General features: G+C 63.3%; 82 protein-coding genes and 1 riboswitch (1 of these 83 running past the window's edge). Of the genes, 35 read left to right on the top strand and 47 right to left on the bottom strand.

Annotation, left to right across the window (positions count from 1 at the left end; all coding sequences use genetic code 11):
- Positions 1–455 carry the 5' portion of a pyridoxal-phosphate dependent enzyme gene (locus FHS03_RS21150; protein WP_183442910.1) on the bottom strand. The gene continues 922 nt to the left of window position 1, outside the view, so the window shows 455 of its 1,377 coding nt (coding positions 1–455); its start codon is at positions 453–455; its stop codon lies beyond the left edge, outside the window.
- 186 nt (positions 456–641) lie between these two features.
- Positions 642–1,109 (bottom strand): GyrI-like domain-containing protein, encoded by a 468-nt coding sequence (locus FHS03_RS21155; RefSeq protein WP_183442911.1) that lies wholly within the window; start codon positions 1,107–1,109, stop codon positions 642–644.
- A gap of 111 nt (positions 1,110–1,220) precedes the next feature.
- On the opposite strand from FHS03_RS21155, the gene FHS03_RS21160 reads away from it, so the two are divergent.
- From FHS03_RS21160 to FHS03_RS21205, 10 genes are all read left to right on the top strand, one after another.
- A complete protein-coding gene (locus FHS03_RS21160; RefSeq protein ID WP_183442912.1) occupies positions 1,221–1,772 on the top strand; it encodes a thymidine kinase in 552 nt (183 codons plus the stop codon).
- A gap of 94 nt (positions 1,773–1,866) precedes the next feature.
- A complete protein-coding gene (locus FHS03_RS21165; protein WP_183442913.1) occupies positions 1,867–2,697 on the top strand; it encodes a hypothetical protein in 831 nt (276 codons plus the stop codon).
- Between the two features lie 1,260 nt (positions 2,698–3,957).
- Positions 3,958–4,125 carry a hypothetical protein gene (locus FHS03_RS21170; RefSeq protein ID WP_176345826.1) on the top strand — a complete coding sequence of 56 codons (168 nt, stop codon included), beginning with the start codon at positions 3,958–3,960 and terminating at the stop codon, positions 4,123–4,125.
- Positions 4,126–4,187: 62 nt separating this feature from the next.
- Positions 4,188–5,333 (top strand): MvdC/MvdD family ATP grasp protein, encoded by a 1,146-nt coding sequence (locus tag FHS03_RS21175; RefSeq protein ID WP_183442914.1) that lies wholly within the window; start codon positions 4,188–4,190, stop codon positions 5,331–5,333.
- Between the two features lie 6 nt (positions 5,334–5,339).
- Complete coding sequence (locus FHS03_RS21180) at positions 5,340–6,605, top strand: HlyD family secretion protein (protein WP_183442915.1); 1,266 nt, start codon at positions 5,340–5,342, stop codon at positions 6,603–6,605.
- Positions 6,606–6,615: 10 nt separating this feature from the next.
- On the top strand, positions 6,616–8,763 hold the full coding sequence (locus tag FHS03_RS21185; RefSeq protein WP_183442916.1) for a peptidase domain-containing ABC transporter: 2,148 nt from the start codon (positions 6,616–6,618) through the stop codon (positions 8,761–8,763).
- Between the two features lie 104 nt (positions 8,764–8,867).
- A complete protein-coding gene (locus tag FHS03_RS21190) occupies positions 8,868–11,111 on the top strand; it encodes a carboxy terminal-processing peptidase (protein WP_183442917.1) in 2,244 nt (747 codons plus the stop codon).
- Positions 11,112–11,579: 468 nt separating this feature from the next.
- Positions 11,580–12,335, top strand: coding sequence for an SDR family oxidoreductase (locus tag FHS03_RS21195; RefSeq protein ID WP_183442918.1), 756 nt, complete (start codon positions 11,580–11,582; stop codon positions 12,333–12,335).
- Between the two features lie 129 nt (positions 12,336–12,464).
- Complete coding sequence (locus FHS03_RS21200; protein WP_183442919.1) at positions 12,465–12,875, top strand: HEAT repeat domain-containing protein; 411 nt, start codon at positions 12,465–12,467, stop codon at positions 12,873–12,875.
- On the top strand, positions 12,876–13,307 hold the full coding sequence (locus tag FHS03_RS21205) for a hypothetical protein (protein ID WP_183442920.1): 432 nt from the start codon (positions 12,876–12,878) through the stop codon (positions 13,305–13,307).
- An 18-nt stretch (positions 13,308–13,325) separates the two neighbouring features.
- Here the strand turns inward: FHS03_RS21205 and FHS03_RS21210 are convergent, their stop codons facing one another.
- The 4 genes from FHS03_RS21210 to FHS03_RS21225 form a co-directional block, all read right to left on the bottom strand.
- The gene (locus FHS03_RS21210; protein ID WP_183442921.1) at positions 13,326–14,291 is read right to left on the bottom strand and encodes a serine hydrolase domain-containing protein; all 966 of its coding nucleotides are present in this window, start codon (positions 14,289–14,291) and stop codon (positions 13,326–13,328) included.
- A 145-nt stretch (positions 14,292–14,436) separates the two neighbouring features.
- Positions 14,437–14,919 carry a hypothetical protein gene (locus FHS03_RS21215; RefSeq protein WP_183442922.1) on the bottom strand — a complete coding sequence of 161 codons (483 nt, stop codon included), beginning with the start codon at positions 14,917–14,919 and terminating at the stop codon, positions 14,437–14,439.
- A gap of 21 nt (positions 14,920–14,940) precedes the next feature.
- The gene (locus FHS03_RS21220; protein ID WP_183442923.1) at positions 14,941–15,435 is read right to left on the bottom strand and encodes a hypothetical protein; all 495 of its coding nucleotides are present in this window, start codon (positions 15,433–15,435) and stop codon (positions 14,941–14,943) included.
- Positions 15,436–15,445: 10 nt separating this feature from the next.
- The gene (locus FHS03_RS21225; protein ID WP_183442924.1) at positions 15,446–16,285 is read right to left on the bottom strand and encodes a lysozyme inhibitor LprI family protein; all 840 of its coding nucleotides are present in this window, start codon (positions 16,283–16,285) and stop codon (positions 15,446–15,448) included.
- A 135-nt stretch (positions 16,286–16,420) separates the two neighbouring features.
- On the opposite strand from FHS03_RS21225, the gene FHS03_RS21230 reads away from it, so the two are divergent.
- Positions 16,421–18,565 carry a gluconolaconase gene (locus FHS03_RS21230; RefSeq protein ID WP_183442925.1) on the top strand — a complete coding sequence of 715 codons (2,145 nt, stop codon included), beginning with the start codon at positions 16,421–16,423 and terminating at the stop codon, positions 18,563–18,565.
- A 24-nt stretch (positions 18,566–18,589) separates the two neighbouring features.
- On the opposite strand, the gene FHS03_RS21235 is transcribed toward FHS03_RS21230, so the two are convergent.
- The 8 genes from FHS03_RS21235 to FHS03_RS21270 form a co-directional block, all read right to left on the bottom strand.
- A complete protein-coding gene (locus FHS03_RS21235) occupies positions 18,590–20,134 on the bottom strand; it encodes a tetratricopeptide repeat protein (protein WP_183442926.1) in 1,545 nt (514 codons plus the stop codon).
- 151 nt (positions 20,135–20,285) lie between these two features.
- Entirely contained in the window at positions 20,286–21,527 is a 1,242-nt protein-coding gene (locus FHS03_RS21240; RefSeq protein WP_183442927.1) for a TonB family protein, read from the bottom strand.
- A 174-nt stretch (positions 21,528–21,701) separates the two neighbouring features.
- A complete protein-coding gene (locus FHS03_RS21245) occupies positions 21,702–22,565 on the bottom strand; it encodes a head GIN domain-containing protein (RefSeq protein ID WP_183442928.1) in 864 nt (287 codons plus the stop codon).
- Between the two features lie 153 nt (positions 22,566–22,718).
- A complete protein-coding gene (gene mmsB / locus FHS03_RS21250) occupies positions 22,719–23,615 on the bottom strand; it encodes a 3-hydroxyisobutyrate dehydrogenase (RefSeq protein WP_183442929.1) in 897 nt (298 codons plus the stop codon).
- Between the two features lie 36 nt (positions 23,616–23,651).
- Positions 23,652–24,794, bottom strand: a complete 1,143-nt coding sequence (locus FHS03_RS21255; protein WP_183442930.1) for an enoyl-CoA hydratase/isomerase family protein — start codon at positions 24,792–24,794, stop codon at positions 23,652–23,654.
- A complete protein-coding gene (locus tag FHS03_RS21260) occupies positions 24,791–25,573 on the bottom strand; it encodes an enoyl-CoA hydratase (protein ID WP_183442931.1) in 783 nt (260 codons plus the stop codon). Before FHS03_RS21260 ends, FHS03_RS21255 begins: the two co-directional genes overlap by 4 nt.
- Entirely contained in the window at positions 25,570–26,730 is a 1,161-nt protein-coding gene (locus tag FHS03_RS21265) for an acyl-CoA dehydrogenase family protein (protein WP_183442932.1), read from the bottom strand. Before FHS03_RS21265 ends, FHS03_RS21260 begins: the two co-directional genes overlap by 4 nt.
- A 12-nt stretch (positions 26,731–26,742) precedes the next feature.
- Positions 26,743–28,260: a CoA-acylating methylmalonate-semialdehyde dehydrogenase gene (locus FHS03_RS21270; protein ID WP_371871750.1), complete on the bottom strand. Its 1,518-nt coding sequence runs from the start codon at positions 28,258–28,260 to the stop codon at positions 26,743–26,745.
- 224 nt (positions 28,261–28,484) lie between these two features.
- A riboswitch (cobalamin riboswitch) is annotated at positions 28,485–28,692 on the bottom strand.
- Positions 28,693–28,789: 97 nt separating this feature from the next.
- Here FHS03_RS21270 and FHS03_RS21275 point away from each other — a divergent pair.
- Positions 28,790–29,455, top strand: coding sequence for a hypothetical protein (locus FHS03_RS21275; RefSeq protein ID WP_183442934.1), 666 nt, complete (start codon positions 28,790–28,792; stop codon positions 29,453–29,455).
- Positions 29,452–30,441 (top strand): NAD-dependent epimerase/dehydratase family protein, encoded by a 990-nt coding sequence (locus FHS03_RS21280; RefSeq protein ID WP_183442935.1) that lies wholly within the window; start codon positions 29,452–29,454, stop codon positions 30,439–30,441. The genes FHS03_RS21275 and FHS03_RS21280 overlap by 4 nt, the downstream gene beginning before the upstream one ends.
- Before the next feature lie 11 nt (positions 30,442–30,452).
- Here the strand turns inward: FHS03_RS21280 and FHS03_RS21285 are convergent, their stop codons facing one another.
- Entirely contained in the window at positions 30,453–32,141 is a 1,689-nt protein-coding gene (locus FHS03_RS21285) for an amidohydrolase family protein (protein ID WP_183442936.1), read from the bottom strand.
- Between the two features lie 190 nt (positions 32,142–32,331).
- Between FHS03_RS21285 and FHS03_RS21290 the strand changes: the two genes are divergently transcribed.
- Both FHS03_RS21290 and FHS03_RS21295 read left to right on the top strand, forming a co-directional pair.
- Complete coding sequence (locus FHS03_RS21290) at positions 32,332–33,522, top strand: acyl-CoA dehydrogenase family protein (protein WP_183442937.1); 1,191 nt, start codon at positions 32,332–32,334, stop codon at positions 33,520–33,522.
- A gap of 10 nt (positions 33,523–33,532) precedes the next feature.
- Positions 33,533–34,675, top strand: a complete 1,143-nt coding sequence (locus FHS03_RS21295; protein WP_183442938.1) for an acyl-CoA dehydrogenase family protein — start codon at positions 33,533–33,535, stop codon at positions 34,673–34,675.
- On the opposite strand, the gene FHS03_RS21300 is transcribed toward FHS03_RS21295, so the two are convergent.
- Both FHS03_RS21300 and FHS03_RS21305 read right to left on the bottom strand, forming a co-directional pair.
- Positions 34,654–35,574, bottom strand: a complete 921-nt coding sequence (locus FHS03_RS21300) for a diguanylate cyclase domain-containing protein (protein WP_183442939.1) — start codon at positions 35,572–35,574, stop codon at positions 34,654–34,656. The genes FHS03_RS21295 and FHS03_RS21300 overlap by 22 nt on opposite strands.
- Positions 35,571–40,082 carry a PAS domain-containing protein gene (locus FHS03_RS21305; RefSeq protein ID WP_183442940.1) on the bottom strand — a complete coding sequence of 1,504 codons (4,512 nt, stop codon included), beginning with the start codon at positions 40,080–40,082 and terminating at the stop codon, positions 35,571–35,573. The genes FHS03_RS21300 and FHS03_RS21305 overlap by 4 nt, the downstream gene beginning before the upstream one ends.
- Positions 40,083–40,287: 205 nt before the next feature.
- On the opposite strand from FHS03_RS21305, the gene FHS03_RS21310 reads away from it, so the two are divergent.
- Positions 40,288–40,503 carry a DUF4287 domain-containing protein gene (locus FHS03_RS21310; protein ID WP_050408189.1) on the top strand — a complete coding sequence of 72 codons (216 nt, stop codon included), beginning with the start codon at positions 40,288–40,290 and terminating at the stop codon, positions 40,501–40,503.
- A 30-nt stretch (positions 40,504–40,533) separates the two neighbouring features.
- Here the strand turns inward: FHS03_RS21310 and FHS03_RS21315 are convergent, their stop codons facing one another.
- From FHS03_RS21315 to FHS03_RS21395, 17 genes are all read right to left on the bottom strand, one after another.
- Entirely contained in the window at positions 40,534–41,754 is a 1,221-nt protein-coding gene (locus FHS03_RS21315) for an acyl-CoA dehydrogenase family protein (protein WP_183442941.1), read from the bottom strand.
- A gap of 9 nt (positions 41,755–41,763) precedes the next feature.
- Positions 41,764–42,834, bottom strand: a complete 1,071-nt coding sequence (locus FHS03_RS21320; RefSeq protein ID WP_183442942.1) for a phosphotransferase — start codon at positions 42,832–42,834, stop codon at positions 41,764–41,766.
- A 56-nt stretch (positions 42,835–42,890) separates the two neighbouring features.
- Positions 42,891–43,616: a histidine phosphatase family protein gene (locus tag FHS03_RS21325; protein WP_229426331.1), complete on the bottom strand. Its 726-nt coding sequence runs from the start codon at positions 43,614–43,616 to the stop codon at positions 42,891–42,893.
- A gap of 3 nt (positions 43,617–43,619) precedes the next feature.
- On the bottom strand, positions 43,620–44,198 hold the full coding sequence (locus FHS03_RS21330) for a prepilin-type N-terminal cleavage/methylation domain-containing protein (RefSeq protein ID WP_183442943.1): 579 nt from the start codon (positions 44,196–44,198) through the stop codon (positions 43,620–43,622).
- 21 nt (positions 44,199–44,219) lie between these two features.
- Positions 44,220–44,999 carry a hypothetical protein gene (locus FHS03_RS21335; RefSeq protein ID WP_183442944.1) on the bottom strand — a complete coding sequence of 260 codons (780 nt, stop codon included), beginning with the start codon at positions 44,997–44,999 and terminating at the stop codon, positions 44,220–44,222.
- On the bottom strand, positions 44,999–45,763 hold the full coding sequence (locus tag FHS03_RS21340) for an ABC transporter permease (RefSeq protein ID WP_183442945.1): 765 nt from the start codon (positions 45,761–45,763) through the stop codon (positions 44,999–45,001). Before FHS03_RS21340 ends, FHS03_RS21335 begins: the two co-directional genes overlap by 1 nt.
- A 3-nt stretch (positions 45,764–45,766) precedes the next feature.
- Positions 45,767–46,474, bottom strand: coding sequence for a type II secretion system protein (locus FHS03_RS21345; protein ID WP_183442946.1), 708 nt, complete (start codon positions 46,472–46,474; stop codon positions 45,767–45,769).
- Between the two features lies 1 nt (position 46,475).
- Positions 46,476–47,207 (bottom strand): hypothetical protein, encoded by a 732-nt coding sequence (locus FHS03_RS21350; protein WP_183442947.1) that lies wholly within the window; start codon positions 47,205–47,207, stop codon positions 46,476–46,478.
- The gene (locus tag FHS03_RS21355; RefSeq protein WP_183442948.1) at positions 47,179–47,628 is read right to left on the bottom strand and encodes a hypothetical protein; all 450 of its coding nucleotides are present in this window, start codon (positions 47,626–47,628) and stop codon (positions 47,179–47,181) included. The genes FHS03_RS21350 and FHS03_RS21355 overlap by 29 nt, the downstream gene beginning before the upstream one ends.
- Positions 47,625–48,353, bottom strand: a complete 729-nt coding sequence (locus FHS03_RS21360; RefSeq protein ID WP_183442949.1) for a hypothetical protein — start codon at positions 48,351–48,353, stop codon at positions 47,625–47,627. The genes FHS03_RS21355 and FHS03_RS21360 overlap by 4 nt, the downstream gene beginning before the upstream one ends.
- Positions 48,350–49,948 carry a hypothetical protein gene (locus FHS03_RS21365; RefSeq protein WP_183442950.1) on the bottom strand — a complete coding sequence of 533 codons (1,599 nt, stop codon included), beginning with the start codon at positions 49,946–49,948 and terminating at the stop codon, positions 48,350–48,352. The genes FHS03_RS21360 and FHS03_RS21365 overlap by 4 nt, the downstream gene beginning before the upstream one ends.
- A gap of 2 nt (positions 49,949–49,950) precedes the next feature.
- Positions 49,951–51,156: a type II secretion system F family protein gene (locus tag FHS03_RS21370; protein ID WP_183442951.1), complete on the bottom strand. Its 1,206-nt coding sequence runs from the start codon at positions 51,154–51,156 to the stop codon at positions 49,951–49,953.
- The gene (locus FHS03_RS21375; RefSeq protein ID WP_183442952.1) at positions 51,156–52,859 is read right to left on the bottom strand and encodes a GspE/PulE family protein; all 1,704 of its coding nucleotides are present in this window, start codon (positions 52,857–52,859) and stop codon (positions 51,156–51,158) included. The genes FHS03_RS21370 and FHS03_RS21375 overlap by 1 nt, the downstream gene beginning before the upstream one ends.
- Positions 52,860–52,871: 12 nt before the next feature.
- A complete protein-coding gene (locus FHS03_RS21380) occupies positions 52,872–54,668 on the bottom strand; it encodes a tetratricopeptide repeat protein (protein WP_183442953.1) in 1,797 nt (598 codons plus the stop codon).
- A gap of 8 nt (positions 54,669–54,676) precedes the next feature.
- Positions 54,677–56,641: a pilus (MSHA type) biogenesis protein MshL gene (gene mshL / locus FHS03_RS21385; RefSeq protein WP_183442954.1), complete on the bottom strand. Its 1,965-nt coding sequence runs from the start codon at positions 56,639–56,641 to the stop codon at positions 54,677–54,679.
- 64 nt (positions 56,642–56,705) lie between these two features.
- Positions 56,706–57,686 (bottom strand): ExeA family protein, encoded by a 981-nt coding sequence (locus tag FHS03_RS21390; RefSeq protein WP_183442955.1) that lies wholly within the window; start codon positions 57,684–57,686, stop codon positions 56,706–56,708.
- A 7-nt stretch (positions 57,687–57,693) separates the two neighbouring features.
- Positions 57,694–58,410: an ABC transporter ATP-binding protein gene (locus FHS03_RS21395; protein WP_183442956.1), complete on the bottom strand. Its 717-nt coding sequence runs from the start codon at positions 58,408–58,410 to the stop codon at positions 57,694–57,696.
- 114 nt (positions 58,411–58,524) lie between these two features.
- Between FHS03_RS21395 and FHS03_RS21400 the strand changes: the two genes are divergently transcribed.
- From FHS03_RS21400 to FHS03_RS28550, 4 genes are all read left to right on the top strand, one after another.
- Positions 58,525–60,228, top strand: coding sequence for a GspE/PulE family protein (locus tag FHS03_RS21400; RefSeq protein ID WP_183442957.1), 1,704 nt, complete (start codon positions 58,525–58,527; stop codon positions 60,226–60,228).
- A 1-nt stretch (position 60,229) separates the two neighbouring features.
- A complete protein-coding gene (locus FHS03_RS21405) occupies positions 60,230–61,465 on the top strand; it encodes a type II secretion system F family protein (protein WP_183442958.1) in 1,236 nt (411 codons plus the stop codon).
- Positions 61,462–61,989 (top strand): type II secretion system protein, encoded by a 528-nt coding sequence (locus tag FHS03_RS21410; RefSeq protein WP_183442959.1) that lies wholly within the window; start codon positions 61,462–61,464, stop codon positions 61,987–61,989. The genes FHS03_RS21405 and FHS03_RS21410 overlap by 4 nt, the downstream gene beginning before the upstream one ends.
- A gap of 68 nt (positions 61,990–62,057) precedes the next feature.
- Positions 62,058–62,570 carry a type II secretion system protein gene (locus tag FHS03_RS28550; RefSeq protein ID WP_183442960.1) on the top strand — a complete coding sequence of 171 codons (513 nt, stop codon included), beginning with the start codon at positions 62,058–62,060 and terminating at the stop codon, positions 62,568–62,570.
- Between the two features lie 12 nt (positions 62,571–62,582).
- Here FHS03_RS28550 and FHS03_RS21420 read toward each other — a convergent pair whose 3' ends face one another.
- The 5 genes from FHS03_RS21420 to FHS03_RS21440 are packed head-to-tail and all read right to left on the bottom strand — an operon-like array spanning position 62,583 to position 67,422.
- A complete protein-coding gene (locus FHS03_RS21420) occupies positions 62,583–63,059 on the bottom strand; it encodes an MSHA biogenesis protein MshP (RefSeq protein WP_183442961.1) in 477 nt (158 codons plus the stop codon).
- Positions 63,056–63,946 (bottom strand): PulJ/GspJ family protein, encoded by an 891-nt coding sequence (locus tag FHS03_RS21425; protein ID WP_183442962.1) that lies wholly within the window; start codon positions 63,944–63,946, stop codon positions 63,056–63,058. The genes FHS03_RS21420 and FHS03_RS21425 overlap by 4 nt, the downstream gene beginning before the upstream one ends.
- Positions 63,943–64,422: a type IV pilus modification PilV family protein gene (locus FHS03_RS21430; RefSeq protein ID WP_371871751.1), complete on the bottom strand. Its 480-nt coding sequence runs from the start codon at positions 64,420–64,422 to the stop codon at positions 63,943–63,945. Before FHS03_RS21430 ends, FHS03_RS21425 begins: the two co-directional genes overlap by 4 nt.
- Positions 64,412–64,906, bottom strand: a complete 495-nt coding sequence (locus FHS03_RS21435; RefSeq protein ID WP_260110571.1) for a pilus assembly FimT family protein — start codon at positions 64,904–64,906, stop codon at positions 64,412–64,414. The genes FHS03_RS21430 and FHS03_RS21435 overlap by 11 nt, the downstream gene beginning before the upstream one ends.
- Positions 64,903–67,422, bottom strand: a complete 2,520-nt coding sequence (locus tag FHS03_RS21440; RefSeq protein ID WP_183442965.1) for a polymer-forming cytoskeletal protein — start codon at positions 67,420–67,422, stop codon at positions 64,903–64,905. Before FHS03_RS21440 ends, FHS03_RS21435 begins: the two co-directional genes overlap by 4 nt.
- Before the next feature lie 196 nt (positions 67,423–67,618).
- Here FHS03_RS21440 and FHS03_RS21445 point away from each other — a divergent pair, with 196 nt between their 5' ends.
- From FHS03_RS21445 to FHS03_RS21475, 7 genes are read left to right on the top strand one after another with little or no spacing between them, the layout of a single operon-like run.
- Positions 67,619–68,566 carry a type IV pilus biogenesis protein PilM gene (locus FHS03_RS21445; protein ID WP_183442966.1) on the top strand — a complete coding sequence of 316 codons (948 nt, stop codon included), beginning with the start codon at positions 67,619–67,621 and terminating at the stop codon, positions 68,564–68,566.
- Complete coding sequence (locus tag FHS03_RS21450; protein WP_183442967.1) at positions 68,563–69,303, top strand: MSHA biogenesis protein MshI; 741 nt, start codon at positions 68,563–68,565, stop codon at positions 69,301–69,303. Before FHS03_RS21445 ends, FHS03_RS21450 begins: the two co-directional genes overlap by 4 nt.
- Positions 69,300–70,079: a type II secretion system protein M gene (locus FHS03_RS21455; protein ID WP_183442968.1), complete on the top strand. Its 780-nt coding sequence runs from the start codon at positions 69,300–69,302 to the stop codon at positions 70,077–70,079. Before FHS03_RS21450 ends, FHS03_RS21455 begins: the two co-directional genes overlap by 4 nt.
- Positions 70,080–70,096: 17 nt before the next feature.
- A complete protein-coding gene (locus tag FHS03_RS21460) occupies positions 70,097–70,456 on the top strand; it encodes an MSHA biogenesis protein MshK (protein WP_229426332.1) in 360 nt (119 codons plus the stop codon).
- Between the two features lie 8 nt (positions 70,457–70,464).
- Positions 70,465–72,261 carry a pilus (MSHA type) biogenesis protein MshL gene (mshL, locus tag FHS03_RS21465; RefSeq protein ID WP_183442969.1) on the top strand — a complete coding sequence of 599 codons (1,797 nt, stop codon included), beginning with the start codon at positions 70,465–70,467 and terminating at the stop codon, positions 72,259–72,261.
- A 1-nt stretch (position 72,262) separates the two neighbouring features.
- A complete protein-coding gene (locus tag FHS03_RS21470; protein ID WP_183442970.1) occupies positions 72,263–73,156 on the top strand; it encodes an ExeA family protein in 894 nt (297 codons plus the stop codon).
- On the top strand, positions 73,153–74,259 hold the full coding sequence (locus tag FHS03_RS21475) for a tetratricopeptide repeat protein (RefSeq protein ID WP_183442971.1): 1,107 nt from the start codon (positions 73,153–73,155) through the stop codon (positions 74,257–74,259). Before FHS03_RS21470 ends, FHS03_RS21475 begins: the two co-directional genes overlap by 4 nt.
- 22 nt (positions 74,260–74,281) lie before the next feature.
- Here FHS03_RS21475 and FHS03_RS21480 read toward each other — a convergent pair whose 3' ends face one another.
- The 4 genes from FHS03_RS21480 to FHS03_RS21495 all read right to left on the bottom strand — a co-directional run bounded on the left by FHS03_RS21480 (position 74,282) and on the right by FHS03_RS21495 (position 77,629).
- Positions 74,282–75,283, bottom strand: a complete 1,002-nt coding sequence (locus FHS03_RS21480; protein WP_183442972.1) for an HD-GYP domain-containing protein — start codon at positions 75,281–75,283, stop codon at positions 74,282–74,284.
- 71 nt (positions 75,284–75,354) lie between these two features.
- Positions 75,355–76,533, bottom strand: a complete 1,179-nt coding sequence (locus FHS03_RS21485; RefSeq protein WP_183442973.1) for a pyridoxal phosphate-dependent aminotransferase — start codon at positions 76,531–76,533, stop codon at positions 75,355–75,357.
- Between the two features lie 130 nt (positions 76,534–76,663).
- Positions 76,664–77,113, bottom strand: a complete 450-nt coding sequence (locus FHS03_RS21490) for a hypothetical protein (protein ID WP_183442974.1) — start codon at positions 77,111–77,113, stop codon at positions 76,664–76,666.
- Between the two features lie 78 nt (positions 77,114–77,191).
- Positions 77,192–77,629 (bottom strand): putative toxin-antitoxin system toxin component, PIN family, encoded by a 438-nt coding sequence (locus FHS03_RS21495; RefSeq protein WP_183442975.1) that lies wholly within the window; start codon positions 77,627–77,629, stop codon positions 77,192–77,194.
- A gap of 38 nt (positions 77,630–77,667) precedes the next feature.
- On the opposite strand from FHS03_RS21495, the gene yaaA reads away from it, so the two are divergent.
- A complete protein-coding gene (yaaA, locus tag FHS03_RS21500) occupies positions 77,668–78,438 on the top strand; it encodes a peroxide stress protein YaaA (protein ID WP_183442976.1) in 771 nt (256 codons plus the stop codon).
- Between the two features lies 1 nt (position 78,439).
- Here the strand turns inward: yaaA and FHS03_RS21505 are convergent, their stop codons facing one another.
- Positions 78,440–79,315 (bottom strand): outer membrane protein assembly factor BamD, encoded by an 876-nt coding sequence (locus tag FHS03_RS21505; protein ID WP_183442977.1) that lies wholly within the window; start codon positions 79,313–79,315, stop codon positions 78,440–78,442.
- Positions 79,316–79,396: 81 nt separating this feature from the next.
- Here FHS03_RS21505 and FHS03_RS21510 point away from each other — a divergent pair, with 81 nt between their 5' ends.
- Both FHS03_RS21510 and pgeF read left to right on the top strand, forming a co-directional pair.
- Entirely contained in the window at positions 79,397–80,482 is a 1,086-nt protein-coding gene (locus FHS03_RS21510) for an RluA family pseudouridine synthase (protein ID WP_221208209.1), read from the top strand.
- Complete coding sequence (gene pgeF, locus FHS03_RS21515) at positions 80,479–81,321, top strand: peptidoglycan editing factor PgeF (protein ID WP_183442979.1); 843 nt, start codon at positions 80,479–80,481, stop codon at positions 81,319–81,321. The genes FHS03_RS21510 and pgeF overlap by 4 nt, the downstream gene beginning before the upstream one ends.
- A gap of 17 nt (positions 81,322–81,338) precedes the next feature.
- Here pgeF and FHS03_RS21520 read toward each other — a convergent pair whose 3' ends face one another.
- Positions 81,339–81,551 carry a hypothetical protein gene (locus FHS03_RS21520; RefSeq protein WP_183442980.1) on the bottom strand — a complete coding sequence of 71 codons (213 nt, stop codon included), beginning with the start codon at positions 81,549–81,551 and terminating at the stop codon, positions 81,339–81,341.
- Positions 81,552–81,613: 62 nt separating this feature from the next.
- On the opposite strand from FHS03_RS21520, the gene phaC reads away from it, so the two are divergent.
- The 4 genes from phaC to FHS03_RS21540 all read left to right on the top strand — a co-directional run bounded on the left by phaC (position 81,614) and on the right by FHS03_RS21540 (position 86,965).
- Positions 81,614–83,335: a class I poly(R)-hydroxyalkanoic acid synthase gene (phaC, locus tag FHS03_RS21525; RefSeq protein ID WP_183442981.1), complete on the top strand. Its 1,722-nt coding sequence runs from the start codon at positions 81,614–81,616 to the stop codon at positions 83,333–83,335.
- 225 nt (positions 83,336–83,560) lie between these two features.
- Positions 83,561–84,118 carry a polyhydroxyalkanoate synthesis repressor PhaR gene (gene phaR / locus FHS03_RS21530; RefSeq protein ID WP_183442982.1) on the top strand — a complete coding sequence of 186 codons (558 nt, stop codon included), beginning with the start codon at positions 83,561–83,563 and terminating at the stop codon, positions 84,116–84,118.
- A 199-nt stretch (positions 84,119–84,317) separates the two neighbouring features.
- Positions 84,318–85,715, top strand: coding sequence for a 30S ribosomal protein S12 methylthiotransferase RimO (gene rimO, locus FHS03_RS21535; RefSeq protein WP_183442983.1), 1,398 nt, complete (start codon positions 84,318–84,320; stop codon positions 85,713–85,715).
- An 80-nt stretch (positions 85,716–85,795) separates the two neighbouring features.
- Positions 85,796–86,965, top strand: a complete 1,170-nt coding sequence (locus FHS03_RS21540) for a cystathionine beta-lyase (RefSeq protein ID WP_183442984.1) — start codon at positions 85,796–85,798, stop codon at positions 86,963–86,965.
- Positions 86,966–86,970: 5 nt separating this feature from the next.
- Here FHS03_RS21540 and FHS03_RS21545 read toward each other — a convergent pair whose 3' ends face one another.
- Positions 86,971–87,393 carry an STY0301 family protein gene (locus tag FHS03_RS21545; RefSeq protein WP_307729563.1) on the bottom strand — a complete coding sequence of 141 codons (423 nt, stop codon included), beginning with the start codon at positions 87,391–87,393 and terminating at the stop codon, positions 86,971–86,973.
- Between the two features lie 8 nt (positions 87,394–87,401).
- Entirely contained in the window at positions 87,402–87,641 is a 240-nt protein-coding gene (locus FHS03_RS21550) for a BPSL0067 family protein (protein ID WP_183442986.1), read from the bottom strand.
- Between the two features lie 226 nt (positions 87,642–87,867).
- Here FHS03_RS21550 and FHS03_RS21555 point away from each other — a divergent pair, with 226 nt between their 5' ends.
- The gene (locus FHS03_RS21555; protein ID WP_183442987.1) at positions 87,868–89,268 is read left to right on the top strand and encodes a cytochrome B6; all 1,401 of its coding nucleotides are present in this window, start codon (positions 87,868–87,870) and stop codon (positions 89,266–89,268) included.
- The last annotated feature ends 311 nt before the right edge of the window (positions 89,269–89,579 follow it).

Consider the following 89,579-nt stretch of genomic DNA (forward strand, 5'->3'; position numbering starts at 1 on the left):
GGGTTGTTGAACTGGTCGGCAAAGAAGGCGCCCGGAGTTTCGCGCGCCAGGCGGGCGGCGTAATCCTGGTAATACTCGGGATGGCCCTTGCCGACGTCGGAGCGCGTGGTGTGGATGATGGCGCCCAGCGCTTTCAGGTGCAGGATTTTTTCGGTGGCCATCTTGTCCGGCACCACGAGTTCCACGCGGTAACCTTTGATGCGGCCCACCAGGGCCAAGCCGAGGCCGGTATTGCCGGCCGTTGCTTCGATGATGGTGCCGCCCGGTTTCAGACGGCCGTCGCGTTCGGCCGCTTCGATGATGGAAAGGCCGATGCGGTCCTTGATCGAGCCGCCGGGGTTCTGGGATTCGAGTTTGAGGAAGAGCCGGCAGGGGCCGGTATCCAGCTGCGTGACCTCGACGAGAGGCGTGTTGCCGATCAAGCTGTACAGTGCGGCCTGCTGTTTGCGTTGCATGCTGTCTCCTTGCGTCAAGCTGGCGCGGCGGATTGTGTCCGCCATAGCCGTGAAAAGCGCGCATCTTAGGCGCGCCCGCCGTTCAGTGGGAAGGAATCATTTCGCCTATCGTTATGCAAAATCTGATGTCTGCCTAACAAGTATGCGCTGATTTTCCTGCTTGTGCACGGGAGCGTGTGGCTCGCATTACGCTAGCGGCAACAGGATGTCGTAGGCATTGGCGGCGCGCTGCGCCTCGTCCACCGTGGGGATGAAGCGGCTGTCGTAGCGTTCTAGGCGCGGCGCTTCCCGGTCGAGCTGGAGGCCGGAGTCTTCCAGCGCGCGAAACGCCGCCAGATAGCTGGCCTGCACGGCCGTCATCGGCCCGATATGGGTAAAGATGGCATAGCGCCGCGCCGGGATGCGCAGTGCGAGCATGCCGGCGGGTAGGGCGTTCAGGTCGTCGAGCTGGGCGGCAATACATTCGAGCATGATGCCGCCATGCTGCTGTAGGCTGACCCCATAGCGCAGGCGGCGTTCGCCGCCCAGTTCGGCTTCGCGGCGCAGGAAGTCGCCCCAGAGCCTGGGCATTTCCGCGCTGAGCATGGGGAAGGGACCAGCAAACGCCAGGCCGGCCAGCTTGAATTCGGGTAGTTCCGCGATCTCGACGCTCATCTGTCCACCTCCGTTCGCAATGCTTTTTGGCCTATACCGTTCATACCGTTTTATAATCGCATACCGCCGGATTGGCTGGCGGACAATAAGCCCCATTCACAAGAGGCAGCTGTGGCAAAACTTTACTTCCGTTATTCCGCAATGAACGCGGGCAAATCGACCGCCATGCTCCAGGTCGCGCACAACTATGAAGAGCAGGGCCAGCAAGTGCGCCTGTTCACGGCCGCCATCGACGACCGCTACGGCGTCGGCAAGGTCACGTCCCGCCTGGGACCGCAGCGCGATGTGGAAACCTTCGGTCCCGACACCAATTTCCTCACCGAGATCGACAAGGTCGCCTGCGTGCTGGTGGACGAGGCGCAATTCCTCAGCACCGAGCAGGTGGTGCAGCTGCACCAGTTGGCCCAGATCAAGGGTGTGCCCGTGATCTGCTACGGCCTGCGCACCGACTTCCGCGGCATGCCTTTCCCCGGCTCGGCCTACCTGCTGGCCCTGGCCGACGATATCGAAGAACTCAAAAATATCTGCACCTGCGGCAAGAAGGCGACCATGAATATCCGCGTCGACGACAGCGGCAAGCGCATCCGCGACGGCGAGCAGATCAGCATCGGCGGCAACGAAAGCTATCGCCAGGCCTGCGGCCGCTGCTTCTACCAAGGTTGATAGCGGGCTGGCAGTGATGATGTGACAGTCCGCGTATTTTCTGCGCTGGCAACCGGGTATAGTCGTTTCATTAAATACTACGACCGTGGCCGCTATGAAAACATCGCTCTTGCTGCTGGCATGCCTTGCAGTGCCGCTCTTCGCGAATGCCGCCCCCGTCATCCAGCCCGAGATGCTGACGGCTGCTCAGGTGCGCCGCGATGGCAGCCATGATGAGGCGCTGCGTATCGTGAAGCAGCAGTTTGAGCGGATCGCTACCGGCGCCAAAGACACGCGCCAGGACTATTTCATCACCATGTTCGAGTGGGGGCTGCTGGTGGAAGAGCATGTTGCGGCGCGCACGGCAATGATCAGCGAGCGCGATGAGCAAGTGCGCCGCTTGCTTGAAGGCGATTCGATCTTTTGCACCGATGGCTTCATGCCGATTTCCCGCTTTCACGTCATCGTCGACATGAATCAGTTTTTGCAGGATAGCCGAGCCACTTACCGTCTGGTGACGCAGCTTCTGGCGCACAATCCCGCCCTCGTGCGCCACGAGATCCACCGCGCCCTGCCTGCCATTGTGGAGGCTGGCGATTATGCCCTGGCAATTCAATACATCAAAAATCCGCTCGATAGCCTGCTTGATTTGAACCGTCTGGCACGCGATCTGCCGATATATCCGCCACACGGGAATGCGCCGCGCCTGGCGGCGGAGCTGACAGGATTCATGGGTAATGTCATCCTGCGGCGCAAGGCGTTGACGGGGCTGGGAAGGGATGCCGAGGCGGAACAGTTGCGCGCCGCCGCCTTGAAGGGCATTCATTCCCCCGAGCTACGCGCGCTGGCAAGCGGCGAACTCGCCGAGCCGGGCAGCATAACCAGGCTGGTCACTGAGCATCAAATGCGGCAGAGAATGGCGCCGCTCTCTACGGCTGAGCCGTAAATTATAGCCCCATATTTTTCTCGAGTTGTTCCTGGTATGTGAAGTCATGCTTTTTTCATAGATGAGTTCTCTATGGATGGGATTGTCTATGGTTTGACACAATGCACGTAAAGTTTCTGCGATCTCTTCTGCTTCCTTATTCTTTATTCCACGCCCAAAATAAATGACAGTTTTTTCTTTAGTTGTTATTTTTAATCGCCCACGGCCGAAGGAGAAAAATTCTAGCCTCCATGAGTTTGACAGGTAGGCAGGTGAAGGATTGACTTCAATAAGCGAGATGTCATTGAGTGTTATGCTATTTTCCTTTTTTTGAAGTGTTCTAAATGAAATCTTTAGTTCTTCCTGGCGAAACGAAAGGATTAAGGAAATCATTAAAAGCAACATTGTTGCTGTCAGGAAAATTAAAGAAGGCAGGGGCGTGTCATCCTTGGTCTGCTTAATAATTAGAATTATGGTGAATGATAAGACGAATGCTCGAACAAGTAGTGATATGAAATCTTTTTCGGGATGAACAAGAAAAACGATGTATTGTGAGTTGTTTATGGTTTTCATTTTTTGCTCAACCGTTGAGCGCGCATATTAAATTCACTGTCAACATCGATTGATGCGGTAAGCACTATTCAAAAAATTACTGTAACGCTCCACTTACTTCAGAAGTCTGTTTGTGCTATCCCTGCGTTGGTTGTTCCAACTACAGCACTTCCACTACGGCCGGCGTACACACTTATGTAGCATCTGCGCTTGCGTCAACGATAGCAGATATGTCCCTCTGCAGCCCAGTCATACTCCCCCATCAGCCCAATCCCAACCAGCATACCCCTGAACTTCATACTCCCATCATCCGATGGCAAGGTTGGTTCGCTGTCGGGATAGGCTAGCTTAACCGAAGTTGGGCACCAGCCGCGATCTGGCCTTCCTTATCTCTGTGAGGATATTAGCGATGAGTGTGATTGCGTAAATATCAAAACATATTTCTGTACTTTCATTATTTTCGCAAAGAAAAATACTATTTCCAATAGTTAATATATCCTTTGCGTTTTCTTGATATACCGTAGAAATACTGCAGTAGAAATACTGTATACCCGGGCTTATGACATTTTGATGACACTATCAGGACATTATCGTGAAATCGGACTCGTATGATTCACACATCGTTTCGCAGCACTGATTAGAAAGGTGAATTGAGAGGCGATATGGGAGTTGCCAAATTTGGCAAATCTAAATTCAACGGGAATTAACCCGATTCACAGGAGAATTAAAATGGAACAAATCAAAAAAGCCACCGATAAAAACGTCGAACAAGCCGAGCGCATTCTGGGCCGTCAAATGGCCGTGGAACTGAGCCTGGAGGAAATCGAGGAAGTGGCAGGCGGCCAGCGCCCACGCTGCACCTGCAGCAATGGCGTGCCTGACGCTTGCGACGCCTGATTCAGCCAAACGTGCGAGGGGAAGCCTGGCTTCCCCTCCACCTATTTCGACCGGAGAACAGCATGGCCAAGGTATTTATTGCGACGAGAGCGATGGATGAGCATGCCATCATTGTCGAAACCGCATTGCAGAATAAGGGGCACCAGAGCTGCCGCTGGTTCGGTTCGGACTTTCCGGCGCTGCAAGCGGTGTGCTGCAGCATCGGGCCGGAAGCCGATCTGGCGCTGAGCATCCGTGGTCCCGGCATCCGCCTGCAGCGCTTCGACTTCGACACCGTGTGGTATCGCCGTCCGGCGCGGCCGGTGGCGCCCAGCGCCTGGCTGCACCCGGACGATGTGCCGGCCGCCAGCCGCGAAAGCGAAGTATTCTGGCAATCCTTCCCTTATCTGTTCGGCCCGCAAGCGGTGTGGGTCAACCACTGGGAATCGCGGGCGCGCACCAATAACAAGATCGTGCAGTTATGCGAGGCGAAAAAGGCCGGCCTGCGCATTCCGCGTTCGCTGTTCGGTAATGACGCGGGCAAAATCCGCAATTTCGTGACGAATATGCCGCAAGGCGCCATCTTTAAAACCTTCTTCCCCATGCGTTGGCTGGATGGCGATACCTTATATAAAGCCAATACCAAAACAATCGATGTCGAAGCGCTGGCCTCGGACCGGATGCTACAAATGGTTCCCGGCATTTTCCAGGAACGCATCGGCAAGAAATGCGAAATACGCGCCACCTTCATGGGCAATCATTATTTCGCGATCCGTATCGACTCCCAATCCGATGCGCGCGGCGCCGACGATTTTCGCGGCATTCCCACTGAGCAGTTGAAAGTGCAGCCCTGCATTCTGCCGCGCGACGTGGTGGCCAAATGCCGCACCATGATGAAAAATCTGAATATCCTGTTCGGCAGCTTCGACTTCATCGTCGATGCCTCGGGGGAGTATGTTTTCCTCGAAATTAACGAGCAAGGCCAGTTCCTGTGGCTGGAACAGCTTTGCCCCGACCTGCCGCTGCTGGACGCCTTTACCGAATTCCTGGTGGCGCCTTCGGCCGACTTTGTCTACAAGCCACGGCGTGGCGCGGTGAAGATGGACGCCATCGTCAAGCACCGCCACTACGAGCGCATGTTCGAGGAAGACAACGAGCATCATGTGTATGCGCCCGATCCGGTGCTGGCCGATCCGGCTTACCAGTTCGGCGTGCGCGTGACGGCGTGAGCGGCCATGGCGACGCACCAGATCTTCCGTCCCGTTGCGCTCAACGCGCAGCAGACGCAATGGTTGGGCGAGGTGGTGCTGGTGCGGCCGCTCTCGTTTACGGTTCTCAGCGCTGCCGCTGCCCTGTGCGCGGCTGCGGCGCTGCTTCTTTTGGCCTTCGGCAGCTATACGCGCTCGGTGGCCGTGCTGGGCCAGCTGGTGCCGGACAGCGGCCTGCTCAAGCTGCAGGTGCCGCAGGCCGGCGTGGTGACGGAAAAGCGCGTGCGCGAAGGCCAGCATGTGCGCGCCGGCGAGGTGCTGTATGTGCTGTCGGGCGAGCGCCAGAGCAGCACCCAGGGCTTGACCCACGCCGCCATCAGCGGCCAGGTGGGCGCGCGCCTCGATTCCCTGCACGGCGAGTTGGAGAAGACGCGGCTGGTACAGCAGGACGAGCGCGCGGCCCTGGTCAAGCGCATCGCCGCGCGCCAGTCGGAGATGCAAAAGCTCGACAGCCAGATCGACAGCCAGCGCGCGCGCGTCCGGCTCAGCGAGGAGACGGTGGCGCGTTATGATGGGCTGCTTGCGCAAAAATACATTGCGCGCGAAACCTTGCAGCTGAAGCAGGCCGACTTCCTCGACCAGAAGCTGCGCTTGCAGGAGCTGGAGCGCGAGCGCATCAACACCGGCCGCGAGCTGGCGGCGGCCGAGGCGGAACTGGCCAGCGTGCCGCTGCGCCAGCAAAACCAGCTGGCCCAGATCGAGCGCAATATCGCGGCGGCGGGCGTGGAGCTGGCGGAAAACGAGGCACGCCGCCGCCTCGTGATCACCGCGCCGCAGAGCGGCATTGCCACCGCCGTGGTGGCCGCCCAAGGGCAGACGGTGGAGCCGGGCAAGCCTTTGCTCAGCATCGTGCCCGATGGTGCCAAGCTGCAAGCCCACCTGTACGCGCCGAGCCGGGCCATCGGTTTCGTCAAGCCGGGCGATGCGGTGCTGCTGCGCTACCAGGCCTTCCCTTACCAGAAATTCGGCCATGCCAAGGGCGTAGTGGCCTCGGTCACGCGCACCGCGCTGCCGCCGTCCGAGATCGCCGAGGCCGTCGCCGTCATGGCCGGACAGGGCGGCGAGGCGCAGTACCGCATCACGGTCGAGCTGGCCGCGCAAGCTTTCCAGGCCTATGGCGCGCCGCAAGCCTTGCAGGCCGGCATGCTGGTCGATGCCGACGTGCTGCAGGAAAGCCGCCGCCTGTATGAATGGGCGCTGGAACCCCTATATAGCCTGAGCGGCCGATTCTGAAAGGATGTCCATGTCATTTTCCGACAAGTTGGCTTTCGGCTTTGGCGCGCGTCTGCCCCTGATGCTGCAAACCGAGGCGACCGAATGCGGCCTGGCCTGCCTGGCCATGGTGGCCAATTTCCACGGCCATCATTGCGACCTGGCCGGGCTGCGGCGGCGCTTTCCGATTTCGCTGAAAGGCGTGAATCTCTCGCACCTGATGCAGGTGGCGCAGCAGCTGGAATTGGCGGCGCGGCCGCTGAAGCTGGACCTGGAGGGCTTGCCGCAACTGCGCCTGCCCTGCATCCTGCACTGGAATTTCAACCATTTCGTGGTCCTGAAGGAGGTCGGCAAGAACAGTCTGACCATCCACGATCCCGCCTGTGGCATCCGCGTGGTGGCGATGGACGAGGTGTCGCGCTGCTTTACCGGCGTGGCGCTGGAGCTGTGGCCCGGCGCGGCCTTCCAGCCGCAGCAGGCGGCGCCGCGCGTCAAGCTGCGCAGCCTGGTGGGACGGGTGACGGGGCTGGCGCGTTCGGCGCTCCAAATCATCTTACTGGCGCTGGCGCTGGAAGTGTTTGCCATCGTCGCGCCGTTTTATCTGCAATGGGTGGTCGACAATGTGCTGGTCACGGCCAACCGCGACTTGCTGAGCACGCTGGCCCTGGGCTTCGGCCTGCTGGTGCTGATGCAGCATGCGATTGGCGGCGTGCGTTCCTGGGTCATCCTGTATCTGGGCACCACGCTCAGCATTCAATGGCGCGCCAATGTGTTCTCGCACCTGCTGCGCCTGCCGGTGCAGTATTTCGAAAAGCGCCACCTGGGCGATGTGGTGTCGCGCTTCAGCGCCATCGACCAGATTCAGAAAAGCCTGACCAATTCCTTTTTGGAAGCCGTGCTCGACGGGTTGATGACCAGCGTCATCCTGCTCATGATGTTCATCTATAGCGTGCAATTGGGCATGGTGGCCGTCGGCACCATGCTGCTGTACGCGCTGGGACGCTGGATCTGGTATCGGCCGCTGCGCAATGCGACCGAGGAAGAAATCATCCACGCCGCGCGCCAGCAGACGCATTTCCTCGAAACCGTGCGCGGCGTGAAGGCGATCAAGCTGTTCCAGCGCCAGGACGAGCGGCGCGCCACCTGGCTGGCCCTGTTGGTCAATCAGATTAATGCCGACCTGCGCACGCAAAAGCTGCAACTGTTCTATAAGACGCTGAACGGCCTGCTGTTCGGCCTGGAAAATACCCTGATCATCTGGCTCGGCGCCCGCCTGGTGCTGAACGGCGATTTCAGCGTCGGCGCGCTGATGGCGTTCAGCGCCTACCGCAGCCAGTTCGACAGCCGCGTCGCCTCCCTGATCGACAAGCTGTATGAGTTGAAAATGCTGCAATTGCAGGGCGAGCGCCTGGCCGACATCGTGCACGCCGAGCCGGAATCGTTGGCCAGCGGCCTGGCGCCCGAGCAGAGCGAAGCCGTGCCGGCCAGCATCGAGCTGCGCGACTTGCATTACCGCTATGCGCCGCATGAGCCGTATGTGCTGTCCGGTGTCTCGCTGAAGATCGAGGAGGGCGAATCGGTGGCGATTGCCGGTCCTTCGGGCTGCGGCAAATCGACCTTGCTGAATGTGCTGCTGGGCGTGCTGCCGCCGGGCGAGGGCGACATCCTGCTGGGCGGCCAGAACCTGCGCCAGGTCGGTCTGGGGCCGCTGCGCGCCATGGTCGGCACGGTCTTGCAGGACGATGTGCTGTTTGCCGGCTCGATTGCCGACAATATCAGCTTCTTCGACCCGCAGGCGGATATGGCCTGGATACGCGAATGCGCCGAAATGGCGGCCATCGCCACCGAAATCGCCGCCATGCCCATGAATTACAACACCCTGGTGGGCGATATGGGCACGGTGCTGTCCGGCGGCCAAAAGCAGCGCGTGCTGCTGGCGCGCGCGCTGTACAAGCGGCCGCGCATCCTGATTCTGGACGAAGCCACCAGCCACCTCGATATCGCGCGCGAACACCAAGTGAATACGGCCGTGAAAGCCCTGCGCATGACGCGCATCATCGTCGCCCACCGGCCGGAAACCATCGCCAGCGCCGACCGCGTCATCACCTTGATTGCCGGAAAAGTTGCCCAAGATCAGGCGTCAACGATGTCAAACCGGCCACTTTGCGTTGCTATTTGACCGGGAGACGGCATGCGCTTAATTCACTCTTAAGTCATCAGGCTCACTCTGGCGTTTCATACTGTAGAATTACTTTGAGTTTATTTACGTTCCGGAGTTAGCCGATGAAGAAGCAAATGCTGTTGGCCACCATGGCACTGGCAGTCCTGTCCGCCCATGCGGGCGCCGCGCAAACCGACAAGACCCCAGACGCTGTGCTCAAGCCGGCGCCGCAACAGCCGCAAGCGGCGCTGTGGGCCTCGCGCGTGCTGTCACGCATCCATTACAAGGCCACTCCGCTGGACGACGCGATGTCGGAGAAGATCTTCGACCGCTATTTCAAATCGCTGGACGGCGAAAAGCTGTTCTTCTCCCAGGCCGACATCGACCAGTTCGCCAACGCCAAGAGCCGCCTGGACGACGCCATCATCAGCGAAAACCTGACGGTGCCGTTTGCCATCTACAACCTCTACCAGCAGCGCTTCAGCGAGCGCATGGGCTATGCCCGCGAACTGCTGAAGGGCAAATTCGACTTCACCAGCGAGGAAAGCTACCAGTACGACCGCGAAAAAGCCGACTGGGTGCGCACCGAAGCCGAGATGAAGGATCTGTGGCGCAAGCGCGTGAAGAACGACTGGCTGCGCCTGAAGCTGGCCGGCAAGGATGAAAAAGCCATCCGCGAAACCCTGGACAAGCGCTACGAGGGCTATCTGAGCCGCTCGCGCAAGCTCAACAATGAAGACGTGTTCCAGATCTTCATGAACGCCTACGCCATGTCGATCGAGCCGCACACCAATTACCTCGGTCCGCGCGCCTCGGAAAACTTCGACATCCAGATGCGCCTGTCGCTGGAAGGCATCGGCGCCGTGCTGCAGACCCGCGACGAATACACGGTGATCCGCGAAATCGTGGTCGGCAGCCCGGCCGGCCTGTCCGGCAAGCTCAAGGTCGGCGACCGCATCGTGGCCGTGGGCCAGGGCGAGTCCGGCCCCGTGACCGATATCCTCGGCTGGCGCATCGACGATGTGGTGGCCCAGATCCGCGGCACCAAGGATTCCACCGTGCGCCTGCAAGTGCTGCCGGCCGACGCCGGCACCGATCCGAAGCCCGTGACCGTGGCCCTGGTGCGCAAGAAAATCAGCATGGAAGAGCAGTCGGCCAAGAAAACCATCATGGAAGTGCGCGACGGCACGGCCAAGCGCCGCATCGGCGTGATCTCGCTGCCGACCTTCTACCAGGATTATGAAGCGCGCAGCAAAGGCGACCGCGACTTCAAGAGCGCCACGCGCGACGTGGCCCGCCTGCTGGCCGAGCTGAAGAAAGACAAGGTCGAGAACGTGCTGATCGACCTGCGCAATAACGGCGGCGGCTCGCTCAACGAGGCGGTCGAGCTGACCGGCCTGTTCATCGACAAAGGTCCGGTGGTGCAGCAGCGCAATGCCGAAGGCCGCGTCGAAGTCGAAAGCGACACCAATCCCGGCCTGGCCTGGGATGGCCCGGTCGGCGTGCTGATCAACCGCGGCTCGGCTTCCGCCTCCGAAATTTTCGCCGCCGCGCTGCAGGACTATGGCCGCGGCCTGGTGATCGGCGAGGCCAGCTTCGGCAAAGGCACGGTGCAGTCGCTGTACAAGCTGGACCGCTTCGGCCAGGGCGAAAAACCGCGTTATGGCGAGCTCAAAATCACGGTGGCCCAGTTCTTCCGCATCAACGGCGGCACCACCCAGCTGCGCGGCGTGACGCCCGACATCAAGCTGCCGAGCATGGCCGATGCCGAAAACTTCGGCGAATCGAGTTATGACAACGCGCTGCCCTATACCGTCATCAAGCCGGCGGTCTACATTCCGGCAGGCGAACTCAAGGAAATCGTGCCGATGCTGGACAAAAAGCACGAGGCGCGCGTCGCCAAGGACAAGGACTTCCAGTACCTGCAGGAAGAAATCGCGCTGGTGAAAAAACAGCGCAAGGAAAACCTGATTTCCCTGAACGAAGCGGCGCGCCGTAAGGAGCGCGACCAGCAGGAAAGCCGTGCCAAGCTGCGCGAAGCACGCCTGACGGCCGCCCCGTCGCCGGACGATCCGATCCTGGTGCCCGATCCGAAAGACGCGCTGAACAAGGCCATCGCGGCCAAGCCGGCCGGCGCCAAAGCGGCGCGCCAAGCCGCCGCGATGAAGGGCGCCATCCGCACCGACGACGGCCTGCAGGCCGACGAGCGCAGCCTGGCGGCCGAGCTGGATGCCGAAAAGGCGGCGAAAGCGGCCAAGGATGTGCTGCTGAACGAAGCCGTCCACATCCTGGCCGACGAGGTAGGCTTGTTGAAGACCGACACGCGGCTGGCATCGCGCGTGTTGCCATATGTGAATGACAAATAACCATCATTCCGCATGTTATGCGCTGTGGCAATATCTCGTATCACTATAATAAAGTAGACGAGTTTTGCGCAGCGCAGCATACTTCACCTGTCTCCTCTATTCTCCTCCAAGGAAATAGACTTAGCCCGCTCCCGTAGCGGGCTTTTTTTTGCTTTTTTCATTCTGGCTTGACAAGGCCAGCCTTCCGCGCCAGACTGCGGCCACAGTTGTTGCGCATAGACTGTCGTAGGCGTTACCGTCATCCAACGCGCCCTTTATCGAGTAGGTTCCAGCGGGGAGTTCTCGATACTGAGGCCATTGGTACGCTTGCTCTTCCCACTCCCATCCGCTGCTTGATGGCCTCACATCTATTCCTGGCAATGGCTGCGCCAGGAATCTGAGGTTGCGAGCAGATCCGCTTTCTTTGCCGATCCGGCACGCTCGCACCATCAGCTTACGGCCTCAACCGAACTATGGAGCGACAACATCATGCAAATGACCGGTAATACCATCCTGATCACCGGCGGCAGCAGCGGCATCGGCCGCGCCCTCGCGGAAGCCTTCCATGACCGCGGCAACCGCGTTATCGTCACGGGGCGGCGCCTCTCCCTGCTGGAGGAAATCACCGCGCAGCGGCCCGGCATCGTGGGCTTGCCGCTGGATCTGGATGCGCCGACCTCCCTGGCGCATCTGCTGGAAGAAGTCCGGGCGCGCTTTCCCGACTTGAATGTGCTGGTGGCCAATGCCGGCATCTCGCGCGCGGAGGACATGCGGGCCGAGGACTGGGATGCGTCCACCGCCCAGGCGATCATCGACACCAATATCATGGGTGTGCTGCGCGTCACGGCCGCCGTCCTGCCGCTGTTGAAACGGCAGCCCCATGCCACGCTCATGGCGACCAGCTCCAACCTCGCCTTCATTCCCCGTGCCGATTTCCCGGCGTATTGCGCCAGCAAGGCCTTTTTACACTCTTGGCTGCAATCGCTGCGCCACCAGCTCCGGCATCTCCCGCTCGAAGTGCTGGAGTTGGCGCCGCCCTATGTCCAGACCGGGCTGACGGGAAGCCAGCAGGCTTCCGACCCGCGCGCGATGCCGCTTGCGGCGTATGTGGCCGAGGTCATGCAATTGCTGCAGGCTGGCGGCCATCCGCGCGGCGAAGTGCTGGTCGAGCGCGACCGCGCCCGCCGCTGGGCCGAGCGGGATGGCCGGTATGACGAAACTTTCGCCGCGATGAATCCGCATTGAACTTCACTATTACTTGAGTGTATATTTCGTCCACTTGTGGGCGCCAAGTCTGGTCCGGGCTAAGCACTCAGACCGGACTTGCTTGGTGAGCCGGTTCAGGAGACTGTCAACATTGAGATTGGACCGAATATGTGTATTTTGAGTGTTTTGGCCGAAGTAGCGGCTAGTCGAGACGCTGACGAACTTAGCGAGACGGTCTGCGCGGTAAATCGAGATTTCTCTGCGGCGCCCCTGCTGGCGCATATTCTTTTAGAGGATTGGCATCGCTCGCATGAAAACATCGTTTTCGAGCTGGGATTGATAGGAAATCCAAGCGTTGTAGACGCCATCGCCAGCGCGGCGAGAACGAAATTCAAGTCCCTGGTCGAATGGGATCGTTGGTGCCGGTTCCAAAGGGAATGTGCTTTTGCATTGGCCCGTATTGGCACGAATGAATCTCGCGCGGCACTCGAAGAAATGGTTCGCAGTGAAGATGCCCATCTGCGACAAGTAGGCGAAGAAGGGCTAAGTTACTGGCCCATGCCCTATGGGGTTTATTAAATGTCGATTACGGTTGTACAACTCGGTGTTGAGCATGGCTCTTTAACGCATGCCCAAGTACAGCACGGCGCTCATGTCTTCGCAGCGCTCGTGAATGGAAGCAGGGAAAATTTGGCGCCGCTTCTGGGATGTCAGACCTTGGTGGAGATGTCATTTCAGGATGTCGCCGATTGGCGAGAACTTCCAGACTTTCAAGACGAAGACTCCTGCATGCAGGCCAGCGCGGTAATTCGGAATGCCGTTGTCGTTCGTGGCCGAGTTCACAATGTGCTTCCGGTTGATTCTGAGTCGTCGGTAATCGACCTCCATCTGCGAACCGGCCAGGAGTTCATCACCATAGAATCAAGTGAGCTTGGCGGATTTATTCCCACCGTCGGCGCGGGTCTGGAGATTCATGTCCAAGGTCTGTGTTTTTATCCCGCCAACACCTAAGTCCTCCCCCAACGGTCCTTAAAGGCATGGCGATTGCACCAGCATAGTGGCGATGCGCAGAAATTCGGCGGGGCTGACCTTGCGCGGCGCGCTTCCTTCAGCAGCCGTCACCGCGCGCTGGTGGCTGATGACCATATACTGTTTTGGGATCACCAGGATGAACTGGCCGTAATAGCCCCAGGCCATATAGGCGCCGGCCAGCGGTGAATCGCCGGGCAGGGCGGGTATCCACCACATCAGGCCGTAGTCGAGCTGGCGCTGCGCAGCTGAATGGGGACGCATGTCGGCGGCGCGCGTCAGCGGCGTGGTGATGCGCGCCAGCCAGTTGGCGGGTAGAAGCTGGCGGCCATTCCAGCGGCCTTCTTGCAGCATCAGTTGGCCCAGGCGGGCCATATCGCGGGTCGAAAGATGGAAGTGGTAGGCCAGATGGCGCGACCGTTTGGGATCGCCATTGCGCCGCTGCTGCGTCAGCGCGAAATCTTCAAATTGCAGGGGCTGTGCCAATTCGTTGGCAAAGCTCTGGTAAATGTCGCGCCGCGTCAGTTGTTCATAGATTGTGCCGGCGACGTTGAAATCCCAGTTGTTATATAAGAAGTACGTGCCGGGCCGTTGCGAGCCGCGCGGCGGCGCAGCTTCCGCATCGTCGCCGGGATTGGCTGCCACGTGATAGACGCCGGAACGCGCCGCCAGCAGATCGCCCACCTTTGCGCTGCGTTCGAGCGGCAGCAGGCCGCCGACATCGTCAATAGCCAACGATGCGAGGCTGCTGTCGAGGGAGATGGTCCCGGCGGCGACAGGAGGGCCATACAGCATGGCGAGCACGCTTTTGCGCACGGAATAGACCTGGTTGGCGCGGTCCACGGCGCCGTAACTGAAGAGCACCTGTCCATCGCGCACCGCCATCAGCGAGGTGGTCGGCAATGTCGCCAGGTGCTGGCGCACCTGGGTCAGGCTGGCCTGGCATGCGGGACTCGGCTCGCCCATGGCCGGCCAATGCGCGCCCGGATTTTGCTCCGGCGGCGTAACCGCGTTCGCAGCGCCCGAGAGCAGTAGAAGACAGATTGCGACGCGAATGCCATTTCTCCTTGAAGGGTCAAAAGCCGGCTGTTTCTACATCTTGGTCATGGCTTTAGATGGCGGCCGTAGTTTCAGTGACCAGCGTATAGCCCAGGGCGGCGCACTCCTCCCGGAAGCGCGCCCTGAACTTCACGGCGTCAAAGCCGCCCAGTCTTTTCTGTTTTTCCAGCAGCAGGGCCGAGGTTTCATGGATCAGGGTCAGCACATAGGGAATCGCTTCCTGCTCCGGCATGGCGGCCAGCAGCGCAAAGTCCGGCCGCACGCTGAAATGGCCCACGTTGAAGCTGTCGGGAATGGCCGGAAGGCCCATGCGCGCGCGCCCGGATACCCGTTTCTGCAAACGGAAGGGATGGCTGGGCTGGCCGTCTGGCCGGGCAAAACTCTGCAACAGCTCAAGATCGATCCACAAATGTTCCATCTGGCCGCCATAGTCTCCGCGCAGCCGCTCCTTCAGCTCGTCCAGCAGGGGGCGCAGGGCGCGAGCCAACGTCGCTGTGGTTTGGTCCACCATATTGGCGTGAATGCCGACTTCCATATCCATTCCTTTTTGATTTTTTCAGGCCAGGCCGCGCCAGGCGTTTATCTCTTCGTCCGTCAATACCGGCCCCCAGCCGCCGCGCAATTGCGCTTGCGCCTGGGTGTATTGGCGAAAATCGGGTTTGACGACGCCATGCTGTTCGCAGATTGACAGCACGATTTCCAGCTGCCGCCTCGTCGTGGGAAGGTCGCCACCATACCAGGTGCAGGCGCTGGTTTCCAGCACATGGTCGACAAGTCCCGCCAGGGTGTCATAAATGTCCTCGGGTATGGCGGCGCGCACGTCTTCCGGCCATTCATCGCCTAGACCGGTAATCGGCAGCGCGCTGAAACCCATATCCCAGGCCACAAATGTCTCGCGGTCTGCCTGGCCGACTTTCCATACGTGGTCGATGAACTGCGACAAGGCCGGATGCGCGATCTGATAGCGCCGGCAGAATCGCTGCAGGCAGGTGACGGCAATGCACTGCCTGGCGACAACGGAAAGATCGTCAATGGAAACGGCGTTGTTCATTCGCTGCGCATTAATGTTTCGGCGTCCAGTGCATCAGCCGGTCATGCTGTTGCCGATACTGCTCATGGAGGCAGGTGGCCATGGCGGCCGATTTTTTGCAGCTCGCGTCACGGTCCTTGAGCCAATCGAGCTGGAACGAACGCAGTTCGTCGCGCGCGCCGACGGTATCGTTCCCGCGCCGGATTTCATTGAACAGGGCGGCCAATTCCAGATCCTGCTTCGCCAATTGGGCATCGCTGCAAATGCTGCGTTCGATCGCGGTCCCGGCCTTGCGGCAGTCAAAGGACGGGCCTTCCGGCGTTGCGCGGTATGTTGGGCGGATAAACTGGGTTGGCGCGATGGGCGAAAGGTCTCCGTTCGGCGCGAGGTACTGCGCCTGCTTGGGCTGGACCTCGACGTCGCTCAACCAGTCCGTGATGGCCTTGCGCGCAATGGCCGGAACTTCTTCCGGCCGCAAGCCGCTTGAGGCGAGCGTCAAGGAATCCTCGTCCAGATAGACGCCGATGCCCACGCCTTCCTGGCTGTCGAACCAGAACATGCCCTTCACCATGCAGGCATGGGCGACGCAGGCGGAAACGCTGACGTAGCGCTGTTTCACAACCACGACCGGGTCGGGTGGACCGCCCAGGGCGCTCAGCAACTCGTCGGCGATCTTGGGTGGAACGCTATTCTTGATCAATCCCTTGGCGCGTTTATCCCAAATAAAGGCGTTGCTCGATTTTCCCTCATAGGAAAGCACCCAGCCGGCCGGCTTTGCCCCTGCCCAAGCGCTGTTTGCCATGGCTAGCAGCAAGGCAAAGATCATCCAGGGCTTTAATCTGCGCGCGTATTGGATATTCAAACCCGCCATTGCTACCCCCTTGTTTAACTATGGGGAAAATTATACGGGGATCTTATTATTCGCAGTAAATAATTTCTAAATAGAAATTGTTTGGGGATTATTAATGGGGTAAGCTTTCGGCTTCGATTCTCGCGAGCATTGCCGATGTCCCAATCCAAGTTGCCCCTTACCGTGGCGGCCATCGCCGTCAGCGCTGCGCTCGCCAGCGCCTGTACTGTCTACTATGTGATGCATTCGGGCGAAACGGCCCAGGCGCCGGCGCCGAAAGCGGCCAGCATCCGCCGCACGCCAAGGCTGTGGACGGCGCGCGTGCATAATCTGGCCGGCGATGGCGTGGCCGGCAATGCCAACGGGGCTGCGGCCCAGGCGCGCTTTGCCGATCCGTATGGGATTGTGGCCGACAGCGCCGGCAATATCTATGTCAGCGATGGCGGGGCCAATAACCGCATCCGCAAGATCGGCGTGGATGGCCAGGTCAGCACCCTGGCAGGCGGCGCCGAAGGCTATGCGGAAGGCAAGGGCGCGCAGGCGGCGTTCAACACGCCGTCCGGTCTTGCCATCGACAAGCAGGGCAATCTGTATGTGGCCGACACCGGCAACCACGTCATCCGAAAAATCACGCCGGACGGCACCGTCTCTACGCTGGCCGGCAATGGCATCGCCGGCTACGCCGACGGCAAGGGTGCCGAGGCCCAGTTCAATGGGCCGCTGAGCGTGGCGGTCGATGCCGACGGCGCGGTATTCGTGGCCGACACCTATAACGACCGCATTCGCCGCATCGCGCCCAATGGCGTGGTCACGACCGTTGCGGGCAGCGGCAAGCCAGGCTTCACCGATGGCGCGGCCGCCTCGGCGCAATTCGATACGCCCTGCGGCATCGCCCTTGATGGCCTGGGCAATCTGTATATCGCCGACAGTCTGAATGACGCCATCCGCAAGCTCGGCACCGATGGACTGGTCAGCACCATCGTCAGCGCGCCGGAAGAAGCGCGCCAGCACATCCTGAAAAAACCGATGGCGCTCACGGTCACGCATGACGGCTTCCTCTACGTTGTCAGCGGCTCGCAAGGCCATGTGGTGCAGGTCGCGCCGGACCGAGAATACGACGCGCTGCCCGATCTCGATCATCCGCCCGAGCCGGGCTACGGCAGCGACGGCAAGGTGCGCCTGTACGCGCCGCGCGGCGTGGCAGTGGCTGCGGACGGCGCGGTGCTGGTGTCGGACGCGCGCACCTTCCGCCTGCACCGCCTGGCCGTGGCCGAGAAGGGCCAGTCCGTGCCCGTCATCGTGCAGCCCGCGCCGCCAGCGCGCAAGGAGCCGATGTTGTGGCCCGTGGCGCCGCAGAGCGAGCCGCATGAGGTGGTGGGCGTGATGGGCGAGGTGCGCGGCGATTTCGAAGGCGAGAGCCGGCACCACTTCCATGCCGGCCTCGATGTCCAGGCCGAAGTCGGCCAGCCCGTGCTGGCGGTGGCGCCGGCCAAGGTTGTCGATCCGCTGCCGAACTGGGGCTTCGGTACTCTGTCCGAAGGCCTGCATCTTGGTTCCCTGTCTTACATCCATATGCGCGTGGGCCGCACGCCGGCCAACAAGGCGCTCGATGCGCGTTTCCAGCTGCTGGCCGACGAGAAGGGCAAGCCGGAGCGCGTGCGCGTGCGGCGCGGCACCCGCTTCGATACGGGCGAGACCCTGGGCACGGTCAATGGCATGGCCCATGTCCACCTCGATTACGCACCGAACGGTGGGGCGCGCAATCCTTTGAGCCTGCCGTTCATCGGCCTGCGCGACACGGTGGCGCCGCGCATCGAGAGCATCGCGCTGTACGATCGCAAGGACCGTAAGCTGCCGCTGGGCCATGGCAATCCGGTGCGCGTTTCGCGCGAGCTGGGCGAGCTGAGTATCGTGGTCGAAGCGTATGACCAGATGGACGAAAACCTGGCGCGCCGCCGCCTGGGTCTGTACAAGCTGGGCTACCAGCTGCTGCAGGCCGACGGCAGGCCGGCGCCCGGTTATGAAGAGCCGCGCATGGCCCAGGTCTATGACCGGCTGCCGCGCAACCGCGAGGCGGTCAAGTACGCCTATGCACCGAACAGCGGCATCACGGTCCACGGCAGCAAGACCACGCGCTTTGCATATGTGCTGAATAACACGCTGAGCGACGGGCAGATCACACCCGGCATGTGGAAGGTAGCGGATATCGCCCCGGGCCAGTACACCTTGCGCATACTGGCCTCGGACTACGCGGGCAATGTGGCGACCACCGGCCGCGATCTGCGCGTGATGATCGAGTAGGGCAGAGCGGCGTCCTGCGCCGTCTTACTGCGCGCCGCCATTGCCGGCCGGCGCCGCGCAAGCTTGGCGCTTGCCGCGCCACTTCTCGGCCTGCTCCTTGCTGGCGGCCTGTCCCAGTTCGCCGTTTTCGTAGACGCGGATCAGGCGTTCGACGGCAATCTTGTCGCCGCGCTCGGCCGCCACCGTGAAATGCTGGAAGGCTTGCGCCGGGTCTTTTTCCAGTGCGCGCCCGGCCTCGTACAGCATACCCAGCTTGCGCATGGCCTCTGGATTGTTCTGGGCCGAGGCGATGCTGTACCAGCGCACCGCTTCGTACAGGTTCTTGGGCATGCCGCGTCCCTCTTCGTACATGCCGCCCAGGGCGCTTTGCGCATAGCTGTTGTTTTGGGCAATGGCCTTGCGATACCAGGCCAGCGCCTGCGCGTAGTCGCGCGGCACGCCCTTGCCGGTCTCGTAGGCGTAGCCGATATTGTTCTGGCCCGATGCATTGCCTTGTTCGGCGGCCTTGCGATACCAGGCCACGGCGGCGGCCTGCTCGATTTCGTTCTGGGCCTCCTGCATCAGGGCATAGCCCAGCTGGACCTGGGCGCCGCTATTGCCGCGTTCCGCCGCGCGCTCCAGCCACTTCCTGCCTTCGGCTTCATTGCGTCCGATGCCCACGCCATGCGTATAAGCGTAGGAGATGTTGTACATGGACCAGGCTTCGCCTTGCGCCGCCGCTTTCAGATACCAGGCGAAGGCCATGGCCGGCTCTTTTTCCACACCTTCGCCGCGCCAGTACATGACGCCCAGATTATTCTGCGCCACCGCCAGCCCGAGGTGCGCCGCCTTGCTGTACCAGCCGACGGCCACGCCGCTGTCGCGCGCAACGCCGTCGCCGCGCTGGTACATCGCGCCCAGATAGTTTTGCGCTTCCGCCGAACCGTTGGCGGCAGCGGTACGCAGCCAGTGCAGGGCGTCGGCGTTGTCGCGCTCCAGGCCGAGGTAGCCTTTGGCATAAGCACGTCCCAAGGAGAACTGGGCGGCGGGAAAACCTTGTTCGGCCGCGGCGCGATACCAGCGCCGCGCTTGCGCCGGGTCGGCCGGGGCGCCGCGCCCATATTCCAGCATGCGCGCCAGCTCATACTGGGCGGCGGCCTGGCCTTGCTCGGCCGCCGCGCGCTGGGTCGCCAGCTGCTGGATCAGTACGGGGTTTGCCGAAGCCGGGCCGATATCCCAGCGGAAGCCCAATTCGGTCCAGGCGTCGGTGGGCCGGCCTTCCGGCGAGCTGCCAGGCCGGTAGCGGCAGTTGCGGGCGCTGGCCAGGGCCAGCTGCCGTTGTTCTTCATTATTGCCGGGCGCCAGGAACACAGTCTCCAGCAGCAAGCCATCGACGCTGATCTGCACCGCCAGCCTCAACTCGCCATTTTGCGGTTTCTGCATGGGGGCCGGGTTGAGGCAGCTGATATCCAGCGGCGCCGGTTCGGTCGTGCCGGGGGGATTGAGCTTGCTGGCGGCGTGGGCGGGAAGCAGGCTGGCGCTGGCCAGCAGGGCGGCGCACAGAGGGAGCAGGGACAGGCGTTTATGCATTTGCAATGACAACAAGTTACAGAAGCCAGCCACTATATTGTGCAAAAGCAAGAAAATATACGCACATTGTCACAGTCCGGCGTTTTCCCTGCGGACTGTGGCGCGGATGCGACTTGCCGCACCAAACTGGCACGCCTTGGCCCCTGGGCAGTTACTTGTTGTCGTCCTTGCTCAGCTCCGCCAATCGGGCTTGCCAAATTGCAGCTTCAGCTTCGTTCTTTACCTGGCCCAGTTCGCCATTTTCGTAGATCTGGACCATGCGCCGCACGGATTTCAGGTGGGATTTGCTTGCTGCCCGCTTAAAGTAGTCGAAGGCGAGGGAGGTATCTATTAGCCTGCCCTGGCCGTTTTCATAAGCCTGAGCGAGCTTGGCCTCAGCCGCGGAATTGCCCTGGTTGGCTGCGCGCTGGTACCAGAGAATCGCTTCGGCCTGGTCGGCAAGTGAACCGTTGATCAAAAAATTGCCCATCACATATTGAGACGTGGCCAGGCCCTGGCGCGCAGCCTTGCGCATCCAGACCTGCGCCTGAGCCTTGTCTTCGGGAACGCCTTTTCCGTCGAAATAGGCGATAGCGAGATTGTGCTGCGCGTATCGATGGTTTTGCTCGGCGGCCTTTTGATACCACTGCACGGCAAGGATGGCGTCCTGCTTGAGATGGATGCCGGCCGCGTACGCCTGGGCCAGCCGAGCTTGGGCATGGGCATAGCCTGCATTGGCAGCCTTCTCGTACCAGGCGATGGCCGTGGCATAGTTCTGCGCTACGCCATTCCCGTCGTAATAGAAAAGAGCCAGATCGGTTTGAGCTTCAGCCCATCCTTGGTCCGCCGCAGCCTGGCACCAGCGGATGGCTGTTTGTAGATCCTTGCCAACGCCCGCGCCATCCCGATAGGCGAGGCATAGCCGGCCCTGGGCTTGAGCATGTCCGGCCTCGGCGGCCTTCTGCAGCCATGCAAGCGCAGCTTGCTCGTCGCGGGGCGTGCCGATCGCCAGCGCATACATGTCGGCGAGATTGTACTGCGCCACTTTATTGCCGCGCTCGGCATTGGTGCGGGTCTCTTCGAAGAGTTCGATATTGTGAAATTTGCTACTTTCATCTTCAGGCTGCCAGTGAAACTCCATTCGATGCCATGTCCCGGAAGCTGGGCGCTGTTCATTTGGTTTGAAACGGCAATGCTGGACCGTATCCAATGCGGCATTTTCGAAAGCCGGTTCGCCGCTCGATGCTTGAATGCGCGAGTCCAGCAACTGGCCTTGAGGATTGAGTTTCAGTTCAACTCGAACATGGCCTGGCCGGCCATGGAGAGATGGTGGCCACGTACCGATGCAACCCTCTGGGGACTGCGCCAGGTTACGGGATTCCTCGCCGTGCGCCGGAGCATAAAAGACCAACATGGCTGCGCATAGCAGCGTGGCGGCATAAGGATGTGAATGGATTGTTGGCGGGAGCGCGGGCGGGTGCATTTCTCGGCGGCAGATGGGCAGGGGCGCAACTATAGCCGATCGGCCAGGACCGAAAATGCGCACATTGTCACGTTCTGGGAACCGGGTTCCCAGAACGTGGAGCGATTATTGAACGACGCTGGTGCGTTTGCCGCTGATGCTGCGCTGGGCCGGGTTGCCGTAGACGGTGATGCTGCCGGAACCGTTGGTCGAAGCTTGCAGCTTGTCCGAGACCGAGGCGACGATACTGCCCGAGCCATTGCAGGTCAGGTCGGCGATTTCGGCGCGCAGGCCGGACAGGCGGGCGCCGCCCGAGCCATGCACGTTGACGTCCAGGGTGCGCACATTGCCGTTGGCGCTGAACGGGCCGGAGCCGTGGATGGCCACGCGCAGATGCTCGCCGCGCACCGTGCCCAGATCCACCTTGCCGGAACCGTTCATGGTGACGCGGGTGGCGCCGCTGTCGAGGCCTTCGCCGGTCAGGTTGCCCGAGCCGGCGTTGTGGATGTCGAGCTGGTCGACGCGGCCACGCAAGTCCATGCGGCCGGAGCCGCGCTGGGCCAGGCTCAAGGCGCCGCCGTTCAGGCCGTCGATGTGGACGCGCACCGAACCGTTGGTTTCCACTTCGCGCAGTTGCGGCGCAGTGTAGCGGATGCGGATCGGGCGTGTGCTGCGCAGGTCGTCGTCGGTCCAGATGCGCAGCACCGGGCCCTTGTCGTCGATGAAGACGCGCGGCAGCAGATTGCTGTCGCCTTCGATCTGCAGCGAGGCGGTCTTGCCGATCTGGATATCGACATCGAGGTCGATACGGCGGCGCACGTCGATATCGAGGGCGGCCGCGCCGCTGACTGGGCGGGTTTCCTTGGTAATCACGCCATCGCCATTGATGCCGGGGCCGGATGCGGGCCAGCTGTACTGGGCATTTTCGGGAACGACAATAACGCAGCCGCCGAGGGCGAGCAGGGCGGCAAAGGCGATTGGCAAGCGCATGAGGTTTTCCTTTTTCTGGTTGTGGCGTGATTGCAGAATGGAAATTTTAGCGTTTTGCCCAGCCGTCTGTCACGGAATGCGACGAAAGGTCAAAATCGGGGGCTGAACTGCGCGCGGCGTGCCGCGGGCCGCGCGCCTTTTCCGGCCGCCGGTTTAGCCGCGCGGCGGGGTTTGCAGCAGTTGCAGGATGCTGGAAAAGTCCAGCGCGCCCGCGCCGCTGCCGCTGTGCAGGGCATACAGATTGCGCGCCAGCTCACCGAGCGGAATGGCGGCGCGCGCCGCCAGCGCCGCCTCGGCGGCCAGGCCCAGATCCTTCACCATCAGGTCGACGCCGAAGCCGCCCTGGTAGCCGCGCGCGGCCGGCACATTGTCCATCACGCCGGGGTAGGGGTTGTACAGCTCCAGCGCCCAGTTGCGGCCCGAACTCTTGCTCATGATGTCCGACAGCACCTTGGGATCGAGGCCATTGGCCACGCCCAGGGCCAGGGCTTCGGCGGTGCCGGCCATCAGCACGCCCAGCAGCATATTGTTGCAGATCTTGGCGGTCTGGCCGGCGCCATTGGCGCCGGCGTGGAAGATGTTCTTGCCCATCTGCGCCAGCACGGGACGGGCGCGTTCCAGCGCTTCGGCCGCGCCGCCGACGATGAAGGTCAGCGTGCCGGCTGCCGCGCCGGCCGTGCCGCCCGATACCGGCGCGTCGATCATGGTCAGGCCGCGCGCGGCCGCCGCCTGCGCCACCTTGACGGCGCTGTGCGGGGCGATGGTGCTGCAGTCGATCACCAGCGCGCCGGCCTCGATCTGCGGCAGGATGCCGTCCTGGCCCAGGTACAGGGCTTCCACATGCTGGCTGGCGGGCAGCATGGAAATGACGATCTCCGCGCCTTCGAGTATGGCGTGGGCGCTGCCGGCGGCCAGCGCGCCGGCTTGCGCCAGGCGGCCCACGGCTTCGCGCGAGAGGTCGAAGACATTGACGCGGTGGCCGGCCTTGACCAGGTTCAGGGCCATCGGCCCGCCCATATTGCCCAGGCCGATGAATGCAATATTACTCATGCTTATAGTCTCCTCTATAAATACTTTGTCATGACCTTACAGCGGCCGGCCCAGATCGGCCAGCGGGTGCGCCGGCCATGCCGGAGCGGCGAAGAAGCCTTCCAGCCAGTCGGCGCTGACCTGCTGCAGCGTGGGCGGCTGCCAGCCTGGCTTGCCGTCCTTGTCGATCAGCAGGGCGCGGATGCCTTCGGCGAAATCGGGCCGCGCCGCGCAGTGCAGGGCGGCGATGTATTCGAGGCGGAACACGTCGGCCAGCGACAGGCCCGCCACGCGCTGCTGCAAGGCATGCGACAGCGCGATGGAGCCGGGCGAACCGGCGCGCAGGGTGGCGATGGCCTTGTTGAACCATGCGTCCTCGCTGGCGTGCTGGCTCAGCGCCGCCACGATCTGTGCCAGGCTGGCCGCGCCGCACAGGCGGTTGATCAATTCGAAATGCTGCTGCACCGGGCCGGCTTCGGCCAGGGCAGTGTCAGCGTGGCGGCGCAGCACCTGGGTCAGCAGACGGTCGTTGTCGGCACGCTGGCCGCTCCAGGGTTGCTCCAGCAGGGCAGCCAGCACGGCGGCCTTGCTTTCCTGGGCGATGCCGTGGTCGGCCAGGCCGAGGAAGAGGGCGTCGGCGGCACGCACCTGGGCGCCGGTGAGCGCCAGGAACAGGCCGGTCTTGCCCGGCATGCGCGACAGCAGCCAGCTGCCGCCCACGTCGGGGAACAGGCCGATCGAGATTTCCGGCATGGCCAGGCGCGATTGCCCGGTCACGACGCGGTGGCTGGCGCCGGCCATCAGACCGATGCCGCCGCCCATCACAATGCCGTGGCCCCAGCACAGCAGCGGCTTGGGATAGGTATGGATCTGGTAGTCGAGGCGGTACTCGTGCCGGAAGAAATCGGCCGCGTACTGGTTCGCCGCCGCATCGTCACGCTCGGGCGAGGAATGATGTTGGCGCATCGACGCGTACAGGTTTTGCAGGTCGCCGCCGGCGCAGAAGGCTTTGTCGCCGGTCGCCTGCAGCAGCACCACGGTGATGCCGTCGTCCTGGGCCCAGACGGTAAGGCGCTCGGTCAGCGCATGCACCATCTCCAGCGACAGCGAGTTGAGCGACTTCTCCGCATTCAGCGTGGCGATGCCAATGCGCTTGCCGCCGCCGGCTGGCAGTTCGTCGAAGAGAACGGCAGCGCTCATGCGTTGCTCCACTTCGGCGCGCGTTTTTCCAGGAAGGCGCTCACGCCCTCGGCCTGGTCGTAGGAGTCGAACAGGTCGACGAAAGCTTCGCGCTCCACCGGCAGCACCTGGGTCAGCGGTGCGCTGCGCGCCCCTTGCAGCAGGCGCTTGCAGGCGACGATGCTGGTCGGGCTTTGCTTGTCGGCCATGCGCGCCAGTTCGAAGGCGCGCGTCAGCGACTGGCCGCTGGCCACCACTTCCTCCACCAGGCCGATGCGCAGCGCCGTTTCGGCGTTCACGCGCTCGCCCAGCAGCACCATGCGCTTGGCCCAGCCTTCGCCCACGATCCACGGCAGGTTCTGCGTGCCGCCGGCGCAGGGCAGCAGACCCACCGTGGCTTCCGGCAGGGCCATCTGGGCCTGGCTTTCGGCGATGCGGATATCGCAGGCCAGCGCGCATTCCAGGCCGCCGCCCATGGCATAGCCGTTGATGGCGGCGATCGAGACGCCGCGGAAGCGCGACAGGGTCTCAAACGCTTCGCCGAAGCGGCGCGCCATCTCGTGTGCCATGGCCTTGTCGCCGTCGGCGAACTGTTTCAGATCCGCCCCGGCGGAGAAGAATTTCTCGCCCTTGCCGGTCACGATCAGGCTGGTGATGCGCGGGTTGTCGTTCAAGTCCTGCACCAGCCGGGCCAGGGACGCCAGGCCGTCGCGGGTGAAGGTGTTGGCGGGCGGGTTGGCCAGCGTGACGAGGGCGGTGTGGCCTTCGATGGCCAGCTCCAGATTGGTGTAGTCGCTCAACGAATCTCTCCTGTTGAAGTGGTTGCCAGAAAATGACGCGCCACGATGCTGCGCATGATTTCGTTCGTGCCTTCCAGGATCTGGTGCACGCGCGCGTCGCGCACCAGCCTTTCCAGCGGATATTCGCGGATATAGCCATAACCGCCGTGGATCTGCAGCGCCTCGTTGCAGACCTGGAAGCCCAGGTCGGTCGCCAGGCGCTTGGCCATGGCGCAGTAGGCGGTGGCGTAGGGCGCCTGGGCATCGAGCTTGGTGGCGGCCAGGCGCACCATCTGGCGCGCGGCCACCAGCTCGGTCAGCATATCGGCCAGCTTGAACTGGATGGCCTGGAAGTCGGCCAGCGCGCGGTTGAACTGTTTGCGCTCCGTGACGTAGCGCTGGGCCGCGTTCAGCGCGCCCTGGGCCGCGCCCACCGAACAGGTGGCGATATTGATGCGGCCACCATCGAGGCCGCGCATGGCGATCTTGAAGCCTTCGCCTTCCTCGCCCAACAGATGGCTGGCCGGCACGCGCACATTGTCGAAAGTGACGGAGCGCGTGGGCTGGCTGTTCCAGCCCATCTTTTCTTCCTTGCGGCCATACGTGATGCCGGGCGTATCGGCCGGTACGGCAAAGGCCGAAATGCCGGACGCGCCGGAGCCGCCAGTGCGCGCCATCACCACCAGCATATCGCTCACGCCGGCGCCGGAGATGAAGGCCTTGGCGCCATTCAGCACATAGCCGTCCAGCGCGCGCTCGGCCCGCGTTTTGAGCGAGGCGGCATCGGAACCGGCGCCCGGCTCGGTCAGGCAGTAGGAGCCGAATTTGCGGCCGCTGGTCATCAGCGGTCCCCATTCCTCGCGCAGCGCGGTGCCGCCCCAGGTGCACAGCATCCAGGTCGCCATATTGTGGATGGTCAGATAGGCCGTGGTGGACGGGTCGGCGGCCGCAAGTTCCTCGAAAACGATGGTGGCGTCCAGGCGCGACAGGCCCAGGCCGCCCACATCTTCCGGCGAATAGATGCCGCAAAATCCCAAGTCGCCGGCCTTGGCCAGCGCCTCGGCCGGGAAGGTGGCCTCGGCATCCCACTGCGCCGCGAACGGCGCCAGCTCGCCCTCGGCGAAGGCGCGCGCCGTGCGCTGGAAAGCCAGCTGCTCTTCAGTCAGTTCGAAATCCATGACGCGCCCCCATCACTTGAGCGCGATCGTGGTGTTGACGCCCACCGCCAGCGTGCTGTCGTCGAACCAGCGCTGGGTGATGGTCTTGGTCTGGGTGTAAAAGCTGATCACCTGCTTGCCATAGGGGCCAAGGTCGCCCAGCTTGGAAGCGCGCGAGCCAGTGAAGGAGAACAGCGGCACCGGCACCGGAATCGGCACATTGATGCCGACCTGGCCGACGTCGATCTCTTCCTGGAATTTGCGGGCGGCGGCGCCGGACTGGGTGAAGATGGCGGTGCCGTTGCCGTTCGGGTTGGCGTTAATCATCTCAATGGCCTGCTGCAGGCTGTCCGCTTCGGCCAGGCATAGCACGGGGCCGAAGATTTCCTGCTCGTAGACGCTCATGCCGGGCTTCACGCCGGAGAAGATGGTGGGCGCGATGAAGTTGCCTTGTTCGAAGCCTGGGACGTTCGGCTTGCGGCCGTCGAGTTCCAGTTTGGCGCCGTCGGCCACGCCGCGCTCGATCAGGGTGTTGACGCGGTCGTAGGCGGCGCAGGAGATGACGGGGCCGACATCGGTGCCCGGCTCGGTGCCCGCGTTGACCTTCAGCGTTTTCGCGGTGGCCACCAGCTCGGGAATCCAATTGCGCGCCTCGCCCACCAGCACCGCCACGGAAACGGCCATGCAGCGCTGGCCGGCCGCGCCGAAAGTGGCGCCCACCAGCGAGTTGATGGTCTGTTCCTTGTTGGCGTCGGGCAGAATGACGGCGTGGTTCTTGGCGCCCATCATGCACTGCACGCGCTTGCCGGCCAGGGTGGCGCGGTGGTAGACGTGGGTGCCGACCTTGGTCGAGCCGACGAAGGAAATGGCCTTGATGTCGGCGTGGTCGCAGATCGCGTTCACCACGTCCTCGCCGCCGTGCACCACATTCAGCACGCCGGCCGGCACGCCCGCCTGCAGGGCCAGTTCCACCAGGCGCATCGTCACCATCGGGTCTTGCTCGGAGGGTTTCAGCACGAAGGTATTGCCGCAGGCGATAGCCATGGGGAACATCCACAGCGGAATCATGGCCGGGAAATTGAACGGGGTGATGCCGGCGCAGACGCCGATCGGCTGCAGCAGAGTGTAGGTATCGACGCCGCCGGCCACATTATTGGCCAGCTCGCCCATCTGCAGATTGCCGATATTGGCCGCGTGCTCCACCACTTCCAGGCCGCGGAAGATGTCGCCCTCTGCGTCCGGCAGGGTCTTGCCCTGTTCGGCCGTGAGGATGGCGGCCAGCTCCCGCATATTCTCGCGGATCAGCTGCTGGTATTTCAGGAAGATGCGGGCGCGCGCGCCGATCGGCGTGCGGCGCCAGGTGACGAATGCTTTTTTCGCAGCGGCCACCGCTGCCTCGACTTCCGCCGGCGTAGCGAAGGGCGCGCGGGCCAGCACCTGCTGGGTGGCCGGATTGACGACGTCGCGCCATTGCTGGGTTGCGGATTCCACGAATTCGCCATTGATCAGGAGCTTTACGCTGGGGACGGGGCTGTGTGCTGCGGTGGTCATGGTCATCTTCCTCACATCGGCCCGGCGCGCGCGCCGGGGCAAAACGATAAAAGGCACCAGCCAACGCAGGCAGCGAGGACGCGCGTTCGGCCGGATGCCGGCGGACGGCGCAGCATTGAATTCAATGCGCACCCGCTTGCGCGCCCACCGCGCACAAACGAGACCTGAAAGCCAAAGGGAGGCAGACGTCAACCGGCCATGAGCCGGAGCGCCGCCCGCGCTCATTCGCTTAAGATCATCAGGCCGGTATCCGGGCTCGCAAGACTTGCCGCACCGTCTTCCCAGCCTTCCGGCCAGTGACATGGTTGATGCGGCCACACTTGCTTACCGTTGCGGGGGCAGCAGCGGCTTGGTTTCGTTTTGAAACGCACCGCTTTCCCGTTTAAAGCGGCCCCGGAATAGGGGCGGCTCACCTGATGCATCGAAAAATAACATCAATTTACGTTAACGTAAACGTAAATTTCATTGATGGCGGCGGGCGCCTGGCTTATGCTTGCCGTTTTATGAAATTTGCAAGGTGGAGGCGTATTTGCTGTATTCGATCGCGGGAGCACTGAATTCCCTGTTCATCCTGGCCAGCCTGTATGGCATCTGGTCGCAGCTGCAGAAAATCTGGCAGCGCCGGCGCGAGGGGCATGACCATCCATCCGATGTGCTGTCGCTGAACCAGTTCATGGTCAGCTTCCTCGCCTACTGGGCGTTCTTCGTGTACGGCTACTCGATCGAACCGTTCAACCATTTCATGGTGTGGCCGCGCGCCATTGCCGCGCTGCTGGCGCTGGGCATCCTGGCTGAAATCCGCCGCGACCGGTGCACGCGGGCTACCGACACGGCCTTGCGCCTGGCCGTGCTGCTGATGTTCGCGGGTGCGGCGGGGCTGGCGTTCGGCAAGCGCTTCGTGGACGAGGGCCGGCTGGTGTCGCAAGGCTTGATCGTGCTGGTGACGCTGCTGCTGGCCCAGGGCTATGCGCACCAGATCCGCAAGATCGTGCTGGCGCGCCAGACCGGCGCCGTGTCGCTGCGTATGAGCCAGTTCATTTTGGCCATGGACCTGAGTTCGATCTTCTTCGCCTGCGTGATGGGACTGGAAACCGGCTGGCCCCTGCTGTTGCTGGCCAGCGTCAGCGCCATCACCAAATTGGCTATCATGTGGCTGTTCCGGTGGGAGAAACGGATACAGGAGGCGGCTGCATGAGGATACTGGTAACGGGAAGCGCAGGCCACCTGGGCGAGGCGCTGATGCGCGTGCTGGGCGCTGCGGGCGCCGACGCGGTGGGGCTGGATATTTTGTCCTCACCCTACACCCATCTGCAAGGCTCGATCGCCGATGCGGCCGTGGCGCGCGAGGCCATGCGCGGCGTGGATGCGGTGCTGCATACGGCGACTCTGCACAAGCCGCATGTGGCCACGCATAGCTATTCCGACTTCATCGCCACCAATGTGCAGGGCACGCTGAACCTGCTGGAGGCGGCGCGCGACGCGCAGGCGGGCGCTTTCGTCATGACCAGCAGCACCAGCGTGTTCGGCGCGGCCATGTCGCCCGCGCCCGGCCAGCCTGCGGTCTGGGTGGATGAAACGCTGCAGCCGGTGCCGAAGAATATCTACGGCGCGAGTAAGCTGGCGGCGGAGAACTTGTGCGAGCTGTTCGCGCGCAAACACGGCCTGCCGGTGGTGATCCTGCGCACCTCGCGCTTTTTCCCCGAGACCGACGACGAGCGCGGCGTGCGCGAACGCTATGCGGATGCGAATATCAAGGTCAATGAGTTCCTGAACCGGCGCTGCGATATCGAGGACATCGTGGCAGCCCACCGCTGCGCGCTGGAACGCGCGCGCGGCATCGGCTTCGGGCGCTACATCGTCAGCGCCACCACGCCTTTGCTGCGTGCCGACTTGGCCGACTTGCGCGCGGATGCCGCCGCCGTGGTACGCGCCCGCGTGCCGGCCGTGGCGGACGAGTATGCGCGGCGCGGCTGGTCGTTGTTCCCGCAGCTGGACCGGGTGTACGACAACAGCCTGGCGCGGCGCGAACTGGGCTGGCAGCCGCGCCATGACTTCGCCGGCCTGCTGCAAAGCTTGTCGGCGCTGCCGCTGGAGGCGGATATCCGCAGTCCGCTGGCGCGGGCCATCGGCAGCAAGGGCTATCACGATGAGGTGTTCAGCGACGGTCCCTATCCGGTTTAGCGGATGCCATTTCAGCTTGCGCGGTACTGGTCCACGCGTTGCAGCCAGCTGGCGTCGAGCTGGTGGCGGCGATGGTAGTCTTCCAGGCGTTGGCGGCCGGGCTGGCCCTGGTGCAGGCCGAGGAAGCGCAGCGCGTTCCCGGCCAGGAAGCGCTTGCTGCGCGCCGTGTCCAGGCCGAGGGCGGCGAGTTGGGTGCTGATGGTTTCGGTGTAGCGCTCGTGGTCTTTTTCCTTGCCCAGCATGACCCAGTCGCTGCCATACATCAGGTGGCGCAGCTCGGGATCGTGGCGGGCGAGGAAGCCGGCCATCTGGCGTCGCACATGCTGTGCCTTGGCGGCGTCGCGGCCTGGCAGCAGTTCAGATAGATAACTCAGGTCGGCGAACACATGATCGTCCGGCCAGGCGGCGCCCAGTTGGCCGACCATCTCTTCCCAATCCTCGGCGGGCGGCTGCATCAGGCTATGTTCGAAGCCGCCGAAATGGCCGAGGTTCAGGCGCAGGCCCGGATAGGCCTTGAGCACCGGTTGCCAGAAACGCGGCGCGGCGCGGCCGGAGTAGCCGCTGGCCGCGCCATTGCTGTCGGCCGCATGCGCCATGATGGGGATGCCGGCTGCGGCGGCATAGCGGTAGAGCTGATCGAGCGCATGGTCCAGGTAGAGGGGGAACAGCGGATTGTCGCCGGCCCGTTCCGGATAGCTCAGATTGAAGCGCGAATTCTCTGCCGGCAGAAAACCCATCGGCGGGTACAGCTTGACACCGACGAAGCCCATCTCTTCGACGGCCCAGCGCACCAGGTCGAGCGCCGTGCGGCGCTGGCGGGCGCTGACGTCGATCAGCTGGCGCCACGGGTCGAGCGGCACGAAGCAGTGCAGGGCGGCCGTGGTTTGCAGGCGCTGGATGCGTTCCATCACGCGGATCTGGCTTTCCAGGTCGGACTGCGGCTCGTCGTCCAGCCATAAGGAGAGGTCGACCAGGGCCGGCGTGAACAGGGCTTTGGCATTGGGCGGCGTGTAAAGGCCCAGCAGGCGCGCCACGATGTCGCGCCGGTCCAGCAGCAGCGTGGCGCCCCAGCGGATGTAGCGCGCAATGACGCCGATCCCGCTCAGCAGGCTGCGCGCGGTGGCGCGCGCCTCGGCCTCGTCAAGGATGCCGGGCAGGCTTTTGTCGCCGCCGGTTTCGCTACGGATGGCGCGCAGCAGCGCGTTGCGGCCTTGCTCGTCTTCGGGCAGGTCTTGGGGACGCAGGTTTTTCAGGCCAAGGCTGGGCGTGCCGAACACGGCGAGCAGGGCGCGCACCAGCTCATCTTCGATGCGCTGGCCATTGGCGGCTTTCGTCGCGCCGGCCGCGCCGCTGTCGATTTCCTCCAGCTCCGCGCGCGCACTCTTGGCGGCGCTGCCGATAAATTCGATCAGCAGGGCGGCCAGCCAGGGCAGCAGGGCGCGTTCCATGCCGGCGAAGACGATCTGGTCCTCGTCGTCATGCAGGGCCACATGCTGGATGAAGCCGCGCACCGGCAGGTCGGCCGCGTTGAAGGCGTGGCAGTGCACGTCCACCAGCAGGTCGCCCGCCAACAGCGGCGGCGCGCCTTGCTGCAGCGGCAGCGGGCCGCAGGCGGGCAGCCAGGGCAGGGCGGCGCCGGCGGCCATCAGGCGCAACAGACGGCGGCGGCGGGAGCTGAACTGCGGCGTGGACGCGGGCATATCGTCTCCTTGGGGTGAATCGTGCGCGGCGCATCAGCTCATGAATATAGCCCGCCTGGCGCGTAAAAACATCACACTTTGCCACCATGCGACACCCGCGCCACGCTGCCGCGCAAGTGCTGTACAATCGGCCGGAAGGTTGTTCGAACGATCGTGCTTTTTTGCCCAGCTTTATAAAAAAGGAGACAGCATGGACTTGAACTATTCCGCCGAGGATGAGGCTTTCCGCCAGCAGGTGCGCGCCTTCCTCGACGCTGAACTGCCGCCCGACCTGCAGGCCAAGGTGCGCCGGCATCTACGCCTGACCAAGGACGATTACGTGCGCTGGCACCGCATCGCGGCGCGCCAGGGCTGGGCCGCGCCGGCCTGGCCGACCGAATACGGCGGGCCGGGATGGAACGCCACCCAGCGCCATATCTGGGAAGACGAGTGCGCCCGCGCCGGCACGCCGCGCATCCTGCCTTTCGGCGTGAATATGGTGGCGCCGGTGATCATGACCTTCGGCAGCGCGCAGCAGAAGGCTTACTATCTGCCGCGCATCCTGAGCTGCGAGGACTGGTGGTGCCAGGGCTATTCCGAACCGGGTTCCGGCTCCGACCTGGCGTCGCTGAAAACCACCGCCGTGCGCGAGGGCGAGCATTACATCGTCAACGGGCAGAAGACCTGGACCACGCTGGGCCAGTACGCCGACATGATCTTCTGCCTGGTGCGCACCGATGCCACGGTGCGCAAGCAGGAGGGCATTTCCTTCCTGCTCATCGATATGCACACGCCGGGCATCACGGTGCGCCCCATCATCATGCTCGACGAAGAGCACGAGGTGAACGAAGTCTTCTTCGACAACGTCAAGGTGCCGGTGCAGAACCTGGTGGGCAAGGAGAACAAGGGCTGGACTTACGCCAAATACCTGCTGGGTCATGAGCGCACCGGGATCGCGGCCGTCGGCGTCTCCAAGCGCGAACTGGAAGCGCTGAAGAAGCTGGCGATGCGCCAGCTCAAGCACGGCAAGCCGCTGCTGGAAGATCCGCTGTTCGCCGCCAAGGTGGCCAATCTGGAGATCGAGCTGATGGCGCTGGAAGTGACGGTGCTGCGCACCATCGCGCAGGAAGACCAGGCGCCCGGCCCGCAAGCCTCGCTACTGAAGGTGCGCGGCTCGGAAATCCAGCAGATGCTGACCGAGTTGATGCTGGAAGCGGCCGGTCCCGCCGCGCTGCCTTTCGACCCGGCCTACCTGGACGGCGGGGCGCCCCATGCGGCGGGCGGCGACGACGCTGCCGCGCCGCTGGCGGGCTACTACTTCAATACCCGCAAGACCACGATCTACGGCGGCTCCAACGAAATTCAGAAGAACATCATCACCCAGATGATTCTGGGCTTGTGAGGGAGACAGCATGGACTTCAATCTGAAGGAAGAACAGCAGCAGTTCGCCGATGCGTTGCGGCGTTGGACCGAGCGCGATTACAGCTTCGAGACGCGGCGCCAGATCATCCACTCGCCAGCCGGCGTGTCGGAGCAGGCCTGGGCTGGGCTGGTGGAGCTGGGCATGACGGCCTTGCCGGTGCCGGAAGCGCAGGGCGGTTTCGACGGCAGCGCGGTGGATATGCTGGTGGTGATGCAGGAGCTGGGACGTGGCCTGGTGGTGGAACCTTACTTCGCCACCGTGCTGGGCGCGCAGTTCCTGAAGCTGGCCGGCGGGCAGCAGCGGCGCCTGGAGCAGGTCGCTGCCGGCGAACTGAAACTGGCTTGCGCCCTGGGTGAGCGGCAGGCGCGCCATGACCTGGCCGATATCGCGGTTGCGGCGGCCAAGGAGGATGGCGGCTATCGCCTGAGCGGCAGCAAGACGGTGGTGATCCACGGCGCGGAAGCGGGCGCGCTGATCGTTTCGGCGCGCAGCGGCGGCAGCCAGCGCGACCGGCGCGGCATTTCGCTGTTCGTGGTGGCGCCGGACGCGCCGGGTGTACGCATCAGCGGCTACCGCACCCTGGACGGCCAGCGCGCCGCCAGCATCGACTTCGACCAGGCGCCCGGCGAGCTGTTGGGACGCGAGGGCGAGGGCTGGGCCGTGCTGGAAGCGGCCACCGATTACGGCGCGACCTTGCTGTGCGCCGAGGCCTTGGGCGCGATGGACGCGATCTTCGTGGCCACCCTGGAGTACCTGAAGACGCGCCAGCAGTTCGGCGCGCCGATCGGCAAATTCCAGGCCTTGCAGCACCGCATGGCCGATATGTTCATCCATCTGGAGCAGGCCCGCTCCATGGTCATGCTGGCGGCGGTGAAAGTGGCGTCGGACGACGCGGAGGAGCGGCGCCGCGTCGTTTCCGCCGCCAAGGCGCGGGTGGGGCAGGCGGCGCGCTTCGTCGGCCAGCAGGCGGTGCAGCTGCATGGCGGCATGGGCGTGACCGACGAACTACCGGCGGCGCACCACTTCAAGCGCCTGAGCATGATCGAGCTGACGCTGGGCGATGTCGACCACCATCTGGAGCGCTTTATCGCCCAGCCGGGCTTCCGCCCTCAGAACGAGGCGGCCAGGTAGCGGTTGCGGCCACTGGCCTTGGCTTGGTAGAGCAGGGTGTCGGCCGAGCGTATCAGCAGTTCGGGCGAGGATTCCGGTCCCGGTTTCATGCTGGCCGACCCCATGCTGACCGTCACATGGTGGCTGACCGACGAGGAGCGATGCTCGATGTGCAGCGCGGAGACTTCATCCAGAATGCGGCGTGCAACCCGTTCGGCGCCTTCCTGCTCTTCCTGCGGCAGCAGCAGCACGAATTCCTCGCCACCGTAGCGCGCCAGCAGGTCGGACGGACGCATGGCGCAGCGTTTCATGGCGGCGCTGACCTGCTGCAAGCAGGCGTCGCCGGCCTGGTGGCCATAAGCGTCGTTGTAGAGCTTGAAATGGTCGATATCCATCAGGATCACCGACAGCGAAACGTGGGCGCGCATGCAGCGCCGCCACTCGCTGTCGATGGTTTCGTTGAAGCTGCGCCGGTTGGCCACGCCGGTCAGGGCGTCGGTCAGCGTCAGCTCGCGCATGGCGTCGGCCTGGCGCTTGACGGTGAGCTGGGTGCGCACGCGGGCGCGCACCACGGCCACATTGAAAGGCTTGCTGATGAAATCCACCGCGCCCGCTTCCAGGGCGCGCGTTTCGTCTTCGGGATGGGTGAGGGCGGTAACGAAGATTACCGGAATGTCGCGCGCGCGCGGCGAGGCGCGCAGGGCGGCGCATACCTCGTAGCCGTCCATGCCGGGCATGACCGCGTCCAGCAGGATCAGGTCAGGCTGCTGCTGGTTGGCGATTTCCAATGCCTTTTCGCCGCTCAGGGCAAACAGCACATCGTGCTCCTCGCGCAGCGCGTGGTGCAGGATCTGAATGTTTTCCATGGCGTCGTCCACCACCAGAATGCGCCCGTTCTTGGCCAGATCGGTCCAGCTCATTGGTTCTCCTTCCGCTTCAGCATTTCCAGCAGCTTTCTTTCGGCTAGCGTGAAGTCCAGTGTGTCGATGGCGTTGGCCACGGCGGGCAGATCGTCCACGCCCAGGCGCTCCAGCGCGGGGCGCAAGGCGTTGAATTCGCTCAGCGCCTTCAGATTATTATTTTGCAGTAAGGATACCAGTTCCGACAGCGCCTGCGGCAGATCGGCATCCATGGCGTGCGGCTCGCCGTCCTGCTGCAGCGGCAGGGGCAGGGTGCGGGCGGCGCCGGTGACGACATCGATCGCCTCGCTGAGGGAAATCAGCAGCGCGGTGAGTTCGGCGTCGCGTCCTTCTTCCAGCATCAACTCGGCCAGCGAGGCCAGACGCGCCACGTCCGAGGCGCCCAGATTGGCGGCCACGCCGCGCAGACGGTGCAGCACCTGGGTGGCGGCGCGGCGCTCATTGCGGGCCAGCAGGGCGCGCACCTCGGTCACGGCGTCGCCCTGGGAGTTTTCGAAGCGTTTCAGCAGGCCGACAAAGGCCGGGTAGTTGCCGGCCAGGCGTTTCAGCGCCGCGTCCAGGTCGATGCCGGGCAGGCTGGCGGGAATCTCGGCCGCCATGGCCGCCGGCTGCGCCGCCGCCGTGCCCAGGCGGGCGGCGGACAAGGGCGCCAGCCGGGTCAGGGTGGCGGTCAGCTCATCGACGTCGATCGGTTTGCCGACGTGGGCGTCCATGCCCGCGTCCAGGGCGCGGCTGCGGTCTTCCTCCAGGGTGTTGGCGGTCATGGCGATGATGGGCAATTGCACCAGGCCCAAGGCGCGGATGGCGATGGCCGCCTCGTAGCCGTTCATGACGGGCATTTGCAGGTCCATCAGCACGGCGTCGCAGCGCGCCGGATCGGTCTGCAGCAGCTCGACGGCGAGCTTGCCGTTGGCGGCGATTTCCACGCGCGCGCCGGCATGCAGCAGAATGTATTGCGCCATTTCCTGGTTGATCTCGTTATCCTCAACCAGCAGCACGCGCATGCCGCTCAGGCGGCCCGCCAGCGGTTGCGGCGGCGGCGGCGCGGGAATGGCAGCCGCGCCGCTGAGGGCGGCCAGGGCCGCCACCTGCAGGCGGTGCGGCGTGGTTGGCTTGGACAGGATGGCGTCCAGGCGCAAGCCCTCGGCCAGCAGGGCCAGTTCCTCGCTGCTTTGCTCGGGCGCCATCACCACCACCTTGGGCAGGCGCAGGCCTTCCTCGGCGCGCGCCAGCATCAGCAGGGTGACGCCATCCATTTCCGGCATGGCGCTGTCGACCAGCAGCAGGTCCAGCGCGCGCGGCGCCTGCGCCGCCTTGCGCAGCTGGGCCAGGGCGGCCTGGCCGCTGGCCGCGCTCCACACGGTCCAGCCGAAGGACTCGCCGGCGCGCTGCAGGGCGGCGCGCGAGGCGGCGTTGTCGTCCACCAGCAGCACGTGCAGGCCTTGCAGGGCGGGCGGCAACGGCGGATGCAGGGGCACGTCCGGCGCGCGCTGCATGGGGTAGATGAAGCGGAAGGTGGAACCCTGACCCACCACGCTCTCGACGCCGATGGCGCCGCCCATCAGGTCGGCCAGGCGGCGGCAGATCGCCAATCCCAGGCCGGTGCCACCGTATTTGCGGCTGGTGCTGGTGTCGACCTGGGAAAAAGCTTCGAACATGCGCAGCTGGTGCGCGGGATCGATACCGATGCCGGTGTCGCGCACCAGGAATTCCAGCGTGATGCCGTCATCGTCCTCGCCCAGCTTGCGCACGGCCAGCACGATTTCGCCGCGCTCGGTGAACTTGACGGCGTTGCTCATCAGGTTGAGCAGGATCTGCTGCAGGCGCATGGCGTCGCCCACCAGCTCCATCGGCACGTCGGGCGCCACGTCGAACACCGCTTCCACGCCCTTGTCCCAGGCCGCGTTGCAGGCCAGCACCGAGGTGCTGCCGAGGATGTGGTCGAGATTGAAGCGGGCGCGCTCCAGTTTGAGCTGGCCCGCTTCGATCTTGGAAAAGTCCAGCACATCGTTGACCACCGCCAGCAGGGCCTGGGTGGCCAGCTGGATCTTGCCCACATAGCTGCGCTCGCGCCGTTCCAGCGGCGATTCTTCGAGCAGGCGCGCCAGGCCGATGATGGCGTTCATCGGCGTGCGGATCTCGTGGCTCATATTGGCCAGGAACTCGCTCTTGGCGCGGCTGCCCGCTTCGGCCCGGTCGCGTTCGTGCATCAACTGCTGGTTCAGCTCCTGCAGCTGCAGCTCGCGCTGTTTGAGCTCCGTGACGTCGGAGGCCAGCACGAAGAAGCCGCGCACCACGCCCTCTTCATCGAAATCGGGCAGGTAGTTGATCCACACATGCTGGCTGGGGCTGTTGCGCCGCTGCAGCTCGCGCGCGAAATTCTGCGGCACGCCTTGCAGCGCGGCGTCGACCTGCTCGCGGGTCAGCTCCATCAGGCGCGGTCCGAGCACTTGTTCCATGGTGGCGCCCAGGCACTGGTCCAGCGTCAGGCGGAAGGTTTCCAGGAAACGCCGGTTGGCGAAACGGCAGCACAGGCCCGCGTCCCAGTAGGCCACCATGGCGGGCAGGTTGTCGGTCACGGTGCGGATGAAGGCATTGCTGCGCGCCAGCCGCAACGAGGTGCTTTCCAGCGCGGCGTCGGCGCGCTTGCGCTCCGTGATGTCGAGCGAGATGCCGAGCAGGTGGGTGGGCTCGCCCTGCTGGTCTAGCAAGGCCACCTTGCGCGTGGTGACATAGCGCATTTCGCCGCCGATGGCGCTCACCGGCTCGTCCGGCAAATCCATCATCTGGCGCGAGGCCAGCACCTTGCGATCGGCCTCGCTGAAGGCGCGCGCCTGCTCTGGCGGGAAGACTTCGGCGTCGGTCTTGCCGAGGAAGGCCGTGCGCGAACGGCACAGCAGGCGCTCGCCTTCGCGGTTGAGCATTTCGTAGCGCAGGTCGCTGGCGCGCTTGACGAAGATCATGGCCGGGATATTCTCGACCACGGAGCTGAATAGCTGGCGCTGGCGCTGCAGCTCGGCCTCGGTCTGCTTGCTGGCGGTGATGTCGAGCAGCACGCCGGTGATGCCCACCAATTCCTGCTGCGCGTCGAAGACCGGGAAGTAGCCCGCCATATAGTGGCTGATGCGCTGCGGCGCGGAGGGGGCGACGCCGCTCAATTCGGCGAAGGGAATCGGCTGGCCGCTGTCGAGCACCTGGCGGTAAGCCGTGCCGACGGCGGCGCGCAGCGACGGGTCTTCGATCAGCTCATCGAATTGATGGCCGAGATGCGCCTGTACCGGCGCGCCGTTCACCGCCGCCATATAGTCGTTGATCATTACGATGCGCAGGGCCGGATCGACGAAGCTCAAGCCCACCGGCGCCGTGGCGTACAGGTTTTCCAGCAAGGCCTTGGATTGCTGCAGTTCGGCGGTGCGCTCGTCGACCAGGGTTTGCATCTGCTGGCGGTAGCGCAGGATATCCTCGCTCATCTGGCGCAGCGCGCCGCCCACTTCGTCGGCCTCGCGGAAGGCCAGCGGCGGCAGCTCATACGCTTCGCCGGCAGCCATGGCGCGTGCCGGGCCGCTCAGGGCGCGCACCGAGCGGCCGATGCTGCCGCCCACGCCCCAGGCCAGCGCGAAGCCGGCGATCAGCAGTACCAGCACCCCGGCCGAGATGAAGGTGATGAACTGCATCAGATCCTGCATCAGATAGTCTTCCGGCACGCCCACGGCCACGGTCCAGCCGCTGTGCTGGGCGCGGCTGAAGCTGGCGTAGACCGGCGTGCCTTCCAGGGTATAGGTCTGCATCTGGCCCTCGCTGGCCTGCAGCATCTTCTCGCGCAGCTCCTGGCTGGTGGCCTGGCCCACATAGCGTTCGGCGTCGCGGTTGCGGGCCATGATGATGCCCTTGGGGTCGAGCAGGCCGACAATCACATAGTCGGGCAGATGCTGCTCCTCCAGCAGCCGGTTGAGGCGTTCGGCGCGGTACACCACGCTCAGTGCGAAGGCGGTGCCGCCGTCGCGCAGTACCGGCACATCGATGGCGAACAGCGGCGGCTGGCCGCGCGCCGCCGCCAGATTGCTCAGCCCCGGCTGGCCGTGGGCGAACAGGTAGTGCAGGCGGTTGGCATTGGTGTTGGCGTACAGGTCGGGGGCATCGGCCGGGGCGCCGGTATCGGCCAGGATCTTGCCGTCGGCCCGGCTCAGGATGATGCGGGCGCCGGGAAAGTCGGGCAGCAGCAGATGCGCGGCCTGGTCGGTGAAGGCGGTGAAATCGTTGTGCTGCAGGCTGGGCGAGGAAGCCAGGGCGCGCGCCGCGCTCTGGCCGGTTTGCAGGTCGCGGTCGACAGCGGCGCTCAGCGCGCGCGCCATGCGCTGGGCATTGCCGACCACCTGGCTGCGTTCCAGGTGATAAAAGTGCAGGACCAGCAGGCCCAGGCCGACCAAGGCTGGCAGTATGCAAGCGAGCACCAGCAGCGTGATCTGCGAACGGATCGACGGTAGGGACTCGCTGCTTTCTGCGCTCACTCTGCTGGGCCTCCGGCACTATGGTGAAAGGATGATAGCCCAGAGCGGCGCGAACACGGTAGTATTTTGCCCTGGCGGGCGTTGCCTGCGGCGCGCATGCAAAAAATATTTGGCGGATGTGTCGATTTTCCCGCGGCTGGGCCGTCGTGGGGATAGAAAGGCCGGCAACGGCGTTTTCCCAACCTTCAAACCCTAGGAGATAAGAATGAGCGATAGCGATCAAGTCAAAGGCCCGGCATCCTACTTTCCCTCGATCGAGAAAAAGTACGGCCAGCCGATCGCGCACTGGCTGGCGTTGCTGGCCGGCCGCGCCGGCATGAAGCATATGGAACTGGTGAACTGGCTGAAGGCCGAGCATGGACTGGGCCACGGCCACGCGAACGCGCTGGTGGCCCACCACTTGGCGGGCAAGAAAGCGTAAACCGCCCGGCGCGGGCTAGGCGGCGTGTTTTCAGCTGTAGCGCGCCAGTTCCAGCTTGGCGATGGCGTTGCGATGCACCTCGTCCGGGCCGTCGGCCAGGCGCAGGGTGCGGTTCAGCGCAAACTGGCAAGCCAGCGGGAAGTCTTCGGACACGCCGGCCGCGCCATAGGCCTGGATGGCCCAGTCGAGCACCTGCTGCGCCACGTTCGGCGCCAGCACTTTGATCATGGCGATTTCGGCCTGCGCCACCTTGTTGCCCACCGTGTCCATCATATACGCCGCTTTCAGCGTCAGCAGGCGGGCCGTGTCGATGCGAATGCGCGCTTCGGCGATGCGCTCGCGCCACACGCCTTGTTCCGACAGGCGGCGGCCGAAAGCCACGCGCGCCTGCAGGCGGCGGCACATCAGCTCCAGCGCGCGCTCGGCCACCCCGATGGCGCGCATGCAGTGGTGGATGCGGCCCGGGCCGAGGCGGCCCTGGGCGATTTCGAAGCCGCGCCCTTCGCCCAGCAGGATGCTGGATGCCGGCACGCGCACGTTCTCGAACAGGATTTCGCAGTGGCCGTGCGGCGCGTCGTCGTAGCCGAACACCGGCAGCGGACGCACGATGGTGATGCCCGGTGCATCGGCCGGCACCAGGATCATGGATTGCTGCTGGTGGCGCGGGGCGTTGAAGTCGGTCTTGCCCATGAGGATGAAGACCTTGCAGCGCGGGTCGCCCGCGCCGGAAATCCACCATTTGCGGCCGTTGATCACATAGTCGCCGCCATCGCGTTCGATGCGCGTTTCGATATTGGTGGCGTCGGAGGACGCCACGCCCGGCTCGGTCATGGCGAAGGCCGAGCGGATCTCGCCGCGCAGCAGCGGTTCCAGCCACTGCTGCTTTTGCACTTCCGTGCCGTAGCGTTCCAGCGTTTCCATATTGCCGGTATCGGGCGCCGAGCTGTTGAACACTTCCGAGGCCCAGCCCACGCGGCCCATGATTTCGCACAGCGGCGCGTAGTCCAGGTTGGACAGGCTGTCCGGCGCGCGCGCCGATTTGGGCAGGAAGAGATTCCACAAGCCCTGTTCGCGCGCCAGGGGCTTGAGCCGCTCGATGATCTCGGTGGGAATCCAGCGGTTGCCTTTTTCGCGGCCGTTGCGCTCCACCTCCTGGTAAAACGCCTGCTCGTTCGGATAGATATGCTGGTCCATGAAGGCCAGCAGCTTGGCCTGCAATTGCTTGCAGCGTTCTGAATAGTCGAAATCCATGCTGTCCCCTTAAACGACTGCTTTGCCGCTGGCGTAAGACCAGCCCAGTTGCGCCATCGGCCGCGCCATCTTGCCCGATTCCAGGGCTTGCGCGCTGGCCGCCGTGCCGTCCACGTAGCGTTTCATGATGCCTTGCATGATGCTGGCCAGGCGGAACATATTGAAGGCGAGGTAGAAATTGAAGTCCTGCAGGCGGATGGCCTTGCCGGTGCGGGCCGCGTACTGCGCGATGTATTCCTGCTGCGACGGGATGCCCAGCGCCTGCAGGTCCAGGCCCGCGATGCCGCGGAACTGGCCGGGCTGGATGTGCCAGCTCATGCAGTGATACGAAAAATCGGCGAAGGGGTGGCCCAGCGTGGACAGTTCCCAGTCCAGCACCGCCAGGATGCGCGGCTCGGTGGGATGGAAGATCAGGTTGTCGAGGCGGTAGTCGCCGTGCACGATGGCCGTGTCGTCGCCGGGCGGAATATGCGCCGGCAGCCAGGCGATCAACTGGTCCATCGCCTCGATGGTCTCGGTCTGCGAAGCCAGGTACTGCTTGGTCCAGCGCTCGATCTGGCGCTGGAAGTAGTTGCCCGGCTTGCCGTAGTCGCCCAGGCCGATGGCCTGGTAGTCGATATTATGCAGCTGGGCGATCACGCGGTTCTGCTCATCGTAGATGGCGGCGCGTTCGGCCGGCGTCATGCCGGGCAGGGCCTGGTCCCACAGCACGCGGCCCTCGACGAATTCCATCACGTAGAAGGCGCGGCCGATCACGGCTTCGTCGGTGCACAGCAGGTATTGGCGCGCGGCCGGGAAACCGGCCTTGTGCAGCGCGTCCATCACCCGGTATTCGCGGTCGATGGCGTGCGCTGACGGCAGCAGCTTGGCGGCGGGCGCGGGCTTGGTGCGCAGCACATAATGCCGGCCGCCGATGCTCAACTTGAAAGTGGGATTGGATTGTCCGCCCTTGAACTGCGCGACTTGCAGCTCGCCTGGTGGGTAGTCTTCGATATGCTGGCGCAGATACGCGTCCAGCGCCGCCACGTCGAACTTGTGGCGCTCGGATACAGCCTTGGTGCCCATGAACTCTTCGAACATAGAATCTCCTGTTATGCGGCTGCAGGCAATTCTAGCTTAGAAAAAGAACGTATGTGCTATTTATTTTGCTGCGAAAGCTGGCGTGATTTTTTGTACTGTTCCAGCAGCTGTTCCATCGTGGTGCTGCGGTTGGCCGTTTGCAGCGGGGCGGGCGGCGAGTAGTTGGCGAAGCGTACCACCCAGTCCTGTTCGGCCGCGCCGACGTCGAGCGCATTGATGCAACCGGCCGTCTGCGCCAGGTTGCCGAGGAAGAGGCGCTGGCCGGTCAAGGCATACGACAGAATGGCGCGGTTGACGCCACCGTGCAGCACCAGCAGCACCGTGTCCCAGCCGGCATCGTCGCGCAGGCGGCGCAGGGCGGGGTGGATGCGGTCCATCAGTTCGCCCACGCTTTCGCCGCCGAGAAATTGGCGCTCCTCGGCCACCACGCCGTTGAAGGCGCCGGTGAAGGCTTCGTGCAGTTGTGCGTCGGGGATGCTGGACAGGCGGCCACCGCGGATCTCGGCCAGCTCCGGCCATTCTTCAATCGCAATCTGCTGCCCCGTTTCTGCCAGCACGCGCCGCGCCGTTTCCACTGTGCGCGGCAGGCCGGAAACGATGACGCGGTCGAAGCGCAGCTGCTGGTCGGCGAAGGCCTGGCCGGCGGCCGTGGCTTGCAGGCGGCCCGCCTCGTTCAGCGGCACGCTCTCGGGCAGGAAGGGTTTGCCGGCGGCGTCGAAGTAGGTCACGCTGCCATGCCGCATCAGGTAGACGCGGCGGCGCTGCAGGAGTGGATGGCTCATGGTTCAGAAGAAGACGGCGGTGCGGGTGATGATGCTGCCGTTATTGGTATAGGGATTGGTGGCGCGCACCGAACCGCTGTCAAATTTGCCGTCATCGAGCTTGGCGTCGATCTGCTCGGAGAAGCCGTCGGGCAGATTGTCGAAACGGATGCCGTTGCCGCCGCGGCCGCCCACCACATCGTTGTAGACGTAGACGGCGCCGCCCTGGGCGCTGGTCATGAAGTCGCTGCTGCCGTTGAAGGCGCCGGTGATGAAGCCGCCCAGCGCCAGATGCTGGGGCGCGAGCTGGTATTCGGTGATCTGGCCGTCGCCATTGCCGTTGCCGGAGGCGCCCGGCACATGCTGCATGGCCTGGATGTCGTCGCCGGGCAGGGCGCGGAATTTGTCCTGGTAGGCGTTGACGGCCGCCTGCAGCGAGTTCGATTGCTGGATCACGTTCTTGACCTTGGCACTGTCGATCAGGCCTTGGCCTTTGAGCACGCCGCCCAGCAGCAGGCCGATGATGACGAGGACGATGGCGATTTCCACCAGCGTGAAACCGCGCTGGCGGCGCGCTGGCAAAAACGGACGGGGATGGGACATGGCGTTTCCTTTCATTTGAACCTATCTTACAAGCCCGGCGGCGGGCCTGTCCACACCAGGGCCGGAAGCGCGCCGTTGCAGCGCTTCCAGGCGGGCGGCCAGGAAGCGCGCCTCGCCCGGATCGGTGATCTGGCCGCTGGACAGCAGGGCGCCAATCAGCTTGCGCGCGCTGTCCAGCTCATTCATATCTTCCAGCACGAACACTTCCAGCTCGCGCGCCCAAGCCGGCGCCCGCGTGGCTTGCGTGCGGATAGCCGACGCGTAGCGCCGCGCCAGCGGCAGGTCATGCAGGCGGTGGCGCGCCACCAGCGCGGCGTGGGCCAGCCAGGGCCAGCGCCGCTGCGGGTCGCGCATGAACTCGCGGTAGACCAGGTCGAGCATCCGGCGGCTGCGCGCCGCGTCGTTGACGGCGCTATATACCTGGCTGGCGGCCAGCAGCGGATATTGGCCGCGCGGGTCGAGATCGAGGGCGCGTTCCAGCCAGCCGGCCAGGCGGCCGTAATCGAGTTCGCGCCACGACAGGCGCTGGCCCGGCTGGTCGTCGAAGCTTTGCAGCTGAAGCATCAGCAGCTTGGACAGGGCCAGCGGCTCACCCAGGCTGGCCAGGCGCAAGGCGGCCAGCGGCATCGGCGGCGGTAGGGGCTGCGCCGCCTGCGCGCCTTGTCCGGCGTTGGCGCCGGATGGCTGCAGGGCGTGCCAGGCCAGTTGCGCGGCCAGCGCGCCGGCCAGCAGCAGCTGCAGCGGCAAGGGCGCGGCGCGGCGGCGCGGCCGAGCGGTGGAGGAATGCGCAACGCCGTACATCAAAATTCCTTGCGATACAGGTCGAACAGCGCGGCGGCGGCCAGCAGCAGCAGGTAGATGGCGGTCTGGCCCAGCACTACCGACAGTTGCAGCCAGCTGCCGTCGTGATAGACCAGCCATTCGCTGCGCGTGAACTGGTCCAGCGCGGGCAGCACAAAGGCCAGCAAGTCCATGCCGGCGGCGATGACGCGCTGTCCGGCGTCGGCCGCGCCGCTGTGCTGGCCGATCAGCTGCAAAGCCGCCACGCTGCGCGCCAGCAGATAAAAGCCCAGCGTGGCGGCCAGCGCCGGCAGCACGTGGTTCAGGGTGAACATGCAGAGCAGCGCGAAGCCGGCCACCAGCCACAGTTCGCACAGCAGCGAGGCGCACCACAGCGCGGCCTGGGCCGGCGGCGCGAAGAACAGTCCGAGCGCGCCGAACAGCAGCGCCGGCAACAGCGCCAGCAGGCAGAAGCCGCCCAGTTTGCCGAGCAGGTAGGCGGCGCGCGGCAGGGGCAGGGCCAGCAGCAGCTCGCTGCCCTTGTCGTGCGCCTCGCGCGCCATGCTGGTGGCGACGAAGGTGGCGATCAGGAAGACGGCGCTCAGGCGCAGCAGGGCCGCCAGCAGCGCGGCCTGGATCTGGCGGCTCTCGGTCAGCGCCACCGCATGCAGAAAGCCGCTCAGGCCCAGCGCGGCCAGCGCGATCACGGCCAGCACCCACAGCAGCCGGTTGCGCAGGGCTTCCAGCAGCGTGTAGCGGGCGATGGTCAGGATGGGCGCGAGCATGGCTCAGGGCAGGCGCTGGGCGGCGACCATGCGGTTGTACAGGATGTTCGGCGAAACCCATACCACGATATCGTCATACGCGCCGCCGGCGGCGCTGGCGTTGTCGCTGGCGCCGCGCGTGATGAAGGCGGTGCCGGCCGGGTTCTGGTTGGCTTTCTCGTCCACGTTGCCGCTGCCCGCGTCGGCGGCGCGCACGCCTTGCTCGCTGAAGCCGCCGTAGCCGTTCTTGCCGTGCGAAAGCACCACGGCGGGGATGTCGTTGACGCCGGTGGCCGCCACCAGATTGCCGCCCGCGTCGCGCGTGGCGATGGTGATGTCGCGCGGCGTCTGCAGGCGGAATGGGGCGGCGCTGTCACTGAAGGCTGGCGTCACGCTGTAGCGGAACAGGTGGCCCCAGCTATCGAGCTTGGGCAGGCCGAGCGTGGCCCAGGGCAGGAAGCCCTGACGGCGTTCGCCCGTGCAGCGGCTACCGTCGCGGTCTTCCAGGCCGTTGGCGGCGGAAATGGCGGGGCAGGGCAGATAGCCGTTGCGCAGCGCGAAGCCAAGCAGGGCCTCACGCGCTTCTTCCAGCGTCTTTTGCGTATCGGCCGTGCGGCGCTGTTCCAGCTGGCTGCTCAGCGGCGCCAGCAGGCCGCCCACCATCAGGCCCACGATCACTAGCACGATGGCCATTTCGACCAGGGTGAAACCTGCGTTCTTCGTCTTCATCATGCTAGGGCAGGGCGCGCGCCGCCGCCATCCTTTCATATAGTGTCGGCAGCGGCAGCGGCAGCAGCAGGTCGTCGAAGACGCCGCCGGGAATCGCCGGATTGTCGCTGGCGGCGCGCTGCATGAAGCTCAGCACCGCGCCGTCGTTGCCTTGTTCGTCCACATTGTTTTGCGCGCCGTTGGCCTGCGCCACGCCGGCCACGCTGGTGCCGAGATTGTTGCGTCCCTGCGAGAACACCACGGCGGGCGCGCATTGCGCGTACAGCAGGCAGACCTCCTGTCCGACCGCGTACAAAAGATTGCCCTGGCCGTCACGGGTCTGCACGCGCTTGGTGGCGACGGCGGAAATGCGCAGCAGCGGCGCGCGCGTGTACTCCGGCGTCACGCTGTAGCGCAGTACCTTGCCCCAGCTGTCGGCGCCTTCCACGGCCAGCGCCACCCAGGGCAGGAAGCCGCTGCAGGCGGCCTCGCTGTCGCACGGTTCGGCGCTTTCGCGGCCATCGGTGGCCGAGACGGCGGGGCGCGGCAGGCGGCCATGCTGGGCCGCGAAACCGATCAGCGCGTCCGAAGCCTGCGCCAGCCGCGCCTGGGTGCGGCGTTCGCGCAGCGCTTCCAGATTCTGCTTGCCGAAGACGCTGATCAGCAAGGTCGCCGCGCCCAGGCCGGCCACGGCCAGCAGCAGGAGCAGCGCCGCGCCGCCCTGGCGTTTAGCGGCCCGCTTCGTGCACGCTGCCATCGGCCGGATTGAAACTCTGCCCCGGTTTCAGCTTGACGCTGCCGCCTGTGGGCAAGGGAACGGACAACGCGCCGCCCTTCACGCGCGCCGCAGGGCTTTCCAGCGGCACGTTATTGACCCAGACCACCGATTTGCCGCCGCTGCGCCGGATCACGCCATTCAGCTGCACCGGTTCGGCCGGCGGCAGCGGTGGCGCTTCGCTGGCGGCCATCGGCGCGGGAGCCGGTGCGGGCGCCACCAAGCCGGAGGATATGCCGGGCATGCCCGCCGCTGCGCCAAGCGGCGTGCTGCTGCGCTGTGCGTCGAGCTGCACGCGCTCTTCCGGCGACGTGAATAGGCGGCCGATGTTGGGCGTGGTGGCTTGGGCCAGCAGCGGGCCGCAGCAGGGAATCAGGCCGATTGCCAGCAGCAGGCGCTTCATGGCGTGCTCCCGGCAGCGGTGGCGGCGGAACCCAGCACGGCGAACGCGGGTCGTTTAGCGCTGCCGGGCTGCGGCGCGGACGGCGCCGCCGGCTGGGGCGTCAAGGTCAGCCAGTTCAACGTGCAGTCGCCGGTCAGCGCGGGCGATTGCACGCCCGGCGTGGCGGTGGCGGTGCGGCGCAAGCTGCACTCCTGGACCGCGAAATAGCCGCGCTGGCGCAGGTCGGCGAGGAAGTTGAACAGGTCCATCTCGTGCAGCAGGTCCATATGCAGCTTCATGCGGCTGCCGCGCAACTGGTAGTCGCCGGTGGGCAGCGGCTGCTCCAGCCGGTAGGGCTGCTGCGGGTCAATCTGGTAGGTGAGCGGCAGCAGGCGGCGCTGCTCCTGGATCTGGCGGATGCTCTCCACCCAGTCCAGACGACGCTCTTCGCCCGCCAGGCCCTTGCGCTGCAATTCCAGGAAGGCCGGCTGGAAGCGGCGGATTTCCTCCTTCTCCGTTTCGGCATAGGTCAGGCGCGAATGGGCGTCATTGCGCGCGCGCTGGGCGCGCCCTTCCACATCCTGCGCATCCTGCTTGTACCAGTAGCTGAGGGCGACGGCGGCGATCGCCAGGCCGGCGGTGGCGGCGAACGTCAGCGCGGCCTTGCGGATGCGGGTGAAACCGCTGAGCCAGAAGGGCAGCGGCACGCCGGCATCGGGATTCTTCTTGCTTGGCTGCGCGTTCATGGATTCCACACCAGGTTCAGGGTAAATTTCGCGCGGTCCTCCACCGTATTGCCGCTGCTGCCCGCGCGTCCGCTCAGTTTCACGTTGGAGCGCACGTCGAAAGGCAGGCTGCCGATTTGCACCGTCATGCGCGGCGTGCGCGCCAGCGCCTGGGCAAAGCCGTTCATGCTGTCGAGGACCGCGCGGTAATCGTCCTGCTGCACCAGCACCTCGGCTTCCAGCCGCAGGGTTTGCGGCGGACGGCGCGGAATGCCCAGCAGCAGGGCCGGCATGGGCGTCACCGCCTGCGCCTGGGCATCGGCGCCGAGGCCGGGCATGGCGCCGGTCGCGGCAGCCGGGGCACCGCCGTCCGCCTGCGCGGGCAGGCCCGCTACTTGGACCTGCCAGTCGAGCTGCGTCAGGCGGATTTGCGGCGACTGCTCCAGCGCCGCGCTGACCAGTTGCAACATGGCTTCCGGCGCCGGGCCTTGCTCGGCTAGCAGTTTTTCGATGCTGACGGCCGCCTTCATATTGGCGGTGCGCGCGGCCGTTGGCGGCATGGTGGACATGCTGGCTTGGTAGGCGCTTTCCTTGCGCGCCGCTTCCGCCCGCAGCTCCGCCGCATGGCTTTCGGCCGTGCCGTAGCTGATCAGGTTGGCCACCGTCCAGACCAGGCCCGCTACGCCGATCACGGCGCTCGATGCATATAGCGAGATGCGCGCCCGCCACAACTGGAAGTGGCGGCGCACCTCGCCCCGGCTGTAGTGACCGGGCGGACGCGCCCGCGCCAAGCGCGCCAGCAGCAGGCCGTCGGCCAGCGGCGCGGCGGGATCGGCGCCGAACTGCGGCGCCACGTCTTCCAGCGGCAGGAAGTTGAAGGCCGTTTCCGGGCCATCCTGGCATAGCTGTGCCAGCGCCGCAATCTGCGCGCCTGGCGCGAGGATCGCTGTATGCAGCACGTCGCCACGCCCGATCAGGCGCACGCTGGTGAGAAATTGCTGGGCGCGCGCGGTTTCCGCCGCCACCCCGCTGGCCAGGTGTTCGCCGCCGACGGTGGGCGTCAGGCGCGAGAATTTCAGCGCCCCGTTGCGGAAATAGCTTTGCCGCAGGCCGGCCGACTGCGGCGTGACCAGCAGCAGATGTTCCTGTCCCGCCAGCAGGCGCTGTACCAGCTCGGTGCTGAGCAGGGCCGCCGAATAAATCCCGGCCAGCGGCGTGGCCGCTTCTTCCATGGCTTCCAGCCAGGGCGCGAGCAGGGCGGGATTGGTCAGCGCCGACAGCAGCACCCGGTCGTCGCGCCGGCCATCGGCGGCGCGGCCCAGAATGGTGGCGCGGCGGTAGGGCGTTTCGCGGTAAAGCTGGGACAGGCGGCGTTCGCGCAGATTGCGCCCGGCCTTGCCGCCCACGTGGGGCAGCTGCTGCACCTGGAAATCCTCTTCCACCAGGTCGGCCAGCAGCCAGGCCGGCGTCTGGCCCTGGCGTTCCAGCCAGGCGGCGAAGGCTCGCAGGCCGGCGGCGTCGGCGGCGAAGAAGGTGTGGTCCGTCGTGGCGCCGCGCTGGCACAGGCTGGCCCAAAGGCCTTCGCTGCTGAGATAAAAAAGCTGTTTGCGCAACATGGTCAGATCCTGATATTGCTGATCGTGTCGTAAATCGGCCCGAGCACGGACAGCATGATCCAGCCCAGCAGCAGGCCCAGGATCACCGTCATGGCCGGCTCGATCATGGCCTGCACCTTCTCGATCTGCTCCTTCACCTCGCGGTTATAGAAGTAGCTGACATTGCGCAGCGCCCCGTCCAGCGCGCCGGTGGCCTCGCCCACCTTGAGCATGCGCACCACCAGCGGCGGGAAGATGCCGGTGCTCTGGAAGGCTTGCGTCACGCTCTGGCCATCGGAAATCTGCTGGCCGGCGCGGCGCAGGGCGGCCGCCACCACACGGTTGCCGGCAATGCCCTCGGACAGGCGGATGCATTCCAGGATGGTGATGCCGGAGGCGTACATCAGCGCGAAGAAGGTGGCGAAGCGCGCCAGGATGATCTTGTGCAGCACCGGCCCGATCAGCCAGACGCGCAGCTTGAAGGCGTCGGCGGCGTAGCGCGCGGCCTCGCTGCGGCGCAGCCAGTGGCGCAGGCCGAACCAGGCCAGCACCGGCGCGGCCAGCAGCAGATACCAGTAGGCGATGAAGACATTCGATACCGCGATCAGCACCCGCGTATGCAGCGGCAGTTCGCCGCCCTGGTTTTTGATGAAGGAGGTCAGTTGCGGCACCAGGTAGATCATCAGGAAGAAGGTGACGGCGATGACCACGGTTGCCACCACGGCGGGATAAGTCGCCATCTTCTTGGTCTGCGCCGCCAGCTCGTCCTGCCAGCGCAGGCTGTCGGCCAGGTTGCGGAATACCTCATTGACCTTGCCGCTCGCTTCGCCGGCGCGTATCAGGCTGGTGAAGGTGAGGTCGAACACTTCGGGATAGGCGGCCAGCGCGTCGGACAGCTGCAGGCCGCCCTCGATGCTTTCGATCAGGTCGGTGATGATTTCGCGGAAGCGCGCATGGTCCATGCTGTCGCGCAGGTCGGCCAGGCCTTCCAGGATTGGCACGCCGGCATTCGCCATCTGCTCCATATGGAAGCAGAAATTAATCAGATCGCTGCGCCGCACCGGCTTGCGGCCCACGGCCACCACTTTTTGCCGGCTTTCGCGGCAATCGATCAGGTCCAGCTGCATGCGGCCCAGGCGCAGTTCCAGGTCCGGCACGTTGAGCGCGTCCATATTGCCCGGCACCACCTGGCCGGCGGCGTCCATGGCGCGGTAGATAAATTGCGGCATCAGCTCAACCTGTCCGTCAGATCCACCACGCGCGAGACTTCTTCCAGCGTGGTCACGCCTTCCAGCACGCGGCGCATGCCGTCGTCGACCAGGGTGCGGAAACCGGCCGCGCTGGCGGCGGCGCGCAGCTCGCGGTTGCTGGCGCGGCGCGCCACCAGCTCGTCGAGCTCGCCGTTCATCTTCAGCAGCTCCATGATGGCCAGGCGGCCCTTGTAGCCCTGATGGGCGCAGCGTTCGCAGCCCACGGCGCGGTAGATGGTGGCCGGCGGCTGTTCCTCGTCCAGCCCGAGCAGGCGGCGTTCGATCGGGTCGGCCTGCATCGGCTCGCGGCAGTGCAGGCACAGCTTGCGCACCAGGCGCTGCGCGATCACGCCGATGATATTGCCAGCCATGATGTCGGGCAGCACGCCAATGTCCAACAGGCGCGACACCGAGCCGACCGCCGAATTGGTGTGCAGGGTGGAATACACCTGGTGGCCGGTCATGGCGGCGGCGAAGGCCATATCGGCCGTTTCCTTGTCGCGGATCTCGCCCACCAGGATCACGTCCGGGTCTTGCCGCATCATGGAGCGGATGCCGTCGGCGAAGCCCAGCTTGGCCGATTCGTTGACCGAGGTCTGGCGGATCATATTCATCGGGTATTCGACCGGGTCTTCCAGCGTCATGATGTTGACGCTTTCGGTATTGATATGGTTCAGGATCGAATACAGGGTGGTGGTCTTGCCGCTGCCGGTGGGGCCGGTGACCAGGATCAGGCCATCGGGGCGGGCGATCATCAATTTCAGCAACTGCAGCTCGGCCTCGGCCAGGCCCAGACCGTCGAGCGGCACGATGCCTTTTTGCCGGTCCAGCACGCGCAGCACGAAGTTCTCGCCGTGCGTGGTAGGCTGGGCGCTGGAGCGGAAGTCGATCTGGCGGCCGGAGAACTTGATGGTGATGCGGCCATCCTGCGGCGCGCGCGTTTCGGCGATATTCATATTGCTCATCACCTTCAGGCGCACCACCATGGCCGGCCAGTAGGATTTGTGCAGGCTGCGGATCTGGCGCAGGATGCCGTCGATGCGGTAGCGGATGCGCAGGAAGCTCTGCTCCGGCTCGAAGTGGATGTCGGACGCGCCGTTCTGCACCGCGTCGGCCAGCAGGGCGTCGATCAGGCGCACCATGGGCTGGCTGTACTCGTCCGAGGTCGAGCTCATGCTCTGATAATTGACCTCGCCCGTTTCGATCTCGTGCAGGATGCCGTCGATGGACAGCTCGAAGCCGTAGTACTGGTCGATGGCGCGCGCGATATCCGATTCGTTCACCAGCAGCGGCGTGACAGTGATGCCTTTCACCAGCATGGCGCTGATCTGGTCCAGCGCCACGATATTGCTGGTGTCCGACATGGCCAGGATCAGGTTGTCGCTGTGGCGCTCGTAGACGATGGGGAAGACGCGGTAGCGCTTCGCCACGTCCTTGGGAATGAGCTTGAGCGCGATGGCGTCGACCACCAGGCTGGTCAAGTCGGCGGCCGGGGTCTTCAGGTTTTCGCTGAGCGCTTCGCGTACCGTGGCCTCGGTCACGAAGCCGAGCATGATGAGCAGCTTGCCCAGCGGCTCGTTGCTGCGTTTCTGCTCGATCAGCGCGATGCGCAACTGGTCTTCGCTGATCACGCCTTTCTGGATCAGCAGCTTGCCCAGCGGGAGTTTTGCTTGTTCTGCCATGTATCGGTATGTTCAGCGCGCGGCGGCGGACAGTTCCTGCAAGCGGCGGCGCACCGCCGCCTGGTCGAAGCTGGCGCGCGTGGACTGGGCCAGCGCCAGGGCGCGTTCGTAATAGCTCGCAGCCAGCTTGCCCTGGTTCAGGCGATCCAGGCCGATTGCCAGATTGAAGGCGTAATCGGGATTGGACGGCGACCCGGTATAGGCGCGGAAGAAGGCTTGCTGCGCTTCCGGCCAGCGGGCCTGGCGCGCATACAGGTTGCCGAGCGCGAAGTGCACCGGCGCCGATTCCGGCGTGCGTTGCAGGATGGCTTTCAAGCGGCTCTCGGCCTGGCCGGCGTCACCGCCGCGCAGGCTGCTCAAGCCTGCCAAGGCTTCGCCATCGTTGGGATCGAGCTCCAGCAGGCGCAGATAGGCGGCGCTGGCCTGGGCCGGTCGCTGCTCGCGCAGAGCCACGGCGGCGCTGCCGAGCAGGGCGTCGCGGTTGTTCGGGTCTTGCTGCAGCGCCTGGGCGTACTGCTGGCCCGCGCCCGCCATATCGCCGGCCTGGAAGCTTTGGTAAGCCGCCTGGATGGCGGGCGGCACTTGCTGGGCCGCGCTATTGCGCACGATGCGCAGTTCGCCGCTGTCGGCCATCGGCGTCAATGCGCCGGCGCCGCTTTGGGCGGTGGCCGGAGCGGCTGGTTGTGATGGATTGCCGCCGGCGGGGGCGGGAGCAAGCCCCTGCGCCTGCCGGCGCGCTTCGACGCGTTCGCGCGCCAGGCGGGCTGCCAGTTCGGCGGCTTCGCGTTCGGTGGCGGCGCGGATCGCGGCCTGCGCCTCTTCCGGCGACATTCTTTGCTCCACCGGCGCCGGTTGCGCGGCGGCGTTGGCTGGCGCGGATGGCTGGGCCGGCGCGCCTGCTGGCGCGGTGCTGTCGGCGCCAGGCGCGGAAACGGCGCCGGCATCGCCGGCGGGCGGCACGGGCACGACGACGGCCGCCTGCGGCACACCGCCTTGACCCGGCATTGCCACCATGGGCAGCGCGGCGCCGGGGCGCGCGGTCAGGGCGCGCCAGTACATCAGGCCGAAGACGATCAGGATCAGGGCCAGAATGCCGCCCAGGATGCCCAGGCGCAGATGGGCCGGATCGATGCGTCCCGCCGTCTTGTCCTTGCCGCGCGGGCCGCTGGCGCGCGTTTGCTGCGCGCCGGCGCGGCCGGATGCGGCGTAAGCCGATTGCTGGCCGGCCTGCGTGCGCGGCGTTGCCGCCGCGCGCGTCCCGCCTTGCGCCGCGCTGTTTCCAGCGCGCGCGGCACCGGCAGTACCCGCAGTATTCGTTGCATTGGCGGCGCCGGTCGTGTCGCCGCTGTACGCCGGCGTGGACTGGGAGGGAGCCCCCAGACTGGCGCCAGCATCGAAGGCCGGCGCATGGGCGCCGCGCTGCACCGGAGCGGGCCGGGGGCGTGCGGCCTCCTGGCGCGCCTGGGGCGGCACCGGGTCGTGGATGGCTTCCGTGGCCGGCACCAGTGGAATCTCGCCGGAACCGGCAGGAGCGAAATCGAGCGGTGCCAAACTGGGTTCAATACCGCCCGCAGGACCGGACGCCGGGCCGGTCGCGGCTGCGACCGCGTCCTGGGCGGCGGCGCCGTGTGGCGTGTAGGCCGGCGCATCGAGCGGTTCCAGCGACAGTTCCAGCCCGCCGGCGGTTGGCGCGGACGGGTTTTGCGGTTCCAGCGCCAGGATGTCGTCGAAGGCTTCGGACGGGCGCTCCAGCTCCTCGTCCGGCAGATTGCTCTGCTTGGCGCGTTCGGCTTTTTTCAACGCTTGCATCAGCAGGCTCATTGTTCACCCGATCCGAAAGCAGGATTGCGCACCTGGGGCGGGGCCGATTGCGGATAAGGCTGGGCATTCAGCGGCGCCTGGTCCGGCAGCAGGTAGCGGTAATCCTTGTAATCGCCATTCAGGCTGGCGTCCTTGACCACGATGGGGCGCATGAAGATCACCAGCTCGGTCTTGCTGGCATTCTCGTTGCGGTAGGAGAAGAGATTGCCCAGCAGCGGCATGCTGCTCACGCCCGGCAGGCCATCCTTGGTGTTGTCCACCGAGTCCTGCATCAAGCCGCCCATCACGGCCACCTGGCCGCTGCTGACCTTCATGACCGATTCCAGCTCGCGCGCCTGGATCACCGGCACCTTGCTGATGACGTTCTGCTTGGCCAGCTCGGGATTCGGGTCTTGCACAAAGCCGACCACGCGCGTGATGGTGGGTCGCACGTTGAGCGTCACTTCGTCGCTTTCGGAAATCTGCGGCGTCACGCTCATCACGAAGCCGACCGGCACCGTTTCCACCTTGGACTCGTAGGTGGCGGGCGTGGCGATGGTGCCGGTGGACGTCATCACGGCGGGCGTGACCTTGAGCGTGAAGAAGATATTGTTGTCCACCACCTTGAGCAGCGCGGTCTGGTTGTTCATCACGCTGATCTTGGGGCTGGACAGCACCTTGACCTTGCCGAAGGATTCCAGCAACTGCACGGCGGCCGTGATATTGCCAAGGCGCGTGGTGGGGTTGTTGTACTTGAACAGCATGAAGCCCGGCGCGGTGGTATTCGGCAGCGGATTGGCGCCCGCCGCCACGCCACCCTGCATCAGCGTCGATTCGCCATTGCTGCTGACGCGCGACCAGTTGATGCCTTGCTGGTACTGGTCGCCGAGCTTGACCTCGATCACGGTCGCCTCGATCAGGACCTGGCGCTTGGCCGTGGCCAGCACGGTGTCGAGAAATTCCTGGATCTTGTCGTGCTGGCGGCTGGTGGCGCGCACCGCGATCAAGCCGCCTTCCTGGTTGACCACCACGGTATTGTTGCTGCGCGGCGCATTGCGCCCCCCCGCGCCCTGGACGCCGGTGGCGCCGGCCGCCACGCCATAGCCTTGCTCGGCCGCCGCCGGGTAGCCTGGCGGCGGCACGCCATAAGGCTGGGCCGCGCCGGGATAGCCCGCGCCGCCCGCATAGCCGCCCGGATTCACGCCCGGCTGCCCTGCCACACCGCCTGCCTGGCCGTAGGGATTGGCCTGGCCCTGCTGGCCGCCGGTCTGCTCGCGCAACTGGGCCAGGGGATCCGTGAGCGGATCGTTCAGATTGGTCGGGCGCAGCATGTCGCGGATATTTTTCTCCAGGCTGTACCAGAAATTATTATCCGAACGGTTGGCTACCGAGGTAGTGGAGTTATTGGTGCCGCCGCCGCCCAAAGTCTGCGTGGCCTGGGTGGTCTGGCCGGTGGTCGGATTGATGGTCTGCGTGGCCGACGAACCGCCCGTGGTCGAAATCTGGGTGGCGATGCTCACGCTGCTCTGGGTCGAGCGCGCCATGTTCACGTAATCGACCTTGTAATTTCGCCAATACGGCTGGTCCGGCAGCACGATCAGGTTATTGCCCTCGATCTCGTAGCGCATATCGACCTGGCGGGCGATGCGCGCCAGCAGCTGGGGCAGGGTCTGGTCCAGCGCATTCAGCGTGACCATGCCGTCGATCGAAGGGTGGATGTCCACGTTCAGGCCCGCGTCGCGCGCCAGCGCGAACAGCACCGATTGCACCGGCACCTTGTGCACCGTGACGCTATAGGTTTCCACGCGCGCGCCTGGGCGCGGCGGCGGCAGGGCCGGGCTTTGCTGCACCGGATCGGGAATGGCGCCGGCCGGGCGCGGGCTTTCCGTTACATGCGAGGTCGATACCGGCAATTGCGGCGCGGCGCAGCCTGCGAGCAGGGCGCAGGCGGAGGAAAGCAGGGGAGCCGCGAGTTTTTTCATTGTTGTAGTCCGCGGGAGCGAGGTTGGTCCGGGGGTTAAAGTTGACATAATCCTATAAAAGCGCTCATCCTGCAAATCGGGATGCGGGGAGGGCATCCTCCCGCGCCGCATGCTGGCCCTTGCCATAACCGTCCGGCGGCGCCAGCGACTGCTGCCAGACCAGCCAGGCGCCCGCCACCAGCAAGGCCAGCACGAAGCCGGCGCCGACCAGCAGCCAGGCCGGCAGCGCACGCGGCGGCGCGGCAAAGCTGCTGTCGCGGATGGCTTGGCGCACATGGGCCGGCCGCACCGTGGCCGCGTCGTCGGCAAACGCCGCCATCAAGGCCTTGTCGGCCAGGATGTTCACGCGCCGCACAATGCCCTGCGAAACGCGCGCGATCAGCTTGACCGCGCCCTTGCTGAACAGGGGGCGCCCGCGATGGCCGGCGGCCTGCAGGCGGAAGGCGAGGAAGTCGGGCAGCAGTTCGGGCGCCAGCGGCGGCACCGTGAAGCTGTGCGTGATGCGCTCGCGCAGCTGGCGCATGCGCGGCAGGGCCAGACTCTCGTCGAGCTCAGGCTGGCCGAACAGCACGATCTGCAGCAGCTTGTGGTGGGCCGTTTCCAGATTGGTCAGCAGGCGCACCTCTTCCAGCGTTTCCAGCGGCATGGCCTGGGCCTCCTCGACCAGCAGCAGCACTTGGCGGCCCGCGCTGTGGCGCGCGATCAGGTCGGTGTTGAGCAGGCGCAGCACCTCGTTGCCGCGCAAGCCTTCCGCGTTCAGGCCCAGTTCGCCGGCGATGGCGTACAGCACGTCCTCCGGGCCCAGGCTGGGGTTGACCAGGTAGATCACGTCCACATGGGGCGGCAACTGGCTATCGAGCATGCGGCACAACATGGTTTTGCCGCTGCCGACTTCACCCGTGACCTTGATGATGCCTTCGCCGCTGCCCACCGCATACAGCAAGGCTTCGAGCATGGCGCCGCGCTCATTGCCGCTGTAGAAAAAGGCCGGGTTCGGGGTGATGTTGAAGGGCGCCTGCGTCAGGCCGAAATGGGATTGGTACATGGCGGGCCTATTGGATCGCTTGCAGGAAGGCCGCTTCCAGCGTGGAAGCGCCGTAGCGGCTGCGGCAGTGCTCGGGTGTGCCGGCGAAGCGGATACGGCCGCCGTGCAGGATGGCCATGCGGTCGCAGATTTCCTCGACATCGGCCAGCGCGTGCGAAGTGAACAGAAGGCTGGCGCCATCGTTGCGCAAATGCTGCAAAAGCTGTTTGAGCAGGGCGCGCGCCTTGGGGTCGAGGCCGCTCATCGGCTCGTCCAATACGTACAGGCGCTTGCGGCTGAGGAAGCAGGCGGCCAGGCCCAGTTTCTGGGTCATGCCCTTGGAATAGCTGCGTACGGTGCGCTTCAAGGCGGTGTCCTCCAGGTCCAGCGCGGCCAGCATCGCGGCCACGGCAGCCGGCTCGTAAGCCTGTCCCTGCAATTTCAGCACGTATTTTAGAAAATCGTCGCCCGTCAGATAGTAGGGCGGGGTAAAGCGTTCCGGCAGATAGGCCAGCGGCTGGCGCGCCTGCGGGCGCAGATGGCTGGCGCCGAAAATCTCGATGGCGCCGCCGTCGAGTGCGCAAAAATCGAGCAGGCATTTGATCAGGCTGGTCTTGCCCGCCCCGTTTACCCCGGCCAGGCCGAAGAACTCGCCGCGCTCCACCGTCAGATCGACGCCATCGAGCACCGGCCGGTGCGCATGGCGTTTGGTGACATTGCGAAAGCGCAGAGCGGCTTGGTCCATGTATCAGGGCAGAGTTCGGGCGAGGCATACTGTAGCAAGAATGGCCTTCTTTAGCTAGCGGCAAGACTGACATTCGGCATACAATGCCCCCACAGTGATATTCGTGGAGTGAGTATGGCAAGGCCCGAAAAAGTCCGGCTGGGCGAGATCCTGGTACAGCAAAAGCTGCTGTCCGAAGAACAGCTGGGCCTGGCGCTCACGGAACAAAAGCGCAGCGGGCGCAAGCTGGGGCGGGTCTTCATCGAAAACGGCTATGTGACCGAGGAGCAGATCGCCGGCGCCCTGGCGCGCCAGCTGAATATCCCGTATATCAACCTCAAGTTCTACAATATCAATCCGGAACTGGTGCGCCAGCTGCCGGAAACCCAGGCGCGCCGCTTTCGCGCCCTGATCCTGGAAGACCGTACCACCTCGCTGCTGGTGGGCATGTCCGACCCCACCGACCTGTTTGCCTACGACGAGATCGCGCGCCTGGTGCGCCGCAATGTCGAGCTGGCGGTGGTCAACGAGACCGAGGTGCTGGCCGCCATCGACCGCATCTACCGCCGCACCGAGGACATCACCGACCTGGCGCGCGAGCTGGAACAGGATATCGGCGACGTCTCCATCGACTTCGGCACGCTGGCCGCCAATCCAGGCCTGGAAGAGGCGCCCGTCGTCAAACTGCTGCAGTCGGTGTTCGACGACGCGGTGCAGGTGCGCGCTTCGGACATCCACATCGAGCCGCAGGAAAGCCGCCTGCAGATCCGCTTCCGCATCGACGGCGTGCTGCATCTGCAGACCGAGGCCGATATCAAGATCGCACCGGCCCTGGCGCTGCGCCTGAAACTGATGTCGGACCTGGATATCTCGGAAAAGCGCCTGCCGCAGGACGGCCGCTTCGGCGTGCGCGTGCGCAACCAGCGCATCGACGTGCGTATCTCGTCCATGCCGACCCAGTACGGCGAATCGGTGGTCATGCGTCTTTTGAACCAGGGTGGCGCCCCGCTGAAGCTGGACGCCATCGGCATGCCGCGCGAGCTGCTGGAACGCTTCCGCAGCATCGTCCAGCGCCCCAACGGCCTGGTGCTGGTGACGGGACCGACCGGCAGCGGCAAGACCACCACGTTGTACTGCGCCCTATCCGAACTGAATTCGGTCGAGAAGAAACTGATCACGGTGGAAGACCCGGTCGAGTACCGCCTGCCTGGCATCAACCAGGTGCAGGTCAACGACAAGATCGACCTGAACTTCGCCCGCGTGCTGCGTTCGGCCCTGCGGCAAGACCCGGACATCGTGCTGGTGGGCGAGATGCGCGACCAGGAAACCGCCGCCATCGGCCTGCGCGCCGCCATGACCGGCCACCTGGTGCTCTCGACCCTGCACACCAATGACGCCGTCAGCACGCCGCTGCGCCTGATGGATATGGGCGTGCCGCGCTATATGGTGGGCAGCTCGCTGCAAGCCGTGCTGGCCCAGCGCCTGGTGCGCGTGATCTGCGAAAGCTGCACCGCGCCGTATACGCCGACCGCCACCGAAGCAGAGTGGCTGAAGCTGGAGCTGGGCGAAGGCGCTGCGAGCGGCCATTACCACGCGGGCAAGGGCTGCTCGCACTGCAACGGCATGGGTTATCGCGGTCGTACCGGCGTCTACGAACTGCTGGAAATGACGTCGGCCGTGGTGGACGCCGCCAATCATCATGATATGGGCCATTTCGTCAAAGTGGCGACGGCCCAGATGGCGGGCATGACCCTGCGCCGCCACGCGGTGGCGCTGGTGGTGCAGGGGCGCACCACCATCTCCGAAGCTATGCGCATCAGCAACCAGCAAGAGGATTGAGGTGCCATTCTTCAGCTACAAGGGACGCAATGCGCGCGGCGAATTGATGCAGGGCGTGCTGGAAGGGGCCGACAGCAGCGCCGTGGCCGACCAGCTGTTCAGCACCGGCGTCACGCCCATCGAGATCGCCGTCACCACCAAGAAGGCGGACAAGGGCGGCGAGGGCGAGAACTGGTGGACCCGACTGACCGAGAAGAAAGTCACCAGCATGGACGTGCAGCTGTTCAGCCGCCAGCTTTACACCCTGCTCAAGGCCGGCGTGCCGATCATGCGCGGCCTGGCGGGCTTGCAGGAATCGGCGGTCAGCAAATCCTTCGGCCGCGTCATCAAGGACTTGCGCGAGTCGCTCGACGCGGGGCGCGAGCTGTCCTCGGCCATGCGCCGCCATCCGGAAGTGTTTTCGGCCTTCTACTTGTCCATGGTCAGGGTGGGGGAGATGACGGGGCGGCTGGAGGAAGTCTTCCTGCGCCTGTTCGACCATATGGAATTCGACCGCGATATGCGCGAGCGGGTCACGACCGCGCTGCGCTATCCGACCTTTGTGGTGGTTGCCATCATCGCGGCGATGACGGTGGTGAATATCTTCGTGATTCCCGCCTTCGCCAAGGTCTTCGCCGGTTTCAATGCCGAGCTGCCGCTGATGACGCGCATCCTGCTGGCGACGTCCAACTTCACCGTCCAGTATTGGCCGCTGATGGCGGGCCTGCTGGCGGGCGGCATCGTCGCCTTCACCCGCTATGTGCGCACGGCCAAGGGGCGCTACAAGTGGGATAAATTCAAGCTCGGTTTGCCGATCGCGGGCAAGATCATCCGCAAAGCCACGCTGGCCCGCTTTGCGCGCAGCTTCGCCCTGTCCAGCCGCAGCGGCGTGCCGATCGTGCAGGCGCTGACGGTGGTGGCGCAAACGGTCGACAACAGCTATCTGAGCGCCCGCGTTGAACAGATGCGCGACGGCGTGGAGCGTGGCGAAAGCATCCTGCGCACGGCGTCGGCGGCCAATGTGTTCACCCCCGTGGTGCTGCAAATGATTGCGGTCGGCGAGGAATCGGGTTCGCTCGATGAGCTGATGGACGAGATCGCGCAAATGTACGAACGCGAGGTCGATTACGAGCTGAAAACGCTGTCGGCGCAGATCGAGCCTATATTGATCGTCGCGCTGGGCATCATGGTATTGGTGCTGGCGCTCGGCATCTTCCTGCCGATCTGGGACTTGGGCAAAGCGGCCCTGCACAAATGAAAACGCCGCGCGCGGACTGGCAAGCTGTCGCCGCCGCGCAACGGCGGGGCTTCAGTCTGTTCGAATTAGGCGTAGTGCTGGTCGTGATTGCTGTTCTAGGCACAGTATTCTTGCAAAGAGTGCTGTTTTATCAGGAAGAGGCGGAGCGGGCGGCCGTGGCCCAGGTGCTGGCGCAGTTGCGCATCACAATACAGAGTCGGGTGGCGGAGGCGCATATTCGTGGCCGGACCGGAGATTTGTCATCGCTTGCTGGAGAAAATCCCATGTCATGGCTATTGCGGCCGCCAGGAAATTATGAGGGTGAACGCGAAGCGCCCCAGTTGGATGAACTAGAGGCTGGCAGCTGGTATTTCGACCGTGCCGAGAAAACCTTGCTTTATTTGCCAGCTCAATATGATTTTTTTTCTAACGAAAAACGTCACCCGCTGAAATTCCGTCTGTTGGCAAATACTGGAAACGCACCGGAAACTACTGGAAAGCCCGAAAATAAAGGGCTATCGTTGGAGCAAGTCGTGGATAAGTAGGTGAGAATATGTTACTTTTATATATCCGCTGCGCAATTTCTGTTGCAGGATGATTTACGGAGAAACTAATGAATAAACAGGCAATCAACGCAATTCGCAAACAAGGCCAGGGCGGTTTTACCCTGATTGAATTGATCGTTGTGATCGTAATTCTGGGCATTCTCGCCGCAACGGCGCTGCCGCGATTTTTGGATCTGGGGGGCGAAGCCCGCGTAGCTGCATTGAATGGCGCGCGTGGCGCGATCAACTCAGCAGCTTCCCTGGTGCATGCACGGGCTTTGCTGACTCCTGGTGCTACTGCCAATATGGAGGGAGTCACGGTCAATTTGGTAAACGGCTATCCTGCTGCCGATAACACCATGTTGCAAGCGGCGGGAATCGATATCAATGGTGCTGATTTTACTATTGTTAACTCGGGAGCTGCCAGTGGTACCAGTCCCGCTGTCGCGGCTGGCGCGATTGCGATCGTTCCCAACTCTGTTGCCAACTCGGCAAAGGCGGTGAGTTGTTTCGTATCTTATACCCAAGCTACCGCAACTGCCCCGCCAGCGGTCGCAATTGTAACGAACACCTGCCCGTAATTACTTGCGTGATCAACATGGCCCGCCTGGATTAGGGGGGGCAGCTTTGGTGGCGCAGGCCGTTGCCATGCGCCGGCGTTCAACATAATCGCTGCCTGCCACCGCAGCCCCTGCATTGGGGCAGTTGGCGGCATTGCAGGCAATGGCGCTGATAACGAAAATCGTTTTTCCGATTGGCGCCCCGGCTGCGTCGACTCCCTCATTGAAATTCGTTGCATCACAGTTTACGACCACATTAAAGCCGTTCTGGCCTGTGAAATTGAGGGAGGTGGCGGGCGCGCATGCGCTGCTCGTCATCGCCTGATATAAACCCCATTCCACGCCTGCCCGCGCTGCCTGATTGGCATAGGCTGCGGCGATATCCTGCGCCGATGCGCTCTGTTGTCCTATGCTGGTACGGACCATGACTGCTGCGAGTGAAGCCAGCAGCACTAAAATCACCACGGCGACAATGACGCCAAACCCTTTTTGCCTGTCTCTTCTGTTCATGGTACGTTGCTCGCATGGGCGCCATAAGTCAGCGTAACCGATTCATTGTCATCCGTTAACGTCAGCTGGATGGACATATAGCCGCTGCCTTGCGTTGCGCCAGGGTTGGGGTCGTATGTCATGGTACAGGCTGAGACATTGTTGGCGACCAGGGAGGGCTGGGCAGTCAGGGCGTTGTTGATTGCCAGCGGCGGTGCATTGCAGCCGTTGGGCATGCCGGCATTGAAGCCATAACCGGAATAACGTAGCAACGCCCCTGTGCCGCGTCCGTTCAGCAGGCCGGCTGTGCAGGAATACATGACGGGACCAATGGCTGCGGGCACGATCATGAAGCGCGAGCCGTCGTAGCCGGGCTGAATATTTACCCGCAGCGCGTTAACGGTAATACGATGGGTGCCGGCAGGCAGCGCAGCCACGGGCGGCGGCGCAACAACGAGGATTCCGGTGCGAGTGGGGCTGGGAGTGTTGTAAATGTCGTCCGCAGTTTGGTTGCCGATCACGATCCAGTCGCCGGCTGCTGGCGGAACGGGGGCTTGCGGCATAAAGACGTCAAACGCTGCGGCAGGCGCCGAGGCTTCGAGTGGCAGGCTGCCGGCATTCGCGCTGTCGACAGCGGTGCGAAAGCGCCCGCCGCCTGAGCCTGGAACCAGCTCAAAGCAGGTAGGGGCAGCCTGGCGAATGGAATTTGGTACGGCCAGACGGATGTCGCGCATCATCAGGCGCATGGCGCTGTCGGCCTGGTCGCTAAGCGAAGCGCGGCGGCCAACGGCCATATAATTACCGATGGCGGGCCGCAAAAAAGCTACCAGCCCCGCCGCCAGTACGGCAACGATGACCATTACCGTGATCAGCTCGACCAGCGTGAAACCGGCGCTTTTTATCTTCATGGTTGGAATTTACCGAAATTGGTTCGCCAGCCCCGAAGGGTAAAGCTATCGGTGCCCCTGCTAACCTTTATCGTAATTTCAAAGGAATCCCCGGCTGTTGCAAGCAACATGGGGCCGGCAACGACCTTAACAACCGCTACGTTTACCTGATAGGCATCCAAACCAGGAATTGCGGTGCCCATTACGTCGCATGGCTTGTTCTGATATTGGTTATAATCCTCCAGATTGTTGTAGTTGTCGCGCGCGCATGCGTTGCTAGGTAGACCATTATTTGACGCCGCCGCGAAAGGCATTCTTTGGATTTCCTCCATCATCCCTTCGGCAATTGCAGTCATCTGTTTTATCACCATGGGGTCGGTGCTGGCACGGGATGTGCGCGAGAATACAGAGAGCAAGCTAGCCAAGCACACGCCGATAATGACCATGGCCACGATCAGCTCGACCAGCGTCATGCCTTGGGCGCGTCTAGTCCACACGGCCGCTGACTCCTATGATCGTGATCGCAGCTTCGTTTTGTGCTGCGGCACTGACGGTGATGCTGTTGCTGGCTAGATTGACTCCGGCGCAATCCGTAGTAATCTCTCCATTTGGCTGGAAAAATAGGACAAGGGGAGCAGCCGCCGTAAAATTAGTGGCAGCCTTGGTGCTGGTGAAAGCTGCGCCGTCTGGAGTGGCGAGCGGCACGCCGATACAATTGCCCGCCGCATTGGTGGCGGCGGGATTGTTGGCTGCAATCAGCAAGGTCACTGAGTTATTGTTGACCGTGGCCCAGACCACGCGGCGGTGCCCGACCGCCGACTTCTGCGCATAGCGCAGAGCCGTCACGATATCGGCACGAAAGCCCGGCCCGGCCATGCCTGGATCGCTTAACATGCGCGGTATCGCGATGGCGGAAAGTATGCCCAACAGCACCATCACGGTGACCAGCTCTACCATGGTGTAGCCGCCTGCCGCCTTCAATTGAACACCTCGCGCACGAAGATAGTGGCGCGGGTTTCGGGGGCGGTAACGCCAAAATTGGCGCGCGCCGACGGATCATTTTCTGGATTGGCGCCCACGGAGCACGCGCCATACCAGGAGCGCAGCCAGGGTGTGTCGTTGCCTTGGGTTTTCTTGTGGGTAGCCAAGCAGGACTGATCCAGCGTTTGCGCGCCGGCATTCTGAGCCAGATTGAGCGCTACATCCACATAGCCTTTGTTTGCGTAGGTACTGCGGAGTTTCAGCGTGTCTTCGCCGTTACTCAAGGTCAGATCGTTGAGCACGGTGGCGGTGAAGTTGCTACCCGGCGGCGGGAACGGCGTCAGCGCCACTGATGTGAGCTTAATCGTGGTGTAGTTGTCCTGGGTATTCCACAACCAATTGCTGCCGTTCCAGTATTCTGCGCGCACTCGCATCGACACCACTGTGCTGACGCCGCCAAAGGCATTGGACAAGCGCAACCGCCCGCTACGTATGGGAATCACATCTTCCTTCCCATTTGCGGATGTAACGACGCTTCCCTCGGTGGCGCGTATGCGCAGCGGCAGGGGAGCGGTCTTGATCTGCGCGAACTTAAAGACAGGGGTAAGTTCGGCTTCTCCCTTATTGCTGCCCTGGAAGGCCGAGCCAGCAATAGATGCGATATCTAATGTGCCGGTAGCGGGAAGGATAGCAGCTACCGGTGGTCCATCGCTGAATGCCGCCAGATCGACTTTGGCATTGGCGGCGGCACCAAGCATATAGTTTTGGGTCGTGGTGGCGGCGCTTGGCGGGTTGGCATAGGCTTTGGCGGTGACTTTAATCTTGTCTATGGTTTGACCCGAATACCAGAACAGGCGGGTGCTTTCATGTGTCACATCAAAATGGTGCGGCACAAAGCTTTGCGTGCAGGAGCTGTTGGCCGTTGCCGTGCTGCCGGCCGGTTTGATGGAAGAGGAAAGATAGGGGAGAGGTGCCGAAGCCGAGGCAGGATTGTTATCGATATAGGCCGTCAAATCGCCTGTACCGACTTCGGACCAGCTGATATTGGCAGCTTGGCCTTTGCCGTTCGTAAAGCTCTGAACGAGTCCCGTGGCGACGACCCCGGCTACTCCGCCGAGATTGGCCGTGGGCGTGCATTTGTTGAAGTTCACGCGCACCTGCGTCGCGGAACTCTCCTTGCCGAAATTGGGCGTTGCGTTGCCCAAGGCATTCAGGGCGGTGACGTCGGCATTAAAAGGACTGCCAGCCTTATGCGGATTGCTTTCATTCGGTGTGATTCTGAAACTGGCTGGCGCCACCACAAAGCTATCCGAGCCGATGATGGCGGGGGAGGCGGTGCTCGCGTTCAGCGTTAATGTGCCAACGTCCTCATAAAGCAGCGAGGGTTCTGCTGTGCCATTGCTGTCGAAAGTCAGGTTGACGGCGGTGGCTGGTGCATTGCAACTGATCTTGCTTCCGCCAATGCTCAGCTGTAGCGTGCCGCTGGTCGGGTTGCTGTAATTGCAGCTCAGACTGACGGCTCGCGCTCCAGTGAAACCGGGCGTGCAGCGGTTGCTGGTATCGCTTTTCTTTACGGCTTCGATTTTGGCTGTTTGCGTGAGGCCGGCAACGTGGTCGGCAACGGTGATCAGGAAGGCGGCATCTTGAAAGTTGAGGCTGCAATTGGCGTTGTTGCCATCCCAGCAGGTATAGCCGTTGCTGGAGCTATAACCGTCGGCCGAGAGCGTTACCGTGCTGGCCGTGGTGATACCCAGATTGACGCTGGTTGAGCTGCTGTTTGAGGGGATGGTGAACGGCACGCTGGCGCCATTGCTGGCTTTGACATTGCCGCTGACGCCGCCGGTATAAGCGGTGCAGGCGCCGTTGCTGTCGCTGCCGGCGCAGGCATAGACGGTGATCACGGCTGGCGTGCACGTCAGGGCGGTGCCGTTGTGGCCGACGCGTATATGGTGCAGTGCGCTCACTGGTGGCTTGGCGCCGCAGCCGTAAAAATTGGTCGATCCGGCGCGGCAGATGCCAGTGATATAAGTATCCTTGTCCACGTCCAGGAAGCCGCCCACCGTCACATCACCGTCGTAAATCGAGTCCTTGGCGAAGTGGACATTGCCGCCGGCCGTGATATTGCCGGTGAAGCGCGCATCCTTGGCAATGTCGATGCTGCCGCCCACGGTCAGGTTCATGGTGACGCTGACGTCTTTTTTCAGATCGACGCTGCCGCCGACCGAGATGTCGAAGGCATAGTCGTTGTTGACCGTGCTGAGATTCTTGTCGGTGGATAAATTGCCGGAAACCTGGAGGCGGATGGGGCCGTTCAAGACCAGGGTCGCGTCCTTGTCCAGATCGATGCTGCCGCAGTTGTAATCCTGGCCGGAGCCGCTGCAATTAAAGGGCGCTTTGTTCAGGTCGCCCGGCAGGTAGTAGGTATCGGCCATGGCCGGCGCGCCGGCCGCGTAGAGCAGAAAAGCAAGAGGCATTGCCGCGAATTTCGGCAACAGGAAAGAGAGGCGCGAGTCCATGCTCCATCAGATCATGCTGGAGAGTAATGTGTCAAGTTTGTGCCATGACGATGCCGGCAGGATCGCTGCGAAGAGGGAAATTTTGCGTTTTTTGTACCGGAATTGCAAAATTAGCCTCGGAAATTTTGCAAACTTAAATATAATCAACCCATTAGCGCGTAGACCTCAGGTAACGCCCACTATTTTGATTGCCGGCATGAGATTTTTCTCCAGGGAAACAAAAAAACAAGACTGGCTGACACTCTCCTTCCATAGCGACGGGGTGTGCGCGGCCAGCGTGCAGCGCTCGCCGAATGCCAAGCCGAAGGTGCTGGCGGCGGCCTTCCATCCCTGCCAGCCCAGCCATTCCCCCGAACTTCTGGAAAAACTGGGCCGCGAGCTGCGCGCCGCGCAGCACCACTGCAGCACCTTGCTGGCCGGTGGCGAATACCAGCTTTTGTCGGTGGAAGCGCCCAATGTGGCGCAGAACGAACTGAAAACGGCCGTGCGCTGGCGCTTGAAGGATATGCTGGATTTCCATATCGACGACGCCACCATCGACGTGCTGGATATCCCAGCCGACAAAAATGCCGCCGCCGGCCGTCCCCATTCGATGTTCGCCGTGGCCGCCCGCAATAGCCTGATCGAATCGCGCCAAGGCTTGTTCGAGGAGGGCGCGATTGGTCTGAGCGCGATCGACATCCCGGAAATGGCGCAGCGGAATATCGCCGCACTGCTGGAGCAGGAAGGGCGCGGCCTGGCCATGCTGTCCTTCGATGAAGAAGGCGGTCTGCTGACCATCAGCGCGGGTGGCGAGCTGTATCTGTCGCGCCGCATCGACGTCAACCTGGCGCAGTTACTGGACCCGAATCCGAACAGCCAGCACATCTACTTCGACAAGATCACCCTGGAGCTGCAACGCTCGCTCGACCACTTCGACCGCCAATACCATTTCGTCAGCGTTTCGCGCCTGCTGCTGGCGCCGACCGGCGCCACGGGTCTGCATGAATTCCTGGCGCAGAATCTGTACATGCCGGTGGAGGTGCTGAACCTGGCCGATGTCTTCGATCTGGACGCGGCGCCCGACCTGGCCACGGCGGAGGCGCAACAGCGCTTCTTCCTGACGCTGGGCGCGGCTTTGCGCGTGGAAGCGGTGGTGCTATGAGCCAGCAGATCAATCTGTTCAACCCCATCTTCCTGAAGCAGAAGAAAATCTTCACTGCCTTGCATATGGCGCAGGCGCTGGGCGCGATGGCCCTGCTGCTGGTGGCGCTGGCGGCTTTCCTGAATTACCGCAGTTCGACGCTGCAAGCCGAGGCGAATGCTGGCAAGGCGCTGGTGGAGGCGAGCCAGGCGCGCTTGAACAAGGCCAATGCCGAATTCGTGCCGCGCCAGAAGAGCAAGCAGCTGGAGGCGGAAATCGCGCAGTTGCAGGCGCAGTTGCAATCCCTGCAGGAAGTGGAGGCGGTGCTGAAACGCGGCGAGATCGGCAACACTGAAGGCTACGCCGAATACTTCCGCGCCTTTGCGCGCCAAAACGTGCAGGGGTTGTGGCTGACCGGCGTGAATATTGTCGGCGCGGGCCAGGACATCGCGCTGCAAGGCCGTGCTATGCAGGCCGCCCTGATTCCTGCGTATATCGGGCGGCTGAAGGACGAGAAGTCGATGCGCGGGAAGACTTTCGGCGCGCTCCAGATCACCCAGCCGTCCGCGCCGGCAGGCGTGTCCGCTGTCCCGGCGGCGCCTGCGGTCAGCGCACCTGCGGCCATGCCCGGCCTGTCGCAGACGCCGCCGCCGGCGGGCGCGCTGGCGAATGCCCCGGTCGCCGCCGTCGCGCCGGCCCTGCCGCGCTATGTGCAATTCAGCCTGCAATCCCAAAGTGTGGAGGAGGGCAAAAAATGAAGGAACAGTGGATCAAGCTGGCCGCCCGCATCGATGCCTTGAGTTTGCGCGAACGCGGCATGGTGCTGGCCGCCGCCTTTGCCGCGCTGGTGTTCCTGATGTATCAGCTGGCGCTGGCGCCGCAGTACGCCAGGCACAAGGCGCTGCGACTGCAAATCGAGCAGCAGCACAAGCAGGCCGGCAATATCGATGCCGAGGTCAATGCCAAGGTCGCGGCCTTCGCCATCGATCCGGATATGGAAAGCCGCAGGCGCATCGTTGAGCTGCGCCGCAGTATCGAAACCGAAAGCGGCGCGCTGCGCGCCGTGCAGCACGGCCTGGTCGCGCCGCAGAAAATGGTGCCGCTGCTGGAGCAGATCCTGCGCGCCAATATGCGGCTGCGCCTGCTGTCGCTGAAAACCCTGCCGGTATCGGGCTTGAGCGAACCGCTGACGTATGCCAAACCGGCGTCTGTTGCGCCGGGCTTTGCCAACGCCACATCGAGGGAAGAGGTGCAGACCAGCGTGGCGATGGCGACGCAGCACGCGGCCCAGGGCGCTGCCGCGCCGTCAGCGATGGGCCAGGCCAAACAGCGCGAGCTGTTGTACCGCCACGGCGTCGAGTTGGTTTTGCAAGGCAGCTATCTGGACATGCTGGCGTATATGGAAGCGCTGGAGCGGTTGCCGCAGCAGCTGTTCTGGGGCAGGGCCGAGCTGCAGGCCGGCAGCTATCCCGAAGCGAAGCTGACGCTGACCCTGTACACCCTGAGTCTGGACGATAAATGGATGACACTGTGAGCGCCCGCAAGAGTAGGATGAAGCCAAGATCCGCCGCATGGGCGCTGCTTGCCGCGATGGCGCTGCCGGCGGCGGCGCAGGCGCCGCTGAGCGACCCCACCCGGCCGCCAGCCGAAGCCATGCTGCCGTTGGGGACCTTGCCTGCGCCGAGTGGACCGCACAAGCCGCAGCTGCAATCGGTCCTGGTGGGCAAGGAAGGCATGCAGCGGGCGGTGGCGGTAATCGATGGACAAATCGTGCGGCGCGGCGACAAGGTCGACGGCGCGGTGCTGGAAAGCCTGACGGCGACCGAGGCCGTGCTAAGGCGGGGCAATAAGAAAGAGGTTTTACGCGTGTTTCCACTTCCAGCAGCACCCGCGAAGGCGGCAAAGAATTGAGGCCGGATATGAAAAAAATAATCTTAAAGACGGGCCTGATCGCCATCTCCGCCGCGCTGGCTGCGTGCTCTGTTGTGCCTAAGCGCCAGGCTTACAACGCTATCGAGAAGGAAGTGTCGGCCCTGGCCGAGGCGGCGCAAAAGCCGGCCGCGCCGGCCGCCGACGTAACGAATGCCTTGCTGCCGCCGGCCACCCAGCTGGCCGGCCAACTGCCCAAGGCGCGCGCCGTGCTGGAAGAGCGCTTCAATGTCGCCTTCAATAATGTGCCGGCCCAGCAGTTCTTCAATTCCCTGGTGGCGGGCACCCGCTACAACATGCTGGTCCATCCGGAAGTCAGCGGCACGGTGACGGCCAATCTGAAGGACGTGACCCTGGTGGAGGCCCTGGACGCGGTGCGCGAGCTGTATGGCTACGATTACCGCATCGAAGGCACGCGCATCTACATCCGCCCCCTGACCATGCAAAGCCGCATGTTTCAGGTGAATTACCTGACCTTGCAAAGGGTGGGGCTGTCGAATCTGCGCGTGTCGTCCACTTCGGTGGCCGACGTGGTGGGGAACGGCGGTGGCGGCGGCAACAATAACAACGGTAATAACAACTCGAACAACAATAACAGCCAGAACGACAATAACAACCAGCAGGACGGCAACGGCGGCAAGGGAAGGGTGCGCGACGCCAGCAATGTGCTGACCGTGGCGCGAAGCGATTTCTGGGAAGAGTTGAAGCTCTCGCTGGAAGCCCTGGTGGGCAGCAAGGAAGGCGGACGCGGTGTCGTCATCAGTCCCGCCTCGGGCGTGATCGTGGTGCGCGCCATGCCGGAAGAACTGCGTAACGTCGAGCGCTATCTGAAGGCCACCCAGATCGCCATCGAGCGTCAGGTGATCCTGGAAGCGAAAATCCTGGAAGTGGAACTGAACCACAGCTATCAGAGCGGCATCAACTGGGCGGCGTTCGCCACGCATGGCAACAGCAAGATATCAGTCGGCCTGCTGCAACCGGGCACCGTGCTGTCGCCGCTGCAAAAGGGCGCCACGCAGAACACCATTCCGCCGATCATCGACAGCCCGGCCAGCGGACTGGCGGGCAATAGCGGCTTTACGCTGGGGAGCAATCTCAAGACGCCTGGCTCCCTGTTCGGCATGGCTTTCCAGACCAGTAATTTCGCGGCGCTGATTTCCTTCCTGGAGTCGCAAGGCACCGTGCATGTGCTGTCCAGCCCACGCATCGCCACCATGAATAATCAGAAGGCCGTGCTGAAAATCGGCACCGACGAATTCTTCGTCACCGGGGTGAGCACCACCACCACCACCAACGCGGCCGGCGGTGGCACCACCTCGCCGAACGTTACGCTGCAGCCCTTCTTCTCGGGTGTGGTGCTGGACGTGACGCCGCAGATCGATGAAGCCGGCAATATCATCCTGCACGTCCATCCGTCGGTCAGCCAGGTGTCCACCGTCAATAAGAGCGTCAATCTGGGTACGGCGGGCGCGCTGAATCTGCCGCTGGCTGCTTCCGTCACTTCCGAGATGGACAGCATGGTGCGTGGCCAGGATGGCAAAGTGGTGGCGATCGGCGGCTTGATGCGCCAGGCTTCCTCCGGCGACCGCTCGCAATTGCCGGGCATGGGCAAGATTCCCGTGCTGGGCGCCTTGTTCCGCAACGATGCCGACACCATGCAGAAGCGCGAGCTGGTGGTGCTGATCAAGCCCACCATCGTGGATGCTGCGTCCAACTGGAACGAGGATATGATCGACGTCAACCGCCGCATCAAGGACATGGCGCCGCTGGGCGGGGGACGCAACTGATATGTACGAGTCCCACTTCGGCCTGCGCGAAGTCCCTTTCGGCATCACGCCGGATACCAGCTTTTTCTTTTCCAGCCCGCATGCGCAGGAGGCGTTGAACACCCTGCTGGTGGCGGTCAGAAATGGCGAGGGCTTCATCAAGATCACCGGCGAGGTGGGGACGGGCAAGACTCTGCTTTGCCGCAAATTCCTCGCCATGCTGGGCGAGGGCGTGGTGACGGCGTATATCCCGAATCCCTATCTGGAACCGCGCACCCTGATGCTGGCCCTGGCCGACGAGCTGGAAATCACGCTGGAAAAGGACGTGGACCAGCACCATCTGCTGAAATCCATCACCGGCCGCCTGATGCAGCTGGCGGGGGAGGGCAAGCGCGTGGTGCTGTGTTTGGACGAAGCGCAGGCGATTCCGGTCGAAAGCCTGGAAGCCCTGCGCTTGCTGACCAATCTGGAAACCGAAAAACGCAAGCTGCTGCAGATCGTACTGTTTGGCCAGCCGGAGTTGGATAAGCATCTGGCCATGGATTCGATCCGCCAGCTGGCGCAGCGCATCACCTTCCACTACCACCTTGGCCCGCTGCGGCGCGATGAACTGGACTTTTACCTGGCGCACCGGCTGCGCGTGGCCGGCTTTGGCGGCGCGCGCCTGTTCAGTCGTGGCGCCGTATCGAAGCTGTACGCGGCCAGCGGCGGCTTTCCGCGTCTGATCAATATTCTGGCGCACAAGGCGCTGATGCTGTGCTACGGCGAGGGCCGGCAGACCGTCAGCAGCAAACATATGGCGCTGGCTGCGCGCGATACCGGTGCTATCAAGAGCCGCCGCATCTGGCCATGGCTGGTGGGCGTCGCGGCCTTGCTGGCCACGGCCGGTGGATTAGCCTGGGCATTGAGCAAATGAGTCTGATCAATAAAATGCTGCAAGACCTGGACGCGCGCAGCAGCGGCGCGGCCGCCAGCCAGGGCGGCTCGTCCGCCGTGCGTCCTGTCACGGCGGCGGTGCGCCCCATGCCGCGCATGCTGCTGATACTGGCCGCCGTGGCAGGCATCGTCATTTTCGTCGTCGCCGCCATCTTCGCCTGGCGCGCGCTGACGCGGCCATCGCCATCTTCGCTCAGTGCCAGCGCCAAAGCCGCAGCTCCGGCGGTTGTGGCGCCAGCGCCTGCCGCCGTTGTGGCGCCGCCCTCGATCGCTGCAACGCCGCCCGCGGCGGCTCCGCCTGAAGCGCCAGCTCCTGCGCCAGTCCAAGCGCCGCCTATACCATCAGCCGAAGCTAAAACAGCCCCGGTCGGAATTGCGCCTTCCGAGGCTCCCGCGAAAAGCCGTTCTGCGGAAAAGCGCAGGATCGAGACGCCGTTGCGCGCCAGTCCCGCTCTTGTGCGCAGCACCATCGGCGAAAAGGAGGAGGCCAGATTGCGTGGCGATGCAGGCTTGAGCAAGGTGCAGCAGGCGGAGAACGAATACCGCCGTGGCCTGTCGGCCATGCAGGAAGGCCGTGTCCATGACGCCATCGCGCGCTTCGAACAAACGCTGGCAAACAATCCGCGCCACGAGGCCGCGCGCCAGACCCTGATCGGTCTGCTGATCGAGAACCAGCGCGGCGACGAAGCCATGCAGCATATGCAGCAAGCCCTGGCCCTCGATCCGGCCCAGGCGCAGATGGCCATGTTGTTGGCCCGCCTGCAAATGGAGCGTAACGGTCCCGCCATCGACACCTTGCAGCGCACCTTGCCGCATGCCGCCGCCAACGCTGATTTCCGCGCCTTCCTCGCCGGCGCCTTGCAGCGCGAACAGCGCCACGCGGAAGCGGTCGAGCACTATCAGGCCGCGTTGCGTCTACAGGCGGGCAATAGCGTATGGTGGATGGGATTGGGCATATCGCTGCAGGCGCTCAAGCGCAATGCTGAAGCGCGTACTGCGTTCAACGAGGCCAAGACTGGAGGACGTCTGTCGCCCGAGCTGCAAACCTTCGTCGAGCGCAAGCTGCAGCAGTTGCCGAACTAGGCGAAACCCAAGTCCGCAAGCCTTACAAGCTGGCCTGCGCGCCCCAGATCTGTTTCATGCTGAAGCGCAGGTCGACCTGGTCTTCGCTCAGCACTTCTGCGATGCCGCAACCGCCATCGCTGCTGCTGCGCAGGATCACGGCCGGCGGCAGCTTGCCCGCCGCATCGCGCAGGCAGTGCACCGTCAGCACGCCGTCTCCGCTCTCGCGGTTGACATCGCGGTGCACAATCACGCCGATCTCGCCATTCTCCAGGCGTACCAGGCAACCGGGCGGATATTTGCCGATCTGCCGATGGAACTGTTCGCGCAAGGGCGCGTCGGCGTCGGCCGCCAGTTCTTCCTGCAGCCGGTTCAGCGCCTCATCGGGTAACAGCGAGCAGCGGTAATTGCGCGCCGAGACCTGGGCGCAATAGCGGTCGGCATAACTGAGCAGGCGCGCATTGAGCGTGATGTCCTCGCCCGATTTGCCGGCCGGGTAGCCGCTGCCATCGTGGTTCTCATGGTGCAGCAGCACGCAGGAGAGCCATTCCTCGTCATCGATGCCGGCGCACTTCAGTATTTCCGCGCTATCTTCCGGGTGGCGCCGCACGATCGCCATATCTTCCGAATTCAACGCGCCCGGCTTGGACTGGAAGCGGTCGTGATGCTTGAGCATGCCCACATTCATGGTCAGCGCCGCCGCCGTCATGGTCAGTATGTCGCGCTGCTGCTTCTGCATGCCGCGCGCCACCAGCACCACGATCACGGCCACCTCGATGCAATGGCGCACGGCATAAGTGCCGGCGATCTGGTTCAGATAAATGCAGGCGAGGGCGATTTCGGGATTCAGTTCGACGGCGTGGATTACGTCGCGCGCGATGCTGCGCAGCTCCGCGTCGGCGTTATGCTCGTTGCGCAGTTGCTGGAGCAGCTTTTCCAGACGCCGGTTGGCGTGGTTCAGCTCATGCAGAACGGAGGTCGGTACCGGCAGGCTGGTGGCATCGCCCAGCACCAGTTCTTTCAGGCTGCTTAATTGCTGATTCATGATGGTCCCCACCCAGCTTCACGTCCGCCGGTGCGGCCAGCCGCCCGGAGGATCTAATTGTATTCAGACAGCTAAACGCGCGCCAGCCGCTCCAGCGCGAGCGCCAGCGTTTCATCCTTCTTGGCAAAGCAGAAGCGCACAATGCCGGATTCCTTGCCCTGCCGGTAAAACGCCGATACCGGAATCGCCGCCACCTTGATCTCGCTGGTCAGCCACTCCGCGAACTCCGCCTCGCTCTGCGAGGAAATCGCATCATAGCGCACGCACTGGAAATATGTGCCGTCGGCCGGCAGCAGCTCGAAGCGGCTGCCTTGCAGGCCGTCGCGGAACAGGTCGCGCTTGCGCTGGTAGAAGGCGGGCAGTTCCAGATACGGCTTGGGATCGGCCATATAGCTGGCGATCCCGTGCTGCATCGGCGTATTCGTGGTGAAAACGTTGTACTGGTGGACCTTGCGGAACTCCACCATCAACGGCGCGGGCGCGGCCACATAGCCCACCTTCCAGCCCGTCACATGGTAAGTCTTGCCGAAGCTGGAAACGACGAAGCTGCGCGCCGCCAGTTCCGGATAGCGGCTCATGGACTCGTGGCGCTCGCCATCGTAGACCATATGTTCGTACACCTCGTCCGACAGGATCAGGATATTCGTGCCGCGCACGATATCGGCCAGCGCCTGCATATCGGCGGCGCGCAGCACCGAGCCGGTCGGATTGTGCGGTGTGTTGACGACGATCAGGCGCGTTTTCGGCGTCACCGCCCGCGTCAGCTTATCCCACGGCACGCTGTAGCCGTCCGCGCCCACTTCCATCTGCACCAGCACCGGCACGCCGCCGGCCAGCTCGATGGCCGGCAGATAGCTGTCGTAAGCCGGTTCGATCACGATCACCTCGTCGCCCGGATGCACGCAGCACAGGATGGTCGTGGTCAGCGCCTGCGTCGCGCCCGAGGTCACGGTGATTTCGCTGTTGACGTCGTACTGGTGGCCGTAGATGGCGGCGATCTTGTCGACGATTGCCTGGCGCAGCACGGGCGCGCCGGCCAGCAGGGGATATTGATTGAAGCCCGCCTTCATCGCTTCCGTCACCATGTCCACCAGCTTGGGTTCACAGGCGAAGTCGGGGAAGCCCTGGCCCAGATTGACCGCCCCATGCTGCACCGCCAGCGCCGACATGCGCGTGAAAACAGTGGTACCCACAGCGGGCAGACGGGTGGTCAGGGCGGGAGTGAGGAGCGGTATTTGCGGGCTGTTCATGTGGAAAGGAAAAAGGTGTTTTTTCCAATTCTAGCGCAGGCAGCAAAATCGGGTGTTGCCCCGGCGCGTAGAATTTTTTCGCATATGAATATTGGCAAAACGGCTATTCAGCGCCGGCATCGAATTTGATTCACTGGCGTGTTTGGCGGGACTCAGTGCTGGTGGCGCGCTCGCGCTCAGCCTTCGCCATGGATTCTTGCAGACGGTTCAATAGGGCGGCAGTTTCCTGGGCCTGCTGCTTTAATTCTGCCTGGACGGCTGCCGTACTTTTGCCGGACTCGAATGATGCCACCATATTTGAGAGCAGCGTTGCGTTGAACGCGGCGACGCCGAGTACGATGGCTATAACCGTACTGACGGCAGTAATGAGGAAAATGGATTTCAGACCAGCCAGGGCGTTGGCGGTTTCCCTCATCGAAGTTTCGATTTGTTGTAGCCGGCTGGCGTGAAGTTCTTTGTCCGCATCCAAGCGCGCTATCAGTTGCGCAATTTGGCCTTGAATAGCTGCGACACGTCCATCCATTCGAACTTCGATGGTTTCCAGCCTGGCATCAAACTCTTCCCGGTTTATTGCGCTCATAGATGGGCCGCCACGAACTGCTGAAGATGTCTGTAGTATAACTCTTGCAGTGCGGGAGGCGTGCGATCGAAGGTGGAATCAGGCTTCCAGCGACCACTTCTCCGGCAGCATGACCTTGAACATGCCTTCGCGCGCCAGGCGTTTGGCCAGCTTGAGCAGGGCTTTGTCCTTGGTGATCAGGATGTCGGCCTTGGCGTCGCGCGCCAGTTCTAGGAATTTCTGGTCGTCGCGGTCGGTGCAGACCGGCAGGCGCACGCCGGATTCGGGCGGGGCCACCACCTTGATCAGGGCGTCGAAGCGGGCCGCGCTCAGCGGGCGGGTGCTTTCGTCGAGCGGCAGGTGCTTGTAGTGCAACACCACCAGATACTCTTCGCGGCAGTCGGCGCGCGTGATCGCTTCCACCGCGCCGCTCTCGATGGCGGCCAGCAAACCGGCCCAGCGCGGGTCCTTGAACACGAACAGGTCGAGGCAGACATTGGTGTCGATGACGATGCGTTTCGGTGAAACAGGTATCATGTCGGAAATCTTGATTAGAAGTATGTTTTTGGAATCTTATGCTGATAGTGCTTTCGCCCGCAAAAAGTCTCGACCTCGACACTCCGCCCACCACCACCCTGCAAACCCAGCCCGCTTTTCTCGACCACTCGGCCCAGCTGATCGAGCGCCTGCGCGAATTTTCGCCGGCCGAGCTGGGCGAGCTGATGGAGCTGTCCGACGCCCTGTCCACGCTCAACGTCACGCGCTACGCATCCTGGAGCAAGGATACTGCCGAAGCGCGCCAGGCGGTGATGACCTTTAACGGCGACGTCTACGACGGCCTGGCGGCGCGCACGATGACGCCCAAGCAGCTCGACTACACCCAGTCGCGCATCCGCATCCTGTCCGGCCTGTATGGCATGCTGCGTCCGCTCGACCTGATCCATCCGCACCGGCTGGAAATGGGTACGCGCCTGAACAACTCGCGCGGCAAGGATCTGTACGCCTTTTGGGGCGATACGATCACCGAGGCCTTGAACGCCACGGCCGAAGAGCAGGGCGCCGAGGTGCTGGTGAATCTCGCTTCCACGGAATATTTCAAGTCGGTGCGCCCGCGCAAGCTGGCGATGCCGGTGATTACCCCTTCCTTCGAAGATTGGAAGGGCGGCAAATACAAGATCATTTCCTTCTACGCCAAACGGGCGCGCGGCATGCTTGCACGCTATGCGGCGGAAAAGAATATCCGCGATCCTGAACAGTTGAAGGATTTCGATGTGGACGGCTACGCCTTCGAGCCGCAGGCTTCCGGCGAGCGGAACTGGGTGTTCCGCCGCCGCGTAGCCGACTGAATCAGCCCTTGACGGGCGCCGGCGCGGAAGCCGGTGCTGGCGCTGGAGCAATGGCCGGCGCCGGTGCCGGAGCCGAGCTCCAGAATTTCCACCATTTGCGCTCTTCCTTGACGCCGTTCTCGTCGAGGAATTTGCTGTTCGGGAAGTTGAGCTTGAACACGCGCAGGGCGTCGTCGCGCAGCACGGCGTTGCCCAGCTTCTCGTAGCTGCGGATCATGATGAACAGCGCTTCTTCGATGGCGGGCGAGTCGCGGTAATCCTTGACCGCATCCATGGCGCGGTTGGCGGCGGCCAGGTAGGCGCCGCGGCGGTAGTAATAGCGCGCCACATGGACTTCATACGCGGCCATGGCATTGATCAGATATTTCATGCGTTCGATCGAATCGGGCGCATACTGGCTGTTGGGGAACTTGTCCACCAGGGCCTTGAAAGCGGCAAACGCTTCGCGCGTGGCTTTCGGGTCGCGTTCGGTCGGATCCTGTTCGTAGATGAAGTTCAGGAAGCTGATCGAATCATTGAAGTTGATCAGGCCGCGCAGATAGTACATATAGTCGACGTGGCTGTGGTTCGGGTGCAGCTTGATGAAACGCTCGACGGCGGCCAGGGCTTGGGCCTGGTCCTGCGACTTATAGTAAGCGTAGGCGATTTCCATCTGCGCCTGCTGGGCATAAGTGCCGAACGGATAGCTCGATTCGAGCTTCTCGTACAACTGAATTGCGCGCTCGTAGTGGCCGCCGGCCATTTCATCCTTGGCCTCCGAGTATAATTTCGTAGCAGACCAGCCTTTGGTCTCATCGATTTTCTCTGGTAACAGGCTACAAGCGGATAAACCGAACAGTACGACTGTTGCTGCAACTACCGATAATTTTTTTTGCATGTTGTTGTGCAAGAAGACGTTTAACCAAAATACTACACTAGGCTGATTATAGCCGATGGGAATGCTGTGATATTGAATCCTTTGCCGAATTCGGCAGAACAACTGTCCGACACTGATTTTGACGCCGATTTCGAAGGCGAGTTCCTGGCCGAAGCGGGCGATCCGCTGGCCCCGATCGCACTGCAACTGAGCCCGTCCGACTGCGGCGAACGCCTGGACAAAGTGGTGGCCCGCCTGGTGCCGCAATTCTCGCGCGGCCGCCTGCAATCGTGGATCGAGGACGGTTTCGTGACGGTGGACGGGAAGCCGGCCAAGGTGCGCGCCACCGTCTACGGCGACGAAAAAGTGCTGGTGCTGCCGCAAGCGGCGCCGGAAGACGTGGCTTTCGCCCCGGAAGCCATGGAGCTGAATATTGTGCATGAAGACGAGCACCTGATCGTCGTCAACAAGCCTGCCGGCCTGGTCGTGCATCCGGGCGCCGGCAACTGGACCGGCACCTTGCTGAACGGCCTGCTGCACCACTGTCCGCAACTGGGCGGCGTGCCGCGCGCCGGCATCGTGCACCGTCTGGACAAGGATACCAGCGGCCTGATGGTGGTCGGCAAGGATCTGGCGACCCAGACCGATCTGGTGCGCCAGCTGCAGGCGCGCACCGTCAAGCGCGAATACCTGGCCCTGGTCTGGGGCACGCCGCGCGGTTCGGGCACGATCAATGCGCCGATGGGCCGCCACCAGAAGGACCGCGTGAAGATGGCGGTCTCCACCAGCCTGGGCTCGAAGCCGGCCATCACCCACTACCTGCGCCTCGATTCGGGCGACCTGGACCGCCGTCCGGTCAGCCTGGTGCAATGCCGCCTGGAGACGGGCCGCACCCACCAGATCCGCGTCCACATGGCCCACCTCGGCTTCCCCCTGGTCGGCGACTATGTGTATGGCAAGCCCCACCTGACCGAGGTGTTCCCGCGCCAGGCGCTGCAGGCGCGCCGCCTGGGTCTGGTGCATCCGGCCACCGGCCAGGCTTGCGAATGGCTGGTGCCGCTGGCCGACGATTTCCTCGCGCTGCTGGAGCAGGCTGGCATCGCTGAACCGGACGAAAACGCCGGCCAGGAAGGCTATGGCGAAGAGTTCGACGATTTCGACGACGACTACGGTGACGACGAGGAATGAGCGAAACCCGCCCCAACGAGTCCCAGGCGCCAGAGGCCGGCGTGAGCGATGTGCGCCTGGAGGGCGCCTGGCTGCGGCCGGTGTGGCCGGGTTTGCCGGCCAATATCGGTGTGCTGTGCACGACGCGGCTGGGCGGCGTCAGTGTGGCGCCCTACGGCTTGGCCGATGGCGCGGCGGGCGGCTTGAATCTGGGCGTGCATGTCGGCGATGATCCGGCCAGCGTGGCGCGCAACCGCGCCGTGCTGCGCGGCGAGGTGCCGGCCGAGCCGGTGTGGCTGTCGCAAGTGCATGGCATTGCCGTGGCCGACGCGGATGCGGCCGGCCAAGGCGTGCCCGAGGCCGACGCCAGTGTCGCGCGCCAGCCGGGGACCGTGTGCGCTATCCTGACGGCGGATTGCCTGCCGGTGCTGTTTTGCGATGTGCGCGGCTCGGTGGTCGGCGCGGCCCATGCTGGGTGGCGCAGCCTGGCTGGCGGCGTCCTGCAGGAAACGGTGAAGACCATGCGCGCGGCAGGCGCTGGCGAGGTGATGGCCTGGCTGGGTCCGGCCATTGGCCCAGAGCGTTTTGAAGTCGGGGCCGAAGTGCGCGAGGCTTTCCTGGATGGGGCAGGGGATGAGGCGAGCCGGCGCGAAGTGGAAGCTGCTTTCCGTCTGGTGCCGGGACAGCCCGGCAAGTTTCTGGCCGATATCTACGCCCTGGCGCGCAGCGTGCTGCACCGGGTGGGTGTGGAGCAGGTCAGCGGTGGCCAGCAATGCACCGTGTCCGACCCTTCTCTCTTCTATTCCTACCGGCGCGACGGCATGACCGGGCGCCAGGCGAGTCTGATCTGGATCAAATAAAGCCGGTGCTGGCGGGTTTAGTCTTCGCTTTTGGGCGCGGACTTGGCCCGTTCGGCTTCCGCTTGCGCGGCGCGGCGCAATTTGCGGCGCTTCCCGCCTGTTAAGTAAAATAATATCCCTAATGGCAACACGCAATACAATGTAAAGGTCATAATGCCGGCAACGATGGATGGCTCGGTAAACGCCATCAACAGCACGACATAGATCCACGCAGCAGCAACAATCAGCATAAAGCAGTCTTGGTTAAGAGTGAAAAAACTAGGTTGAAAACTTATTTTTAATGGACTTAAACATGAATGTGCCCGATCCGCAAGCCATTGCCACCGACTGGTTAGCGCAATTCAGCGATCCCAATCAATGGCAATCCTGGTTCAAGATGATGCCGGAAATGGATGCCATGCCCGGCGCCGCCATGCTGCGCGACGCTGGCGCCGTGATCCGGCCCGACGTGATGGACCAGTTGAAAAACGACTACATGGCGGAATTTGGCCTGCTGTGGCAGGAATTCCTGGCGGGCAAAGCGCCTGCCGTGAATGACCGCCGCTTTTCCTCGCCCGCCTGGCTGGGCAATCCGGTGTCCGCCTTCCACGCCGCATCATACCTGCTGAACGCGAAATTCCTGGGCGCCATGGCCGACGCTTTGGAAACGACTTCCCATCAAAAGCAGAAAATCCGCTTTACCGTGCAGCAGATCGTGGATGCCATGTCGCCCGCCAATTTCCTGGCGACTAATCCTGAAGCCCAGGAAAAACTGATCCAGACCAAGGGCGAAAGCCTGGCCAAAGGCTTGGCCAATATGCTGGGCGATATCCAGAAAGGCCATATCTCGCTGTCGGACGAAAAAGCCTTTGAAGTGGGCCGCAACCTGGCCAATACCGAAGGCCAGGTGGTGTTTGAAAACGAGCTGTTCCAGCTGCTGCAATATGCGCCGCTGACAGCCGAAGTGCATGAGCGCCCGCTGCTGATGGTGCCGCCTTGCATCAACAAATACTATATTCTCGACCTACAGCCGGAAAATTCCCTGGTGCGCTACGCGGTGGAACAGGGTAATACCGTCTTCCTCGTCTCCTGGCGCAATCCCGACCGCAGCCTGGCGAAAACCAGCTGGGACGATTATGTGGAGCAGGGCGTCTTGCGCGCCATCGCCGTCGCCAGCGACATCAGCAAGCAGGAGCAGTTGAATATGCTGGGCTTCTGCGTCGGCGGCACCTTGCTGTCGACCTCGCTGGCCGTGCTGGCCGCGCGCGGCGAACATCCAGCCGCCAGCCTGACCCTGCTGACCACCTTCCTCGACTTCAGCGACACCGGCATCCTGAACGTGTTTGTCGACGAGGCGCAAGTGCAGTTGCGCGAGCAAACCCTGCGCGATGGCGGCCTGATGCCGGGGCGCGACCTGGCCAGCACCTTCTCCAGCCTGCGTCCGAACGACCTGGTGTGGAATTATGTGCAGTCGAATTATCTGAAAGGCAATGAGCCGCCGCCATTCGACCTGCTGTACTGGAATTCCGATTCGACCAATCTGCCGGGGCCGATGTTCTGCTGGTATCTGCGCAATACCTATCTGGAAAACAATCTGAAGGTGGCCGGCAAGCTCACCGTGGCCGGCGAAAAAATCGACTTCGCCAATATCGACGCGCCAGCCTTTATTTACGGTTCGCGCGAAGACCATATCGTGCCTTGGCAATCGGCTTACGGTTCGGTGCCGCTGCTGAATCCGGGCAAGCCCGAAGCCAACCGCTTCGTCCTGGGCGCCTCCGGCCATATTGCCGGCGTGATCAATCCGGCGGCCAAGAAAAAGCGCAGCTACTGGACCAATGACGGCAAACTCGGCCAGGATGCCGACAGCTGGTTCGCCGGCGCCACCGAGCAGCCGGGCAGCTGGTGGCCGGAATGGGCCGCCTTCCTGGCCGAGCACGGCGGCAAGCGCGTGAAAGCGCGCAGCAAACTGGGTAATACCAAATACAAGCCCATCGAAGCCGCGCCGGGACGCTACGTCAAGACCAAGGCGGAATAAGCGCAACGCGGCGGCAGTGCTGTACGGATACACATGTTATTGCAATACAATTATTAGAGTTGCGTTGCAATAAACATCAATATTCGCGCAAAACTTATAACGTGAACTGCCCGCCGCGATTTTTTCACTCTATAATAGGGTCGCAGGCTTGTGAAAAGCGAACCTCTGTTCGCTTTTTTTTCGGATTAACAAAGTACGCGCTGCGGCGCAATAAGTGGACTTGTGATGAGTAGTGCAAAGAAAAGTGCTGAACGCTTGATCAAGAAATACCCTAACCGCCGTCTTTACGACACGCAGACCAGTTCGTACATCACTTTGACCGACGTCAAGCAATTGGTGCTCGATAACGAAGACTTCACCGTGGTCGACGCCAAGACCAATGAAGATCTGACGCGCAGCATTCTGCTGCAGATCATTCTGGAAGAAGAAGCCAGCGGCGTGCCGATGTTCTCGACCGATGTGCTGGCCCAGATCATTCGCTACTATGGCCACGCCATGCAGGGCATGATGGGTTCTTACCTGGAAAAGAACATCCAGGCCTTCGCCGAAATCCAGCGCAAGTTCACGGCCGGCGCCGCCAACTTCGACGGCAAGCCCTTCAGCCCGGAAATGTGGACCCAGTTCATGAACGTGCAAGCGCCGATCATGCAAGGCATGATGAACAACTACATCGACCAGAGCAAGAGCCTGTTCGTGCAGATGCAAGAGCAGATGCAAAACCAGAGTAAGTCCCTGTTCGGCGCCGCCTTCCCCTTCGCCGTCCCCCCCACCGACAAGAAGTAATCCCCTCTACCGCTGACCCCGTGTCCACCTTGGTGCCAGGCACCAAGGGGACACGAGCTGAGCAATGGAGCCGGACTCACTAGCTCTTCCACAGCTGACTCCGTGTCCGATCGGTGCCTGGCACCAGGGTGGACACGGGCTCGGCAGTCGGGCGTTCTGGTATAATTGCCGATTCGCTCGAATTTTCTTTGCAATTGCCATGCACTCCATTTCCCGTATTCCCAAGGCCGGTACTGAGGCAGCATCCGCTGGCGCCGCGCCCAAAGTCGGTTTCGTTTCCCTCGGCTGTCCCAAAGCTCTGGTTGACTCGGAGCAGATCCTGACCCAGCTGCGCGCTGAAGGCTATGAAACCGCCAAGTCCTACGATGGCGCCGACCTGGTGATCGTGAATACCTGCGGCTTTATCGACGCCGCGGTGCAGGAGTCGCTGGATGCGATCGGCGAGGCGCTGGCGGAAAACGGCAAGGTCATCGTGACCGGCTGTCTGGGCGCGAAGAAGGATGCCGATGGCAAAGACCTGATCCAGAAGGTCCATCCGAAAGTGCTGGCCGTGACCGGTCCGCACGCGGTGGGCGAGGTGATGGCCGAGGTGCACACCCACCTGCCCAAGCCGCACGAGCCTTTCATCGACCTGCTGCCGCCGCAAGGCATCAAGCTGACGCCCAAGCATTACGCCTATCTGAAAATCTCGGAAGGCTGCAACCACCGCTGCTCCTTCTGCATCATCCCGTCGATGCGCGGCGATCTGGTATCGCGTCCGATCGCCGAACTGATGCTGGAAGCGGAGAACCTGTTCAAGGCCGGCGTGAAAGAGCTGCTGGTGATTTCGCAGGATACGTCGGCCTATGGCGTCGACGTGAAGTTCCGTTCTGGCTTCTGGAATGGCCGTCCCGTGAAAACCCATATGACCCAGCTGACCGAAGCCCTGGGCCAGCTGGCCAAGCAGTACGGCGCCTGGGTGCGTCTGCACTATGTCTACCCGTATCCGCACGTGAATGAAATCATTCCGATGATGAGCGGCGGCCATATCCTGCCTTACCTTGACGTGCCGCTGCAGCACGCCCATCCCGATGTGCTGAAGCGCATGAAGCGCCCAGCCTCCGGCGAGAAGAATCTGGAGCGCATCCAGGCCTGGCGCGCGATGAATCCGGATCTGGTGATCCGTTCCACCTTCATTGCCGGCTTCCCTGGCGAAACCGAGGCCGAATTCGAATACCTGCTGGACTTCCTGAAGGAAGCGCAGATCGACCGCCTGGGCTGCTTCGCCTATTCGCCGGTCGAAGGCGCAACCGCCAATGAGCTGGAAAATCCGGTGCCGGAAGAGGTGCGTGAAGAACGCCGCGGCCGCGTCATGCTGCTGCAGGAAGAAATTTCGCGCAAGCGTCTGCAGTCCAAGGTCGGCAAGACCGTCAAGGTCCTGATCGACGAGCTGACCCCGAGCGGCGCGATTGGCCGTTCCGCCGCCGATGCGCCGGAAATCGACGGCGTGGTCTACGTGAAGAAGCCTTATGAGCCGCACAAGAAGCTGGCCGTGGGCCAGTTCTATGACGTGGAAATCACCAAGGCCGACGCCCACGATCTGTGGGGCGAAGCTTAAGCGGCGCTTCTCGACGCGGAGACAGTACAATGAAAGGCGGATCGGCATAAGGCCGGTCCGCCTTTTTCTTTTCTCGCCCCATGAACAAGACCAAGTCCCTGCAAACTGCCCTGATCCACACTGACTACACGGCCCCCGAAGGCTTTGCCGCTTTCCCCAGCGCCATCCACCACGCATCGACTGTGCTGTTCAAGGATGTGGCGGCCATGCGCTCGGGCGACTGGAAAGAGAAGAACGCCTATACCTACGGCTTGCACGGCACGCCCACCACTTTCACGCTGGAAGCGCGCCTGGCCGAAATCGAGGATGGCAAGCATTGCCTGCTGGCGCCGAGCGGCTTGTCGGCGATTTCGATGGTCGATTTCGCGCTGCTGAAATCGGGCGACGATGTGCTGTTGCCGGACAATGTGTATAACCCCAACCGGGAGCTGGGCCGCTGGTTGGCGCGCGACTTCGGCATCAGCGCGCGCTATTACGATCCGATGATCGGCGCCGGCATCGCCCAGCTGATCCAGCCCAACACGAAGCTGATCTGGACCGAAGCGCCCGGCTCGGTGACGATGGAGGTGCCGGACCTGCGCGCCATCTGCGCCGCCGCGCATGCTCGTGGTGTGGTGGTCGCGCTGGACAATACCTGGTCGGCCGGCCTTGCCCTGCGCGGTTTCGATCTGGGCGTGGACATCATCATGCAGGCGCTGACCAAGTACCAGTCGGGCGGCTCCGACGTGCTGATGGGCGCCCTGATTACGCGTGACGATGGCCTGCATGAGCGCCTGAGCATGGCCCATATGCGCCTTGGCCTTGGTGTGGGTGCCGACGACGCCTACCTCGTGCTGCGCGGCCTGCCCACCATGAAGCTGCGCTTCGACGCGCACGACGCGGCCGCGCGCAAGGTCGCCACTTGGCTGGCGGCGCGCCCCGAAATCCACAAGATGCTGCATCCGGCTTTCGAAGACTGTCCCGGCCACGAGATATGGAAGCGCGACTTCAGCGGCGCGGGCGGTCTGTTCTCGGTGCTGTTCGATGCGCGCTTCAGCGAAGCGCAAACCGACCGCTTCGTAGATTCGCTCAAGCTGTTCAAGATCGGCTATAGCTGGGGCGGCGCCAACAGCCTATGCGTGCCTTACCGCATCCAGGCCATGCGTAGCCATTGGAAGGAAGAGGGTACGCTGGTGCGCTTCAATATCGGCTTGGAAGACCCGGATGATCTGATCGCCGATATCGAACAGGCCTTGGGGGCGATGGTCTAAGCTTATTAGTTACATTGGATTTGCTTGATTTCCAGCCCGCTGCCGCGCCGTTTTGCGTACTCAATACTGCAGGAGCGGTAGTGTGAATCGAGTTGGCGGACAGCCATTACCGTGGTGCCACGATAGCTGCATCCCAGCCAGTAAGCATGTTGGCTGTTGGGAGGCAAAGACCAGCGTGCAGTTAGTTTTTTCGCGCCGACTTGCTCATCCGGCACCAGGGAAGCCTGCTCTCGCGGATGGCCAGAGTAAATTCCGGCATTCTCAAAGTAGTGCTGGGCGGGTTCGGCTAACATTTCCCAACCTGCAACCTCGTTTGCCTTCGGATGAGTCTGGATCTGAGGCGGGCAGTTTAATATTTCCCCAGATGATGTGCGCGCGAAAAGGACAAGGGCGGCTGGGACAATTAGATAGAGCGATATCTTGTGCATGATGATGTTTACTCAATCACATAATATGTTGTGCCTTCATTACTACGTGAATAGCTTTTAGTATTAAAGCGAATGGTTCGTCTACTGACTCTACCTTTGCTATTCCATTGATTCAAGGCAACTATACCATTTTTGCCATGGCTCAAATAGATAGCGGCATGCTTCAACACATTTGGTATTTCCTTGGCGTTGGCATAGCGTTCCTTTGCGGATATTTCCGGCTCCGTTACTTGAAGGATGTAAGGCATGATAAAACTCCTCGGTAGTGTATCCCGAAGCATATTTATTTTAAGAAATACTTTGTTGCTGATAGTCAAGTTTATGGCGGGAAGCGATTCATGCCAAGAATGAGGATTTTTTGAGATTGCGCAAATTCATTAAACTCAGCCATTGATTTAATCGAACTTTATGGTTTAATAACGCTTGGGCATATTGACAAGATTGATAACTCATCAGTAGTGAGCGGAGGTTCCCATGAAGACCCGCAAGACCGCTGTAGGCATCAGTGTCGCCGTCGCAATCGCCATCCTTCCGGGCCTGGTGCATACCCAGGACAAGGGCCAGCCGCCGCCATCGAGCTATATGCCGGTGGTGGCCAAGGAAGACTTCAATATCACTTACCAGCGCATGAAGGCCGCCAAGGCGGGCTTGATGCGGCGCCAGGCCGAGTTGCTGGCGGGGCGCTACGACCTGTCCAACAAGGCCGCGCCGGGCGTGACCATGTTCCGTGGCAAGCCGGTGCAGGAGGGCGTGCGCGTCAAGCTGCCGCGCGGCACCAGCTGGGCCGAGCTGGCGGCGCTCAGTCCCGACGAGGTCCGTAACCGCGACCTGTTCCCGACCGGTTTCCTGCCGCTGCCGCATCCGAACCATCCGGAAGGCGGCATGCTGTTCCCGCAGTTCCATATCGACGAAATCCTGAAGCAGGAGGCGCGCGACCTGAACCGCTTCGATCTGGAATTCGACTTGCCGGACCATTTCCTGCCTGAGTTCCCGGCGCCGATCTTCCTGACCACGCGGCCGGATCTGGGCGACGTCTCCAAGGGCAAACAGCTGACCATCGATAACTTCTACGATATCTTCAACGGTACGCTGAATCCCAAGCAGCTGGAAGGCCTGCGCCTGCTGTTGACGCCTTTCCCGCAGCAGCAGTTCAACCAGACCGAGGACCGGCGTTCGACGAAACCCAGCCGGGGCGTGGCCTGTTTCGATTGCCACGCGAATGGACATACGAATGGTTCGACCCATCTGGTCGGCGATATCCGTCCCCAGCCTTTCCGCCATCGCATCGAGACGCCGACTTTGCGCGGGGTGAATATCCAGCGCCTGTTCGGCTCCCAGCGCGGCCTGAAAACCATCGAGGACTTCACCGAATTCGAACAGCGCGCCGCCTATTTCGACGGCGATCCGGTGATCGCCACCAAGAAGGGCGTGAATATTCTGGAGCGCGGCAGCCAGGTGCATTTCATGAGCGAATTCCAGTCCCTGCTCGACTTCCCGCCCGCGCCCAAGCTGGATGTCTTCGGTAAGCTCGATCCGAAGAAGGCGACGGCGGCCGAGCTGCGCGGCCAGACCATCTTCCACGGCAAGGGTCAATGCGTGAGTTGCCACGCGCCGCCGTTCTACACCGATAACCTGATGCACAACCTGAAGACGGAGCGCTTCTACAAGCCGCGCACGATTGCCGGCCACACCATGGTGGGCGATGGTCCGATCAAGACCTTCCCCCTGCGCGGCATCAAGGAGTCGCCGCCGTATCTGCATGACGGCCGCCTGCTGACGCTGGAAGATACGGTGGAATTCTTCAACCTGGTGCTGGAGACAAAGCTGGACGAGAAAGAGAAGGCCGATCTGGTGGCCTTTTTGCGAGTCCTGTAAGGAACAGCCCCGTCAAAAATGCGGGGCTGTTATCTGTTCAAGACCACAATAAAATATTTCTAATGCTAAGGTATTAACAACTAATATATGTCAATGTAGATGAAGCATTCTTCAGATCAAACAATAATTTTTTGTGAAATTATGAAATTTTAGGCCGTCTGATGGAAATTTTCCTGCCGACTGATTGAGTTTCTATATTTTCATTTATGTTTTCATGCTAGGGAAGCACTGATTAATTCATCAGGCGCTGCTCCGCGCGGCAGTCGGACCTGAGACAATAGCGGCATCCCCACTGTTCGCCATCGGCCATG

Source organism: Pseudoduganella violacea (assembly GCF_014191875.1).
Taxonomy (GTDB): Bacteria; Pseudomonadota; Gammaproteobacteria; order Burkholderiales; family Burkholderiaceae_D; genus Rugamonas; species Rugamonas violacea_A.

What these genes read in the sequence shown, in the direction of transcription:
- phaC (WP_183442981.1), top strand. Translation starts at nt 81,614, where the DNA reads ATGAATGTGCCCGATCCGCAAGCCATTGCCACCGACTGGTTAGCGCAA.
- FHS03_RS21185 (WP_183442916.1), top strand. Translation starts at nt 6,616, where the DNA reads ATGTCATTTTCCGACAAGTTGGCTTTCGGCTTTGGCGCGCGTCTGCCC.
- FHS03_RS21195 (WP_183442918.1), top strand. Translation starts at nt 11,580, where the DNA reads ATGCAAATGACCGGTAATACCATCCTGATCACCGGCGGCAGCAGCGGC.
- pgeF (WP_183442979.1), top strand. Translation starts at nt 80,479, where the DNA reads ATGAGCGAAACCCGCCCCAACGAGTCCCAGGCGCCAGAGGCCGGCGTG.
- FHS03_RS21225 (WP_183442924.1), bottom strand. Translation starts at nt 16,285, where the DNA reads ATGGCGGGTTTGAATATCCAATACGCGCGCAGATTAAAGCCCTGGATG.
- FHS03_RS21460 (WP_229426332.1), top strand. Translation starts at nt 70,097, where the DNA reads ATGAAGCCAAGATCCGCCGCATGGGCGCTGCTTGCCGCGATGGCGCTG.
- FHS03_RS21555 (WP_183442987.1), top strand. Translation starts at nt 87,868, where the DNA reads ATGAAGACCCGCAAGACCGCTGTAGGCATCAGTGTCGCCGTCGCAATC.
- FHS03_RS21340 (WP_183442945.1), bottom strand. Translation starts at nt 45,763, where the DNA reads ATGCTCGCGCCCATCCTGACCATCGCCCGCTACACGCTGCTGGAAGCC.
- FHS03_RS21215 (WP_183442922.1), bottom strand. Translation starts at nt 14,919, where the DNA reads ATGGAAGTCGGCATTCACGCCAATATGGTGGACCAAACCACAGCGACG.
- mshL (WP_183442954.1), bottom strand. Translation starts at nt 56,641, where the DNA reads ATGAAAAAACTCGCGGCTCCCCTGCTTTCCTCCGCCTGCGCCCTGCTC.
- mmsB (WP_183442929.1), bottom strand. Translation starts at nt 23,615, where the DNA reads ATGAGTAATATTGCATTCATCGGCCTGGGCAATATGGGCGGGCCGATG.
- mshL (WP_183442969.1), top strand. Translation starts at nt 70,465, where the DNA reads ATGAAAAAAATAATCTTAAAGACGGGCCTGATCGCCATCTCCGCCGCG.
- FHS03_RS21235 (WP_183442926.1), bottom strand. Translation starts at nt 20,134, where the DNA reads ATGCATAAACGCCTGTCCCTGCTCCCTCTGTGCGCCGCCCTGCTGGCC.
- FHS03_RS21350 (WP_183442947.1), bottom strand. Translation starts at nt 47,207, where the DNA reads ATGGCAGCGTGCACGAAGCGGGCCGCTAAACGCCAGGGCGGCGCGGCG.
- FHS03_RS21450 (WP_183442967.1), top strand. Translation starts at nt 68,563, where the DNA reads ATGAGCCAGCAGATCAATCTGTTCAACCCCATCTTCCTGAAGCAGAAG.
- FHS03_RS21370 (WP_183442951.1), bottom strand. Translation starts at nt 51,156, where the DNA reads ATGCCGCAATTTATCTACCGCGCCATGGACGCCGCCGGCCAGGTGGTG.
- FHS03_RS21210 (WP_183442921.1), bottom strand. Translation starts at nt 14,291, where the DNA reads ATGGGCGAGCCGAGTCCCGCATGCCAGGCCAGCCTGACCCAGGTGCGC.
- FHS03_RS21365 (WP_183442950.1), bottom strand. Translation starts at nt 49,948, where the DNA reads ATGTTGCGCAAACAGCTTTTTTATCTCAGCAGCGAAGGCCTTTGGGCC.
- yaaA (WP_183442976.1), top strand. Translation starts at nt 77,668, where the DNA reads ATGCTGATAGTGCTTTCGCCCGCAAAAAGTCTCGACCTCGACACTCCG.
- FHS03_RS21245 (WP_183442928.1), bottom strand. Translation starts at nt 22,565, where the DNA reads ATGCGCTTGCCAATCGCCTTTGCCGCCCTGCTCGCCCTCGGCGGCTGC.
- FHS03_RS21295 (WP_183442938.1), top strand. Translation starts at nt 33,533, where the DNA reads ATGGACTTCAATCTGAAGGAAGAACAGCAGCAGTTCGCCGATGCGTTG.
- FHS03_RS21490 (WP_183442974.1), bottom strand. Translation starts at nt 77,113, where the DNA reads ATGAGCGCAATAAACCGGGAAGAGTTTGATGCCAGGCTGGAAACCATC.
- FHS03_RS21360 (WP_183442949.1), bottom strand. Translation starts at nt 48,353, where the DNA reads ATGAACGCGCAGCCAAGCAAGAAGAATCCCGATGCCGGCGTGCCGCTG.
- FHS03_RS21325 (WP_229426331.1), bottom strand. Translation starts at nt 43,616, where the DNA reads ATGAGCCATCCACTCCTGCAGCGCCGCCGCGTCTACCTGATGCGGCAT.
- FHS03_RS21395 (WP_183442956.1), bottom strand. Translation starts at nt 58,410, where the DNA reads ATGGACCAAGCCGCTCTGCGCTTTCGCAATGTCACCAAACGCCATGCG.
- FHS03_RS21445 (WP_183442966.1), top strand. Translation starts at nt 67,619, where the DNA reads ATGAGATTTTTCTCCAGGGAAACAAAAAAACAAGACTGGCTGACACTC.
- FHS03_RS21520 (WP_183442980.1), bottom strand. Translation starts at nt 81,551, where the DNA reads ATGCTGATTGTTGCTGCTGCGTGGATCTATGTCGTGCTGTTGATGGCG.
- FHS03_RS21380 (WP_183442953.1), bottom strand. Translation starts at nt 54,668, where the DNA reads ATGCAAGCGTTGAAAAAAGCCGAACGCGCCAAGCAGAGCAATCTGCCG.
- FHS03_RS21470 (WP_183442970.1), top strand. Translation starts at nt 72,263, where the DNA reads ATGTACGAGTCCCACTTCGGCCTGCGCGAAGTCCCTTTCGGCATCACG.
- FHS03_RS21280 (WP_183442935.1), top strand. Translation starts at nt 29,452, where the DNA reads ATGAGGATACTGGTAACGGGAAGCGCAGGCCACCTGGGCGAGGCGCTG.
- FHS03_RS21475 (WP_183442971.1), top strand. Translation starts at nt 73,153, where the DNA reads ATGAGTCTGATCAATAAAATGCTGCAAGACCTGGACGCGCGCAGCAGC.
- FHS03_RS21410 (WP_183442959.1), top strand. Translation starts at nt 61,462, where the DNA reads ATGAAAACGCCGCGCGCGGACTGGCAAGCTGTCGCCGCCGCGCAACGG.
- FHS03_RS21540 (WP_183442984.1), top strand. Translation starts at nt 85,796, where the DNA reads ATGAACAAGACCAAGTCCCTGCAAACTGCCCTGATCCACACTGACTAC.
- FHS03_RS21440 (WP_183442965.1), bottom strand. Translation starts at nt 67,422, where the DNA reads ATGGACTCGCGCCTCTCTTTCCTGTTGCCGAAATTCGCGGCAATGCCT.
- FHS03_RS21485 (WP_183442973.1), bottom strand. Translation starts at nt 76,533, where the DNA reads ATGAACAGCCCGCAAATACCGCTCCTCACTCCCGCCCTGACCACCCGT.
- FHS03_RS21255 (WP_183442930.1), bottom strand. Translation starts at nt 24,794, where the DNA reads ATGAGCGCTGCCGTTCTCTTCGACGAACTGCCAGCCGGCGGCGGCAAG.
- FHS03_RS21290 (WP_183442937.1), top strand. Translation starts at nt 32,332, where the DNA reads ATGGACTTGAACTATTCCGCCGAGGATGAGGCTTTCCGCCAGCAGGTG.
- FHS03_RS21175 (WP_183442914.1), top strand. Translation starts at nt 4,188, where the DNA reads ATGGCCAAGGTATTTATTGCGACGAGAGCGATGGATGAGCATGCCATC.
- FHS03_RS21285 (WP_183442936.1), bottom strand. Translation starts at nt 32,141, where the DNA reads ATGCCCGCGTCCACGCCGCAGTTCAGCTCCCGCCGCCGCCGTCTGTTG.
- FHS03_RS21390 (WP_183442955.1), bottom strand. Translation starts at nt 57,686, where the DNA reads ATGTACCAATCCCATTTCGGCCTGACGCAGGCGCCCTTCAACATCACC.
- FHS03_RS21345 (WP_183442946.1), bottom strand. Translation starts at nt 46,474, where the DNA reads ATGATGAAGACGAAGAACGCAGGTTTCACCCTGGTCGAAATGGCCATC.
- FHS03_RS21155 (WP_183442911.1), bottom strand. Translation starts at nt 1,109, where the DNA reads ATGAGCGTCGAGATCGCGGAACTACCCGAATTCAAGCTGGCCGGCCTG.
- FHS03_RS21495 (WP_183442975.1), bottom strand. Translation starts at nt 77,629, where the DNA reads ATGATACCTGTTTCACCGAAACGCATCGTCATCGACACCAATGTCTGC.
- FHS03_RS21220 (WP_183442923.1), bottom strand. Translation starts at nt 15,435, where the DNA reads ATGAACAACGCCGTTTCCATTGACGATCTTTCCGTTGTCGCCAGGCAG.
- phaR (WP_183442982.1), top strand. Translation starts at nt 83,561, where the DNA reads ATGAGTAGTGCAAAGAAAAGTGCTGAACGCTTGATCAAGAAATACCCT.
- FHS03_RS21320 (WP_183442942.1), bottom strand. Translation starts at nt 42,834, where the DNA reads ATGTTCGAAGAGTTCATGGGCACCAAGGCTGTATCCGAGCGCCACAAG.
- FHS03_RS21550 (WP_183442986.1), bottom strand. Translation starts at nt 87,641, where the DNA reads ATGCCTTACATCCTTCAAGTAACGGAGCCGGAAATATCCGCAAAGGAA.
- FHS03_RS21180 (WP_183442915.1), top strand. Translation starts at nt 5,340, where the DNA reads ATGGCGACGCACCAGATCTTCCGTCCCGTTGCGCTCAACGCGCAGCAG.
- FHS03_RS21240 (WP_183442927.1), bottom strand. Translation starts at nt 21,527, where the DNA reads ATGTTGGTCTTTTATGCTCCGGCGCACGGCGAGGAATCCCGTAACCTG.
- FHS03_RS21480 (WP_183442972.1), bottom strand. Translation starts at nt 75,283, where the DNA reads ATGAATCAGCAATTAAGCAGCCTGAAAGAACTGGTGCTGGGCGATGCC.
- FHS03_RS21270 (WP_371871750.1), bottom strand. Translation starts at nt 28,260, where the DNA reads ATGACCACCGCAGCACACAGCCCCGTCCCCAGCGTAAAGCTCCTGATC.
- FHS03_RS21205 (WP_183442920.1), top strand. Translation starts at nt 12,876, where the DNA reads ATGTCGATTACGGTTGTACAACTCGGTGTTGAGCATGGCTCTTTAACG.
- FHS03_RS21165 (WP_183442913.1), top strand. Translation starts at nt 1,867, where the DNA reads ATGAAAACATCGCTCTTGCTGCTGGCATGCCTTGCAGTGCCGCTCTTC.
- FHS03_RS21300 (WP_183442939.1), bottom strand. Translation starts at nt 35,574, where the DNA reads ATGAGCTGGACCGATCTGGCCAAGAACGGGCGCATTCTGGTGGTGGAC.
- FHS03_RS21355 (WP_183442948.1), bottom strand. Translation starts at nt 47,628, where the DNA reads ATGAAGCGCCTGCTGCTGGCAATCGGCCTGATTCCCTGCTGCGGCCCG.
- FHS03_RS21545 (WP_307729563.1), bottom strand. Translation starts at nt 87,393, where the DNA reads ATGCACAAGATATCGCTCTATCTAATTGTCCCAGCCGCCCTTGTCCTT.
- FHS03_RS21200 (WP_183442919.1), top strand. Translation starts at nt 12,465, where the DNA reads ATGTGTATTTTGAGTGTTTTGGCCGAAGTAGCGGCTAGTCGAGACGCT.
- FHS03_RS21425 (WP_183442962.1), bottom strand. Translation starts at nt 63,946, where the DNA reads ATGAAGATAAAAAGCGCCGGTTTCACGCTGGTCGAGCTGATCACGGTA.
- FHS03_RS21505 (WP_183442977.1), bottom strand. Translation starts at nt 79,315, where the DNA reads ATGCAAAAAAAATTATCGGTAGTTGCAGCAACAGTCGTACTGTTCGGT.
- FHS03_RS21190 (WP_183442917.1), top strand. Translation starts at nt 8,868, where the DNA reads ATGAAGAAGCAAATGCTGTTGGCCACCATGGCACTGGCAGTCCTGTCC.
- FHS03_RS21310 (WP_050408189.1), top strand. Translation starts at nt 40,288, where the DNA reads ATGAGCGATAGCGATCAAGTCAAAGGCCCGGCATCCTACTTTCCCTCG.
- FHS03_RS21265 (WP_183442932.1), bottom strand. Translation starts at nt 26,730, where the DNA reads ATGGATTTCGAACTGACTGAAGAGCAGCTGGCTTTCCAGCGCACGGCG.
- FHS03_RS28550 (WP_183442960.1), top strand. Translation starts at nt 62,058, where the DNA reads ATGAATAAACAGGCAATCAACGCAATTCGCAAACAAGGCCAGGGCGGT.
- FHS03_RS21330 (WP_183442943.1), bottom strand. Translation starts at nt 44,198, where the DNA reads ATGTCCCATCCCCGTCCGTTTTTGCCAGCGCGCCGCCAGCGCGGTTTC.
- FHS03_RS21455 (WP_183442968.1), top strand. Translation starts at nt 69,300, where the DNA reads ATGAAGGAACAGTGGATCAAGCTGGCCGCCCGCATCGATGCCTTGAGT.
- FHS03_RS21400 (WP_183442957.1), top strand. Translation starts at nt 58,525, where the DNA reads ATGGCAAGGCCCGAAAAAGTCCGGCTGGGCGAGATCCTGGTACAGCAA.
- FHS03_RS21170 (WP_176345826.1), top strand. Translation starts at nt 3,958, where the DNA reads ATGGAACAAATCAAAAAAGCCACCGATAAAAACGTCGAACAAGCCGAG.
- FHS03_RS21315 (WP_183442941.1), bottom strand. Translation starts at nt 41,754, where the DNA reads ATGGATTTCGACTATTCAGAACGCTGCAAGCAATTGCAGGCCAAGCTG.
- FHS03_RS21335 (WP_183442944.1), bottom strand. Translation starts at nt 44,999, where the DNA reads ATGTACGGCGTTGCGCATTCCTCCACCGCTCGGCCGCGCCGCCGCGCC.
- FHS03_RS21230 (WP_183442925.1), top strand. Translation starts at nt 16,421, where the DNA reads ATGTCCCAATCCAAGTTGCCCCTTACCGTGGCGGCCATCGCCGTCAGC.
- FHS03_RS21375 (WP_183442952.1), bottom strand. Translation starts at nt 52,859, where the DNA reads ATGGCAGAACAAGCAAAACTCCCGCTGGGCAAGCTGCTGATCCAGAAA.
- FHS03_RS21420 (WP_183442961.1), bottom strand. Translation starts at nt 63,059, where the DNA reads ATGAACAGAAGAGACAGGCAAAAAGGGTTTGGCGTCATTGTCGCCGTG.
- rimO (WP_183442983.1), top strand. Translation starts at nt 84,318, where the DNA reads ATGCACTCCATTTCCCGTATTCCCAAGGCCGGTACTGAGGCAGCATCC.